This is a genomic window from Streptomyces exfoliatus, assembly GCF_000725545.1.
GTDB lineage: Bacteria > Actinomycetota > Actinomycetes > Streptomycetales > Streptomycetaceae > Streptomyces > Streptomyces exfoliatus.
The window spans coordinates 1-113917 of record NZ_JNZP01000019.1; the positions used below are offsets into that span (position 1 = coordinate 1).

The 113917-nt window shown below is 71.7% G+C and carries 105 protein-coding genes (1 of these 105 cut by a window edge); 25 read left to right on the forward strand and 80 right to left on the reverse strand.

The window, feature by feature from the left end; all coding sequences use genetic code 11:
* The 8 genes from IO20_RS0123100 to rimP all read right to left on the reverse strand — a co-directional run.
* On the reverse strand, window positions 1–1842 hold a 1842-nt coding region (locus IO20_RS0123100), incomplete at its 3' end, for a trypsin-like peptidase domain-containing protein (RefSeq protein ID WP_031127619.1).
* Between the two features lie 223 nt (window positions 1843–2065).
* Window positions 2066–2965, reverse strand: coding sequence for a tRNA pseudouridine(55) synthase TruB (truB, locus tag IO20_RS0123105; protein WP_030550913.1), 900 nt, complete (start codon window positions 2963–2965; stop codon window positions 2066–2068).
* Window positions 2962–3402, reverse strand: a complete 441-nt coding sequence (rbfA, locus tag IO20_RS0123110) for a 30S ribosome-binding factor RbfA (protein WP_030550915.1) — start codon at window positions 3400–3402, stop codon at window positions 2962–2964. Before rbfA ends, truB begins: the two co-directional genes overlap by 4 nt.
* Window positions 3403–3432: 30 nt before the next feature.
* Window positions 3433–3726 (reverse strand): DUF503 domain-containing protein, encoded by a 294-nt coding sequence (locus IO20_RS0123115; protein ID WP_030206595.1) that lies wholly within the window; start codon window positions 3724–3726, stop codon window positions 3433–3435.
* Window positions 3727–3874: 148 nt separating this feature from the next.
* Window positions 3875–6976 carry a translation initiation factor IF-2 gene (gene infB, locus IO20_RS38780; protein ID WP_078946025.1) on the reverse strand — a complete coding sequence of 1034 codons (3102 nt, stop codon included), beginning with the start codon at window positions 6974–6976 and terminating at the stop codon, window positions 3875–3877.
* A 150-nt stretch (window positions 6977–7126) separates the two neighbouring features.
* Window positions 7127–7405 carry a YlxR family protein gene (locus tag IO20_RS0123125; protein WP_078946026.1) on the reverse strand — a complete coding sequence of 93 codons (279 nt, stop codon included), beginning with the start codon at window positions 7403–7405 and terminating at the stop codon, window positions 7127–7129.
* A 74-nt stretch (window positions 7406–7479) separates the two neighbouring features.
* Window positions 7480–8475 carry a transcription termination factor NusA gene (gene nusA / locus IO20_RS0123130; RefSeq protein WP_030206586.1) on the reverse strand — a complete coding sequence of 332 codons (996 nt, stop codon included), beginning with the start codon at window positions 8473–8475 and terminating at the stop codon, window positions 7480–7482.
* Window positions 8476–8477: 2 nt separating this feature from the next.
* On the reverse strand, window positions 8478–8984 hold the full coding sequence (gene rimP, locus IO20_RS0123135; RefSeq protein WP_030550921.1) for a ribosome maturation factor RimP: 507 nt from the start codon (window positions 8982–8984) through the stop codon (window positions 8478–8480).
* Between the two features lie 166 nt (window positions 8985–9150).
* Between rimP and IO20_RS0123140 the strand changes: the two genes are divergently transcribed.
* The 4 genes from IO20_RS0123140 to IO20_RS0123155 all read left to right on the forward strand — a co-directional run bounded on the left by IO20_RS0123140 (window position 9151) and on the right by IO20_RS0123155 (window position 12061).
* Window positions 9151–9705, forward strand: coding sequence for a hypothetical protein (locus tag IO20_RS0123140; protein WP_030550923.1), 555 nt, complete (start codon window positions 9151–9153; stop codon window positions 9703–9705).
* On the forward strand, window positions 9702–10118 hold the full coding sequence (locus IO20_RS0123145) for a ferritin-like domain-containing protein (protein ID WP_030550925.1): 417 nt from the start codon (window positions 9702–9704) through the stop codon (window positions 10116–10118). Before IO20_RS0123140 ends, IO20_RS0123145 begins: the two co-directional genes overlap by 4 nt.
* Before the next feature lie 31 nt (window positions 10119–10149).
* Window positions 10150–11058 carry an aminoglycoside phosphotransferase family protein gene (locus tag IO20_RS0123150; RefSeq protein WP_030550927.1) on the forward strand — a complete coding sequence of 303 codons (909 nt, stop codon included), beginning with the start codon at window positions 10150–10152 and terminating at the stop codon, window positions 11056–11058.
* A gap of 67 nt (window positions 11059–11125) precedes the next feature.
* On the forward strand, window positions 11126–12061 hold the full coding sequence (locus tag IO20_RS0123155) for a slipin family protein (protein ID WP_037636124.1): 936 nt from the start codon (window positions 11126–11128) through the stop codon (window positions 12059–12061).
* Between the two features lie 63 nt (window positions 12062–12124).
* Here the strand turns inward: IO20_RS0123155 and IO20_RS0123160 are convergent, their stop codons facing one another.
* The 10 genes from IO20_RS0123160 to IO20_RS0123205 all read right to left on the reverse strand — a co-directional run bounded on the left by IO20_RS0123160 (window position 12125) and on the right by IO20_RS0123205 (window position 25345).
* Window positions 12125–13825, reverse strand: coding sequence for a proline--tRNA ligase (locus tag IO20_RS0123160; RefSeq protein ID WP_030550931.1), 1701 nt, complete (start codon window positions 13823–13825; stop codon window positions 12125–12127).
* 109 nt (window positions 13826–13934) lie between these two features.
* Window positions 13935–14480, reverse strand: a complete 546-nt coding sequence (locus IO20_RS0123165) for a GNAT family N-acetyltransferase (RefSeq protein WP_030550934.1) — start codon at window positions 14478–14480, stop codon at window positions 13935–13937.
* Window positions 14481–14508: 28 nt separating this feature from the next.
* On the reverse strand, window positions 14509–15354 hold the full coding sequence (locus tag IO20_RS0123170) for a GNAT family N-acetyltransferase (protein WP_030550935.1): 846 nt from the start codon (window positions 15352–15354) through the stop codon (window positions 14509–14511).
* Between the two features lie 130 nt (window positions 15355–15484).
* Entirely contained in the window at window positions 15485–16642 is a 1158-nt protein-coding gene (gene ispG / locus IO20_RS0123175; protein ID WP_030550936.1) for a flavodoxin-dependent (E)-4-hydroxy-3-methylbut-2-enyl-diphosphate synthase, read from the reverse strand.
* A 103-nt stretch (window positions 16643–16745) separates the two neighbouring features.
* Window positions 16746–18053, reverse strand: a complete 1308-nt coding sequence (locus IO20_RS0123180; protein WP_030550938.1) for a M50 family metallopeptidase — start codon at window positions 18051–18053, stop codon at window positions 16746–16748.
* Window positions 18050–19300, reverse strand: a complete 1251-nt coding sequence (gene dxr, locus IO20_RS0123185; protein ID WP_030550940.1) for a 1-deoxy-D-xylulose-5-phosphate reductoisomerase — start codon at window positions 19298–19300, stop codon at window positions 18050–18052. The genes IO20_RS0123180 and dxr overlap by 4 nt, the downstream gene beginning before the upstream one ends.
* Window positions 19301–19349: 49 nt before the next feature.
* Window positions 19350–20597: a 3-phosphoshikimate 1-carboxyvinyltransferase gene (gene aroA / locus IO20_RS0123190; RefSeq protein ID WP_030550942.1), complete on the reverse strand. Its 1248-nt coding sequence runs from the start codon at window positions 20595–20597 to the stop codon at window positions 19350–19352.
* A gap of 70 nt (window positions 20598–20667) precedes the next feature.
* Window positions 20668–22602 carry an acyl-CoA dehydrogenase family protein gene (locus IO20_RS0123195; protein ID WP_030550945.1) on the reverse strand — a complete coding sequence of 645 codons (1935 nt, stop codon included), beginning with the start codon at window positions 22600–22602 and terminating at the stop codon, window positions 20668–20670.
* Between the two features lie 149 nt (window positions 22603–22751).
* On the reverse strand, window positions 22752–24197 hold the full coding sequence (locus tag IO20_RS0123200) for an aldehyde dehydrogenase family protein (RefSeq protein ID WP_030550947.1): 1446 nt from the start codon (window positions 24195–24197) through the stop codon (window positions 22752–22754).
* A 137-nt stretch (window positions 24198–24334) separates the two neighbouring features.
* Window positions 24335–25345 carry an EamA family transporter gene (locus tag IO20_RS0123205; protein ID WP_078946027.1) on the reverse strand — a complete coding sequence of 337 codons (1011 nt, stop codon included), beginning with the start codon at window positions 25343–25345 and terminating at the stop codon, window positions 24335–24337.
* Window positions 25346–25508: 163 nt separating this feature from the next.
* On the opposite strand from IO20_RS0123205, the gene IO20_RS0123210 reads away from it, so the two are divergent.
* On the forward strand, window positions 25509–25709 hold the full coding sequence (locus IO20_RS0123210) for a hypothetical protein (protein WP_030550950.1): 201 nt from the start codon (window positions 25509–25511) through the stop codon (window positions 25707–25709).
* 71 nt (window positions 25710–25780) lie between these two features.
* On the opposite strand, the gene IO20_RS0123215 is transcribed toward IO20_RS0123210, so the two are convergent.
* Both IO20_RS0123215 and IO20_RS0123220 read right to left on the reverse strand, forming a co-directional pair.
* Window positions 25781–27334 (reverse strand): PucR family transcriptional regulator, encoded by a 1554-nt coding sequence (locus IO20_RS0123215; RefSeq protein WP_030550951.1) that lies wholly within the window; start codon window positions 27332–27334, stop codon window positions 25781–25783.
* A gap of 86 nt (window positions 27335–27420) precedes the next feature.
* On the reverse strand, window positions 27421–29934 hold the full coding sequence (locus IO20_RS0123220) for a hypothetical protein (protein ID WP_030550952.1): 2514 nt from the start codon (window positions 29932–29934) through the stop codon (window positions 27421–27423).
* A 267-nt stretch (window positions 29935–30201) separates the two neighbouring features.
* Here IO20_RS0123220 and gabT point away from each other — a divergent pair, with 267 nt between their 5' ends.
* On the forward strand, window positions 30202–31536 hold the full coding sequence (gene gabT, locus IO20_RS0123225) for a 4-aminobutyrate--2-oxoglutarate transaminase (protein WP_030550953.1): 1335 nt from the start codon (window positions 30202–30204) through the stop codon (window positions 31534–31536).
* 104 nt (window positions 31537–31640) lie between these two features.
* Window positions 31641–32375: a phosphatase PAP2 family protein gene (locus IO20_RS0123230; RefSeq protein ID WP_078946029.1), complete on the forward strand. Its 735-nt coding sequence runs from the start codon at window positions 31641–31643 to the stop codon at window positions 32373–32375.
* Here IO20_RS0123230 and IO20_RS0123235 read toward each other — a convergent pair.
* The 8 genes from IO20_RS0123235 to IO20_RS0123270 form a co-directional block, all read right to left on the reverse strand.
* Entirely contained in the window at window positions 32341–34140 is a 1800-nt protein-coding gene (locus IO20_RS0123235) for a chitinase (protein ID WP_030550955.1), read from the reverse strand. The two genes, IO20_RS0123230 and IO20_RS0123235, sit on opposite strands and share 35 nt — an antisense overlap.
* A 99-nt stretch (window positions 34141–34239) precedes the next feature.
* Window positions 34240–34710, reverse strand: a complete 471-nt coding sequence (locus IO20_RS0123240; RefSeq protein ID WP_030550956.1) for a hypothetical protein — start codon at window positions 34708–34710, stop codon at window positions 34240–34242.
* 290 nt (window positions 34711–35000) lie between these two features.
* Complete coding sequence (locus IO20_RS0123245; protein WP_030550957.1) at window positions 35001–36419, reverse strand: NAD(P)/FAD-dependent oxidoreductase; 1419 nt, start codon at window positions 36417–36419, stop codon at window positions 35001–35003.
* A gap of 37 nt (window positions 36420–36456) precedes the next feature.
* A complete protein-coding gene (locus tag IO20_RS0123250; RefSeq protein ID WP_030550958.1) occupies window positions 36457–37260 on the reverse strand; it encodes an ABC transporter permease in 804 nt (267 codons plus the stop codon).
* Window positions 37260–38192, reverse strand: coding sequence for an ABC transporter permease (locus tag IO20_RS0123255; protein WP_030550959.1), 933 nt, complete (start codon window positions 38190–38192; stop codon window positions 37260–37262). The genes IO20_RS0123250 and IO20_RS0123255 overlap by 1 nt, the downstream gene beginning before the upstream one ends.
* Window positions 38189–39355 (reverse strand): ABC transporter ATP-binding protein, encoded by a 1167-nt coding sequence (locus tag IO20_RS0123260; protein ID WP_030550961.1) that lies wholly within the window; start codon window positions 39353–39355, stop codon window positions 38189–38191. The genes IO20_RS0123255 and IO20_RS0123260 overlap by 4 nt, the downstream gene beginning before the upstream one ends.
* A gap of 44 nt (window positions 39356–39399) precedes the next feature.
* A complete protein-coding gene (locus IO20_RS0123265; RefSeq protein WP_030550962.1) occupies window positions 39400–40647 on the reverse strand; it encodes an ABC transporter substrate-binding protein in 1248 nt (415 codons plus the stop codon).
* 48 nt (window positions 40648–40695) lie between these two features.
* Entirely contained in the window at window positions 40696–42210 is a 1515-nt protein-coding gene (locus tag IO20_RS0123270; protein ID WP_030550964.1) for a gamma-aminobutyraldehyde dehydrogenase, read from the reverse strand.
* A gap of 175 nt (window positions 42211–42385) precedes the next feature.
* Here IO20_RS0123270 and IO20_RS0123275 point away from each other — a divergent pair, with 175 nt between their 5' ends.
* Entirely contained in the window at window positions 42386–42934 is a 549-nt protein-coding gene (locus tag IO20_RS0123275; RefSeq protein ID WP_030550966.1) for a riboflavin biosynthesis intermediates N-glycosidase, read from the forward strand.
* 79 nt (window positions 42935–43013) lie between these two features.
* On the opposite strand, the gene IO20_RS0123280 is transcribed toward IO20_RS0123275, so the two are convergent.
* The gene (locus IO20_RS0123280) at window positions 43014–43706 is read right to left on the reverse strand and encodes a DUF4190 domain-containing protein (RefSeq protein ID WP_030550968.1); all 693 of its coding nucleotides are present in this window, start codon (window positions 43704–43706) and stop codon (window positions 43014–43016) included.
* A gap of 75 nt (window positions 43707–43781) precedes the next feature.
* Here IO20_RS0123280 and IO20_RS0123285 point away from each other — a divergent pair, with 75 nt between their 5' ends.
* The 6 genes from IO20_RS0123285 to IO20_RS0123310 all read left to right on the forward strand — a co-directional run bounded on the left by IO20_RS0123285 (window position 43782) and on the right by IO20_RS0123310 (window position 49563).
* Window positions 43782–44813 (forward strand): adenosine deaminase, encoded by a 1032-nt coding sequence (locus tag IO20_RS0123285; protein WP_030550971.1) that lies wholly within the window; start codon window positions 43782–43784, stop codon window positions 44811–44813.
* Between the two features lie 55 nt (window positions 44814–44868).
* On the forward strand, window positions 44869–45612 hold the full coding sequence (locus IO20_RS0123290; RefSeq protein WP_051874515.1) for a glycerophosphodiester phosphodiesterase: 744 nt from the start codon (window positions 44869–44871) through the stop codon (window positions 45610–45612).
* Window positions 45609–46394 carry an SAM-dependent methyltransferase gene (locus tag IO20_RS0123295; RefSeq protein WP_030550975.1) on the forward strand — a complete coding sequence of 262 codons (786 nt, stop codon included), beginning with the start codon at window positions 45609–45611 and terminating at the stop codon, window positions 46392–46394. Before IO20_RS0123290 ends, IO20_RS0123295 begins: the two co-directional genes overlap by 4 nt.
* Window positions 46394–47587, forward strand: a complete 1194-nt coding sequence (locus tag IO20_RS0123300) for a sensor histidine kinase (protein ID WP_030550977.1) — start codon at window positions 46394–46396, stop codon at window positions 47585–47587. The genes IO20_RS0123295 and IO20_RS0123300 overlap by 1 nt, the downstream gene beginning before the upstream one ends.
* Complete coding sequence (locus tag IO20_RS0123305) at window positions 47584–48291, forward strand: response regulator (protein ID WP_030550979.1); 708 nt, start codon at window positions 47584–47586, stop codon at window positions 48289–48291. Before IO20_RS0123300 ends, IO20_RS0123305 begins: the two co-directional genes overlap by 4 nt.
* Before the next feature lie 96 nt (window positions 48292–48387).
* Window positions 48388–49563 (forward strand): serine hydrolase domain-containing protein, encoded by a 1176-nt coding sequence (locus IO20_RS0123310; RefSeq protein WP_030550980.1) that lies wholly within the window; start codon window positions 48388–48390, stop codon window positions 49561–49563.
* Here the strand turns inward: IO20_RS0123310 and IO20_RS0123315 are convergent.
* Complete coding sequence (locus tag IO20_RS0123315; RefSeq protein WP_245685016.1) at window positions 49545–50120, reverse strand: hypothetical protein; 576 nt, start codon at window positions 50118–50120, stop codon at window positions 49545–49547. The genes IO20_RS0123310 and IO20_RS0123315 overlap by 19 nt on opposite strands.
* A gap of 136 nt (window positions 50121–50256) precedes the next feature.
* Window positions 50257–51693: a gamma-aminobutyraldehyde dehydrogenase gene (locus tag IO20_RS0123320; protein WP_030550984.1), complete on the reverse strand. Its 1437-nt coding sequence runs from the start codon at window positions 51691–51693 to the stop codon at window positions 50257–50259.
* 190 nt (window positions 51694–51883) lie between these two features.
* Here IO20_RS0123320 and IO20_RS0123325 point away from each other — a divergent pair, with 190 nt between their 5' ends.
* The 4 genes from IO20_RS0123325 (at window position 51884) to IO20_RS0123340 (ending at window position 55829) form a co-directional block, all read left to right on the forward strand.
* Window positions 51884–52390 carry an Lrp/AsnC family transcriptional regulator gene (locus IO20_RS0123325; protein ID WP_037629050.1) on the forward strand — a complete coding sequence of 169 codons (507 nt, stop codon included), beginning with the start codon at window positions 51884–51886 and terminating at the stop codon, window positions 52388–52390.
* 2 nt (window positions 52391–52392) lie between these two features.
* On the forward strand, window positions 52393–53763 hold the full coding sequence (locus IO20_RS0123330) for an aspartate aminotransferase family protein (RefSeq protein ID WP_030206463.1): 1371 nt from the start codon (window positions 52393–52395) through the stop codon (window positions 53761–53763).
* Between the two features lie 204 nt (window positions 53764–53967).
* Window positions 53968–54696: an ABC transporter ATP-binding protein gene (locus IO20_RS0123335; protein ID WP_030550987.1), complete on the forward strand. Its 729-nt coding sequence runs from the start codon at window positions 53968–53970 to the stop codon at window positions 54694–54696.
* Window positions 54678–55829 (forward strand): hypothetical protein, encoded by a 1152-nt coding sequence (locus IO20_RS0123340; protein WP_030550990.1) that lies wholly within the window; start codon window positions 54678–54680, stop codon window positions 55827–55829. The genes IO20_RS0123335 and IO20_RS0123340 overlap by 19 nt, the downstream gene beginning before the upstream one ends.
* 450 nt (window positions 55830–56279) lie before the next feature.
* Here the strand turns inward: IO20_RS0123340 and IO20_RS0123350 are convergent, their stop codons facing one another.
* The 10 genes from IO20_RS0123350 to rpsB form a co-directional block, all read right to left on the reverse strand.
* Window positions 56280–56927: a dihydrofolate reductase family protein gene (locus IO20_RS0123350; protein ID WP_030550992.1), complete on the reverse strand. Its 648-nt coding sequence runs from the start codon at window positions 56925–56927 to the stop codon at window positions 56280–56282.
* Window positions 56928–57045: 118 nt separating this feature from the next.
* Entirely contained in the window at window positions 57046–58074 is a 1029-nt protein-coding gene (locus tag IO20_RS0123355) for an ABC transporter ATP-binding protein (RefSeq protein WP_030550994.1), read from the reverse strand.
* The gene (locus tag IO20_RS0123360) at window positions 58074–59687 is read right to left on the reverse strand and encodes an ABC transporter permease (RefSeq protein WP_030550995.1); all 1614 of its coding nucleotides are present in this window, start codon (window positions 59685–59687) and stop codon (window positions 58074–58076) included. Before IO20_RS0123360 ends, IO20_RS0123355 begins: the two co-directional genes overlap by 1 nt.
* 38 nt (window positions 59688–59725) lie before the next feature.
* Window positions 59726–60820: a thiamine ABC transporter substrate-binding protein gene (locus IO20_RS0123365; protein WP_030550996.1), complete on the reverse strand. Its 1095-nt coding sequence runs from the start codon at window positions 60818–60820 to the stop codon at window positions 59726–59728.
* A gap of 223 nt (window positions 60821–61043) precedes the next feature.
* Window positions 61044–62156, reverse strand: coding sequence for a dual-specificity RNA methyltransferase RlmN (rlmN, locus tag IO20_RS0123370; protein ID WP_030550997.1), 1113 nt, complete (start codon window positions 62154–62156; stop codon window positions 61044–61046).
* 171 nt (window positions 62157–62327) lie between these two features.
* Entirely contained in the window at window positions 62328–63431 is a 1104-nt protein-coding gene (locus tag IO20_RS0123375) for a phosphatidate cytidylyltransferase (protein WP_030550998.1), read from the reverse strand.
* Window positions 63431–63988, reverse strand: a complete 558-nt coding sequence (gene frr / locus IO20_RS0123380) for a ribosome recycling factor (RefSeq protein ID WP_030206433.1) — start codon at window positions 63986–63988, stop codon at window positions 63431–63433. The genes IO20_RS0123375 and frr overlap by 1 nt, the downstream gene beginning before the upstream one ends.
* Window positions 63989–64082: 94 nt before the next feature.
* Window positions 64083–64847: a UMP kinase gene (gene pyrH, locus IO20_RS0123385; RefSeq protein WP_030551000.1), complete on the reverse strand. Its 765-nt coding sequence runs from the start codon at window positions 64845–64847 to the stop codon at window positions 64083–64085.
* Window positions 64848–65011: 164 nt separating this feature from the next.
* Window positions 65012–65848 carry a translation elongation factor Ts gene (gene tsf, locus IO20_RS0123390; protein WP_030551002.1) on the reverse strand — a complete coding sequence of 279 codons (837 nt, stop codon included), beginning with the start codon at window positions 65846–65848 and terminating at the stop codon, window positions 65012–65014.
* Between the two features lie 102 nt (window positions 65849–65950).
* Entirely contained in the window at window positions 65951–66871 is a 921-nt protein-coding gene (gene rpsB, locus IO20_RS0123395; RefSeq protein ID WP_030551004.1) for a 30S ribosomal protein S2, read from the reverse strand.
* Between the two features lie 254 nt (window positions 66872–67125).
* On the opposite strand from rpsB, the gene IO20_RS0123400 reads away from it, so the two are divergent.
* Complete coding sequence (locus IO20_RS0123400; protein WP_030551006.1) at window positions 67126–67575, forward strand: peptidoglycan DD-metalloendopeptidase family protein; 450 nt, start codon at window positions 67126–67128, stop codon at window positions 67573–67575.
* A gap of 46 nt (window positions 67576–67621) precedes the next feature.
* On the opposite strand, the gene IO20_RS0123405 is transcribed toward IO20_RS0123400, so the two are convergent.
* The 18 genes from IO20_RS0123405 to IO20_RS0123490 form a co-directional block, all read right to left on the reverse strand.
* A complete protein-coding gene (locus IO20_RS0123405) occupies window positions 67622–68380 on the reverse strand; it encodes a MerR family transcriptional regulator (protein WP_030551008.1) in 759 nt (252 codons plus the stop codon).
* Between the two features lie 126 nt (window positions 68381–68506).
* Complete coding sequence (locus tag IO20_RS0123410) at window positions 68507–69055, reverse strand: TetR/AcrR family transcriptional regulator (RefSeq protein ID WP_037636136.1); 549 nt, start codon at window positions 69053–69055, stop codon at window positions 68507–68509.
* A 72-nt stretch (window positions 69056–69127) separates the two neighbouring features.
* Window positions 69128–69964 carry an RNA polymerase sigma factor WhiG gene (whiG, locus tag IO20_RS0123415; protein WP_030551012.1) on the reverse strand — a complete coding sequence of 279 codons (837 nt, stop codon included), beginning with the start codon at window positions 69962–69964 and terminating at the stop codon, window positions 69128–69130.
* Window positions 69965–70203: 239 nt separating this feature from the next.
* Window positions 70204–71385: a DNA-processing protein DprA gene (gene dprA / locus IO20_RS0123420; RefSeq protein WP_030551014.1), complete on the reverse strand. Its 1182-nt coding sequence runs from the start codon at window positions 71383–71385 to the stop codon at window positions 70204–70206.
* Window positions 71382–72995, reverse strand: a complete 1614-nt coding sequence (locus IO20_RS0123425; protein WP_030551016.1) for a YifB family Mg chelatase-like AAA ATPase — start codon at window positions 72993–72995, stop codon at window positions 71382–71384. The genes dprA and IO20_RS0123425 overlap by 4 nt, the downstream gene beginning before the upstream one ends.
* Window position 72996: 1 nt before the next feature.
* Window positions 72997–73419, reverse strand: coding sequence for a YraN family protein (locus IO20_RS0123430; RefSeq protein ID WP_078946031.1), 423 nt, complete (start codon window positions 73417–73419; stop codon window positions 72997–72999).
* 113 nt (window positions 73420–73532) lie between these two features.
* Window positions 73533–73841: a DUF2469 domain-containing protein gene (locus tag IO20_RS0123435; RefSeq protein WP_005311352.1), complete on the reverse strand. Its 309-nt coding sequence runs from the start codon at window positions 73839–73841 to the stop codon at window positions 73533–73535.
* A gap of 55 nt (window positions 73842–73896) precedes the next feature.
* Entirely contained in the window at window positions 73897–74424 is a 528-nt protein-coding gene (locus IO20_RS0123440) for an NUDIX hydrolase (protein ID WP_051874512.1), read from the reverse strand.
* Window positions 74421–75188, reverse strand: a complete 768-nt coding sequence (lepB, locus tag IO20_RS0123445; RefSeq protein WP_030551023.1) for a signal peptidase I — start codon at window positions 75186–75188, stop codon at window positions 74421–74423. The genes IO20_RS0123440 and lepB (IO20_RS0123445) overlap by 4 nt, the downstream gene beginning before the upstream one ends.
* A 74-nt stretch (window positions 75189–75262) precedes the next feature.
* On the reverse strand, window positions 75263–76198 hold the full coding sequence (gene lepB / locus IO20_RS0123450) for a signal peptidase I (protein ID WP_030551025.1): 936 nt from the start codon (window positions 76196–76198) through the stop codon (window positions 75263–75265).
* A complete protein-coding gene (gene lepB, locus IO20_RS0123455) occupies window positions 76167–77150 on the reverse strand; it encodes a signal peptidase I (RefSeq protein WP_030551027.1) in 984 nt (327 codons plus the stop codon). The genes lepB (IO20_RS0123450) and lepB (IO20_RS0123455) overlap by 32 nt, the downstream gene beginning before the upstream one ends.
* Window positions 77143–77955 carry a signal peptidase I gene (lepB, locus tag IO20_RS0123460; protein WP_030551029.1) on the reverse strand — a complete coding sequence of 271 codons (813 nt, stop codon included), beginning with the start codon at window positions 77953–77955 and terminating at the stop codon, window positions 77143–77145. The genes lepB (IO20_RS0123455) and lepB (IO20_RS0123460) overlap by 8 nt, the downstream gene beginning before the upstream one ends.
* A gap of 69 nt (window positions 77956–78024) precedes the next feature.
* Complete coding sequence (rplS, locus tag IO20_RS0123465) at window positions 78025–78375, reverse strand: 50S ribosomal protein L19 (protein WP_015036473.1); 351 nt, start codon at window positions 78373–78375, stop codon at window positions 78025–78027.
* Window positions 78376–78501: 126 nt separating this feature from the next.
* Complete coding sequence (trmD, locus tag IO20_RS0123470; RefSeq protein WP_030551031.1) at window positions 78502–79323, reverse strand: tRNA (guanosine(37)-N1)-methyltransferase TrmD; 822 nt, start codon at window positions 79321–79323, stop codon at window positions 78502–78504.
* On the reverse strand, window positions 79320–79877 hold the full coding sequence (rimM, locus tag IO20_RS0123475) for a ribosome maturation factor RimM (protein ID WP_030206389.1): 558 nt from the start codon (window positions 79875–79877) through the stop codon (window positions 79320–79322). Before rimM ends, trmD begins: the two co-directional genes overlap by 4 nt.
* Window positions 79878–79995: 118 nt before the next feature.
* Window positions 79996–80235, reverse strand: coding sequence for an RNA-binding protein (locus IO20_RS0123480; protein WP_030206382.1), 240 nt, complete (start codon window positions 80233–80235; stop codon window positions 79996–79998).
* Between the two features lie 2 nt (window positions 80236–80237).
* Window positions 80238–80681 carry a 30S ribosomal protein S16 gene (gene rpsP / locus IO20_RS0123485; RefSeq protein ID WP_030206380.1) on the reverse strand — a complete coding sequence of 148 codons (444 nt, stop codon included), beginning with the start codon at window positions 80679–80681 and terminating at the stop codon, window positions 80238–80240.
* 185 nt (window positions 80682–80866) lie between these two features.
* The gene (locus IO20_RS0123490) at window positions 80867–81460 is read right to left on the reverse strand and encodes a hypothetical protein (protein WP_030551033.1); all 594 of its coding nucleotides are present in this window, start codon (window positions 81458–81460) and stop codon (window positions 80867–80869) included.
* 378 nt (window positions 81461–81838) lie between these two features.
* On the opposite strand from IO20_RS0123490, the gene IO20_RS0123495 reads away from it, so the two are divergent.
* Window positions 81839–82564, forward strand: coding sequence for a class I SAM-dependent methyltransferase (locus tag IO20_RS0123495; RefSeq protein ID WP_030551035.1), 726 nt, complete (start codon window positions 81839–81841; stop codon window positions 82562–82564).
* A gap of 98 nt (window positions 82565–82662) precedes the next feature.
* On the opposite strand, the gene ftsH is transcribed toward IO20_RS0123495, so the two are convergent.
* From ftsH to nsdA, 6 genes are all read right to left on the reverse strand, one after another.
* Complete coding sequence (gene ftsH, locus IO20_RS0123500) at window positions 82663–84585, reverse strand: ATP-dependent zinc metalloprotease FtsH (RefSeq protein WP_030551037.1); 1923 nt, start codon at window positions 84583–84585, stop codon at window positions 82663–82665.
* A 132-nt stretch (window positions 84586–84717) separates the two neighbouring features.
* Entirely contained in the window at window positions 84718–86271 is a 1554-nt protein-coding gene (ffh, locus tag IO20_RS0123505) for a signal recognition particle protein (RefSeq protein ID WP_030551039.1), read from the reverse strand.
* Between the two features lie 118 nt (window positions 86272–86389).
* Window positions 86390–88858 (reverse strand): [protein-PII] uridylyltransferase, encoded by a 2469-nt coding sequence (locus IO20_RS0123510; protein ID WP_030551041.1) that lies wholly within the window; start codon window positions 88856–88858, stop codon window positions 86390–86392.
* 20 nt (window positions 88859–88878) lie between these two features.
* Window positions 88879–89217 carry a P-II family nitrogen regulator gene (locus IO20_RS0123515; RefSeq protein ID WP_015036464.1) on the reverse strand — a complete coding sequence of 113 codons (339 nt, stop codon included), beginning with the start codon at window positions 89215–89217 and terminating at the stop codon, window positions 88879–88881.
* On the reverse strand, window positions 89214–90560 hold the full coding sequence (locus tag IO20_RS0123520; protein ID WP_030551043.1) for an ammonium transporter: 1347 nt from the start codon (window positions 90558–90560) through the stop codon (window positions 89214–89216). Before IO20_RS0123520 ends, IO20_RS0123515 begins: the two co-directional genes overlap by 4 nt.
* A gap of 345 nt (window positions 90561–90905) precedes the next feature.
* Window positions 90906–92381 (reverse strand): transcriptional repressor NsdA, encoded by a 1476-nt coding sequence (gene nsdA / locus IO20_RS0123525; protein ID WP_030551045.1) that lies wholly within the window; start codon window positions 92379–92381, stop codon window positions 90906–90908.
* 427 nt (window positions 92382–92808) lie between these two features.
* Here nsdA and IO20_RS0123530 point away from each other — a divergent pair, with 427 nt between their 5' ends.
* Window positions 92809–93462: a bifunctional DNA primase/polymerase gene (locus IO20_RS0123530; protein WP_030551047.1), complete on the forward strand. Its 654-nt coding sequence runs from the start codon at window positions 92809–92811 to the stop codon at window positions 93460–93462.
* Window positions 93463–93571: 109 nt separating this feature from the next.
* Here IO20_RS0123530 and ftsY read toward each other — a convergent pair whose 3' ends face one another.
* A complete protein-coding gene (ftsY, locus tag IO20_RS0123535; protein WP_030551049.1) occupies window positions 93572–94795 on the reverse strand; it encodes a signal recognition particle-docking protein FtsY in 1224 nt (407 codons plus the stop codon).
* Between the two features lie 85 nt (window positions 94796–94880).
* Here ftsY and IO20_RS0123540 point away from each other — a divergent pair, with 85 nt between their 5' ends.
* Window positions 94881–96338, forward strand: a complete 1458-nt coding sequence (locus IO20_RS0123540; protein WP_030551051.1) for a cytosine permease — start codon at window positions 94881–94883, stop codon at window positions 96336–96338.
* Window positions 96339–96395: 57 nt separating this feature from the next.
* A complete protein-coding gene (locus IO20_RS0123545; RefSeq protein ID WP_030551053.1) occupies window positions 96396–97367 on the forward strand; it encodes an LLM class flavin-dependent oxidoreductase in 972 nt (323 codons plus the stop codon).
* Window positions 97368–97453: 86 nt separating this feature from the next.
* Here IO20_RS0123545 and IO20_RS0123550 read toward each other — a convergent pair whose 3' ends face one another.
* The 4 genes from IO20_RS0123550 to IO20_RS0123565 all read right to left on the reverse strand — a co-directional run bounded on the left by IO20_RS0123550 (window position 97454) and on the right by IO20_RS0123565 (window position 103743).
* Window positions 97454–98887 carry a sugar porter family MFS transporter gene (locus IO20_RS0123550; RefSeq protein WP_030551055.1) on the reverse strand — a complete coding sequence of 478 codons (1434 nt, stop codon included), beginning with the start codon at window positions 98885–98887 and terminating at the stop codon, window positions 97454–97456.
* A gap of 194 nt (window positions 98888–99081) precedes the next feature.
* Window positions 99082–102666 (reverse strand): chromosome segregation protein SMC, encoded by a 3585-nt coding sequence (gene smc / locus IO20_RS0123555; RefSeq protein ID WP_030551057.1) that lies wholly within the window; start codon window positions 102664–102666, stop codon window positions 99082–99084.
* A 185-nt stretch (window positions 102667–102851) separates the two neighbouring features.
* Window positions 102852–103070 (reverse strand): hypothetical protein, encoded by a 219-nt coding sequence (locus IO20_RS0123560; RefSeq protein WP_030206333.1) that lies wholly within the window; start codon window positions 103068–103070, stop codon window positions 102852–102854.
* 391 nt (window positions 103071–103461) lie between these two features.
* Window positions 103462–103743: an acylphosphatase gene (locus tag IO20_RS0123565; RefSeq protein ID WP_030206330.1), complete on the reverse strand. Its 282-nt coding sequence runs from the start codon at window positions 103741–103743 to the stop codon at window positions 103462–103464.
* 203 nt (window positions 103744–103946) lie between these two features.
* Here IO20_RS0123565 and IO20_RS0123570 point away from each other — a divergent pair, with 203 nt between their 5' ends.
* Window positions 103947–104894, forward strand: coding sequence for a CAP domain-containing protein (locus tag IO20_RS0123570; RefSeq protein ID WP_030551059.1), 948 nt, complete (start codon window positions 103947–103949; stop codon window positions 104892–104894).
* 85 nt (window positions 104895–104979) lie between these two features.
* Here the strand turns inward: IO20_RS0123570 and IO20_RS0123575 are convergent, their stop codons facing one another.
* Window positions 104980–105564 carry a flavodoxin family protein gene (locus tag IO20_RS0123575; protein ID WP_030551061.1) on the reverse strand — a complete coding sequence of 195 codons (585 nt, stop codon included), beginning with the start codon at window positions 105562–105564 and terminating at the stop codon, window positions 104980–104982.
* A 122-nt stretch (window positions 105565–105686) separates the two neighbouring features.
* Between IO20_RS0123575 and IO20_RS0123580 the strand changes: the two genes are divergently transcribed.
* Window positions 105687–106073 (forward strand): winged helix-turn-helix transcriptional regulator, encoded by a 387-nt coding sequence (locus tag IO20_RS0123580; RefSeq protein ID WP_425423742.1) that lies wholly within the window; start codon window positions 105687–105689, stop codon window positions 106071–106073.
* Between the two features lie 27 nt (window positions 106074–106100).
* Here IO20_RS0123580 and mutM read toward each other — a convergent pair whose 3' ends face one another.
* The 9 genes from mutM to IO20_RS0123625 form a co-directional block, all read right to left on the reverse strand.
* Window positions 106101–106961: a bifunctional DNA-formamidopyrimidine glycosylase/DNA-(apurinic or apyrimidinic site) lyase gene (gene mutM / locus IO20_RS0123585; protein ID WP_030551065.1), complete on the reverse strand. Its 861-nt coding sequence runs from the start codon at window positions 106959–106961 to the stop codon at window positions 106101–106103.
* Between the two features lie 129 nt (window positions 106962–107090).
* Window positions 107091–107903, reverse strand: a complete 813-nt coding sequence (gene rnc, locus IO20_RS0123590) for a ribonuclease III (protein ID WP_030551067.1) — start codon at window positions 107901–107903, stop codon at window positions 107091–107093.
* A 20-nt stretch (window positions 107904–107923) separates the two neighbouring features.
* Window positions 107924–108097 carry a 50S ribosomal protein L32 gene (gene rpmF / locus IO20_RS0123595; RefSeq protein WP_015036448.1) on the reverse strand — a complete coding sequence of 58 codons (174 nt, stop codon included), beginning with the start codon at window positions 108095–108097 and terminating at the stop codon, window positions 107924–107926.
* 2 nt (window positions 108098–108099) lie between these two features.
* Window positions 108100–108783, reverse strand: a complete 684-nt coding sequence (locus IO20_RS0123600; protein WP_031127630.1) for a YceD family protein — start codon at window positions 108781–108783, stop codon at window positions 108100–108102.
* A 111-nt stretch (window positions 108784–108894) separates the two neighbouring features.
* Window positions 108895–109944, reverse strand: coding sequence for a F0F1 ATP synthase subunit B (locus IO20_RS0123605; RefSeq protein WP_030551071.1), 1050 nt, complete (start codon window positions 109942–109944; stop codon window positions 108895–108897).
* A 110-nt stretch (window positions 109945–110054) separates the two neighbouring features.
* On the reverse strand, window positions 110055–110534 hold the full coding sequence (gene coaD, locus IO20_RS0123610) for a pantetheine-phosphate adenylyltransferase (RefSeq protein WP_211270411.1): 480 nt from the start codon (window positions 110532–110534) through the stop codon (window positions 110055–110057).
* Between the two features lie 26 nt (window positions 110535–110560).
* Window positions 110561–111142 carry a 16S rRNA (guanine(966)-N(2))-methyltransferase RsmD gene (gene rsmD, locus IO20_RS0123615; protein ID WP_030551072.1) on the reverse strand — a complete coding sequence of 194 codons (582 nt, stop codon included), beginning with the start codon at window positions 111140–111142 and terminating at the stop codon, window positions 110561–110563.
* 67 nt (window positions 111143–111209) lie between these two features.
* Window positions 111210–113411 (reverse strand): ATP-dependent DNA helicase RecG, encoded by a 2202-nt coding sequence (gene recG, locus IO20_RS0123620; protein ID WP_030551074.1) that lies wholly within the window; start codon window positions 113409–113411, stop codon window positions 111210–111212.
* Between the two features lie 71 nt (window positions 113412–113482).
* A protein-coding gene (locus IO20_RS0123625; protein ID WP_030551076.1) for a DAK2 domain-containing protein crosses the window boundary here: on the reverse strand, window positions 113483–113917 show its end. The gene runs 1179 nt beyond the window's last position; 435 of the gene's 1614 nt are visible here — the last part of the coding sequence; its start codon lies beyond the right edge, outside the window; the stop codon is at window positions 113483–113485.

Consider the following 113917-nt stretch of genomic DNA (forward strand, 5'->3'; position numbering starts at 1 on the left):
GAGCGGGTGGGGGGACGGGCCGGGCGGGACCGGCCGGTCCTCGCCTCCCGGCGTCGGGGAAGCGGCGCCGGCGGAGAGGAGCGCGGGAAGGGCCGCGTCCAGGTCCAGGTGGGCGGCCTGTACCCAGTCCGCGAGTTCCTCGTGGGCGAAGCGGTAGCCGCTGCCGGCGGGGACGAGCAGGCCTTCGGTGAGGACCGCCGAGGCCCAGCCGTCCCGCCAGGGGAAGAGCTGCTCGAAGGAGGCCCGGTCGAGGACGCCGTGCCCGGGGCCGAGGCACCGGCGGGCCGCCTCGTGGACCTGGCCGGTCACGCGCGCGGCGAGCCGGCGTACGGCGGTCCCCCGGACGAGCGGCCGGGAGCCCGCGGCGATCCGGACGGCGATGCGCAGGCACATGAGGTCCAGGTAGGCGGTGAAGATCTCCTCGCGTCCCGGCCGCCCGGGTACGTGCCCCGGCAGCGCGGCCCGCACCTCGGCGAGCAGCCGCAGGGCGAGCGGGTGCCGGGCGTCGCACTCGGCGAGGTCCGTCTCCCGGAGGCCGTATCCCTCGCGTACGGCCCGTGCCTCCGTCGCGGAGTACGGCCCGAGGACGAGGGCGGCGGGCACCGCCTCCCCGAGTCGGGGTCCGGGTCCCTGTCCGGCCGCCGGCCGGTGGAGCGCGCCCGGGGTGTAGAGCGCACCGGCCAGTTCCCAGTGCTCGGGGCGGCAGGCGGTGACGAGGTGGGCGTGGTGGGCGCGGAGCCAGTCCTCGGTGGCGGCGGTCCAGTCGGCGAGCCGGTGGGCGAGGAGCGGCGGCATCTCCTCGGGGCCGTCGAGGACGACGAGGAGCCGGCGGCCCGCCTCGTGGGCGAGGGCGGCGGCCCGTTCGGGGGTGGCGGTCGTGGTGTCGCCGAGCGCCCCGGAGGCGGCGACGATACGGCCCGCCTGGTGCAGGGCGCGGCCGACGGCGTCGGCGAGCGAGCGGTCCTCGGCGCGCAGGTCGGCGCCGCGCAGCCGGACGGTGGGGGCCGGGGCGGCGCCCCCGGCGCGGCGGGCGCAGAGCGCGGCGAGCGCGGTGGTGCGGCCGGTGCCGGGGGCGCCGACGAGCGCGAGGACCGGGGCGTCGCCCGCCGTGAAGCGGGTGAACTCGCCGACGCACTGGAGCCGTTCGACGGGATCGGGCCAGGGGTCGGGCTCCCGTACGGGTCCGGCGGAGGTCGCGGCGAGCTCCAGGATTCCGGCGAGGTTGAGGTCGGGGCCGTAGGCGGGGACGGTGGCCGCGTTGCGCCGGAGCACGGCGGTGAGGGGGCCCTCGGGGCGGAGGGGCACGGCGTAACCTGCGGCCTTGCGACGGCCGTGCAGGGCGGTGCCGAGGACGGCGAGGACGGTGCCGGTGGCGGTGTCGAGGACGGGGCCGCCGGCGGCCTGTCCGCTGAGGCGGAGGGCCTCGGCCCCCTCGGTGCCGATGGCGAGTTCGAGGGCTTCGGCGAGGTCGTGGCAGCGGTCGGTGGCGACGTACGTGACGGCGGCGGGGCCGAGGACACGGGCCTCGCGCCAGCCCTGGGCGGCGATCCGCACGTACGTGCCGGGTTCGATCCGGTCGCGGGTCGCGAGCGGCAGCGGGCGGACGCCGAGCCCTTCGGTGCGCACCAGGGCGAGGCCCCGCTCCGGCAGGGAGGTGACGGCCTCGGCCTCGGCGAGCCAGCTCCGGTCGCCGGGGGCGCGCAGGAGGACACGGCTGAGCCCGTCGACGGCTTCGTGGCTGGTGACGACCGTTCCGTGGTGGTCGGCGAGGAATCCGGTACCGCGCGGCCGGCCCGCCAGATCGCAGATACGTACCAGCGTCGCCAGGTCCCCGCGTCCCATGGTGTCGACGGTAGGTCTCCGGTGATCACCCGGAGGCGCACGAGGGGAAACGCGCCCCCTGGCACTCCCCCATTCACTCCGAGCGCCTCCCCGATGGGGTGATTTCGCGGATTCCGCCGGACAGACTCTCCCGGGGGGGATGGGGGGACAACGGTGGGGCGGGCACGCGCGCGTGCCCGCCCCACCGTGAAGCCCTACGGCCCTGGTCCCGGCGGCCCGTGTCTCAGCCGAAGACGGCGAGGCTCTTGGCCTTGCCCCGCTGGTCCTCGACGAGCGCGAGGAGCTTCCCGTCCGGTCCGTAGACCGCGACCGGACCCGCCGGGTACGCCGGCATCTCCAGACGGACGCCGTTGAGCAGCAGCGCGGCCCGCTTCTCGTCGACCTCCCACCGGGGGAAGGCCGCCGCGGCCGCGTCGGCGACCGGCATGACCGTGAGCTCCTCCTGGAGCTGGTCGAGCGTCTTCGCCGAGTCCAGCTTGTACGGGCCGACCCGGGTGCGGCGCAGCGCGGTCAGATGACCGCCCACACCGAGCCCGGCGCCGAGGTCCCGGGCGAGCGCCCGGATGTACGTACCGGAGGAGCAGACGACGGAGACGACGAGGTCGACGACGGGGGTGCCGTCCTCGGCGGTCGCCTCGCGGACGTCGTACACCTGGAAGGAGGAGACGGTGACCGGGCGGGCCGGGATCTCGAACTCCTCGCCGCCGCGCACGCGGGCGTACGACCGCTTGCCGTCGATCTTGATCGCGGAGACCTTCGACGGCACCTGCATGATGGCGCCGGTCAGCTCGGCGACGCCCGCGTCGATGCCTTCTCGGGTGACCTTCGAAGCGTCGACCGACGCCGTGATCTCGCCCTCGGCGTCGTCGGTGATCGTGGTCTGGCCCAGGCGGATGGTGCCCAGGTACTCCTTCTCGGTCAGCGCGAGGTGACCGAGGAGCTTGGTCGCCCGCTCCACGCCGAGGACGAGGACGCCCGTGGCCATGGGGTCGAGCGTGCCGGCGTGGCCGACGCGGCGGGTCCTGGCGATCCCGCGCATCTTGGCCACGACGTCGTGCGAGGTGAAGCCCGACGGCTTGTCGACGATGACAAGGCCGTCGGGCGTCTTTGCTGCGTTGCTCATTCGGCGGCTTCGTCCTCGCCCGGCTTCTTGTAGGGGTCGGCCTCGCCCGCGAAGGCGGCGCCCGAGGACGCCTCCCGCACTTGGGCGTCGATGGCCCGCGCCTTGTCGAGGAGGTTCTCGATGGTCTTGGCGTTCTCCGGAAGGGCGTCCGCCACGAAGGTCAGCGTCGGGGTGAACTTGGTCTGGGCAGCGCGGCCCACGGCCGAACGGAGGATGCCCTTGGCACTCTCCAGGCCGGCGGCGGCGCTCGCCCGCTCCTCCTCGTCGCCGTAGACCGTGTAGAAGACCGTGGCCTCCCGCAGGTCGCCGGTGACGCGGGTGTCCGTGATGGTCACGTGCGTGCCCAGGCGGGGGTCCTTGATGCCGCGCTGCAGCTTCTCGGCGACCACCTCCCGGATGAGGTCTGCCAGCTTCTTCGCCCGCGCGTTGTCGGCCACTGGTCCTTCTCCTTCTTTGCCTTGCTCAAATCAGTCTTCATCAGTGTGGAGCCTGCGGCGCACCGACAGCAGCTCCACCTCGGGGCGGGCGGCGACGAGCCGCTCGCACCGGTCCAGTACGTCGCTGAGATGTGCCGTGTCCCCCGACACCATCGCGACGCCGATCTCGACCCGCCGGTGGAGGTTCTGGCCGCTGACCTCCGCCACGCTCACCGCGAACTTCCGATGGAGCTCGGCGACGATCGGCTTGACGAGGGAGCGTTTCTCCTTCAACGAACGAACGTCGCCGAGGAGCAGATCGAAGGACAGTGTCCCCACATACATGTGTGTCCGGATGTCCCGCCGGTTCGGGTTCGGTGTTCCCGCCGACCACTCGGCGGGGACACCGGAAACCGTACACGCAACGGCCGGGGCCGATCGACGGAATACTTTCCGCCGACCGGCCCCGGCTCACTGCTGCGATGGGACGCGATCAGCCGCGCGGCTTCTCGCGCATCTCGTACGTCGCGATGACGTCGTCGATCTTGATGTCGTTGAAGTTTCCGAGGTTGATACCGCCCTCGAAGCCTTCGCGGATCTCGGTGACGTCGTCCTTGAAGCGGCGCAGACCGTGGATCGTGAGGTCCTCGGCGATGACCTTGCCGTCGCGGACCAGACGCGCCTTGGTGTTGCGCTTGACCTCGCCCGAGCGGATGAGGACACCGGCGATGTTGCCCAGCTTGGACGAGCGGAAGACCTCGCGGATCTCCGCCGTACCGAGCTCGACCTCTTCGTACTCCGGCTTGAGGAGGCCCTTGAGCGCCGCCTCGATCTCCTCGATCGCCTGGTAGATGACCGAGTAGTACCGGACGTCGACGCCCTCGCGCTCCGCCATCTGCGCGGCACGGCCGGCCGCACGGACGTTGTAGCCGATGACGATGGCGTCGGAGCCCATGGCCAGGTCGATGTCCGACTCGGTGACCGCACCCACACCGCGGTGCAGGACACGGATGTCGACCTCTTCGCCGACGTCGAGCTGGAGCAGCGAAGCCTCCAGGGCCTCGACCGCACCGGACGCGTCGCCCTTGATGATGAGGTTGAGTTCCTGGACGAGACCGGCCTTGAGCACCTTGTCGAGGTCCTCGAGGGACACCCGGCGGACGCGCTTGGCGAAGGCGGCGTTGCGCTCACGCGCAGCGCGCTTCTCGGCGATCTGACGCGCCGTACGGTCCTCGTCGACCACCAGGAGGTTGTCGCCGGCACCCGGCACGTTGGTGAGACCGAGCACCAGGACGGGAGTCGACGGGGTCGCCTCCTCGACGTTGTTGCCCTTGTCGTCGAGCATCGCCCGGACGCGGCCGTACGCGTCGCCGACCACCACGGTGTCGCCGATGCGCAGCGTTCCGCGCTGGACCAGGACGGTCGAGACGGCACCGCGACCACGGTCGAGGTGGGACTCGATCGCAATACCCTGCGCGTCCTGGTTCGGGTTGGCCCGCAGGTCGAGCGAGGCGTCGGCGGTGAGGACGACGGCCTCGAGCAGGGAGTCGATGTGCAGACCCTGCTTGGCGGAGATGTCGACGAACATCGTGTCGCCGCCGTACTCCTCGGCCACCAGACCGAACTCGGTCAGCTGACCGCGGACCTTGGTCGGGTCCGCACCCTCGACGTCGATCTTGTTGACCGCGACGACGATCGGGACGCCGGCGGCCTTGGCGTGGTTGAGCGCCTCGATCGTCTGCGGCATGACGCCGTCGTTGGCCGCGACCACGAGGATCGCGATGTCGGTCGACTTCGCACCACGGGCACGCATGGCGGTGAACGCCTCGTGACCCGGGGTGTCGATGAAGGTGATGCGACGCTCTTCGCCGTTGACCTCGGTACCCACCTGGTAGGCACCGATGTGCTGGGTGATGCCACCGGCCTCGCCCGCGACGACGTTCGTCTTGCGGATCGCGTCGAGCAGTCGGGTCTTACCGTGGTCGACGTGACCCATGACGGTGACGACCGGCGGACGGGAGACCAGAGCCTCTTCGCCACCCTCGTCCTCGCCGAACTCGATGTCGAAGGACTCGAGCAGCTCGCGGTCCTCCTCCTCGGGGCTGACGATCTGAACGGTGTAGTTCATCTCGTCACCGAGCATCTGCAGCGTGTCGTCGGAGACCGACTGCGTCGCCGTGACCATCTCGCCGAGGTTCATCATCACCGCGACGAGCGACGCCGGGTTGGCGCCGATCTTCTCGGCGAAGTCGGTGAGGGACGCACCGCGCGACAGGCGGATGACCTCGCCGCCACCGCGGGGAAGCATCACGCCGCCCACGGACGGGGCCTGCATGGCCTCGTACTCCTGGCGCCTCTGACGCTTCGACTTGCGACCACGACGCGCGGGACCGCCGGGACGACCGAAGGCGCCCTGCGTGCCACCACGTCCACCCGGACCGCCGGGACGGCCACCGAAGCCACCGGGACGACCGCCGAAGCCGCCGCCACCGCCGCCGGGACCACCCGGACGACCGCCGCCGCCACCACCGGGACCACCGGGACGGCCGGCGAAGCCGCCACCGCCACCGCCGGGACCGGCCGGACGACCGGTGAAGCCGGGACGACCGCCGCCGCCACCGCCGGGGCCAGCCGGACGGCCGCCGGGGCCACCGGGGCCACGACCGCCAGGACCGGGACGCGGGCCGGCAGCGGGACGCTGCGGCATCATGCCCGGGTTCGGACGGTTACCGCCGGGCGCGCCGCCCGGACGGGGAGCCTGCGGGCGAGGCATGCCACCGGGGGTCGGACGGGCGCCGCCCTGACCCTGGGGACGCGGGGCGCCACCGGGGCCGCCCTGCGGACGCGGAGCGCCCGGAGCGGCGCCGGGGCCACCCTGCGGACGCGGGGCGCCGCCACCGGGACGGGGCGACTGCGGCCGCGCCATGCCGGTGGAGCCACCCGAGGTGAAGGGGTTGTTGCCGGGACGCGGACCGGCCGGACGGGCACCGCCCGGACGGGGAGCGCCCTGGCCCTGCGGACGCGGCGCACCCTGACCCTGCGGGCGGGGAGCCTGCTGGGCGGGACGGGCCGGACGCTCGCCGGTGGGGCGGGGACCCGAGGCACCGGGGCGCTGACCGGCGGCGGGAGCCGACGGAGGCGCGGTGAACTCGGGGGCGGCCGGAGCCGGCGTGACCGGCTTGGGCGCGGGCTTCGGGCCCGGGCGGGGGCCCGAGGCGGCCGGAGCCGGAGAGGGGGTGCTGCTCGCGGGCGCGGCCGGAGTCACCGGAGTGACCGGGGCGGGCGCCGCAGGCGCGGCGGGGGCCGGCTTGGGAGCCGGGGCGCCGGGCTTCGGGGCAGCGGGACGTGCCGCGGCGGCCGGGGACGGCGCCGCGGGGGAGGGCGCCGCCTTGCGGGGCGCGCCAGGCTTGGCAGCGGTCTTGCCGGCGTTGCCGCCGGGACCCTGCAGTGCGTCAGTCAACTTGCGCACGACCGGCGCCTCGATCGTCGAGGACGCCGAACGGACGAATTCACCGAGTTCTTGGAGCTTGGCCATGACGACCTTGCTCTCCACACCGAACTCCTTGGCGAGTTCGTATACCCGGACCTTAGCCACTTTGCTCCTTTGTGAGGTCCGGTTACCGCCGGACCGTCGCTACTTCATGGGCGTACTCATCGCGTACTCATCGAGTGCTCATCGCAATCTCGACCTACTTCCAACTCGCGAGGTACCTGACCGCACGGTGTTCCGTGCCGTACTTCTTCACTACGGTGTCGGCCGCTCGACGTGGTGACGGAGTTCCGCGGTGTCGAGCGGGCCCTGGACCCTGAAGGCCCTCGGGAACGCTCGGCGGCGGACCGCCAGGTCGAGACAGACCACGGCGGGGTGCAGGTACGCACCCCGGCCGGGCAGCGTACCGCGATGATCAGGAACGCATTCGTCCTTGCTCACCACGATCCGCAGCAGATCGCTCTTGGCCGCTCGCTCCCGGCATCCCACACAGGTTCGCTCAGGGCACGCACGGTCCTGCGTCCGGCCAGACACGATTAAGTCTACCTCCCCGTACCGACCTCACCTGTTTGGGGCAAGAATCGAACAGTCGTTGGCCAAAAACGGTCTCAGTCCTCCGGACCGCTCGGCTCCGTGTCCGGCCGGATGTCGATCCGCCAGCCGGTGAGCCGCGCGGCGAGGCGGGCGTTCTGGCCCTCCTTGCCGATGGCCAGCGACAGCTGGTAGTCCGGCACCGTCACGCGGGCGGAACGGGCCGCCATGTCGACGATCTCGACCCTGGACACCCGCGCCGGGGAGAGCGCGTTCGCCACCATCTCGGCCGGGTCGTCCGACCAGTCGACGATGTCGATCTTCTCGCCGAGCAGCTCCGCCATCACGTTCCGCACGCGGCTGCCCATCGGGCCGATGCAGGCGCCCTTGGGGTTCAGACCCGAACGGGTGGAACGGACGGCGATCTTGGTGCGGTGGCCGGCCTCACGGGCGATCGCCGAGATCTCGACCGATCCGTCGGCGATCTCCGGCACCTCGAGGGCGAACAGCTTCTTCACCAGATTGGGATGCGTACGCGAAAGGGTGACGGACGGACCGCGCACACCCTTCGCCACCCGGACGACGTACGTGCGCAGCCGCAGACCGTGCGTGTAGTCCTCGCCCGGCACCTGCTCCTGCACCGGAAGGATGGCTTCCAGCTTGTCGTCGAGGCGGACCAGGACGTTCTTCGGGTCCTTGCCCTGCTGCACCACACCGGCGACGACATCGCCCTCGCGGCGCGCGTACTCGCCGAACGTCACGTCGTTCTCGGCGTCCCGCAGCCGCTGCTGGATGACCTGGCGGGCGGTGCTCGCCGCGATCCGGCCGAAGTCGGACGGGGTGTCGTCGAAGTCCTTGGGCTCCTGGCCCTCCTCCAGGTCGGAGGGGTCTTCCTTCGCCCACACCGTCACGTGCCCGGTGGCCCGGTCCAGCTCCACGCGCGCGTGGCGGCGGGCGTCGGGGGTGCGGTGGTAGGCGATGAGGAGGGCCGACTCGATCGCCTCGACCAGCAGGTCGAAGGAGATCTCCTTCTCATGCGCCAAGCCCTTGAGCAGCTTCACGTCGATGTCCACGGCTACGCCTCCTCTTCCTTCTTGTCCTTGCGGTTGAACTCGATCTCGACACGCGCCTTGACGATGTCGGCGAACTCGACCCGGCGGGCGGTGGGCTTGCGCCCCTTCACGCCCGGTACTTCGAGGTCGAGGCCGTCCGCGTCCACGGTGAGGATCCGCGCGACCAGCTCTTCGGAAGCATCGTCGGCGGACAGCTGGAGCTTCACCAGCCGGCCGACGGCCCGCACGTAGTGGCGGTGCTGGGTAAGAGGGCGGTCGGCGCCGGGCGAGCTGACTTCGAGGACGTACTCGCCCTCGCCCATCGCGTCGGTCTCGTCGAGCTTCTCGGAGATCGCGCGGCTCAGCTCGGCACAGGCGTCCAGCTCCACGCCCTCGTCCGAGTCGACGACGATCCTCAGCAGTCCGCGGCGGCCGGCCCGGGACACCTCGATCTCTTCCAGATCCAGGTCCCTCGCGTGGACGAGCGGCTCCACGAGTCCGCGCAGCCTGTCGCTCTGGGTGGTGCTCATCCGGGTGACTCCTCGGCCGCGTGTGCTGTTGTGTGTTCGTCGCGTGTCAGACCAAAGGGTATCCGGTCCGGGAGGGTGTTGCCGTCCATCGCCCCGGGGCCCGCGGGTACGCTCGCCTGCGGTGATCCGACGATCTTCGACGACATACCACGGCTGAGGAGAGAGCGTGACGACGACGGGCAGGCGCGCACTCCTGACGGCGGGGGTCTCGGCCGCCGCCACGGCGGTCCTCGCGGGCTGCACCTCGGAGGCCCCCGGTCCGCGGCGGCCCAGCGCCGCCGAACTGGAGGCCGAACGGGTGGCGCGGGCCGAGGCGGCGCTACGGCTCCGCTCGGTGACCGCCTCCCGGACGCTGCTCGAACGGTACGACGCGACCCTCGCCGCCCACCCCGCGCTCGCGCCCCGGCTGGCCCCGCTCCGACGCTCGGTCGCGGCGCACGCGAAGGCCCTCGGCGAGGGCGGTACGACGGTGCGGCCCGCGACGGCCACGCCGAGCGCCGCGCCCGCCTCCGCCACGACGTCCCCCGACCCCACCCCCGCCCCCGTCACCGGCGACCCCCTGGCCGCGCTCGAGGAGCTCGCGGCGGCCGAGCGCACGGCCGCCGACGCGCACACCGCCGCTCTGGTCACCGCGCCGCCCGAGTACGCCAGGCTGCTCGCCTCCGTGGCCGCCGCCGGCGCGGCCCACACCTATCTGCTGACCGAAGGAGCACGGGCATGAGCGCCCTCGAAGCGACCCAGGCCGCGCTGGCCGCCGAGCACGCGGCGGTGTACGGGTACGGGGTCGTGGGCGGCCGGATCGGAGCCGAGCGGCGGGCCGAGGCCGCCGCGGCCCACGAGGCCCACCGGGGGCGCCGTGACGCCCTGCGCAGGGCCGTGCGCGACCTCGGCGGCACGCCGGTGGCGGCGGCCGCCGCGTACGAGCTGCCGTTCCGGGTCGCGGACCCGGCCGGCGCGGTACGGCTCGCGGCGATGATCGAGGACCGGGTCGCCGGGGTGTACTCGGACCTGGTCCGGGCATCCGAGGGACCACGGCGGCGCGAGGCGGCCGCCGCGCTCAGGGAGGCGGCGGTACGGGCCGTCCGCTGGCGCGGCAGCGACGTAACCTTTCCTGGGCTCGCCGAGCGGGTGTGAGCCCCGCCCCGACCGAAGGAACAACGCACGTATGGCTTTCGAACCGCCGCAGCGACTGGTGAAGGCGCTCGGTGAGACGTACGGGGACGCCGCCGCGGCCGAGTGGCTCGGGAAGCTGCCCGGGCTGGCCGACCAGGTGCTCGACCACGCCTCCCTGGACGCCGAACGCGTGCTGGCGCCGGGCGGGCGGAGCAGTCTGGTCGTGCTCGTCCGGCGCTCGGACGGCTCCCCCGCCGCGCTCAAGATCGCACCCCCGTTCAGCCGGCCCGAGCGGGAGCGGGAGGCGCTCGCGCACTGGAACGGCTGGGGCGCCGCCCTGCTGCTCGACGAGGTCGAGGGGACCGGGGCGGGCGCCCTCGTCCTCGAACGGCTGCACCACGAGGTCTCGCTGCGCTCGCTGCCCGAGGCGAAGGCGCTCCTGGAGGCTGCGGGGACCGTGCGCAAGCTGTGGGTCGACCCCCCGGCGGAGCACGGCTTCGAGACGGTGACCGAGCGGACGGCCCGGCAGGCGGAGGCGATGCGCCCGCACCTGTCCGACGCGGCGACCGGCGAGCTGACGGCGGCGGCGCTCGCGGCGCGCGAGGAGCTGGTGGCGGGCGGGGCGGAGACGCTGCTGCTGCACGGGAACTTCCGGCAGGGCAAGGTCCTGGCCGGGGACCGGGCGCCCTGGCTGGCCGTCGGGCCCGAGCCGCTGGTCGGCGAGCGGGCGTACGACCTGGCCCGGCTCGTACGGGACCGGGTCGAGGACCTGGTGGCCGCGTCCTCGGGCGCCTCGGCGGCCCGGCGGCGGGTGAACAAGCTGGCGGACTCGCTGGACCTGGACCGGGAGCGGCTGCACGGCTGGACCCTGTTCCGCGCGGTGGAGTCGGGCACGCGGGCACTGGCGGCGGGGCGGCGGCAGGAGGCCGAGCTGCTTCTCGAGTTCGCGAGCTGGCTGTAGGGGAATACCCTTTTTGTACCGTTCGCCGGTTCGCGGCGTTCGGCGGCTCGATCTCCAGGGGGCCGTAATGCTCGAAGAGCTGCTGATGGCGGCGGCCGGCGTGGCCGCGGCGGCCGCGGTCTACGCGGGCGCGGCGGCCCGGATCGTGAAGCAGTACGAGCGGGGCGTCGTCTTCCGCTTCGGCCGGCTGCGCAACGACGTCCGCGCGCCCGGCTTCACCATGATCGTTCCGGGCGTGGACCGCCTGCACAAGGTGAACATGCAGATCGTCACGATGCCCGTGCCCGCGCAGGAGGGCATCACCCGGGACAACGTGACCGTCCGGGTGGACGCGGTGGTCTACTTCAAGGTCGTCGACGCGGCGGAGGCGCTCGTCAGGGTCGAGGACTACAAGTTCGCGGTCTCGCAGATGGCGCAGACCTCGCTGCGGTCCATCATCGGCAAGAGCGACCTCGACGACCTGCTGTCGAACCGGGAGAAGCTCAACCAGGGGCTCGAACTGATGCTGGACTCCCCCGCGATCGGCTGGGGCGTGCAGATCGACCGGGTCGAGATCAAGGACGTGTCGCTGCCGGAGACGATGAAGCGCTCCATGGCCCGGCAGGCGGAGGCGGACCGGGAACGCCGGGCGCGGGTGATCAACGCCGACGCCGAGCTCCAGGCCTCGAAGAAGCTGTCGGAGGCGGCGGCGGTGATGTCCCAGCAGCCGGCGGCGCTCCAGCTGCGGCTGCTGCAGACCGTGATGGCCGTGTCGGCCGAGAAGAACTCGACGCTGGTGCTGCCGATCCCGGTGGAACTGCTGAGGTTCCTGGAACGGGCGACGCCCGGGTCCGCCGGGGCCTCCACCGGGCATGCCGAGACGATGATGCACATGCCGCCGGTGCCGCCGCCGGTGCCGCCGCGCACGGACGCGTACCTGGCGGGACGGGCCGACGCGGCGGACGCGATCGAGGACCTGACGGGGACGTCGGTGGAACCGGCGCCACGGGAGGACGCCGGTTGAGGCACCGGCGCCCCCGCGGCAGAGAGGTGGCCGGGCCCCGTGGGGTCCGGCCACCTCCTTCGCTCACGCCGTGAGGCGGGCGATCGCCTCGTCGACGGTCAGCTCCTCGCGCTCGCCCGTGCGGCGGTCCTTCAGCTCCAGGACGCCCTCGGCCGCGCGGCGGCCCGCCACCAGGATCTTCGGGACGCCCATGAGCTCCGAGTCGGTGAACTTGACGCCCGGGGAGACGCCCGCGCGGTCGTCGACCAGGACCCGCAGACCGGCCGCGGCCAGCTTGTCGGAGACCTCGAGGGCCAGCTCGGTCTGGAGCGCCTTGCCCGCGGCGACGACGTGGACGTCGGCCGGGGCGACCTCGGCCGGCCAGCACAGGCCCTTCTCGTCGGCGGTCTGCTCGGCGAGCGCCGCCACCGCGCGGGAGACGCCGATGCCGTACGAGCCCATGGTCACGCGGACCGGCTTGCCGTTCTGGCCGAGGACGTCGAGCTTGAGGGCGTCGGCGTACTTGCGGCCCAGCTGGAAGATGTGGCCGATCTCGATGGCGCGGTCCAGCTTCAGGCCGGTGCCGCACTTCGGGCACGGGTCGCCCTCCTGTACGACGACGACGTCGACGTACTCGGAGACCTCGAAGTCACGGCCCGCGACGACGTTCTTCGCGTGCATGCCGTCCTTGTTGGCGCCGGTGATCCAGGAGGTGCCGGGGGCCACGCGCGGGTCGGCGAGGTACGTGACCTTGTCCAGGCCCTGCGGGCCGACGTAGCCCCGCACCAGGTCCGCGCGGTCCGCGAAGTCCGTCTCCGTCACCATCTCGACGGTGGCGGGCGCGAAGTGCGCCTCGACCTTGCCCAGGTCGACCTCGCGGTCGCCGGGGACGCCGACCGCGACGATCTCGCCGTCGACCTTCACCAGGAGGTTCTTGAGGGTGGCGGAGGCGGGGACGCCGAGGGAGGCGGCGAGGGTCTCGATGGTCGGGGTGTCGGGGGTGGGGATCTCCTCGGCGGCGGGCACGGCGGAGCCGTCCACGGCCTTCAGCTCGTAGGAGACCGCCTCGGTGTTCGCGGCGAAGTCGCAGTTCGGGCAGTCGGCGAAGGTGTCCTCGCCGGCCTCGGCCGGGGCGAGGAACTCCTCGGACTTCGAGCCGCCCATCGCGCCGGCGGTGGCGGCGCAGATGCGGTAGTCGAGGCCGAGGCGCTCGAAGATCCGCTGGTAGGCCGCGCGGTGCAGGGCGTACGACTGGGCCAGGCCCTCGTCCTCCGTGTCGAAGGAGTACGAGTCCTTCATGAGGAACTCGCGGCCGCGCAGGATGCCGGCGCGGGGGCGGGCCTCGTCACGGAACTTGTTCTGGATCTGGTACAGGATGACCGGCAGGTCCTTGTAGGACGAGCACTGGTCCTTGACCAGGAGCGTGAAGATCTCCTCGTGCGTCGGCCCGAGGAGGTAGTCGCCGCCCTTGCGGTCCTGGAGACGGAAGAGCTCGGCGCCGTACTCGTCCCAGCGGCCGGTTGCCTCGTACGGCTCGCGGGGCAGCAGCGCGGGGAGCGTGACCTCCTGCGCGCCGATCGCGTCCATCTCCTCGCGGACGATGCGCTCGATGTTGGAGAGGACCTTCTTGCCGAGGGGCAGCCAGCTCCAGATGCCGGCGGCGGTGCGGCGGACGTAACCGGCGCGGACGAGGAGCTTGTGGCTGAGGACCTCGGCGTCGGCCGGGTCGTCGCGCAGCGTCTTCGCCATCAACTGGGACATGCGCTGGACCGGTGCGTTGGCCATGGTTCTCGTACTCCTGCAGGGCTGGGGGTCCCCCCTGCTCGAGCGAAGCCGAGAGCTCGGGGGAGGGTGATGGCCCCGAGGTTAGCCGGGCGGCCCCTGGCAGGTGAAATCAGTTCCGGCGACCGAGCGGCAGGGGCGCGCCCATCACGGCGTACGGGCGGGCGGCGCTCGGGAAGTGCACCTGGCGGGCGAGGTCGGTGTAGCCGAGGGAGCGGTAGAGGCCGCGGGCCGGGCTCTCCGTGTCGATCGCGGAGAGGATCGAGCGCGGCTCGGCGGCCGTGTCGGTGATGGTGGTGATCAGTTCACGACCGACGCCCCTGCCCTGGTGGGCCGGGTGGACGTGCAGTTCGGTGATGACGAAGGAGTCGTCGAGCCAGTCGGCGGTGCCGGTGGCGCGCAGGTACGGCTCGACGACGGTCGACCACCAGTGGGTGCGGTCGTTGGGCATCCCGTACACGAATCCGACGAGCGCGCCGTCGGGCGTGGTGGCCCCGTAGGCGCGGGCGCCGGGGCACAGCAGGTGGCGCAGCACGATGTGGCGGCGTACGGCGATCTCGTCCTCGTCCAGGCCGAAGGCGAGCGCCTGCACGGCGAGCGCCTCGTCCACCCGGGCGGCGAGATTGACCGGTCCGATCATGACCTCTGCGTCATCCATGCGGCGCACCCTACAAGCGGCCGGGGCCTCAGAACAGCACGCTCATGAAGGCGCCGGTCTCCTGGAAGCCGACACGGCGGTACGCGGCCCTCGCCGGGGTGTTGTAGTCGTTCACGTACAGGCTGACGAGGGGTGCGACGTCGGCGAGCGCGTACTGGAGCACGGCGGCCATGCCGGTCTCCGAGAGGCCCTTGCCCCGGTGTTCGGGGGCGACCCAGACGCCCTGGATCTGGCAGGCCTGCCGGGTGGCGGCGCCGATCTCCGCCTTGAAGACGACCTTGCCGTCCTCGATGCGGGCGAAGGAGCGGCCGGCGCCGACGAGTTCGGCGACCCGGGCCTGGTAGAGCAGGCCGCCGTCGTTGGCGAGCGGGGAGACGCCGACCTCCTCGGTGAACATGGCCACGCACGCGGGCATGATCACGTCCATCTCGTCCTTGCGGACGCGGCGCACCAGCGGGTCGGCGGGGACCGTCGCGGAAGGCCCCTCCGCGACCATCAGCGGCTGGCGGGCGCGGACGTCCCGCGCGGGGCCCCAGCTGGGTTCGAGGAGCCGCCACAGTTCGCCGGTGGGCTCGGCGGGCCCGACGATCGAGGAGCAGCGGCGGCCGACCCTGCGGGCCCGGTCGGCGAAGGCGCGGACGGCCTCGGGGGTGGCGCAGAGGGGCACCAGGTTGGCGCCGGAGTAGCAGAGGGAACGCAGCCGGCCCTCGCTGTACCAGCCCCACATCTCGCCGCCGAGGCGCCAGGGGTCGAGCCCGGCGACCTGGACGCGGGCGGTCACGAAGGCGTTCTCGACGGGGGCGCTCTCCAGGACGGCGAGTGCGGCGCCGAGGTCGGCGGGTTCGAGGACCCGGGTGGTGGGCTGTGTCAACACGAGGGGGGCCTCACGGTACGTTCTGCTGATTCCCGCACTGTACCCGGAGGCTCCCGAACCACGCCTGCGGCAGCGCGAAGCCCCGCTGCCCGGGGCGGGCGGCGGGGCTTCGCGGGGAGGGTCGTACCTCTCAGCCGGCGATGGCGACGGTCGGCTCGCCGCTGGCGACGCCGTCCTTCTCCATCTGCTCGGCGATCTTCAGCGCCTCTTCGATGAGGGTCTCGACGATCTTCGACTCGGGGACGGTCTTGATGACCTCGCCCTTCACGAAGATCTGGCCCTTGCCGTTGCCGGAGGCGACGCCGAGGTCGGCCTCGCGGGCCTCGCCGGGGCCGTTGACGACGCAGCCCATGACGGCCACGCGCAGCGGGACGGTCATGCCGTCGAGACCGGCGGTGACCTCCTCCGCGAGCTTGTAGACGTCGACCTGGGCGCGGCCGCAGGACGGGCAGGAGACGATCTCCAGGCGGCGCTGGCGCAGGTTCAGCGACTCCAGGATCTGCATGCCGACCTTGATCTCCTCGGCCGGCGGCGCGGAGAGCGAGACGCGGATGGTGTCGCCGATGCCCTGGGAGAGCAGGGCGCCGAAGGCGACGGCCGACTTGATGGTGCCCTGGAAGGCGGGCCCGGCCTCGGTGACGCCGAGGTGCAGCGGGTAGTCGCACTGGGCGGCGAGCTGGCGGTAGGCCTCGACCATGATGACCGGGTCGTTGTGCTTGACCGAGATCTTGATGTCGCGGAAGCCGTGCTCCTCGAAGAGGGACGCCTCCCAGAGGGCGGACTCGACGAGCGCCTCGGGGGTGGCACGGCCGTACTTCTTCAGGAGCCGCGCGTCGAGCGAGCCGGCGTTGACGCCGATCCGGATCGGGGTCCGGGCGTCGGAGGCCGCCTTGGCGATCTCCTTGACCTTGTCGTCGAACTGCTTGATGTTGCCCGGGTTGACGCGGACGGCCGCGCAGCCGGCGTCGATCGCGGCGAACACGTACTTCGGCTGGAAGTGGATGTCGGCGATCACCGGGATGGACGACTTCCGGGCGATGACCGCGAGGGCGTCGGCGTCGTCCTGGGTCGGACACGCCACCCGCACGATCTGGCAGCCGGAGGCGGTCAGCTCGGCGATCTGCTGGAGCGTCGCGCCGATGTCGGACGTGCGGGTCGTGGTCATCGACTGCACGGAGACGGGGGCGTCACCGCCGACGGCCACGGTGCCGACCTGGATCTGGCGGCTCTTGCGCCGCTCGGCGAGCCGGGTCGGAACGGTCGGGATACCGAGAGAAATCGCGGTCATCTTCTGTGCAACCTCAAGGTTGTGCGTCGGCGGGCTCAGGTCTCCGAGGTTACCGCCCCGGGCGCGGGGGGCCGGACACCGTGGTGTCCGGCCCCCCTGGGAGCTACGAGATCCTCACCGGGTTGACGATGTCGGCGGCGAGGACGAGCAGGGTGAAGCAGACGAACACGCCGGCCACCACGTAGGCGGCGGGCATCAGCTTGGCCACGTCGAACGGGCCCGGGTCGGGGCGCTTGAAGATCCGGGCCGTGTGGCGGCGTACGGACTCCCACAGGGCGCCCGCGATGTGGCCGCCGTCGAGCGGCAGCAGCGGCAGCATGTTGAACAGGAACAGCGAGACGTTGAACATGACCAGGAGGTCCATGAACATCACGAGGATCGTCGTCGGCGGCGCCTCGATGTTCATGAGTTCGCCGGTGATCCGGGCGGCGCCGACCACGCCCACCGGCGAGTCGTCGGCGCGCTCGCCGTCACCGAAGGTGGCGTCCCAGAGGCCGGGGATCTTGCCCGGGAGAGCGATGACCGACTCGACGCTGCTCTCCAGGCGGTCCGTCATCCGTTCGGTGGTCTCGCCGAAGGTGAGGGGCGCGACCTCGGACTTGGAGGCGAAGCCGAGGTAGCCGGCGTCGATGTACGTCAGGGGCTGGACGACCTTGCCGTCCTCGTCCTTCTTCGGAACCTTGTTGGAGACGAGCGTGGGGTGCAGCTCGACGCGCTGTCCGGCCCGCTCGACGGTGATCGTCGCGGGGCCGATGGTCTCCCGGATGCGGTCGGAGAGGGCGTCCCAGTCGTTCACCGGCGTGCCGTTGAAGGCGACGATCTTGTCGCCGTCCTTCAGGCCGGCCTTGAACGCCGGGGAGACGGGGTCGCCCGTCGCGCACTTCTCCCGCTTCTCGCTCTGCTTGATGACGCACTTCTGCACCCCGGCGACCTCGGTCGTCTGGCCCGCGATGCCCAGCGTCATCATCGAGCCGAAGAACAGCGCGAGGGCCAGGACCAGGTTCATGAACGGTCCCGCGAACATCACGATCACGCGCTTCCACGGCTTGCGCGTGTAGAAGAGGCGGGTCTCGTCGCCGGGCTTGAGCTCCTCGTACGAGGCCTCCCGGGCGTCCTCGATCATGGAGCGCCAGGGCGAGGTGGAGCGGGCCTCGATCTTGCCGTCCTCGCCCGGCGGGAACATGCCGATCATGCGGATGTAGCCGCCGGCCGGAATGGCCTTGATGCCGTACTCGGTCTCGCCGCGCTTCTTCGACCAGATGGTGGGGCCGAAGCCGACCATGTACTGCGGCACGCGGATGCCGAAGAGCTTGGCCGTGGAGAGATGGCCGAGCTCGTGCCAGGCGATGGAGACGAGCAGGCCGAGCGCGAACAGCACGATACCCAGGGCGTACAGGAGCATTTCGGTCATGCGCGGGCCTCCGCTGTTGCCTTCGCTGCGAGCTCTCGGGCCCGGGCGCGCGCCCAGGTCTCCGCTTCGAGGACGTCCGGCACGGTGAGGGAGGTTCCCGTACCGGGAACGCCGTGCTCCGCGACGACCGCTGTGACCGTATCCATGATTCCGTTGAACGGCAGCCTTCCTGCGAGGAACGCCTCCACGCACTCCTCGTTCGCCGCGTTGAAGACGGCGGGGGCGGTGCCGCCCAGCTCGCCGACGTGCCGGGCGAGACCGACGGACGGGAACGCCTCGGTGTCGAGCGGGAAGAACTCCCAGGTGGAGGCCTTGGTCCAGTCGAAGGCGGGGGCCGCGTCCGGGACCCGCTCGGGCCAGCCGATGCCGATCGCGATGGGGCCGCCCATGTCGGGCGGGGTGGCCTGGGCGAGCGTGGAGCCGTCCGTGAACTCGACCATCGAATGGACGTACGACTGGGGGTGGACGACGACCTCGATGCGGTCGAAGGGGATGTCGTAGAGCAGGTGGGCCTCGATGACCTCCAGGCCCTTGTTCACCAGGGTCGCGCTGTTCACCGTGATCACCGGGCCCATGGCCCAGGTCGGATGGGCGAGCGCGTCCTCGCGGGTGACGCCGGCCAGCTGCTCGCGCGTACGGCCGCGGAAGGGGCCGCCGGAGGCGGTGACGACCAGCTTGCGGACGTCGGCGCGGGTGCCGGCGGCGAGCGCCTGGAAGAGGGCCGCGTGCTCGGAGTCGACCGGGATGATCTGGCCAGGCTTGGCGAGCGCCTTCACCAGCGGGCCGCCGACGATCAGCGACTCCTTGTTGGCGAGGGCCAGGGTGCGGCCCGCTTCGAGAGCGGCGAGCGTCGGCGCGAGGCCGATGGAGCCGGTGATGCCGTTGAGGACGGTGTGGCACGGCGAGGCGGCGACCCGCGTGGCGGCTTCGGGGCCCGCCAGGAGCTCGGGCAGCGGCTCGGAGCCGTACAGCGCCTTCAGCGCGTCGCGCAGCTCCGGCAGCACCTCCTCGCGGGCCACGGCGACCGCGGCGACCTTCAGCCGGTGCGCCTGCTCGGCGAGCAGCGCGACCCGGCCGCCCGAGGCGGCCAGGGCGGTGACCCGGAAGCGGTCGGGGTTGCGCAGCACCAGGTCGATGGCCTGGGTGCCGATGGACCCGGTCGAGCCGAGGACGACGATGTCCCGGCGTCCTTCGGACACGTCGAAGGCGATGTGGGGATCGGCGAGAGGAGAGGGGCGGTCGCTCATGCCCCCCATTCTTGCCGCAAACGCCGTGCGCTCTTCACGGGGTCGGGGTTCAGGCGCGTTCTTCGGGGGTGCGGGCGAACCTGTCGAAGACCCGGTGGAAGTCCGGGAAGGTCTTCTTCACACAGCCGGGGTCGTCGAAGGTGATGCCCGGCGTACGCAGGGCGGCGACCGCGAAGGACATGACGACGCGGTGGTCCCCATGGGTGGCGATCTCGACCGGTCCGGTGGGCGTGCCGGGGTGGATCTCGATCCAGTCGGGCCCGGTGTGGACGGTGATCCCGAGGCGGCGCAGGTTCTCGGCGCAGGCGTCGAGGCGGTCGCACTCCTTGACCCGGGTGTTGGCGACGTCCTCGATGCGGACCGGTCCTTCGGCGAACGGGGCGATGGCCGCGAGGGTCGGCATGGTGTCGGAGATGTCCCGCATGTTCACGGTCAGGCCGCGCAGGGTGCCCGTGGAGCGGACGGTCGTGCCGGCGTCGGTGATCTCGACGTCGGCGCCCATGCGGCGCAGCACGTCGACGAAGGCCAGGTCGCCCTGGAGGGCGCCGGTGCCGAGGCCGGGGACGGTGACGGAGCGGCCCGGTTCGAGGGCGGCGGCGGCGAAGAAGTAGCCGGCCGTGGAGGCGTCGGGCTCGATGCCGTACGTACGTGCCCGGTAGCCGGTGGGGGCGACCCGGTACGTACGGCCCTCCTGGCGCACGTCGGCGCCGAAGGCCCGCATCATCGCGAGGGTGATCTCGACGTACGGCTCCGAGACCAGGTCCGTGACGGTGATGTCGAGGCCCTCGGCGGTCAGCGGGCCGAGCATGAGCAGGGCGGTCAGGTACTGGGAGGACTGCCCGGCGTCGAGGGTGAGCGCGCCGCCCTTCACACCGCGGGCGTGGACGTCGAGGGGGTGGTGCCCCTCCTTGTCCCCGTGCCGCAGATCGACGCCGAGGGTCCGCAGGGCCTCCGTCAGGGGGGCAAGGGGCCGTCGCCGCATCTGGGCGGAGGCGTCGAAGCGGTACGTGCCGTGTCCGGCGGCGGCGAGGGTCGGCAGGAAGCGGGCGGTGGTGGCGCCGTCGCGGCAGTACACGTCGGCGCTGTCCGCGCCCGGGCCCGCCGGGCGGCCCTCGATGTGCCAGGCGCCGGGCTCGCGGCGGACGGCGTAGCCGAGGGCGGTGAGGCCCTCGGCGAAGCCCTCGGTGTCGTCGGAGACGAGCGGCCTGAGGAGGGTGGTGGTGCCCTCCGCGGCCGCGGCGAGGAACAGCGCGCGGGCGGTGACGGACTTGGAGCCGGGGATGTCGATGACGGTCACGGGGGTCATGGTGCCGTCTCGTGCCACCGGAAGGGCCCGCGTTCCGCATGGCGGAACGCGGGCGGGTGGCTCACGGGACCCGGCGGTGGACGTCCGCTTCCGTCGACGGGCCCGGAGTCGCGTCCGCGATCCACGGGCCCTCGCCGCTCGGGTCGACGATCCCGGCCTCCAGCCAGGTGTAGCGGCCGGCGAGGACGCCGTCGACGACCCGCCGGTCGAGGTCGTCCGTGTTCGACCAGAGGCGGCCGAACAGCTCCTCGATCCGCAGCCGGGCCTGGTGGCAGAACGCGTCCGCGAGCTGGTGGGCCTCCGGGCCGTGGTCGCCGGTGGTGCGCAGGAGTTCGGCCCGTACACAGGCGGCGCTCATCGCGAAGAGCTCCGCCCCGATGTCGACGATCCGGCCGAGGAAGGCCTGCTTGAGCTCCATGCGGCCCTGCCAGCGGGACATCGCGTAGAAGGTGGAGCGTGCCAGCTTGCGGGAGGTCCGCTCGACATACCTGAGGTGCCCCGCGAGGACGCCGAACTCCCCGTACGAGTTGGGGAGTTGCCCCGCTCCGGTGACGAGTCCCGGCAGCCAGCGGGCGTAGAAGCCACCGGCCCGCGCGCCGGCTTTCGCCTTGTCGGCGAGCGACTTCCCGGGGTCGATGAGGTCCCCGGCGACGGAGAGGTGGGCGTCGACGGCCTCGCGGGCGATCAGCAGGTGCATGATCTCGGTCGAGCCCTCGAAGATCCGGTTGATCCTCAGATCGCGCAGGATCTGCTCGGCGGGGACCGCGCGTTCGCCCCGGGCGGCGAGCGAGTCGGCGGTCTCGTAGCCCCGGCCGCCCCGGATCTGGACGAGTTCGTCGGCGATGAGCCAGGCCATCTCGGAGCCGTACAGCTTGGCGAGGGCGGCCTCGATGCGGATGTCGTTGCGGTCCTCGTCCGCCATCTGGGAGGCGAGGTCGACCACCGCTTCCAGGGCGAAGGTCGTCGCCGCGATGAAGGAGATCTTGGTGCCGACGGCCTCGTGCCGGGCGACGGGACCGCCCCACTGCTCGCGGACGCCCGCCCACTCGCGGGCGATCTTCAGGCACCACTTCCCGGCCCCCGCGCAGACGGCGGGCAGCGAGAGGCGGCCGGTGTTGAGGGTGGTGAGGGCGATCTTGAGGCCGGCGCCCTCGGGGCCGATGCGGTTCTCGGCGGGCACCCGCACGCGGTGGAAACGGGTGACGCCGTTCTCCAGTCCGCGCAGGCCCATGAAGGCGTTGCGGTGCTCGACGGTGATGCCGGGCGAGTCGGCCTCGACGACGAAGGCGGTGATGCCGCCGCGCCCGCCGTCGGAGGCGGGAACCCGGGCCATGACGACGAGCAGGTCGGCGACGACGCCGTTCGTCGTCCAGAGCTTGACCCCGTCGAGGACGTACGCGTCACCCTCCTCGTCCCGGACCGGTACGGCGGTGGTGGCGAGGCGCGCCGGGTCGGAGCCGACGTCGGGCTCGGTGAGGAGGAAGGCGGAGACGTCGGTCCTGGCGAGCCGCGGCAGGAAGGCGTCCTTCTGCTCCTGGGTGCCGAAGAGTTTCAGCGGCTGCGGTACGCCGATCGACTGATGCGCGGAGAGCAGGGCGCCGACGGCGGGGCTGGCGGAGCCGACGAGGGCGAGGGCGCGGTTGTAGTACAGCTGGGTGAGGCCGAGACCGCCGTACTTCCGGTCGATCTTCATGCCGAGCGCGCCGAGCTCCTTGAGACCGGTGATCGTCTCGTCGGGGATACGGGCCTCGCGCTCGATGCGGGCGCCGTCGATCCGGGTCTCGCAGAACGTGCGCAGGGACGCCAGGAAGGCCTCGCCGCGCCGGGCGTCCTCCTCGGCGGGGAGCGGATGGGGATGGACGAGGTCCAGGCGGAACCTGCCGAGGAAGAGTTCCTTGGCGAAGCTGGGCTTGTGCCAGTCCCGCTCACGTGCGGCCTCGGCGGTCTGCCGGGCTTCGTGTGCGGTGACCTTGGGCCGCTGGGTGGGCGCGGACATGGACACCTCCTGGGGGTCTTTGTCCGTCGTACCCGATTTCCGGCGGTCCGGAAAGACGAGAAGGCGGCCTGAGCCCCCGCACAGTGGGCTCAGGCCGCCTGGTCTCGTGTCCCGTACCGGCGGGGGTACGGGTGAGGCGGGGCTACGGGTTACAGGGCGAGGCCCGTCAGGACGAGGACGCGCTCGTAGGTGTAGTCGTCCATCGCGAACTTCACGCCCTCGCGGCCGACGCCGGAGCGCTTGGCGCCGCCGTACGGCATCTGGTCGGCGCGGTAGGACGGGACGTCGCCGACGATCACGCCGCCGACCTCGAGGGCGCGGTGGGCGCGGAACGCGGTCTGCAGGTCGTGGGTGAAGACACCGGCCTGGAGGCCGAAGTCCGAGTCGTTGACCGCGGCGAACGCCTCGGCCTCGCCGTCGACCTTGGCGATCGTCAGGACCGGGCCGAAGACCTCGGCGCGGGCCAGGGTGACGTCGGCCGGGAGGTCGGCGAGCACGGTCGGGGCGTAGGTCGCGCCCTCGCGCTTGCCGCCGGCGAGGAGCTTGGCGCCGGCCGCGACGGCCTCGTCCACCCAGGACTCGACGCGCTGGGCGGCGGCCTCGTCGACCAGCGGGCCGACGTCGGTGGCGGCGTCGGACGGGTCACCGGTGACCTGCGCCTCCACGGCGGCGACGATCTTCGGCACCAGGCGGTCGTAGACCGAGGCGTCGGCGATCACGCGCTGCACGGAGATGCAGGACTGGCCGCCCTGGTAGTTGGAGAAGGTGGCGATACGGGTCGCGGCCCAGTCCAGGTCGGCCTCGGAGGACCAGTCGGGCAGGACGACGGCCGCGGCGTTGCCGCCGAGCTCCAGGGTGCAGTGCTTGTGCGGCACCGACTGCTGGATGGCGTAGCCGACCTTGTCCGAGCCGGTGAAGGAGATGACCGGGAGGCGCTCGTCCTGGACGAGGGCGGGCATGCGGTCGTTCGGCACGGTGAGGATCGACCAGGAGCCGGCCGGCAGGTCGGTCTCGGCCAGGATCTCGCCCAGGATCAGGGAGGAGATCGGGGTCGACGGGGCCGGCTTGAGGATGATCGGGGCGCCGACGGCGATGGCCGGGGCGACCTTGTGGGCGCTGAGGTTCAGCGGGAAGTTGAACGGCGCGATGCCCAGGACGACGCCCTTGGGGATGCGGCGGGTGAGGGCGAGGCGGCCCGCGCCACCGGCCTCGGTGTCCAGGCGCTGGGCCTCGCCGGCGTTCCAGCGGCGGGCCTCCTCGGCGGCGAAACGGAAGACGGAGACGGCACGGCCGACCTCACCGCGGGCCCACTTGATGGGCTTGCCGTTCTCGGCGGAGATCAGGAGGGCGATCTCCTCGGTGCGCTCGGCGAGCCGCTTCGACACGTGGTCGAGGGCGGCGGCGCGGACGTGCGCCGGGGTCGCGGCGAACTCGTCGACGACGGCGTGCGCGGCGGCGACGGCCTCCTCGACCTGGGCCTCGGTGGGCACGCTGACCTTGCCGACCAGACGTCCGTCGTACGAGTTCGTGACGTCGAAGGAGGCGTCGCCGGTGGCCTCGCGGCCGGCGAGCCAGAAGGCGTGGGTGGTCGTCATTGCGTCCCGGCCCTTTCCGTTTCGGGGAGCGAGCGATTGCTCTGGTGCCACGTTAGGGCCGGGACGGCGGCCGTGGGCTTGTCCGGTATGGAGTAGTGGAGCCGCGGCTCTGTCCGCCCCGGACAGGGAAGGGGTGGTCAACCGCGCCGTTCGGTCGACACGATGAGCCAGACGCCGCCGACGACGATCGCACCACCGAGGAGGATGGGCCAGGTCAGGGCCTCGTTGAGGACGAGCGCGCCGAGCAGGACGGCGACGACCGGGTTGACGTAGGCGTAGGTGGCGGCGAGCGAGATCGGGGCGCTCTGGAGGAGCCAGGCGTACGCGGTGAAGGCGACGATCGAGCCGAAGACGATGAGGTACGCGAGGGCGCCCCAGGAGCGGCCGGAGACGGCGCCCAGGTCCAGGCCGTGGTGTTCGCCGCGCGCGAGGCCGAGGAGGAGCGCGCCGAGGCCGCCGGCCAGCATCTCGTACACGCTCGCGGTGAAGGGGTTCGCGGGCATGGGCAGCCGGGCCGAGGAGACGGTGCCGACGGACCACAGCAGGGCCGCGACGACGACGAGCAGCACTCCGCCGATCTTCACCTCGCCGCTCAGGCCGGGGACGGTGAGGACACCGAGGCCCGCGAAGCCGAGCAGGACACCGCCGAAGGCGCCGAGGCCGGGGCGCTCGCCGAGGGCGGCGCGGAGCAGGACGACCCAGACGGGGACGGCGGCGACGAGGAGCGCGGCGAGGCCGGAGGGGATGGAGGTCTCGGCGAGGACGACGAGGCCGTTGCCGCCGAGGATGAGGAGCAGGCCGACGAGGACGACCGAGCCGAGTTCCCTGCGGGTCACCTTGAGGGCGGCGGGACCCTGCCGCCAGGCGACTATCGCGGCGAGGAGCAGGCCCGCGGTGACGAAGCGGGCCCCGCCGGAGAGGAACGGCGGGAGGGTCTCGACGACGATCCGGATCCCGAGGTACGTGGACCCCCAGACGACGTACACGATGCCGAGCGCGGCCCAGACGGCCCCGCTGATCCGTCGGGCGGGCGCGACGGGCATGGCGGGGGCGGCGGAGTCGCCGGAGTCGCCGGTCGAGGCGGCGGTACGGGGTTCGGGGGCGTCCGGGTGCGTCTCGGGGGCCGGGTCGACGGCGGGGCTTGTCATGAGCAGGAGAGTAGGGACAGCGGGCCCCGAGAACCAAGAAAATTGCCCGGATCCGGGCAGGCGCAGCGGATTCTGGACAGGAAAAGGCCCTGGAACAGGCTCCCGGTCGGCACTCCGGAGGAATGAAAGGATGGCCCGGACCGCAAGAGCACAGGGGGAAAGCATGATCCTTTATGTACTGATCGGCGTCCTGGTCCTCGCCGTCGCGGGATGCGCCTGCGTCGTGTGGGCGGCGAGGGGCGGCCCCCGCTGGGTCCGCGCGGTGGCCACCGTGACCCTGCTGGGCGGCGAGGTGGCACGCGCCGGACAGCGCGGGGGCGGGCGACGCAACGGCGGGGGCGACGACGGGGGCGGCTCGGACTAGACGGGCCCGACGGGTCCGAAGGGCTTGGCCGGCCCCGGCGGGCCCGGCGGACCGGACAGTTCCGGCGGCCGCTACTCCGCGCCCTCGCCCGTCGCCTTCAGCGCCAGCCACAGCTCCATCCGTACGTCCGGATCGTCCAGGGAGCGGCCGAGGATCTCCTCCACGCGCCGCATCCGGTAGCGCAGGGTGTGCCGGTGGACGCCCAGGTCGGCCGCCGCCGCGTCCCACTGCCCGTGCCGGGAGAGCCAGGCCCGCAGGGAGGCCACCAGATCGCCTCGGCCCGTCGCGTCATGCTCGCGGAGCGCGCGGAGCATCCCGTCGGCGAAGGCGCGGACGGCGTCGTCGGCGAGGAGCGGCAGCACGGAGCCCGCCGCCAGGTCCTCGTGCTCGACCAGCGCCTTCCCCCGCCGCCTGGCCACCGAGAGCGCCTGCTCCGCCTGCTTGTACGCCGCCGCGGCCACGATCGGTCCGGCAGGGGCCGAGAGTCCGATGGTGACGCCGACGTCCTCCGCGTCCCGGTCCGCGTACCCGCCGCAGGCGGCGACGACCGCGCCGCCGTCCCCGGCGAGGACGACGAGACGCTGCTCGCTCTCGGGAACGGTGAGCACCGCCTCGCCGGCGCGTGCCGCCGCCGCCTCCAGGGTCTCGGCGAGCGCCGGGAGCGCCGGTTCGCCGGTCGGGTCGCCGCCGGCGGCTTCCGCGACGATCAGCCGGAAGGGGGCGTCGAGCAGCCCGCCGTACACGTCCCCCGCCACCGCGCGCGCGTGGTCCGGCTGACCCGCGAGCATCATCCGCAGGACCGCCGCGCCGAGCCGCTGTTCGGCGGCCTGGAGCGAACGGGAACGCTCGGTCGTGAGGGTGAGCAGGGCGATCGCCGAGTGCACCGCGTACCGCTCGGCCGTTCCGAGCGGCGCGCCCGTACCGACGGCGAGGGCGCCCCGCACCCGCCGCCCGCTGCCGAGCGACTGGAGCTCGACGCGGTCGTCCGTACCGCCGACCACGGCGCTGGCGGGCGCCGGACGGTCGCGCAGCCGCTCCACGTCGGAGGTGAGCCGGGCGGCCCGGCGTGCCGCCCAGTCGGGCGAGACGGCGACGACGGTTCCGGAGGTGTCGTAGAGCGCGGCCCAGCCGTCGACGTGCGCGGCGAGCCGGGCGACGACGGCCTCGGGGCCCTCGGCGAGCGCGGCCCTGGTCAGTTCGCGCTGGGCCTCGAAGCCGGCCGTGACGGCCCGGTACTGGTCGGCGGAGATGGCGGCGGACACCGCCTTGCTGATGGCGAGGAACGGGGTCCGGCGGGGCACCTCGAGAAGCGGCAGGTGCTCGTCACGGGCCGCTTCGAGCAGCGCGGAGGGGATCTCGTCGTAATTGACGCCGACGGCGAAGCCGAGCCCCACGACCCCCGCGCCGAGCAGCCGCCGCACGTAGCGGCGCATCGCCTCCAGGTCCTCCGCGTCGAGCGTGAGCGCGGTCGTGAGGAGGAGCTCGCCGCCCTCCATGTACGGGACGGGATCGGCGAGCTCGCTGACGTGCGCCCAGCGGACGGGGGTGTCGAGACGGTCCTCACCGGCACGCACGATGAGCTTCAGGGAGGAGTGCTGGACGAGCGAGGCGAGGGTGGGCGGCATGGGGAGACCGTCGGACCTTTGAGCGAGGGGTCGCCGCTCAGCCGAGCGGCGACCCCGATTGTGCCAGCCCGTCCGGAGGGCCGCGCTCAGCCTCGCAGGTCGACGAGGAGCGGCGGCATGTGCTCACCCCGCACATGGGTGAGGGAGAGGACGGCGTGCCCGGGGGGCACGGCGTGCGCGAGATCGGAGGCCGACCACCGCTGCCGCTCCACCTCCCGCACGGTGACGGCCTCCGTGGTCACGGCCTTGCCGGTGACCAGCTTGCGCAGGGCGTGGAACGCCCGGGTCATCGGCTGGTCCGCGAACACGGTGTGATGGGCGACCTCGGTCGTCTCCACCCGTTCGGTGCCCCACGCCTCGGCGAAGGCCCTGCCGTCCCAGGTGGGCAGTCCGGCGAACGCCATCCGGCAGCCGACCGACGCGAGGAGCGGCCCGTGCAGCGCTTCGGGCACCTCCGCGAGGGTACGGAGGGCGAGTACGACGGCCGCGTTCTGCGGGCGCAGCCGCTGGAGGGCTCGTACGGTCCCGTGCGTGAGCGCGCTCGCCGCGTCGTCGAGCACCAGGAAGGCGACGTGGCTTCGTCCGGCGCGGTGGCGGGTGACGGACTGGAACTGGGCGAGGAGCAGGCGGTTCAGGAGACGCGCGGCCTCCTCGTGACCCCCCTCGGGCAGGCTGATCCGTACGCGCACCGGGTGCTGGGCGACGGCCGCGAGGGAGAAGGCGCGCACCTCGTGGCCCCCGCCGAAGAACTCGGCGAAGAGGGGACGGTCGAGGGCGGCGAGCCGGTCGGCGAGCACGGGTCCCATATCGGTCGCGGTGCCGACCTGGCGGATCCGGGACTCCAGTTCGCGGCGCATGGCCTGCGCGCTGTCGGCCGGCAGCAGGTCGTGCAGGTCGCGGAGGTTCTCGGGGCGGGCTTCGAGGAGCTCGCGCAGGACGGGGACGGTCGGGAAGCGTCCGTGCGCGGTCCGGTAGGGCCCGATGAGCTGGGCGAGGACGGTCGCGGCACGCCGGGTCTCCACGCCCTCCAGGTCGCCGACGAGCCCCTCGGCGAGGACGGTGGCGGCCTCGTCGGCGTCGGTGGCACCGGCGTACAGGTCCAGGTCGTAGCGGGACGCGGGGTCGCCGAGCCTGACGACGACGTCGTACGCCTCGTCGGCCCCGAGGGGAGCCGAGGCCGCGCCGACCGCCACGACGGCGCAGCTTCCGGTGAGCGCCTGGAGGGTGAGCGTCTCGACGACGGGCGCGACGAGGGCGCGGGTCTTGCCGGCGCCGGAGGGGCCGACCGCGAGGAGTGAGGTGCCGAGGAGTCCGGGGTCGAGTGCGAGGCCGGCACCGTGGTAGGCGTGCGGGGTGCGCTCGGCAGGCACGCAGCGGCCGATCCGGACCTGGTCCACGAGCAGGTCGTGGGTGGCCGTGCGCTGGGGCAGGTCACGGTCGCCGGACGGGTGGGCGCCCGTCGCGGCGCCCCGCTCGATCAGCGTGTCGACGAGGGCGGCCCGGCGTACGGCGTCCCGGTCGGTGTCCTGCCAGGCGCGGCGGACGCGGGCGCAGTCGACGTCGTTCATCCGCCCGGTGGCGAGTTCGACGACGAGCCGCTCGGCGGCGCGCTGCTGACCTGCTTCCCGGAGCTCGGGCCACTGGGAGCGGGGAACGCCCGGGGCCGGTGCGGGGGCAGGCGCGGCGGTGGAGCCGCGCCAGGTACGGAGGAGGGCCGCCCACTCGCCGACGCGGGCGAAGGGCCACACGACGAGCGCGGTGATGGCCGCGTACAGCGGATAGACGAGCAGGGGAGCTTCGAGAACGTCGTATCCGCCGCCGACGAGGGACACGAGGGAGATCAGGGGCAGGGCGACGGGCAGCGGGTCCCAGCCGATACCGAAGGCCTCCGGCCAGACGAACGCCAGGGCGACCACGGCCCCGGCACCGGCGACGGCGGCGCGTACGGGCGGACGGAACCGGCCGAGGTAGTAGCGGACGATCCTGCCCCAGGAACCGAGGGCGGCGATCGCGCAGACGAGCCCGACGAAGACGACACCGCCGAAGACCTCGTGCGCCGCTTCCCCGTGCCAGTCCCGTGCCGAGGTGGTGCCGTGGTACCACCAGTCGCTCGGGGTGAGGGTCTGGAGCACCGCGTACATGTACGGGAGGGTCCCGCGCCGGTAGGCCGACCAGATGAGCAGGCCGATGGCCACCGGGATCAGCATCCCGGCGATGGTGGCGGGCGCCAGGCGCGCGGGCGCCCCGGGCGGCGGAGGCATGTGCCGGAACCGCCAGATGCCGAGACCGGCCTCCGGGCGGGGGGCGTCCAGCCATGCGGCGACGGGATGGCTCACGGCGGGGAGATGGCCCGGCCGCGGCGGGGCGGTCTGAGCCGGCGTGTGCGTGGGGACGGGCGGGAGACCGGCCGACGGCGCACCGGCCGGGGACGGATCGGCCGACGGCGGACCCGCGGGCGGGAGGCCGGCCGACGGTGGGCCCGCCGGGCGCGGCACCGGCGGGTGCGGCGGTGTCGCACGCGGCGGGAACTCCTTCGCGGGGGGTGGTGGTGCCGCACCGCCGAACGGGTCGCGCGACTCGTACGTGCCGTCCGTCTCCATGAACCCCTGCCCCCTGACCAGCCAGGTCGCCGTCTCTGTGCCACCGTCAATCTAGTGGCCCGAAGACGCCCCGGAGGGGTTTCGCCCAGCCGTGTGCCCGGGCGGGCAGGGGAGGCGCCCGGTGGGGCGGTCCGGGGTCGCCATGTCCATCCCGGACAACGACACACCCCCCACCACTCCCGATCGGCGCATGCCGCCGGGCCTTCCCCGCGCCTAGCCTGCGGAGGAAACCCGCAAGTGCGTCCAGAACACCCCCAGGAGCCCCGCATGAACGCTGTCCCGCAGGAGCGGCGCGTCGTCACCGCCATTCCCGGTCCGAAGTCGCTGGAGCTTCAGGCCCGCCGGCTCGACACGGTCGCCGGTGGCGTCGGCTCCACGCTCCCCGTCTTCACGAAGCGGGCCGGTGGCGGCATCATCGAGGACGTCGACGGCAACCGTCTGATCGACTTCGGTTCCGGCATCGCCGTGACCTCGGTCGGCGCCTCCGCCGAGGCCGTCGTGCGCCGCGCCACCGCGCAGCTGCAGGACTTCACCCACACCTGTTTCATGGTGACGCCGTACGAGGGTTACGTGGAGGTCTGCGAGGCGCTCGCCGAGCTGACCCCTGGCGACCACGCCAAGAAGTCCGCGCTGTTCAACTCGGGCGCCGAGGCCGTCGAGAACGCGGTGAAGATCGCCCGCTCGTACACCAAGCGCCAGGCCGTCGTCGTCTTCGACCACGGCTACCACGGCCGTACGAACCTGACGATGGCGCTGACCTCGAAGAACATGCCGTACAAGCAGGGCTTCGGTCCGTTCGCGCCCGAGGTCTACCGCGTGCCGGTGGCGTACGGCTACCGCTGGCCCACCGGTGCCGAGAACTGCGGTCCCGAGGCCGCCGCCCAGGCGATCGACCAGATCAGCAAGCAGATCGGCGCCGACAACGTCGCCGCGATCATCATCGAGCCGGTCCTCGGCGAGGGCGGCTTCATCGAGCCGGCCAAGGGCTTCCTGCCGGCGATCGTGAAGTTCGCCAACGACAACGGCATCGTCTTCGTCGCCGACGAGATCCAGTCCGGCTTCTGCCGTACGGGCCAGTGGTTCGCGTGCGAGGACGAGGGCATCGTCCCTGACCTCATCACCACCGCCAAGGGCATCGCGGGCGGTCTGCCGCTGGCCGCCGTCACCGGCCGCGCCGAGATCATGGACTCCGTCCACGGCGGCGGTCTGGGCGGCACCTACGGCGGCAACCCGGTGGCGTGCGCCGGTGCGCTCGGCTCCATCGAGACGATGAAGGAGCTCGACCTCAACGGCAAGGCCAAGCGCATCGAGGAGGTCATGAAGGCCCGCCTGTCGGCGATGGCCGAGAAGTTCGACGCCATCGGTGACATCCGTGGCCGCGGCGCCATGATCGCCATCGAGCTCGTCAAGGACCGCGCGACCAAGGAGCCGAACCCGGAGGCCGCCGGCGCGCTGGCGAAGGCCTGCCACGCCGAGGGTGTCCTGGTCCTGACCTGCGGCACCTACGGCAACGTGCTGCGCTTCCTGCCGCCGCTGGTCATCGACGAGAACCTTCTGAACGAGGGCCTCGACGTCATCGAGAACGCGTTCGCGCAGATCTGACCCCCACCCCGTGAGGGCCATGGTGTGAAGACTCTGTGGGGGGCCGATGGCGGGTTGCGTTTCGCGCTGTCGGTCCCCTCTTCTCTGCCGTACGGTTTCTGCAGATGAGAGAAACACCCCGGGCGGAGCCTCCCCAGCCCCGCCCGACCCGTGCCGTCGCGCACACCGCTGGAGCCTCGTGCTCCGGAACTCCTCACCGATCGGATGGCCGCCCGCCCCACACCCCCCGGGGCGTGCGGCAGCCCGATCCCCTCGGCCGCCCTGGAACCACCCCCCCTGTTCCAGGGCGGCCGGCTCTCTTCTCGGCGCTCGTCGCCCTCGCCGTCGTGACCTGGCAGGTGCTCGTCCACGGCCCCTTGGCCAGGCTCGACGAGCGGGTGTCCCGGGCCCTGGTGGACACGGTCCCCCGGCCCCTCTCCGAACTCGGCGCCGACCTCGGCAATCTGACCGTCGCCCTGCCCGTCCTCGGCTGCGCGATGGCGTACGCGGTGTGGCGCAGCCGCCGGATCGCCGCCCTGTACGCGGGGCTCGCGATGGCCCTCGTACCGCTCCTGGTGATTCCGTTGAAGGAGTGGACGGCCCGGCCCGGCCCGCTGGAGCCGTGGGCGCAGGGCTACTACCCCTCCGGCCACACCGCCACCGCGGTGGTCGCCTACTTCGGCGCGGCCTTCCTCGTCTCGAAGCGGCTGGTCCCCGTCGCCGCCGTGCTGACGGCGGTGACGGGGGCCGGGCTGGTCCTGCGCGGCTACCACTGGCCCCTGGACGTGCTGGCCAGCCTGTGCCTGGGGGTGCTGATCCTGGCGGTCAGCTCCACGTGTACGCGTCGAAGTTCCGGCTGAACTCCCCCTGGTTGTAGCGGTCCCAGTTGATCGACCAGGTCATCAGGCCGCGCAGGGCGGGCCAGGTGCCGTGGGTCCGGTACGTGCCGCAGTCGGTCTTCTTCGTCAGGCAGTTGAGGGCCTTGTTCACCTCGGCTGGGGTCGTGTGGCCGTTGCCCGCCTGGGTGGAGGCGGGGAGGCCGATCGCGACCTGGTCGGCGCGGAGGGCCGGGAAGAAGCGGTCCGTGTTGCCGGCGACGGGGAAGCCGGTGAGGAGCATGTCGGTCATCGCGATGTGGAAGTCGGCGCCGCCCATGGAGTGGTACTGGTTGTCGAGGCCCATGATGGAGCCCGAGTTGTAGTCCTGGACGTGGAGCAGGGTGAGGTCGTCGCGCAGGGCGTGGATGACCGGCAGGTAGGCGCCGGCGCGCGGGTCCTGGCCGCCCCAGGGGCCCGAGCCGTAGTACTGGTAGCCGAGCTGGACGAAGAAGGTCTCCGGGGCCATCGTCAGGACGAAGCCGGAGCCGTACTTGGCCTTGAGGGTCTTGACCGCCTGGATGAGGTTCACGATGACCGGGCTGGTCGGGCTGCGGAAGTCCGTGTCGCCGGTCTGGAGCGAGAGCGAGTGGCCCTCGAAGTCGATGTCGAGGCCGTCGAGGCCGTACTCGTCGATGATCTTCGAGACGGAGGAGACGAACGTGTCGCGGGCGGCGGTGGTGGAGAGCTGGACCTGGCCGTTCTGGCCGCCGATGGAGATGAGGACCTTCTTGCCGGCGGCCTGTTTGGCCTTGATCGCCGCCTTGAAGTCCGTGACGGACTCGACGTTCGGGCATTCCGTCGCCGGGCACAGGCTGAAGCGGATGTCGCCCGAGGTCACCGAGGTCGGTTCGCCGAAGGCGAGGTTGATGACGTCCCAGGAGTCGGGGACGTCGGCCATCCGGGTGTAGCCGGAGCCGTTGGCGAAGCTGGCGTGAAGGTAGCCGACGAGGGCGTGCGCGGGCAGGCCGGGGTTGCCACCGCCGCCGCTGGTCGTCGTCGCGGTCACGGCCGCCGACTTCGGGGATTCGCCCGCGCCGTTCACGGCCGAGATCTGGAAGGTGTGCGAGGTGGCGGGGGCGAGGCCGGTGGCGGTGTACGAGGTGCCGGTCACGGTCGCGACGGCGGCACCGCCCTTGTAAACCTTGTACGAGGTGGCTCCCGGGACCGCGGTCCAGGTCAGCGGCACGGAGGTGGAGGTCGGGGAGCCCGCCGCGAGGCCGGTGGGGGCGGCCGGGAGCTGGACGGGGTCCCCGCCGGGGCCGTACAGGGAGAGGTCGTCGGCCTGGTAGGCGGGGGTGCCGTACCAGCCGTGGGTGTAGATCGTGACCGAGGTGGTGGAGGCGCCCGTGGTGAAACCGGTGCTGAGCTTCTGCCAGTCGGGGGCGGATCCGGTCCAGGTGGAGACGTCGGTGGTGCCGGTGCCGGCGGCGCCGAGGTAGACGTAGCTGCCGCGTACCCAGCCGCTGAGTGTGTAGGTGGAGTTGGGCTTCACGGTCACGGTCTGGGAGCAGCGGGCGTTGTCGCTCCCCGCGGGGGTCGCCTGGAGCGCCTTCGTACCGCTGCGTACGGGCGAGGAGACGACGGCGCCGCTGCCCGCCGTGCAGGTCCATCCTTCGAGGCCTGCCTCGAAGCCGCCGTTGCGGGCGAGTTCGGTGTCGGCGGCCTGGGCGGCGGGGGTGAGCGCGGCGAGTCCGCCGGCGGCGAGGACGCCCGCGAGGAGCAGGGTGAGGGGTCTGGCGCGTTCCACAACTGCCTCCGGGGGTGGGGGAATCGAGGTGCGAGCGCGCCACAGCATGGTCCAGACCAATCGAGTGGTCAAGACCTCTGCCCGGACCTCGCCTCCGATTCAGTCCCCGTCGACCCCCCGCGCCAGCCGCCCCGCCGCCTCGTGCATCGCCAGTTCGAGGAGGGACGCGTCGGTGAGGGTGCCCGCGCCGTCCGGCGCCACCAGCCAGCGCACCGCACCGGTCACCCGGCCCGGATACGGGACGACGATCCAGGTCCCGGCGCCCGCGCCGCGCACGCCGCTGCCGAGCCAGCGGGTGACGGTGCCCGGCGGGACGAAGAAGCCCATCCGGGCGTCGCCGAAGTCGGCGAGGACCGGGCCCGGCCGGTCCACGAGCCGCCCCAGCACGTCGAGGGTGGGGTAGCCGAGCTCCGACGGCAGGATCAGGACGTCCCAGCGCCTGCCGGCGGGCAGCAGCGCGACGCCGTGGGGGTTGCGCTCCCACTCCCACCGGCAGACGTCGGGATCCGGCGCCACCGAAGCCAGCCACTCCACGGCACTCCTGGCGCCTGTGGCCCCCGTATCAGTCATCGCAACGGTCTCCTTCCGGGTGGACACGGTGTCCAGACGGAGAGAGCGGGGTCGACGTCTTCTCTTACGCGACTTCGGGGCACCGGGAAAGTGATCTGGGTCACACATCGGGGGTCCGGTCGGGTGGCCGGCGGCGGGCCTGGTCGGCGGCTTCCCTCGCCCGCCCCTCCCCCGTGTTCGTACGAGCCTCCGCCCGGCATCGCCGCCCGCCCGCCGTGGCCCCGCCGCGGCGGGCGGGAACGGCGCGGCGGGGCCACGGCACACGCCGTGACCCCGCCGCTTCACCGGTCCTAGCTGTCGAAGCCCAGACCCAGCTTGTCCATCGTCTTCAGCCACAGGTTGCGCCGGCCGCCGTTCTCGTCGGCGCGCGCCATCGACCACTTGGTGATGCCGATGCCGGCCCAGGCGACCGGCTCGGGCGGGAACGGCAGCGGCTTGGAGCGGACCATCTCCAGGTCGGTGCGCTCGGTGCGCTCCCCCGCGAGCAGGTCGAGCATCACCTCCCCGCCGAAGCGGGTCGCGCCGACGCCGAGGCCGGTGAACCCGGCCGCGTACGCCACCTTGCCCTGGTACGCCGTACCGAAGAAGGCGGAGAAGCGGGAGCAGGTGTCGATCGCGCCGCCCCAGGCGTGGCTGAAGCGCAGCCCTTCCAGCTGCGGGAAGCAGCGGAAGAAGTGCTCGGCGAGCTTGAGGTACGTCTCCGGGCGGTGGTCCATGTCGGCGTTGAGCTTGCCCCCGAAGGGGTAGATCGCGTCGTAGCCGCCCCAGAGGATCCGGTTGTCGGCGGTGATGCGGAAGTAGTGGAACCGGTTGGCGGAGTCGCCGAGGCCCTGCCGGTTCTTCCAGCCGACGGAGGCGAGCTGCCCGGGGCTGAGCGGCTCGGTCATCAGGGCGTAGTCGTAGACCGGGACGGTGTACGCCCGGACCCGCTTGACCAGGGACGGGAAGACGTTGGTGCCGAGCGCGACCCGGCGGGCGACGACCCGGCCGTACGGCGTGCGGACGCCCATGCCGGCGCCGACGGAGACCAGTTCCAGACCGGGGGTGTTCTCGAAGATCCGTACGCCCAGGTCGAGGCAGGCCCGCTTGAGGCCCCAGGCCAGCTTGGCGGGGTTCACCATGGCGACCCCTCGGCGGTCGAAGAGACCGCCGAGGAAGGTCGGCGAGTCGACCTCGGCGCGGACGGCGTCCTGGTCGAGCAGTTCGAGGCCGTCGGCGAGACCGAGCCGGTCGATCTCCGCGTACACCTCGGCCAGTTCCTCGACCTGGTACGGCTCGGTGGCGACGTCGATCTCGCCGGTGCGCTCGAAGTCGCAGTCCAGGGAGTAGCGGGCGACCGCCTCCTCGATGGCGTCGAGGTTGCGCTCGCCGAGCTCCTCCAGCTTCGGCAGCTCACCCGGCCAGCGGGCGAGCCCGTTGCCGAAGCCGTGGGTGAGGGAGGCGGCGCAGAAGCCTCCGTTGCGGCCCGAGGCGGCCCAGCCCACCTCGCGCCCTTCGATCAGTACGACGTCCCTGGCGGGGTCGCGCTCCTTGGCGAGGAGCGCGGTCCAGAGTCCGCTGTAGCCGCCGCCGACGACGAGGAGGTCGCACTTCTCGGTGCCGGTGAGGGCGGGCAGGGCTCCGGGCTTGCCGGGGTCTTCCAGCCAGAAGGGGACGGGCTGGGCGTCGGAGAGAGATTGTGCAGCGAGACGCATGGCGACTGGGGCCATGGTTTCCAACTCCTTCGGTGCCTGAGCTGCCTATTGCTCAGGCTGTTGCTGTTTTCTTGCGCCGGTTCGTAATGATTTGCCCGGCCATGACCACCAGTACCGCGAGGACGAACATCGCGGTGCCGATGACGTTGATCTGAACGGGGGTTCCGCGCTGCGCCGAGCCCCAGACGAACATGGGGAAGGTGACGGTGGAGCCCGCGTTGAAGTTGGTGATGATGAAGTCGTCGAACGACAGCGCGAAGGCGAGCAGCCCGCCGGCGGCGATGCCGGGCGCGGCGATCGGCAGGGTCACCCGCAGGAAGGTCTGCGTCGGCCCGGCGTAGAGGTCGCGCGCCGCCTCTTCGAGGCGCGGGTCCATGGACATGATCCGGGCCTTGACCGCCGTGACGACGAACGACAGACAGAACATGATGTGGGCGATCAGGACCGTCCAGAAGCCCAGCTCGATCCCCATGTTGAGGAAGAGGGTGAGCAGCGAGGCGGCCATCACGACCTCGGGCATCGCCATCGGCAGGAAGATCAGCGAGTTGATCGCGCCGCGCGCCCGGAAGCGGTAGCGGACCAGCGCGAAGGCGATCATCGTGCCGAGGACGACCGCGCCGACCGTCGCCCAGGCGGCGAGCTGGAGCGAGAGCGAGAGCGACTCGCACATGTCGGCGACGCCGCAGGGGTCCTTCCAGGCGTCGAGGGAGAACTCCTGCCAGGAGTAGTTGAAGCGCCCCTTCGGCCTGTTGAAGGAGAACGCCATCACCACCAGGTTCGGCAGGATCATGTACGCGAGCGTCAGCAGGCCCGCGATGACGACGAGGTTGCGTCGTATCCAGCGAATCATCCCCATTAGACCAAGTCCTCCGTTCCCGCTCGGCGGATGTAGACGGTGACCATGGCAAGGACGATCGCCATGAGGATGAAGGAGAGCGCGGCCGCCGTCGGGTAGTCGAGGACCCGCAGGAACTGTGACTGGATGACGTTTCCGACCATCTTGGTGTCGGTGGAGCCGAGCAGCTCGGCGTTGACGTAGTCGCCGCTCGCCGGGATGAAGGTGAGCAGGGTGCCGGAGACGACGCCGGGCATCGACAGCGGGAAGGTCACCTTGCGGAAGGTGGTCGCCGGGGAGGCGTACAGGTCCCGCGCGGCCTCGTGCAGCCGTCCGTCGATCCGCTCCAGGGAGGTGTAGAGGGGCAGGATCATGAAGGGCAGGAAGTTGTACGTGAGACCGCAGACGACCGCCATCGGGGTGGCGAGGACGCGGTCGCCCTCGGTCCAGCCGATCCAGCTGGTCACGTCGAGGACGTGGAGGGTGTTCAGCACGTCCACGACGACGCTGTCGTCCGCGAGGATCGTCTTCCAGGCCAGGGTCCGGATGAGGAAGCTGGTGAAGAAGGGCGCGATGACGAGGACGAGCAGGAGGTTGCGCCAGCGGCCGGCCTTGAAGGCGATCAGGTAGGCCAGCGGGTAGCCGAGCAGCAGGCAGAGCAGGGTCGCCGTCCCGGCGTACAGCAGGGAGCGGACGAACTGCGGCCAGTACTCGGTGAAGGCGTCCCAGTAGGTCTGGAAGTGCCAGGTGACCTCGAAGCCCTTCTCAAGGGAGCCGGTCTGCACGGAGGTCGAGGCCTGGTAGACCAGCGGCAGCGCGAAGAAGACGAGCAGCCAGATGATGCCGGGCAGCAGCAGCCAGTACGGGACGAGCCGCTTGCGGGCGGAGGGCTTGCGCAGAATCGGTTCGTCGACCGATTCGGGAGCCTCCTTCGCCAAGGTGGGAGCACTCATCCGGCGTCCTCCACCGTCTCCACGCCCGCGTCGATGTCCTGGGCCGCGTCGAGACCGAAGGTGTGCGCCGGGTTCCAGTGCAGGACCACCTCGGCACCCGGGACGAGCCGGGTGTCGCGCTCGATGTTCTGTTCGTACACCTGGAGCTCCGCGCCCGCCGGGCTGTTCACGACGTACTGCGTGGAGACGCCGATGAACGAGGAGTCGGCGATCCGGCCGGTGACCCGGTTGCGGCCGTCGGCGATCTTCCCCGCGTCGTCGGCGTGCGCGAGCGAGATCTTCTCGGGTCGCACGCCCACGAGCACCTTGCCGCCCTGGCGGACGGCCGAGGTACAGCGGTCGCCGGGCACGCGGAGCTTGCCGCCGCCCGCCGTCACCACCACGTCGGTGCCGGTCTCGACGACCTCGGCCTCGATGAGGTTGGAGGTGCCGAGGAAGTTGGCGACGAAGGTGGTCTGCGGGTTCTCGTACAGGTCGGCGGGGGCGCCGAGCTGCTCGACCCGGCCGCCGTTCATCACCGCGACCTGGTCGGCCATCGTCATGGCCTCCTCCTGGTCGTGGGTGACGTGCACGAAGGTGATGCCGACCTCGGTCTGGATCCGCTTGAGCTCCAGCTGCATCTGCCGGCGCAGCTTGAGGTCGAGGGCGCCGAGCGGCTCGTCGAGGAGCAGCACCTGCGGGTGGTTGATGAGCGCGCGGGCCACGGCGACGCGCTGCTGCTGGCCGCCGGAGAGCTGGTGCGGCTTGTGCCGGGCCTTGTCGCCGAGCTGGACGAGCTCCAGCATGTCGTCGACCTGCTTCTTCACCGACTTGATGCCGCGCCGGCGCAGGCCGAAGGCGATGTTCTCGGTGATGTCCATGTGCGGGAAGAGCGCGTAGGACTGGAAGACGGTGTTGACCGGCCGCTTGTACGGCGGGAGGTCGGTGACGTCCTTGTCGCCGAGGAAGACGGTGCCGGTGCTGGGGTCCTCCAGGCCGGCGATCATGCGCAGCGTGGTGGTCTTGCCGCAGCCGGAGGCGCCGAGGAGGGCGAAGAAGGAGCCCTGCGGGACGGTCAGGTCGAGCGGGTGGACGGCGGTGAAGGAGCCGTACGTCTTGCTGATCCCGGTGAGACGGACGTCGCCGCCAGTGTTCTTTCCGGTGTGAGCAGTCTTGTCAGTCATGGGTTCTGATCCCAGGGGAGTGAGAGAGGTGGACGACGTGGGCCTCAGGCGCCGATGAGCTTGGCGAACTTCTCCTCGTACGCCGTCTCCTCCGCGCTGGTCAGCGAACGGAAGGCGCGCGACTTCTTGGCCATGGCCTTGTCCGGGAGGATCAGCGTGTTGTTCGCGAGCTCCGGGTCGATCTTGGCGAGTTCGTCCTTCACCCCGTCGACGGGACAGACGTAGTTGATGTACGCGGCGAGCTGGGCGGCGACGGGAAGCTCGTAGTAGTAGTCGATGAGCTTCTCGGCGTTCGTCTTGTGCCGGGCCTGCGCGGGGACGAGCAGGTTGTCGCTGGAGGTGATGTAGCCGGCGGACGGGATCGCGAACTTGATGTCCGGGTTGTCCACCTGGAGCTGGATGATGTCGCCGGCCCAGGCGAGACAGGCGGCGATGTCGCCCTTGTCCAGGTCGGAGGTGTAGTCGTTGCCGGTGAAGCGGCGGATCTGCTTCTTGTCGACGCCCTTCTGGAGGCGCCCGATCGCCGCGTCGTAGTCGGCGTCGCTGAAGTTCCCCGGATCCTTGCCCATGTCGAGCAGCGTCATGCCGACGGAGTCGCGCATCTCGGTGAGGAAGCCGACCCGGCCCTTGAGGGCGGGGTCGTCGAGGAGCTGGGTGACCGAGTCGACCTTCTTCCCGCCGGTCGCCTTCACGTTGTACGCGATGACGGTGGAGATGCCGGTCCACGGGTACGAGTAGGACCGGCCCGGGTCCCAGTCGGGGCGGCGGAACTGGCTGGAGAGGTTCGCGTACGCGTTGGGGAGGTTGGCCGGGTCGAGCTTCTGTGCCCAGCCGAGCCGGATGATGCGGGCGGCGAGCCAGTCGGTGACGCAGATCAGGTCGCGGCCGGTGTCCTGGCCGGCCGCGAGCTGCGGCTTGATCTTGCCGAAGAACTCGACGTTGTCGTTGATGTCCTCGGTGTACTTGACCTTGATCCCGGTGCGTTTGGCGAACGCCTCCAGGGTGGGGCGGGACTTCTCGTCCTCGCTGACGTCCATGTACTCGGTCCAGTTGGAGAAGGCGAGGGTCTTCTCCTTGGCCGAGACGTCCGTGGAGGCGGGCCCCTGGCCCTCCCGCTTGGCCGGCGGGATGCCGCAGGCGCTCAGTCCGGCGAGGCCGCCGACCGTGAGCGCGCCGACGCCGCCCGCGCGCAGCATCGAACGGCGGCTGAGGGCGCCCCGGCCACTCGTCATGCTGCGCCGTATCGCCGCCAGCTGCGCGGCGGACAGGCTTTCGGGCTCGTACTGCTCCATGCGCTGTGCCCTTTCGGGATGGTTCGTCGCTGGTCCGGCGACGGATTGCTATCGGTCCCCGAAGATCGTGCGGTGCCAATCCTTCGCGGCGACCGCCGTGTTGTCGAACATCACGTGCTTGACCTGCGTGTACTCCTCGAAGGAGTACGCCGACATGTCCTTTCCGTAGCCCGAGGCCTTGGTGCCGCCGTGGGGCATCTCGCTGATGATCGGAATGTGGTCGTTGACCCACACGCAACCCGCCTTGATGTCCCGGGTGGCGCGGTTGGCCCGGTAGACGTCACGGCTCCAGGCCGAGGCGGCCAGGCCGTACGGCGTGTCGTTGGCGAGCCGGATGCCCTCGTCGTCGGTGTCGAAGGGCAGGGCCACCAGGACGGGTCCGAAGATCTCCGACTGCACCACCTCGCTGTCCTGGGCGGCGCCGGTGATCAGGGTCGGACGGTAGTACGCACCGTCCTTCAGGTCTCCTCCCGGGGCTTCGCCGCCGGTGACGACGGTGGCGTAGGCGCGGGCGCGCTCGACGAAGCCGGCGACGCTGTCGCGGTGCCGGTGGCTGATCAGCGGGCCGAGGTCGGTGGTGGGGTCGAAGGGGTCGCCGACGCGGACGGTCTCCATCAGTTCCGCGACGCGCGCGACGAAGGCGTCGAAGAGCGGGCGCTGGACGTACGCGCGCGTGGCGGCGGTGCAGTCCTGGCCGCTGTTGATGAGGGAGGCGGCGACGGCGCCCTGGGCGGCGGCCTCCAGGTCGGCGTCGTCGAAGACGACGAAGGGGGCCTTGCCGCCGAGTTCGAGGTGGAGTCGCTTCACGGTGGCGGTGGCGATCTCGGCGACCCGCTTGCCGACCGGGGTGGAGCCGGTGAAGGAGGTCATGACGACATCGGGGTGTCCGACGAGGTGTTCGCCGACGGTCCGCCCGGCGCCGCTGACGACGTTGATGACTCCGTCGGGGATGCCTGCCTCCTTCGCCGCCTGCGCGAACATCAGGGAGGTGAGCGGGGTGAGCTCGGCGGGCTTCAGGACGATCGTGTTGCCGGCCGCGACGGCCGGGAGGATCTTCCAGGCGGCCATCTGGAGCGGGTAGTTCCAGGGGGCGATGGAGCCGATGACCCCGATCGGTTCGCGCCGGATGTACGAGGTGTGGTCGCCGCTGTACTCGGCGGCCGACTGGCCCTGGAGGTGGCGGGCGGCCCCCGCGAAGAAGGCGGTGTTGTCGACGGTGCCCGGCACGTCGAACTCGGTGGTGAGCTTGAGGGGCTTGCCGCACTGGAGGGACTCCACGCGGGCGATGTCGTCGGCCCACTCGGCGAGGACGCCGGCGAAGCGGTGCAGCGCGTCGGAGCGCTCGCCGGGGGTGGCGCCCGCCCAGCCGGGGAAGGCGGCCTTGGCGGCGGCGACGGCCTCGTCGACGTCGGCGGTGGAGGCGAGCGCGTAGGTGTACACGCTCTCCCCTGTCGCCGGGTCGATCACGCTGTGTTCCTCGCCTGACGTTCCGGCACGGAGCCGCCCGCCGATGTACTGCGCGCCGGCCGCGAAGCGGTCCGACACCTGGAAGCGGTTGCCCATGACGCTCTCCGTTGTCCAAGCTCGAATTGAGTGCCGATCCTGACAGAGGGACGACCCCCCAACAAGGGATTCCGTTGTTGCCTTTTGGTTACGCGACGGAATCGGTCGACCATGTGTCGAGGTGCCCGGAAAATCTCCGTACGGAGTGTCCGTGGCGGCTGCCAGACTCGCATGCATGAGCAAGATCGAGGAGCTGACGCAGCAGGTCAACCGGGGTGACAGGGGCAAGTGGCTGCACTTCTGGGGCCACCGTCCACACCCGGAGGGACGCCTCTCGGCGAGCTGTCTGAGCCAGTGGTGGCCCGCACCCTTCGAGGTCGCCGACGTGCGCTACGCGACCGCCGAGCACTGGATGATGGCCGCCAAGGCCCGGCTCTTCGGGGACGCGGACGCCGAGCGGGCCGCGCTCGCCGCCCGTACCCCCGCCGAGGCCAAGAAGGCGGGACGGCTCGTGCGGGGCTTCGACGAGACGGTGTGGGAGCGGGAGCGGTTCGGGATCGTCGTCGAGGGCAGCGTCCACAAGTTCACCTCGGACGAAGCCCTGCGCGCGTACCTCCTGGGCACGGGCAGCCGGGTCCTGGTGGAGGCCAGCCCTGTGGACCGCGTCTGGGGGATCGGCCTGGCGGCCGACGATCCCCGCGCCCACGACCCGGCCCGCTGGCGCGGCCTGAACCTCCTGGGCTTCGCGCTCATGGAGGCGCGGGAGCGGCTGCGGAGCGGGTGAGACGCGGGCCCCGACCCCGGTGAGACGTGACGGGCCCCGCACCTCGGTGAGGTGCGGGGCCCGTCACGGGCTCAGGGACTCAGCGCGGAGCGCTGAGGGAGGTCCCGGTCGACGACCAGGGGTCCTCACCGCTCTTCTCCCACTCGTCCGCCTTCGTCGCGAGGAAGATGATGAGCGCGATGCCCGCGAGGCCGAGGACGATGCCGATGGAGCCGAGCGCGATGCCGGCGACGGCCTGCCCCTTGTTGCTCGCCTCGCCCCGCAGGTGCCGCTTGCGGCCCACGATCCCGAGGGGCAGCGCGATGCCGCCCAGGATCAGGCCGAGGATGCCGTACGAGCAGAAGGACAGCACGACGGCGCAGATGCCCAGCACCATCGAGGCGATGCCCATCCCGTTGTTCGGCTGCTGCCAGCCGGCCTGGGCGTATCCCGGGTAGCCGTACCCGGAGGCCGGCGGCGGGGTCGGGGCGGCCGGATAGCCGTACGCACCGGAGGTGTTGGCCGCCGGGTAGCCGTACCCGGCGGAGGGGTTCGCCGCCGGGTAGCCGTACGTACCGGGCGCGGCCGCCGGGCCGCCCGGGGCCACCGGCGGCGGTGGCACGTCGCCGCCGGGGCCGGTGGCGGCCGGCATCGACGTGACCGTCATCTGGTCGTGCACGGGTGGCGGCGTCGGCGTCGCCGGCTTGCTCAGTTCCACCCCGTCGCGGTTCGGCGGAGCCCAGGGGTCCGTCGGGTCGTAGCCACCCCGCGACTGGTCTCGGTTGTCAGACATGGGCCTCCCCCATCATGGTCCCGCCATGCTACGACCTCACCCCTCCGGGGGAACCGCCCGGCCTACGATGACCTGATGACCGACCTCCATCCCTTCATCGCGGGCCTGCCCAAGGCCGAGCTGCACGTCCACCACGTCGGCTCCGCCTCGCCCCGCATCGTGGCCGAACTGGCGGCCCGGCACCCCGACTCCAAGGTCCCCACGGACCCGGAGGCGCTGGCCGACTACTTCACGTTCACCGACTTCGCGCACTTCATCGACGTCTACCTGTCCGTCGTCGACCTGGTCCGCACGCCGGAGGACGTCCGGCTGCTCACCTTCGAGATCGCCCGTGACATGGCCCGGCAGAACATCCGGTACGCCGAGCTGACCATCACCCCCTACTCCTCCACCCGCAGGGGCATCGACGAGCGCGCGTTCATGGCGGCGATCGAGGACGCCCGCAAGGCCGCGGAGGCCGAGTTCGGCACCGTCCTGCGCTGGTGCTTCGACATCCCGGGCGAGGCCGGCCTCGTCTCCGCCGAGGAGACCGCCCGGCTCGCCACGACCGACGGGCTCCGCCCCGAGGGCCTCGTCTCCTTCGGCCTCGGCGGCCCGGAGATCGGCGTGCCGCGTCCGCAGTTCAAGCCGTACTTCGACCTGGCGCGGGCGGCCGGTCTGCACTCCGTCCCGCACGCCGGCGAGACGACGGGACCGCAGACGGTCTGGGACGCGATCAACGACCTGGGCGCCGAGCGCATCGGCCACGGCACCAGCTCGGTCCAGGACCCGGAACTCCTCGCCCACCTGGCGGAGCACCGCATCGCCCTGGAGGTCTGCCCGACCTCGAACATCGCCACGCGGGCCGTCGCCACCCTGGACGAGCACCCGATCCGGCGGATGGTGGAGGCCGGGGTCCTCGTCACGATCAACAGCGACGACCCGCCGATGTTCGGCACCGACCTCAACAACGAGTACGCGGTCGCCGCCCGCCTCCTGGGCCTCGACGAGCGCGGTGTCGCCGCCCTCGCCAAGAACGCCGTGGAGGCCTCCTTCCTCGACGCGGCCGGCAAGGCGAGGATCGCCGCCGAGATCGACACGTACACCGACAGCTGGCTCGCACGCTGACGGCGGCGAGAATGGGGCCATGGACTCCGACACCGCCGTGGACCCGACGGCCGCCATGGACCTGACCGCCGCGAGGGACCTGACCGCCGCGAGGGAAGCCGCGGGGAGACCGCACGTCACCGTGGTCGGTCATCGCGGCGACCCGTACCGCGTCCGCGAGAACACGCTCCGCTCGATCGGCTCGGCGATCGAGCGGGGCGCGGGCGCGGTCGAGGTCGACGTCCGGCTGACGAAGGACCGGGTGCCGGTCCTCCTCCACGACGACACCCTCAAGCGCCTGTGGCGCCACGACCGGCCCCTCGCCGCGCTCACGTACGAGCAGGTCCGCGAGCTGACGTACGGCGGGGTGCCTACCCTGCGCGAGGCACTGCAGACCGCCGGCGAGAACCGACTGATGCTGGACCTGCCGGGCGGCGACGAGAGCTCGGTCCGCACGATCGTGGGGACGGTCCGCGAGTGCGGCGCCGGGGAGCGGGTCTACTACTGCGCCGGGGCCGTCGCCATGCTCCAGGTGCGCGCCGCCGACCCGCACGCCGAGATCGCCCTGACCTGGACCTCGCTCGCCCCGCCCCGGCCGGTGCTGCTGGACGTGGTACGGCCCCGATGGCTCAACTACCGCTTCGGCCTGGTGAGTCGGGGGCTGACCGAGCGGGTGCACCGGGACGGGATGCTGGTCTCGGCCTGGACGGCGGACACCCCCCGCACCATGCGTAAGCTGATCATGAACGGGGTCGACGCGGTCACCACGAACCGGGTCGACGCACTCACCGCCGTCCTGCGAAAGGCCCAGGCAGCATGAACGACCGGATCAGGACCGACGTCGCCCACAACGCCCGGGTGTGGAACTACTGGCTGGGCGGCAAGGACAACTACCCGGTGGACCGCGCCGTCGGCGACCAGGTCACCGCCTTCTACCCGAGCATCGGCGAAGTGGCGCGCGCGGACCGGGCGTTCCTGGGCCGCGCGGTGACCCATCTGGCCGCCGAGGCGGGCGTACGCCAGTTCCTGGACATCGGGACGGGCCTGCCGACCGCCGACAACACCCACGAGGTGGCGCAGCGGGTCGCGCCCGACGCCCGGATCGTCTACGTCGACAACGACCCGATCGTCCTCACCCACGCCCGCGCGCTGCTGACCGGTACGCCGGAGGGCAGGACCGAGTACGTGGACGCCGACGCGCACGACCCGGAGCGGATCGTGGCGGCGGCCGCGGCCACGCTCGACCTCTCCCGGCCGGTCGCGGTGATGATGCTCGGCATCCTCAACTTCGTGCTGGACACCGAGGAGGCCCGGTCGATCGTGCGGACCCTGATGGCCGCCGTCCCCTCCGGCAGCTATCTGGTGCTGACCCATCCGACCCTGGAGCCGGAGCTGGGCGGCGAGGGCAACAAGGCCGCGATGGCCTTCTGGAACGAGAACGCGACCCCGCCGATCACCGCCCGCGACCGCGCCGAGTTCGTCTCCTTCCTCGACGGCCTCGACGTCCTGGAGCCGGGCGTCGTGTCCTGCGCCCGCTGGCGCCCCGCCTCCGCCGCGGGGCACACGGTGGCGCAGTTCGGCGCGGTGGGCCGCAAGCCGTAATGGGCATACGGGGCCCCGGGGACCTCCGGGCGGACGTGCGCGGCCGGCGGGAGCGGGCGCGTGTCTGGGGCGCGGCGAACCCCTGGGCGGTGGACGTCGGGATCGCGCTGCTCGTCCAGGCGGCGATGACGATGCCGTTCGTGGTGCCGCGCGCGCCCGGACTCGAACCGGCGACCTGGGCCGCGTACGGACTCACGACGCTCACGGTGCTGCCCCTCGTCTGGCGGCGGCGGGCTCCTGTCGCCGTGCTGCTCGCGATCATGGCGGCGAGCGCGCTGTACAAGGTGGCCGTGGAGGGGCCCGGGCAGCCGCTGCCGTACACCGGACTCGTCATCGTCTACACGATCGCGCTGCTCTCCTCCCCGTGGAAGCGGCTCACGACGGCGGGACTGATGCTGGTCGCGGTGCCGGTCTCCGTGTGGCTCAACACCCAGTCGGTGCGTGAACTGACCTTCTCGCTCTTCGTGTTCGCCGCCGCGTACGTCTTCGGCCGGCTCCAGGACGCCCGGCAGCGCGCCCATCTGATCGAGGCCGAGCGGGCCGCCGCGCGCGAACGGGCCAGGATCGCGCGGGAGATGCACGACATCCTGTCGCACGCGGTCAGCCTGATGATCGTGCAGGCGGAGGCGGGCCCGGTGGCGGTGCGGGCGGCTCCGGAGCGCGCCGAGGCCGCGTTCGAGGCGATCTCGGAGACCGGCCGGGAGGCGATGACCCAGCTGCGGCAGATGCTGGGACTCCTGCGCGAGGGCTCCGAGAGCGCGGCGGGCGCGGCGGGCGCGCCGCCGAGGGAGCCGCAGCCCGACCTCGCCGCGCTCCCCGAGCTGTTGGCGCGGGTCAGGAGCAGCGGCCTGGACGTCTCGTACACGACGGAGGGCGGGGTACGGGCCCTGCCCGCGGCGACCGGCGCGCATGCCTACCGGATCGTGCAGGAGGCGCTGACGAACGTCGTCAAGCACGCGGCCGCCCGCACGGTCGAGGTACGGCTCGCCCACGCGGACGGCGCCCTGCGGGTCACGGTGACGGACGACGGGCGCGGCCCGCAGGGCGGCTCCGGCGGGCACGGTCTCGTCGGCATCAGGGAGCGGGCCGCCGCGCACGGCGGGTCGGCGACGACGGGCCCGGGACCGGGCGGCAGAGGGTTCGAGGTGCGGGCGCTGCTTCCCGTACCGCGCACGGCGGAGGCGGGGACATGACGATCCGGGTGGTGGTCGCGGACGACCAGGAGCTGGTCCGCAGCGGCTTCGCGATGATCCTGGACGCGCAGCCGGACATCGAGGTGGTGGCGGAGGCGGGGGACGGGGCGGCGGCGGTCGAGGCGGTGCGCCGGCACGCGCCGGACGTGGCGCTGCTCGACATCCGGATGCCCGGGACCGACGGCATCGAGGCCTGCCGGGCGATCGGCGCCATGGGCTCCGCGTGCCGGACCGTGATCCTGACGACCTTCGACACCGACGCGTACGTGTACGAGGCGCTGCACGCGGGGGCGAGCGGCTTCCTCCTCAAGGACGTGCGGCGGGACGACCTGGTGCACGCGGTGCGGGTGGTGGCGGCGGGCGACTCGCTGCTCGCGCCGTCCGTGGCCCGGCGGCTCGTGGAGCAGTACACGGCGGGCGGCCCGCGCCCGACGGCCGCGGGCCCCGACCCCCGGCTCGACGTGCTGACGGGCCGGGAGCGGGAGACGCTGCTGCTGCTCGCGCGCGGCCTGTCCAACGCGGAGATCGCGGCGGAGCTGGTGGTCAGCGACCACACGGTGAAGACCCACGTGGGGAACGTGCTCGCCAAGCTCGGTCTGCGCGACCGGATCCAGGCGGTGATCTGCGCGTACGAGACGGGCCTCGTGGCCGTGGGTTCTCCCCCGGCGGAGGGAGGCGGCTCCCCCGCGCCGGGGAGGAACTGACCCGGTGAAGACCGCCGGTGCGGGCGATCCGCTCGTCATCCCTGGTCAGCAGGATGGAGTCATCGAGAACGAGGGCTCACATCACAGGAGTTGACCATGAGGAAGTCCACCCGCACGCTGCTCGCCGCGACGCTGGCCCTGGGCGTCGCCGCGGGACCGGCGCTGACCCCGGCCTTCGCGGCGCCGGGCCCGGCGGCGGCCGCGTCCCAGGCACCTCGCACGACGAGTCCGGACCTGAGCGCGGTCATCGCGGGCCTCCCCCGCGCCGACGCCACCGCCGCGCTCGTCCGGGTCGGCGGCACCGAGGGTTCCTGGCAGGGCAGTTCGGGCGTCCACGACCTGGAGACGAACGCCCCCGCGGACCCGGCCGCCCGCTTCCGGGCCGGTTCGGTGACGAAGGTGTTCACGGCGGCGACCGTCCTCCGGCTGGTCGCCGAGGGCCGGATCGACCTGGACCGCACGGCCCGCTCGTACCTCCCGGATCTGATCCCCGGCCGCTACGCCACGGTGACCGTCCGCCAGCTCCTGAACCACACGCACGGCATCCCTGCCGCCGACTTCGAGGGCGAGTCGGTGGAGGAGTGGTACGCGAACCGCTTCCGGGTCCACTCCCCGGAGGCGATGGTCCGTTCGGCGACGGCGAAGCCGCGCGAGTTCCGGCCGGGCACCCGGCAGCACTACCTGAACATCGGCTACACGGTCGCCGGCCTCATCGTGGAGCGGGTGACGGGCGCCTCGTACGAGAGCCAGGTGGAGCGCCTCGTCCTGCGCCCGCTCGGCCTGCGGGACACGTACCTGCCGGGCACGGCCGCCGAGATGACCGGGCCGTACAACCACGGCTACCAGACGATGCGGCTCGACGACGGGACGACCGGCCTGCGGGACGTGTCCGTCTGGGGGACGACGGACGGCTGGGCGGCGGGCGATCTGGTGTCGACCACCGCCGACCTGGAGCGGTTCACCCGGGAGCTGTTCGCGGGCCGGGTGGTGCGCGGGCCGCTCCTGGAGGAGATGTTCACGCTGCCGCGGGTGCCGGACGTGAAGACCGGCGCCCCGGCCGCGTACTCCGCCGGCCTGTCGATGAAGCGGCTCGGCGGGCGTGAGGTCTGGGGCAAGACGGGCGGCCGCTGGGGCTACAACGCGGCCGTCGCCTCGACCCGCGACGGCGCGCGCACCCTCGTCTACAGCGTCAACTCCACCGACGCCAAGGGCCAGGACATGAACCCGACGGCCCTCGGCCTGATGGTGGCGGCCTACGGCCTGCCGGACTGAACGGTCCCGGTCCCGCTCTCGGTCCTGGTGCCGGTCCAGGACTCGGTCCCGGTCCCGGTCTCCAGCCGCTTGATCATCCGGCGTACGTGGAGCAGCGGCAGGATCCCGATGACGCCGAAGGACATGTCGATGACCGACCACCAGAAGGGGATGTCCCTGAGGGGGCCGCAGATCAGGGCGAGCGGGATGATGCCGACGCAGGCGATCATGCCGAACTCGACGACCCAGATGTTGCGGACGGGGTCGCGGTAGGCGCCGTAGAAGGCGACGGCGATGACGAGATGGGCGAAGGCCAGCCAGTCGGTGCCGTAGAGCAGGTACGGGGACTGCTCGTCGGCGGTCTCGAGCCCGCCCCGCACCCGGTCGATCCACTCGGCGAGCCCGGGGAGGAGTTCGGCCGCGGGCGCCGCCCAGCCGTCGAGCGCGTCGTCGAGGAGGCGGAGTTCGGTGACGAGCGGGAAGGCGGTGATCCCGCTCAGGACCAGACAGACGACGAAGACGATCAGCCAGACGCGTATGCGTCGAAGAAGGGCTCTCGGCCCGTTCGTGTCGCTCATGATCACAGCGTACGCCTTTTATGAACGTGTTCAAAACCCGGGTGCACGGGTCCGCGGACGGCCCGTCGAGCGAACGACCGCGGCCCCGACACCCTGTCGATCAGGATGTCGGGGCCGCGGTGGCGGGGCCGGAGGATCAGCCCAGGGAGGTCATGACGTGCTTGATGCGCGTGTAGTCCTCGAAGCCGTAGGCGGAGAGGTCCTTGCCGTAGCCGGACTTCTTGTAGCCGCCGTGGGGCATCTCGGCGACCAGCGGGATGTGGGTGTTGATCCACACACAGCCGAAGTCGAGCGCCTTGGACATGCGCATCGCGCGCGCGTGGTCCTTGGTCCAGACGGAGGACGCGAGGGCGTACTCGACGCCGTTCGCGAACTCCAGGGCCTGCGCCTCGTCCGTGAAGGACTGGACGGTGATGACCGGGCCGAAGACCTCGTTCTGCACGATCTCGTCGTCCTGGGTGAGGCCGGAGACGACGGTCGGGGCGTAGAAGTAGCCCTTGTCGCCGACGCGGTGACCGCCGGCCTCGACCTTGGCGTGGGCCGGGAGGCGCTCGATGAAGCCGGCGACCTGCTTCAGCTGGTTGGCGTTGTTGAGCGGGCCGTAGAGCACGTCCTCGTCGTCCGGCCGGCCGGTCTTCGTCTCGGCGGCGGCCTTGGCGAGCGCGGCGACGAACTCGTCGTGGATGGACTCGTGCACGAGGACGCGGGTGGCGGCCGTGCAGTCCTGGCCGGCGTTGAAGTAGCCCGCGACCGCGATGTCCTCGACGGCCTTGTCGATGTCGGTGTCCTCGAAGACCACGACGGGGGCCTTGCCGCCCAGCTCCAGGTGGACGCGCTTGACGTCCTTGGACGCCGACTCGGCGACCTGCATGCCGGCCCGGACCGAGCCGGTGATGGAGGCCATCGCCGGGGTCGGGTGCTCGACCATGGCCTTGCCCGTCTCACGGTCGCCGCAGACGACGTTGAAGACGCCCTTGGGGACGATCTGGCCGATGATCTCCGCCATCAGGACGGTCGACGCGGGGGTCGTGTCCGAGGGCTTGAGGACGACGGTGTTGCCCGCGGCGAGCGCCGGGGCGAACTTCCACACGGCCATCATCATCGGGTAGTTCCACGGCGCGACCTGGGCACAGACGCCGACGGGCTCACGGCGGATGATCGAGGTCATCCCCTCCATGTACTCACCCGCGGACTTGCCCTCCAGCATCCGCGCCGCACCGGCGAAGAAGCGGATCTGGTCCACCATCGGCGGGATCTCCTCGCTCGCGGTGAGGGCGACCGGCTTGCCGGTGTTCTCGACCTCGGCGGCGATCAGGTCCGCGGCGCGCTCCTCGAAGGCGTCCGCGATCTTGAGGAGCACCCTCTGGCGCTCGGCCGGGGTGCTGTCTCGCCAGGCGGGGAAGGCGGCCGCGGCGGCCTCCATGGCGGCGTCGACGTCGGCCTGCCCGGAGAGCGGGGAGGTGGCGTACACCTCGCCGGTGGCCGGGTTGACCACCTCGATGGTGCGGCCGTCGGCCGCGTCGCGGAACTCCCCGTTGATGTAGTTACGCAGCCGGCGCAGCTCGGTGGTCACTTGCCACCCCTCCTGTCACGTTCTGTCGTCGCACGTCCTTGTGCGGTGTCCCGATGGGCGAGACACCTCAGCCTAGTCGCTCGACTGACGCTTTCAACAGCCCCGACCCCCCTCAACTTCGGATTCAGTGAGATCGGGACCCGCTGACAACGAATTACATCACTCCGGGCTTGCGCGACAGACAATCTCGGTGCACAGTGAAGTCGTGGCCAGTCGAAGCACAGACTCCAGAACCGGAAGCGGTTCCTCCCCGACGATCGACGCCGTCTCCCTGGCGATCATCGAACAGCTCCAGGAAGACGGGCGCCGTCCCTACGCGGCGATCGGAAAGGCCGTCGGCCTCTCCGAAGCCGCCGTGAGGCAGCGCGTCCAGAAGCTGCTCGATCAGGGCGTCATGCAGATCGTCGCCGTCACCGACCCGCTCACCGTGGGTTTCCGACGGCAGGCGATGGTCGGCATCAACGTCGAGGGTGACCTGGATCCGGTCGCGGAAGCGCTCACGGCCATGGCCGAATGCGAGTACGTGGTGATGACCGCGGGCTCCTTCGACCTCATGGTGGAGGTCGTCTGCGAGGACGACGACCACCTGCTGGATGTGATCAACAAGCGCATCCGCACCCTCCCCGGCGTGCGCTCCACCGAGAGCTTCGTCTACCTCAAGCTCAAGAAGCAGACCTATATGTGGGGAACTCGATAATCGTGACCCAGTCCCGAAGCGACCTCTCAAAGACCGCGTACGACCACCTGTGGATGCACTTCACGCGCATGTCGTCGTACGAGAACTCGCCCGTTCCCACCATCGTGCGTGGTGAGGGCACCTACATCTTCGACGACAAGGGCAAGCGCTACCTCGACGGTCTCGCGGGTCTCTTCGTGGTCAACGCCGGACACGGCCGCGAGGAGCTGGCCGAGGTCGCGTACAAGCAGGCCAAGGAGCTCGCGTTCTTCCCCGTGTGGTCGTACGCGCACCCCAAGGCCGTCGAGCTCGCCGAGCGTCTGGCCGACTACGCCCCCGGTGACCTGAACAAGGTGTTCTTCACCACCGGTGGCGGCGAGGCCGTCGAGACCGCGTGGAAGCTCGCCAAGCAGTACTTCAAGCTGCAGGGCAAGCACACCAAGTACAAGGTCATCTCGCGTGCGGTCGCCTACCACGGCACCCCGCAGGGCGCCCTGTCCATCACCGGTCTGCCGGCCCTGAAGGCCCCCTTCGAGCCGCTGGTCCCCGGCGCGCACAAGGTGCCGAACACCAACATCTACCGCGCCCCGATCCACGGCGACGACCCCGAGGCCTTCGGCCGCTGGGCCGCCGACCAGATCGAGCAGGAGATCCTCTTCGAGGGCGCCGACACCGTCGCCGCCGTCTTCCTGGAGCCGGTGCAGAACGCCGGCGGCTGCTTCCCGCCGCCGCCCGGGTACTTCCAGCGGGTCCGCGAGATCTGCGACCAGTACGACGTGCTGCTCGTCTCCGACGAGACCATCTGCGCCTTCGGCCGCCTCGGCACGATGTTCGCCTGTGACAAGTTCGGCTACGTGCCCGACATGATCACCTGCGCCAAGGGCATGACCTCGGGCTACTCCCCGATCGGTGCCTGCATCGTCTCCGACCGCATCGCGGAGCCGTTCTACAAGGGCGACAACACCTTCCTCCACGGCTACACCTTCGGTGGCCACCCGGTGTCCTCGGCGGTCGCGATCGCCAACCTGGACATCTTCGACAAGGAAGGCCTGAACCAGCACGTCCTCGACCAGGAGGGCAACTTCTTCGACACCCTGAAGAAGCTGCACGACCTCCCGATCGTCGGCGACGTCCGCGGCAACGGCTTCTTCTACGGCATCGAGCTCGTCAAGGACAAGGTCACCAAGGAGTCCTTCACGGACGAGGAGACCGAGCGCGTCCTGTACGGCTTCCTCTCCAAGGCGCTCTTCGAGAACGGCCTGTACTGCCGTGCCGACGACCGTGGCGACCCGGTCATCCAGCTGGCCCCGCCGCTGATCGCCGACCAGGGCACCTTCGACGAGATCGAAGGCATCCTGCGCTCGGTGCTCACCGAGGCGTGGACCAAGCTCTAAAGGGTCCCCCCAGCATCACGCCGCCCTCACGGCGTGACCCCGGCCCGGGCATGCCTCCATCCGAGTGGATGGAGGCGGCCCGGGCCGTGTGCTGTCCGTATGAGCGGATCTGAATCCTTACGGTGCCCAGTGACCGACAGGCCCGTCCTTCGTTCCCCCGGACGGGGGAAAGCGAGTATCGGATCCGACATCGAGGTGTACGCGATGGCCCCACCGGACAACGACGTGCTCTGGGCGCGTTCCCTGCACTGCGCCCTGGGCGGCTCTGACGCGCTCAGCGGCGTCTCGCTCGGCGTCCGCGAAGGCGAGATCCTCGCCCTCGTCGGACCGCGCGGCAGCGGCAAGACCACCCTCATGCGCTGCCTGTCCGGCCAGCTCCTCGCCCAGCAGGGCGAGGTCTGGTTCAACAGCAGCCCCGTCCACACGCTCGGCCCCGCCGACCGCGAGCGGCTCCGGCGCGACCGCTTCGGCTGGATCGACCCCGAGCCGGGCCTCGTCCCCGAACTCACCGGCTGGGAGAACACCGCCCTGCCCCTGCTGCTCCGCGGGGTCTCCCACCGGGCCGCGAAGACCGCCGCCATGGAGTGGCTGGAGCGCCTCGACATCGGCGCCTGCGCCCGCAAACGGCCGCACGCCCTCACCCACTCGCAGCGCCAGCGCATCGCCATCGCGCGCTCCCTGGTCACCACCCCCACGGTGCTCTTCGCGGACGAACCCACCGCCACCCTGCACCGCGCCGACGGCGCACAGGTCCTGCGCACCCTGACGGCCGCCGCCCGCTCGCACGGCATCACCGTGCTCCTCGCCACCCACGACGGCGAGGTCGCGGCGCTCGCCGACCGCACGGTCGCGCTCCTCGACGGACGACGGGTCGGCGCCGTACCCCCGGCGTCAGGGGCGGAGGGCGTCGCCGCGTGCTCTCTCTCCGTCTAGCCCGCGGGGCCCACCCCCTCGTCCTGACCCGCCGGCTCCTCGTCGCCGCCGCGGCCGCGGGGGTGGGTTTCCTGCTGCTCTGCACCCTCGGATACGCCGTCGGGCACCCCGAACGGTCCTCGGCGTCCGTGCTGCGGCTCCTCTGGTGCGTCCTGCCGCTCGCCGCCACCGTCCAGTTCGCCGTCGCGGTGGCCCGCACCGACCCCGCCACCCGCCCCAGGCCCGGACTCTCGGCGGTCGGCCTCGGCCCCGCCCGCCTCACGGCCATCGCCGCCGCCTCCACCGCCGTCGCCTGCACCCTCGGCTCCATGGTCGCGCTGCTGTTCTACCTGCACCTGCGCGGCGACATCACCGGCCTGCCCTTCGACGGGGCCGCCGCCGAACTCCTCGCCGCCGACCAGCCGATCCCGCTCGCGGCCGCCCTCACCCTGCTCGCGGTCCTCCCGATCGCCGCCGCCACGGCCGCCGGCCTCGCGCTGCGCCCGCGCACCGCGCCCGCCCCGGCCGAGGGAGCGGCGAAGCCGGTGCCCTCCGGCCTGCCGTGGGGCGTCGCCCTGGTCGCGGTCGGCCTGGCCGTCGAGACGTACGCGGGCCGCGGCGGCTCCGGGAGCGCGCTCCCGCTGCCGGGACGCTTCGACGGCAACCCTGCGGGCGTCCTGGCCGGCTGGGTCCTCACCGCGATCGGCCTCGCGATGGCCGGCCCCGGCATCACCCACGGCTGCGGACGCCTCCTCCAGGCGGTCCGGCCCGGCGCCACCCGACTGCTCGCAGGCCGCGTCCTGATGGACGAGTCCCGCCGTATCGGCCGACCGCTCGGCGTGGTCAGCGCGGTGCTCTCCGGCACGCTCGCGGCGGCGGCGCTGTACGACTCGGACGCGAGCTCCGACGCGTTCGGCCCGCTCACCAGCCTCGGCGCGGCCCTGATCCTCGGCTGCACCACGGCCACCCTCCTGACCGCCGCCCTGGAATCCAAGCAGGGCCGTGCCCACACCACCGAGGCCCTCCTGCGCATCGGCGCCCCTCCGACGGTCCTGCGCACCGCGGCCCTGATGCGGGCGGGCGTCCTGCTCGCGGTCTTCGTCCCTCTGACCTGGGCGGTGGCGGAGCTGGCCGCCCTGCCGCTGACGGGCTGAAACCCCGCACCAGGGGTCGTCCCACCGCCCGCGGCCCGCTCGAACGGGTGGACTCGATCGGCGAGATCCCGGACGGGCGGGAACGCCGCACGAAGGCGTCGCCGGTCTCCGCCGCACGGCGGAGCGGGACCGGCTCCCGGGCCGACGCCCCCCCGGGGCCCGGCGCCGGGACGCTCGGAGCATGACTCCGAAGAGACTCCTGGCCGACTGGCCGACCTGGGCCGGTCCCGCCGCCCTCCTCTGGTCACTGCTGTACGCGACGGGCGCGGCCCTCGCCGCCCTCGGGGCGATCAGCACCGGTCTCGCCGACCACGCTCCCTGGGTGGCCGCCGTCGCCTACGGCGGCTTCTCCTGTTACGGCCTCGCCCTGGCCCGCGCGACCCTCGCCTACCAGCGCGCGGCCCGCGCAGCGTGCGGACGGTGCACCCCCTGGGCACGCGGGCCTCCGGCTCACTTCCGCCAGTACAGGTGGTGGATCACCCCGCCGCTCGGACTGGGCACGACATCGCGGTGGAACCGGTCGAGCAGCTCGTCGGGCGACTCCCAGAGCCGTGCCCCGGAGCCGAGCTTCACCGGCGCGACCGCGACGTGCAGGGTGTCGACGAGGTCGGCGTCGAGGAACTCCCGGACGGTGGTCGCCCCGCCGCCGAGCCGGACGTCCTTGCCTCCCGCCGCCTCCCGCGCCCGGTCGAGCACCGTGGCCGGGTCGGCGTCGACGAAGTGGAACGTGGTGTCGGAAAGGGTGAACGAGGGGCGCGGGTGGTGGGTCAGGACGAACACCGGCGTGTGGAACGGCGGCTCGTCGCCCCACCAGCCGAGCCATTCGTGGTCCTGCCAGGGCCCGCGCTGGGGCCCGAACTTGTTGCGACCCATGATCTCGGCACCGATGTTGCGGGAGAAGTCCCGCGTGAAGTAGTCGTCGAGGCCACGGCTGCCCCCGGAGTCGGTACGCATGGGCCAGCTCGCCGTGGCACCGGCCCAGGAGAACATCTCCCCGGGATCGGCATGGCCGAACGGCCGCTCGAGGCTCTGGCCCTCACCGGCACCGAACCCGTCGGACGAGACCATGAAGTTCTGGACTCTGAGCAGTTGGCTCACGGCTTTCCTCCTGAGTGGCCGACACGCGTGGTCGACGAAGAGACGACCGCACACCCATGAGACTCCCCGGGCGGAGAAAACTCATCGCACCCGCCACCGGTGTCACCCGCTCGTGCCGCTACGGGCCGTCGTCCCCCAGCACCACCACGTCCTCCGCACGGAACGCCACCCCCACCCCGGCGCCCTCCTCCGGCACCTCCCGCAGCGGAAGCTCGGCGTCCAGCGGCGGGCCGTCCGCCGGGCGCAGCCGCACGGCCACCCGGCTGCCCCGGAACGTCCGGGACTCCACCGTCCACACCGGCGCCCCCTCGGCCGGTGCGAGCCTGACCCCGCCCGGCCGGACGAGGAGCCGCCGCTCGCCCTGCGGCGAGCCCTCCGGCACCGGGACCTTCCCCCACACCGTGTCCGCGACCGTGCCGCTCACCCGCGCCGCCACCACGTTGTCGAAGCCCAGGAAGCGGGCCACGAACTCCGTCGCCGGCCGGGACCACACCTCGACGGGCGCACCCGACTGGGCGATGCGCCCGTCCCGCATGACCACCACCCGGTCCGCGAGCGCGAACGCCTCGCCCTGGTCGTGGGTGACCGCCAGGACCGTCGTGCCCAGCCGTCCGAACAGCTGCCGCAGCTCCACGACGAGCCGCTCGCGCAGCCCCCGGTCGAGCTGTCCTAGGGGTTCGTCCAGCATGAGCAGCCGGGGCCGGGGCGCGAGCGCCCTGGCCAGCGCGACCCGCTGCTGTTCGCCGCCGGACAGCGCGGCGACGGAGCGCCGTTCGGCCCCCGGCAGGCCGACGAGGTCGAGCAGCTCCCGGACCCGCTCGGCCCGCTCGGCCTTCCCGTCCCCGCGCATCCTGAGGCCGAAGGCGACGTTGCCGCCGACGTCCCGCTGTGGGAACAGCTGATGGTCCTGGAACATCAGGCCGAGGCCGCGCCGGTGCGTCGGCACCCCGCTCTGGTCGGCGCCGCCGAGCAGCACCCGGCCGCGGTCGAGCGGCTGGAGCCCCGCGACGGCCCGCAGCAGCGTGGACTTGCCGCTGCCGCTGGGACCGAGGACGCACACGATCTCGTGGTCGGCGACCTCCAGGTCCACGGCGTCGAGCGCGGCCCGGTCCCCGAACCGTACGGTCGCCCCGTCGAGTCTCAGCATCAGAACTCCCCCGTGGTGCGGTCGGTCCGGAGCCGTTCGAGCAGCAGCAGGGACACCGCGCACACCACCATGAGGATCGTCGAGAGGGCCATGGCCTGGCCGTAGTTGAGTTCGCCCGGCCGGCCGAGGAGCCTGGCCACCGCGACCGGAAGCGTCGGGCTGTCGGGCCGGGCGATGAAGACCGTCGCGCCGAACTCGCCGAGCGAGACGGCGAAGGCGAACCCGGCGGCGATGAGCAGCGCCCGCCGCACCATCGGCAGGTCCACCTCCCGCCAGGCCCGCCACGGGGACGCGCCGAGCACGGCCGCCGCCTCCCGCAGCCGCTCGTCGACCGCGCGAAGGACCGGCAGCATCGTCCGTACGACGAAGGGGACGCCGACCAGGGCCTGTGCGAGGGGGACGAGGATCCAGCTGGCCCGGAGGTCGAACGGCGGTTCGTCGAGGGTGATGAGGAAGCCGAAGCCGACGGTGACCGCCGAGACCCCGAGCGGCAGCATGAGCAGCGCGTCGAAGCCCCGTACGAGGCGCCCCGCCCTCCTGGTGAGGGCCGCCGCCGCGAGCCCGCCGATCAGCACCGCGATGCCGGTGGCGGCCACCGCGTACCGCAGCGAGTTCCCGATCGCCTCGAGCGGCGGTACGAGGAAGGTGCCGGACTCGTCGAGGGAGCCGAGCGCCCGGTAGTAACCGAGCCCGTACCCGTGCGGCCCGGCGAAGGAACGTTCCACGAGCACGCCGAGCGGCAGCAGGATCAGCAGCGCCACGGAGAGCAGGACGCCGCCGAGCAGCGCCCACTGTCCGGCGCCGCGCGGCCGCCGCGCGGTCCGCTCCGGCGGTACGAGACGCAGCGCGGTCTCCCGTCGCCGTACGGTCCGGGCGTGCACGGCCAGGATCGCGCCGACCGCCGCGAACTGCACCAGGGTCAGGACGGCGGCCGTCGGCAGGTCGAGCAGCCGCGCGGTCTGCCGGTAGATCTCGGCCTCCAGGGTGGAGTACGTGGTCCCGCCGAGGATCTGCACGACGCCGAAGGACGTGAAGGTGAAGAGGAACACCATCAGGGCCGCCGCCGACACCGCGGGCACGAGCGCGGGCAGCGTCACCGTGCGCCAGGCCGTCCAGCGGGACGCGCCGAGGACCCGGGCGGCCTCCTCCTGGCGCGGGTCGAGCTGGGACCAGAGGCCGCCGACGGTCCGCACGACGACGGCGTAGTTGAAGAAGACGTGCGCGAGGAGGATCGCCCAGACACTGGTGTCGAGCCGCAGCCCCCACAGCTCGTCCGTGAGACCGCCGCGGCCGACGAGCGCCAGGAACGCCGTGCCGACGAGGACCGTCGGCAGCACGAACGGCACCGTGACCACGGCCCGCAGCACGCTCTTGCCCGGGAAGTCGAAGCGGGCGAAGACGTAGGCGCCGGGCAGGGCGACGAGCAGCGTCAGACCGGTGGAGGCGAGCGCCTGCCACAGGGTGAAGCCGAGCACGTCGAGGATGTCCGGCCGGCTCAGCGTCTCGCCGATCCGCCCGAACCGCCAGGTCCCGTCGGGGCGCAGCCCCCGCTCGACGATCGACGCGACGGGCCAGGCGAAGAAGACCCCGAAGAACGCGACGGGCAGGGCCATGAGCCCCAGCCGCGCCGCGCTCCCCCGGAGGTCCCGCACTACTTCAGGACGAGCGACGACCACTGCTGGATCCACGCGTCACGCTTCTCGGCGATCTTCTCCGGCGCCATGGTCTCCGGCTTCTCGACGACCACACCGTGCTGCGTGAACAGCTCCGGCAGCACCGCGTCCTTCGCCACCGGGTTCACGAACATCTGGAGCGGCATGTCCTCCTGGAACTTCTTCGAGATCAGGAAGTCGATCAGCGCCTTGCCGCCCTCGGGGTTCTTCGCCCCGTTCAGCAGGCCCGCGAACTCGGTCTGCCGGAAGCAGGTGCCGGTGGAGACGCCGGTGGGCGCCACCTTCGGCTGCGGCTCGCCGTACAGCACCTCGACCGGCGGGCTGGAGGCGTACGAGACGACGAGCGGCCGGTCGCCCTTGGCCTGCTTGCCGCCGGCCGAGCCGGAGAACTCCTGGTTGTAGGCGAGCTCCCAGCTGTCGACGGTCTTCACGCCGTTGGCCTTGAGCTTCGTCCAGTAGTCCTGCCAACCGTCGTCGCCGTACTTCGCGGCCGTGCCGAGGAGGAAGCCGAGGCCCGGCGAGGACCGCTCGGGGTTCTCGACGACGAGGAGGTTCTTGTACGCGGGCTTCGCCAGGTCGTCGAAGGTCTGCGGCGGCGCCAGCTTCCTGTCGGCGAAGTACTTCTTGTCGTAGTTGACGCAGATGTCGCCGGAGTCGACCGGCGTGACCCGGTTCTCCTTGTCGAGCCGGTACTCCGCCGGGACCCGGTCCACGCCCTTGGCCTCGTACGGGACGAAGATCCCGTTGTCGAGGGCGCGGGAGAGCAGCGTGTTGTCGACGCCGAAGAAGACGTCGCCCTGCGGGGAGCCCTTGGTCAGGATCTCCTTGTTGACGGCCTCGCCCGCGTCGCCGGCCTTGAGGACCTTGACGGTGAGACCGGTCTGCTTGGTGAACTCCGCCAGCACCTCCTTGGAGGCGTTGAAGGAGTCGTGACTGACGAGGGTCACGGTCTTCGGCGTGGGCGCGCCGGACTTGCCGGCGGCGTCGCGGGCGTCCTCCGTGCCGCAGGCGGCCAGGGTGGTGACGCCGAGCGCCGCGACGATCGCGGCGGCAGCGGTCTTCTTGATGGTCACTGAGATTCCTCCTGGGTATGACCAGGAAGAGACGCGGCCCTGCCCACGACCGGCGGAACCGGACGCGGGCAGGGCGCAACAGCTTGAGTTAACGACCGAACTTCCTACCCAGAATGACCTGGGCAAGGTTCAGAGGGTCTGCGGTCCTACGGTGACCGCACTCTCAGCGCTGTGGCGCTCCCCTGTCGGAATATGGAGATGTGTTCGAGCTCAGAGTACAAGGTCAGCGTTCGGACGCCGCGAGCTGTCCACAGGCACCGTCGATCTCCTGACCGCGGGTGTCCCGCACGGTCACCGGCACGCCGTGGCGCGCGATGGCCTCGACGAAGGCCTTCTCGTCCTCGGGACGGGACGCGGTCCACTTCGAGCCGGGCGTCGGGTTCAGCGGGATCAGGTTGACGTGCACCCGCTTGCCCTTGAGCAGCCTGCCGAGCAGGTCGCCGCGCCAGGCCTGGTCGTTGATGTCCCGGATGAGCGCGTACTCGATGGAGATCCGGCGCCCGGACTTCTCCGCGTACTCCCAGGCCGCGTCGAGGACCTCGCGCACCTTCCACTTGGTGTTCACCGGCACCAGGGTGTCGCGCAGCTCGTCGTCGGGGGCGTGCAGCGAGACCGCGAGGCGGCACTTGAAGCCCTCGTCGGCGAAGCGCAGCATCGCCGGCACGAGTCCGACGGTGGAGACGGTGATCCCGCGCTGCGAGAGGCCGAGGCCGTCCGGCTCGGGGTCGGTCAGCCGCCGGATGGCGCCGACGACCCGCTTGTAGTTGGCGAGCGGCTCACCCATGCCCATGAAGACGATGTTGCTGAGCCGCGCCGGGCCTCCGGGGACCTCGCCGTCGCGCAGCGCGCGCATGCCGTCGACGATCTGGTGCACGATCTCGGCGGTCGACAGGTTCCGGTCGAGCCCGGCCTGCCCCGTCGCGCAGAACGGGCAGTTCATCCCGCAGCCGGCCTGCGAGGAGATGCACATGGTCACCCGGTCCGGGTAGCGCATGAGCACCGACTCGACGAGCGTGCCGTCGTGCAGCCGCCACAGGGTCTTACGGGTGGTGTCGTCGTCGCAGGAGATGTGCCGCACCACGGACATCAGGTCGGGCAGCAGCTCCCCGGCCAGCTTCTCCCGCGAGGCGGCCGGGATGTCCGTCCACTGGGCGGGGTCGTGCGCGTACCTCGCGAAGTAGTGCTGCGACAGCTGCTTGGCGCGGAAGGGCTTCTCGCCGATCGCGGCGACGGCCTCCTTCCGCTCCTCGGGAGTGAGGTCGGCCAGGTGCCGCGGCGGCTTCTTGGCTCCGCGGGGGGCGACGAAAGTGAGTTCTCCGGGCACGGGACGGGCCACGATCGGGTGTCTCCTCAGACGGCACGAGGTCTGGCATCCCCGGAAGACGGGGACCGCGGCATCGCGATGCCGGAGCCAGGAGACCTCACTGGAACATCCCCGCAGGGGCGAGGACGACGGAAGGGCCCGCGGCGCACGCGCCACGAGCCCTTCCAGAGTACCCGGTGTCCGTCAAGCCGTTCCGACGAACAGTGCGAGCAGCAGCCAGACCACCGGCGCCGTCGGCAGCAGCGAGTCGAGCCGGTCCATGATGCCGCCATGCCCCGGCAGCAGCGTTCCCATGTCCTTGATGCCCAGGTCGCGCTTGATCATCGACTCGCCGAGGTCGCCGAGCGTCGCGCTCGCCGCCACCGCGACACCGAGGACCAGGCCCTGCCACCAGACACCGTCGTCGATCATGAACTCCATGCACAGCGCGCCCGCCGCCATCGCGAACGTCACCGCGCCGACCAGACCCTCGCGGGTCTTGCCGGGACTGATCCGCGGAGCCAGCTTGTGCTTGCCGAAGCGCCAGCCGATCGCGTACGCCCCGGTGTCGCTGACCACCGTCAGGATCAGGAAGGTCAGCACCCGCTGCGCGCCGTCGTCGGCGGTCAGGAGCAGTGCCACGAAGGTCGCGAGGAACGGCACGTAGAACGCGGCGAACACCCCCGCCGTGACGTCCTTCAGATAGCCCTCGGGCGGTTCCGTCATGCGCCAGACGAGCACCGCGAGCGCTGTCAGCGCCATCGCCACCCAGGCGCCCTCGGCACCCCTGACGTAGCCGGCGACGACCATCGCCGCACCGCCGACCGCGAGCGGGACCAGCGGAGCCTTGATCGCCTTGCGTTCCTGGAGGCGGGAGGTGAGCTCCCAGAGCCCGACCACCACGGCGACCGCTATCACCCCGATGAACGCCGGCTTCCAGATGAACAGCGAGGCGATGATGACGGCGCCGAGACCGACCCCGACCCCTATGGCCGCACCCAGATCGCGCCCCGCGCTCTTCTTCTGCCGTGGCGCCGTCGGCGCGGGCGGCGGAGGCGGGGTGTGGCTGGGCATGGGCTCCTGCGGGTGCTCGTGCGGCGTCTCGTCACGGAACAGGGGACCGCTCGGGTGAGCGGCCCCCCGGCCGTGACCGTCCTGGAATCCGCCGGCGGGAACGTCGGGCACGATGGGCATGGGCCGAGTCTGCGCCGCCTGATGCCGATCGTATGCGGGACCCGCCGGGGCAGGCCCCTGGTCGGGTCCCCGACGGCCGGTGCCGCCCGGGGCCCCCCAGGAAGAGTCGTTCATCAGACCTCGAGCAGCTCGGCTTCCTTGTGCTTGAGCAGCTCGTCCACCTGCGCGACGTACTTCGCGGTGGTGTCGTCGAGCTCCTTCTCGGCGCGGCGGCCCTCGTCCTCGCCGACCTCGCCGTCCTTGACGAACTTGTCGATGGTCTCCTTGGCCTTGCGGCGGACGGCGCGGATCGAGATCTTCGAGTCCTCGGCCTTGCCCTTGGCGACCTTGATGTACTCCCGACGGCGCTCCTCGGTCAGCTCGGGGAACACCACCCGGATGATGTTGCCGTCGTTGCTCGGGTTGACGCCGAGGTCCGAGTCCCGGATGGCCTGCTCGATGTTGCGCAGCGCGCTCTTGTCGAACGGGGTCACCACGGCCATGCGCGGCTCCGGAACGGAGAACGACGCGAGCTGGTTGATGGGGGTGATGGCACCGTAGTAGTCCGCCACGATCTTGTTGAACATCGCCGGGTGCGCACGGCCGGTGCGGATCGCGGCGAAGTCCTCCTTGGCGACCACGACGGCCTTCTCCATCTTCTCCTCGGCCTCGAGGAGGGTCTCTTCGATCACCACATGCTCCTGCGTGTCGTCGCGTTGTGTCCTGCACGGTGTACGACCGGCAGGGCTCTGTCCATCCCCTTGCGGGGCGGTTCCCCGGTTCGGGTCAGGCCCGGGTGCCCTGGTCGCTCACGAGCGTGCCGATCTTCTCACCCTTCACCGCGCGAGCGATATTGCCCTCGGTGAGCAGTTCGAAGACGAGGATCGGGAGGTTGTTGTCCCGGCACAGGGTGATGGCGGTGGCGTCGGCGACCTTGAGGTCGCGGGAGAGCACCTCGCCGTACTCCAGCGCGTCGAACTTGACCGCGTCGGGGTTGGCCTTGGGGTCGGAGTCGTAGACGCCGTCCACGCCGTTCTTGCCCATCAGCAGGGCCTCGGCGTCGATCTCCAGGGCCCGCTGGGCGGCCGTGGTGTCGGTGGAGAAGTACGGCATGCCCATGCCCGCGCCGAAGATGACCACGCGGCCCTTCTCCAGGTGGCGCACGGCGCGCAGCGGGATGTACGGCTCCGCGACCTGGCCCATGGTGATGGCGGTCTGCACGCGGGAGTCGATGCCCTCCTTCTCCAGGAAGTCCTGGAGGGCGAGGCAGTTCATCACGGTGCCGAGCATGCCCATGTAGTCGGAGCGGGCCCGGTCCATGCCGCGGACCTGCAGCTCGGCGCCGCGGAAGAAGTTGCCGCCGCCGATCACGACCGCGATCTCCGCTCCGTCGCGGACGACCGCGGCGATCTCGCGCGCGATTTTGTGCACGACGTCGGGGTCGACGCCGAGCGCGCCGCCGCCGGCGAACGCCTCGCCGGACAGCTTCAGCATGAAGCGGCCGGACTTTTTGCCGTGGATGTCGTCGCCCTGGACGGCGGACTGGTTCATGGAGATCTCCTCGTGCACATACGACGAAGGCCATTGCCGGTGGGTCCTCGCGGTATCCCGTACGGCAATGGCCTCCTCGTCAGATCTGCGGTCGTCCTGCGCGGGCGCGGACGACTGCCTCAGACCCTACCGGGGTCCGGTGTCCGTCGCGTTCGCGAACGGACTCAGATGCCGACCTTGATGCGGGTGAAGCGCTTCAGGGTGACACCGGCCTCGTCCAGGATCTGCTGGACGGACTTCTTGTTGTCAAGGGCGTACGGCTGACCGAGCAGCGTCGCGTCCTTGAAGAAGCCGTTCACGCGACCCTCGACGATCTTCGGGAGCGCGGCCTCGGGCTTGCCCTCGGCGCGGGTGGTCTCCTCGGCGACGCGACGCTCGGTCTCGACGACCTCGGCCGGAACGTCCTCACGGGTGAGGTACTTCGGCGCGAAGGCGGCGATGTGCTGGGCGATGCCCTTGGCGACGGCGGCGTCGGCCTTGTCGAACTCGACGAGGACACCGATCTGCGGCGGGAGGTCCGGCATCGTGCGGTGCATGTACGAGAAGACGAAGCCGTCGGCGTACTGCGCGAAGCGGTCCAGGACGATCTTCTCGCCGAGGTTGGCGTTGGCCTCGTCGACGAACGCCTGCACGGTCTTGCCGGCCTCGATCTCGGAGGCGAGCAGCGCGTCCAGGTCGGCCGGGGAGGTGGCGGCGACGTGGGCGGCGAGCTTGTCGGCGACGGCCTGGAACTTGTCACCCTTGGCGACGAAGTCCGTCTCGCACTTCAGCTCGACGAGGACGCCGGAGGTGTTGTCGTCGGCGATGAGGGAGACCACGGCGCCGTTCTCGGCGGAGCGGCCCTCGCGCTTGGCGACGCCCTTCTGGCCCTTGATGCGCAGGGCCTCGACGGCCTTGTCGACGTTGCCGTCGGCCTCGTCGAGGGCCTTCTTGCAGTCCATCATGCCGGCGCCGGTGAGCTCGCGGAGCTTCTTGACGTCAGCGGCGGTGTAGTTCGCCATGAGTCTGTTTCTCTCTCGAAGTCTGAAAGATCGGGCGGGTCCACGGGTGGACGGCGGGGGCTTCGTGGGCCCCCGCCGTCGTCACCCGAAGGTCCTGAAGGGTCAGGCCTGCTCGGCGTCCGCGGCCGGAGCCTCGGTGGCCTCGGCAGCGGCCTCGGCCGGAGCCTCGGTGGCCTCGGCGGCCGGCGCCTCGGCGGCGGGGGCCTCGGCAGCAGCCTCGGCGACCTCCTCGGAGGCCTCCTTCTTCTCACCCTCGAGCAGGTCGCGCTCCCACTCGGCGAGCGGCTCGCCGGCGGCCTTCTCGCCCGGCTTCGAGTCGCCGGTCGCGGCGCCGGAGCGGGCGATGAGGCCCTCGGCGACGGCGTCGGCGATCACGCGGGTGAGCAGGGTGACGGAGCGGATCGCGTCGTCGTTGCCCGGGATCTTGTAGTCGACCTCGTCGGGGTCACAGTTGGTGTCGAGGATCGCGACGACCGGGATCTTGAGCTTGCGCGCCTCGCCGACGGCGATGTGCTCCTTCTTGGTGTCCACGATCCAGACGGCGCTGGGCACCTTGGACATCTCGCGGATACCACCGAGGGTCTTCTCCAGCTTGGCCTTCTCGCGCGAGAGCACGAGAAGCTCCTTCTTGGTGAGACCGGAAGCGGCGACGTCCTCGAAGTCGATCTGCTCGAGCTCCTTGAGGCGCTGCAGACGCTTGTAGACGGTGGAGAAGTTGGTGAGCATGCCACCGAGCCAACGCTGGTTGACGTACGGCATGCCGACGCGCGTCGCCTGCTCGGCGATGGCCTCCTGCGCCTGCTTCTTCGTACCGACGAACATGATGGAGCCGCCGTGCGCGACGGTCTCCTTGACGAACTCGTAGGCGCGGTCGATGTACGACAGCGACTGGAGCAGGTCGATGATGTAGATGCCGTTGCGCTCCGTGAAGATGAAGCGCTTCATCTTCGGGTTCCAACGACGGGTCTGGTGACCGAAGTGGACGCCGCTCTCCAGCAGCTCCCGCATCGTGACGACGGCCATGGCCGTATCTCCTTGGGTTTCTCGGTTGTGTTCCTGACGCCCCGGCGCGCCATGCCCACGAGGGACCGAAAGGCGCTGCCACCACCGATGAGGCGGTGGCGGGGCGTGCGAAGTCGACCCGGTGACCCGAGTCGCCATAGGAAGTGTACGGGACCCCGGGAGCGTCGGGTGACGGCCCTGTCCACAACCTGCGAGCAGTCCACAGATACGGTCCGGGGCCCGTCCGGACCGGTCGCGCCGGGGAGCCTCTTCCCATGCTCCTCACGACGCTGATCCTCACGCTCGGGCTGCTCTGGCCGGTGGGCCCGCCGCCGCCCGAGATCCTCCGCGGCTGGCAGCCCCCGGCCGGCCCGTACGCCCCCGGTCACCGCGGGGTCGACCTGGCCGCCGCGGCGGACGCCCCGGTCCTGGCCCCGGTGGCCGGGACGGTCACCTTCGCGGGGCAGGTCGGCGGACGCGGGGTCCTCACCCTCACCCTCCCGGGCACGGGCGCTCCCCCGCTCCGCACGACCTTCTCCCCGGTGGCGCCCCTGGTGAAGGCGGGCACCCAGGTCCGCGCGGGCACCCCCGTCGCCCGGGTGGCCCCGGGCACCCACTGCCCTCGGGCGTGCCTGCACTGGGGCCTCCTCAGAGGCGACCTGTACCTGAACCCCCTGCTCCTCGTCCCCCGCCCGCCGTCGCGCCTGCTGCCGCTCGGGGGATGACGAGGGGTCGCCGCCCTCCGCTCCGGGAGGGCGGCTGTGCGTCGGCTCAGCTCAGCCGGGCGGTGACGTGGGCCTCGATGGCGTCGCGCTGGTACGCGGCCAGCCCCGGGGCGATCGCCTCGTACGCGGTGCGCCAGGCGTCGTTGTCCACGCAGGAACGCCCGATGGCCCGGTACTCCTCGGCGGAGACGGTACGCAGCCGGGTCAGCGCCCGGTACTGGGCGTCGACCTCGGCCTGCACCGGTTCGGCGCCGGCCGGGTGGCCCGAGGCCATGAGTTCCGCCAGCCGGATCATCTGCGCGGTGCGCTCACGGTGCCCGGCTTCGGCGTCGGCCTGGCTCATCGCGGCGGCACGCCGTCCGACTTCCTCCGCGAGCTCGGGGAAGTCACGCATGTTCTCCGCGTAGTGGGAGGGCTGGACGCCCTCGAAGAGGTTCTCCGGTCGGTTGATGGTCATGGGGTTGCCGTCCTTCCTGGACTGCTCCAGTTCGGCGATCGTGCGCGAGACGGTGGCGGCCAGGGCGTCGAGCCGGTCGCGCTCCGCGAGCAGCCTCCGGTGGTGGCCCCGCAGGGCGTCCGCCTCGTCGACCTGCGCGGACAGGATCCGGCCGATCTCCGGCAGCCCGACGCCCAGCGCCCGCAGCACGAGGATCTGCTGCAGCAGCAGGAGCTGGTGCTCCTCGTAGTAGCGGTGACCGTTGGCGCCGATCCGGGCCGGTGGCAGCAGGCCGGTCTCGTCGTAGTGGCGCAGGGTCCGGGCGGTCACGCCCGACATCCGGGCGACCTCGGAGATCGGCCAGTCCATCACCACTCCCGCACGTGTCTGTCTCGCCTGGCCGGTCTCTCCGGCCCTGGTCACGACGGTAGGAGCTGCCGCAGCGGCAACTTCAACCCCGAGTTCCAGGGGAAGACACTCCCCCGTGCCGAGCGCTCAGGCCGTGGTGCCGTTGACGCCGTGGAGGGCCATGGTGACCGCCGCCTCGGCGATCTCCGTCGGGTCCTCCGCCGCGCCGAGTTCGATACGGCGGACGGCCGCGTCGACGACGCCCTGGAGGAGCATGGCGCCGAGCCGGGGCCGGGGCTGGCCGAGGGCGGCGAGCGCTTCGACGATCATGGCGACGAGGCCGCCGTGGGCCGCGCGGATCTTCTCGCGGGCGCCGTCGTCGAGCTCGCTCGCCGAGATGGCGACGACCGCGCGGTGGCGCCGGTCGCCGACCAGTTCCAGCTGCTTGCGAACGTACGCCTCGACCTTGCCCTGAGGGGTCTGCGCCCCGTCCATGGCGGTCTCGACCTCGGCGGCCCAGACCGGGAAGTCGACGGCGCAGAGTTCCTCGACGACGGCCGCCCGCGACCGGAAGTACTCGTACACCGAGGAGCGGGCGAGGCCCGTGCGCTCGGCGAGGGCGGGGAAGGTCAGCGCCTCCGTACCGCCCTCGGACAGCAGGGAACGCGCGGCGTCCAGGAGGGCGCCGCGCTGCATCGTCCGGTGCTCGGCCACCGAGGCCGCTCTGATCCTGGGCACGGCTCCACTCTACGACCGGCTCGCGGCGGGTCAGCGTCCGACGTCGGCCAGCTTGGCGCGGAGCTGGAGGACGGACTTGGTGTGGATCTGGCTGACGCGGCTCTCGGTGACGCCCAGGACGTGCCCGATCTCGGCGAGGGTGAGGCCCTCGTAGTAGTAGAGCGTGACGACGGTCTTCTCCCGTTCCGGGAGCGTGTTGATGGCGCGGGCGAGCAGCCGGCGCAGCTCACGGTCCTCGGCGACCTCGACGGGGTTGTCGGCGGCCGTGTCCTCGAGGGTGTCCATCAGGGAGAGGCGGTCGCCGCCCTCCCCGCCGACGTGCAGCAGCTCTTCGAGGGCGACGACGTTCGCCAGGGACAACTGGCTGAAAACCGCGTGCAGGTCCTCCAGCGTGATGTCCATCTCCGCGGCGACCTCGCTCTCGGAGGGGGTGCGCCGGAGCTGGGCCTCGAGGGTGGCGTAGGCGCGTTCGACGTTGCGCGCCTTCTGCCGCACGGAGCGGGGAATCCAGTCGAGGGCGCGGAGCTCGTCGATCATGGCGCCGCGGATGCGGGTGATGGCGTACGTCTCGAACTTGATCGCCCGCTCGACGTCGAACTTCTCGATGGCGTCGATGAGGCCGAAGACGCCGGAGGAGACGAAGTCGGCCTGTTCCACATTGGACGGCAGCCCGACGCTGACCCGTCCGGCGACGTATTTGACGAGCGGCGAGTAGTGCAGGATCAGCTGTTCCCGCAGCCGCTCGTCTCCCGTGTCCTTGTAGGACCGCCACAGTTCGTCGAGGGAGGTCGGTGCGGGCGGTCGCACGGTGCCCCGGGACGCTGGGGGCACCGCAGCGCGGTCAGACCCGGAGGTGTGCTGGGGCATGCGTTGCCTTGAGCCGTTCTGCTGTCGGGTGTGTCGGTGGGAGTGTCCTGGACGGAATCCTGGTGAGCGTAGCGTGAGTGCGTGGTCGCGGTGCGCGAACAGAGGTGGATCGCGCCGCTCCGGGGGAACGCCTTCGGTCGCGTTGTCGAACCCGGGCCGTGGCGCGTGTCGGCCCCTCGGATGCGGCCGAGAGAACTCGATTGTTCATCGTCATCACCCTTTCACCCGAATGCTCCAGGTCAAGTACCGCCTCGCCGGGCGTTCGACGCGTCCGTGGCCGTGTTCGTCAACTGCCAGCCGTCGCCGCGCCGTTCGACGAACCCGAGCGAGTGGAGCTCGTACAGCCTGGCGAGGGTGTCGTCGGGGCCCGTTCCGGCTCGGCGTGCGATGACGGTCGTGGGGGTGGGTCCGCGGGCGGGGACCGCTTCCAGGATGTGCGCGGCGGCGGGGGCGAGGAGGTCGCGGGGCAGTACGGGCCCCCGGCGCGCCGGGGCGAGTTGACCCATGTCGCCGACGAGTTCGATGACCTCCTCCGCGTCGGTGACGAGGGTGGCGTCGCCGCGCAGGAGTTCGTGGACGCCCGCGGAGAGCGCGCTGGTGACGGGTCCGGGGACGCCCATGGTGTGGCGCCCGAGGCGGGCGGCGGCCCGGGCGGTGACGAGGGACCCGCTGCGGTGCTGGGCCTCGATGACGACGGTGCCGCGGGTGAGGGCGGCGATGAGGCGGTTACGGAGGATGAAGCGGCTCGCGGTGGGATGACTGTCGGGCGGCAACTCCCCTACGACGAGGCCTTGTTCGGCGATGCGCCGGATGAGCTGGTCGTGGCCGCGGGGGTACGGGGTGTCGACGCCGCAGGCGAGGACGGCGACGGTGGCCCCGGCTGCCGCGAGTGCGCCGCGGTGGGCGGCGCCGTCGATGCCGTAGGCGGCTCCGGAGACGACGACCCACCCCTGGCGGGCGAGACCGGTGGCGAGGTCGGCGGCGGTGTGGGCACCGTACGGGGTGCAGGCGCGGGCGCCGACGAGGGCGACGGAGCGGAGGGCCCAGGTGCGGAGGTCGGCGGGGCCCCGGACCCAGAGGCCGAGGGGGCGGGTGTCTCCGAGGTCGTCGAGTTGACGAGGCCATTCGGTGTCGCCGGGGACGAGGAAGCGGCCGCCGAGTTCCCGGATGGTGTCGAGGTCGCGGTCGGGGTCGGCCGCGGTGGCGCGCAGCCGCCAGGAGGCGACGCGCCTGCGGCCGGTGCCGGGAAAGGGCTCGTCCCCCGAGATGTCGACGGAGTCGGCGGTGTGGAGCAGTCGGTCGAGGAAGCCGGTTGCTCCGTACCGGCGGAGCCAGCGGCCGGCGTGTTCGTCGCCGGGTTCGACGGCGCGGCTGAGTGCGGCGCGGGCCCGCCGTTCGTCCATGGCGGTGGGGCCGGTCATGCGCGCTCCCCCGCCCCTACGGGTACTCCGCGGTTGATGCCGGTGCGCAGTTCGAGGGCGAGGGCGATGTCCTGGCTGTCCGGCCGGTCGTGTCCGGCGAGGTCGGCGACGGTCCAGGCGACGCGGAGGACCCGGTCGACACCGCGGGCGGTGAGGAGTCCGCGTTCGATGTCGCGTTCGGCGGTGGCGAGGGCTCCGGGTGCGGCGAGGTAGCGGGTGCGCAGTTCGTGGCCGGGGATCTCGCTGTTGACGTTCCAGGGGGTGTCGGCGAGGCGTGCGGCGGCGCGGTCGCGGGCCTCGTGGACGCGCGCGGCGACGGCGGCGGTGGTCTCGCCCCGGTCGCCCTGGCCGAGGAGGTCGGCACGGGTGACGGGTTCGACTTCCACGCGCAGGTCGACGCGGTCGAGGAGGGGTCCGGAGAGGCGTGCCTGGTAGCGGCGGACGAGTGCGGCCGGGCATTCGCAGCCGGCGCCGTGCAGGGTGTGCCGTCCGCAGGGGCAGGGGTTGGCCGCGAGGGCGAGGAGGAAGCGGGCGGGGAGGCGTACGACCCCGGCGGCACGGGCGATGACGACGTGTCCGGATTCGAGGGGCTGACGGAGGGCGTCGAGGGCCTTGCCGGAGAACTCGGGGGCCTCGTCGAGAAAAAGGATCCCGCGGTGCGCCAGGGAGACGGCGCCTGGCCTGGGCAGGCCGTTTCCGCCACCGACGAGGGACTGCATGGTGGCCGAGTGGTGCGGCGCGCAGTAGGGGGCTCGGCGGACGAGGGGTTCGCCGGGCGGAAGGATGCCGGCGACGGAGTGGACGGCGGTGACTTCGAGTGACTCCTGTCGGGTGAGCGGCGGGAGGATGCCGGGGAGGCGCTCGGCCAGCATGGTCTTCCCGGCGCCGGGTGGGCCGGAGAGCAGCAGGTGGTGGCTGCCCGCGGCGGCGACTTCCAGGGCGCGGCGGGCACGGTGCTGGCCCGCGACGTCGGCGAGGTCGGGGCCGTCGGTGGCGTCGGGGGCGAGTCCGGTGCCGATGCCCGCTCCGGGGACGAGGAGGCCCGCGAGCATGGCGTCGGGCCTGCCCGCTTCGGTGGGTTCCTCTTCGGGGACGGGTTCGTCGGTGAGGACGGCGATGAGTTGACGGAGGCTGCGGACGCCGAGGACGGACACTCCGGGGACGAGCGCGGCTTCGCCGGCGGTCTGTTCGGGGACGACGACCTGGCGGTATCCGGCGTCGGCCGCGGCGAGGACGGCGGGCAGGATGCCCCGGACGGGCCGGACGCGTCCGTCGAGGCCGAGTTCGCCGATGAGGACGAGGTCGGCGATGGCGCGGGGGTCGATGCGTTCGGCTGCGCCGAGTACCGCCGCCGCCACGGCCAGGTCGAATCCGGAGCCGCCCTTCGGGACGGAGGCCGGGCTGAGTCCGACGGTGAGCTTCTTCTGCGGCCATTCGGCGCCGGAGTTGACGACGGCGGCGCGGACCCGGTCGCGGCTCTCGCTGAGGCTCTTGTCGGGGAGGCCGACGAGGGTGAAGGCGGCGACGCCGGGTTCGAGGTCGGCCTGGACCTCGACGACGACGCCTTCGACGCCGACGAGGGCGACGGAGCAGGTGCGGGCGAATCCCATCTCAGGCCACCCCCTGGGCGTGGGTGAGGACGGGGGCGCCGCGGCGGGGCAGGACGATGCCGACGAGGTCGATGCGGACGCCGCCGGAGGGCGCCGGGCTGTCATGGCGGTCGAGCCAGCAGGCGGCGAGACGGCGGAGCCGGTCGGCCTTACGGGCTGTGACGGCGGCCATCGGGTGTTCGTAGGTGCCCAGGCGCCGGGTCTTGACCTCGCAGACGACGAGGGTGTCGCCGTCACGGGCGACGATGTCGATCTCGCCGGTCCGGCCACAGCGCCAGTTGCGGGCGAGGATGTGCATGCCGAGGGCGGTGAGCCGGCGGGCGGCCAGTTCTTCGCCGTACAGCCCGAGGGCCCGGGTCGTCCGGGACCGTCCGGCGGTCGGATCCGTGCTGGTGTTCTGGTCGGTCGCGTCGATCGCGTTCATGCGGTACCACCTCCGTCACCGACTGTGACGGCTGGGTGGGTTCCGCGTGTGGCGCCTGTGGACGGCCGTGGGCCTGTGGAGAACCGCCTCACCCTTGCGGGTGAGGGGCGCTCTCAGCTGCCGGGGAGTTCGAGGTCGCTCTTGTTGAGCTCCTCGATGTTCACGTCCTTGAAGGTGAGGACGCGGACCTGCTTGACGAACCTCGCCGGTCGGTACATGTCCCAGACCCAGGCGTCGGCCATGCTGACCTCGAAGAACACCTCGCCCTGCACCGAGTGCACCTGCATCTCGTAGTCGTTGGTGAGGTAGAAGCGGCGCTCGGTCTCGATGACGTATTTGAACAGCCCGACGACATCGCGGTACTCCCGGTAGAGCTTCAGCTCCATCTCGGTCTCGTACTTCTCGAGGTCCTCGGCGCTCATGGCATGTTCCCCTTCAGCCGTGCGTCCCCCTATTGTGCGCCAGTCGAACGTGCCCCTAAACGATTTCCGGGGCGAGATCGACCGGGGCACTCGGAGGTCCCTCGTCGAGCAGCGTGCGCAGCAGCTCGGCGAGTCTGGTCGGGTACACCGTCTCACGGGCCGCCGACAGTTCGGCGGAGGTCCACCATCTCAGGCCCGCGATGCTGCGGTTCTCCAGCTCGGTGAGGGCCTGCGGCCGGGGCGCGGCCCCGGTTCCACGGGTGCGGGCGAGGAAGTACCACTCGTCCTGGTCCCAACGGCGACCGTCGAAGGGGAATGAGCAGTACCGCTTCCAGAGCACCGGTCCGAGGTCGACGTCGGTGATGCCGGTCTCCTCCGCGAGCTCGCGCAGCGCCGCCTGCTCGTGGGTCTCGGCGCCCTCCAGGCCGCCGCCGGGGGTGAACCACCAGGTGTCGGCCGGGTCGTCCGGCTCGTATCCGTGCAGCAGCAGGACACGGTCGTCGGGGTCGAGGAGCACGACCCGGGCGACCCGCCGCCGCGCGGGCCCCGACTCCGGAGCCCGCGCCGAGTCGAAGTCCGTCATGTACCCACCTTCTCCCGCTCCCGGGCTCCCGGCCCCGCCGGGCGCCGGCGCGTGAACAGACGGGCCACCGGTCCGTACGCCGCGCCGCCGAGGACCAGGATCGCTCCGACCGCGATCGCGGCGAGGAGCGGCCGCACCGGCCCGGGTTCGGAGATGCCGCCGGGAAGGCCCGCGAAGCCCGTGGGACGGTCCAGGAGCCCCTTGGCGGGCCAGACCACGGCGTCCACCCGGGAGACGACGGCGGAGCGCGGGACGGAGCCCTGTCCGGCCTCCTCCATGTGCGTACGGGAGTCGAGCGAGGTGCGCCGGTCGTCGCCGAGGAGGAAGAGGTTGCCCCGCGGGACGGTGACGGAGAACTCCGTGCCGGAGGCGACGGTCCTGCCGTCGGGCCCGGGCCGCAGGTAGGGCTCCTCGACGGGGGTGCCGTCGACGGTGAGGCGGCCGTCGCGGTCGCAGCAGACGACGGTGTCACCGCCGACGGCGGCGACCCGCTTGACCATGGGCGCGCCGCCCCAGAGGGGGTCGGTGAAGACGACCACGTCCCCGCGCCGCACCTCGTCGCCGTCGATGCGCTGGGCGAGGATCTTGGACCCGACGCCGATGGTCGGGGTCATGGAGTCACTGGGGACGGTGTACGGCTGGTAGAGCAGCGCTCCCCAGACGAAGCCGCCGAGGAAGAGCACACAGCCGACGGCCACGGCCAGCCCCGACAGCACGCTGCCGAGGCGGCCGTGGCCGTCCTGGGTCCGTATCTTTCCGCTCATGCGCGCACCCCGTAGGTCTGTCGGCGGACCGTGGGTCTGTCGACGGTCCGGGACGGCACCCTACCCGCGGGTCACTACGCGGCGGTATGCCGTGCGGCGAGCTTCTTGCGGCGCCACAGCACCAGCGGGAGCGCTCCGGCGAGACCGGCGGCGCCGACGGGGGCGGCGGTCAGGGCATGGTTGAGACCGGGCTGGTCGAAGACGTCCGGCACGGGGAGGGTCGCCCAGCGGGTGACAGGCCAGGCGATCACGACGGCGCGGCCCACGACCTCGTCCTCGGAGACGGTGCCGCCGCCGGGAAGCTGCTGGTGGAAGCGGGAGTCCAGCGAGTTCTGCCGGTTGTCGCCCATGACCCAGATCCGGTTCTCGGGGACCTTGATGGGCCCGAAGGAGTCCTGGCAGGGCACGGAGCCGGGGTAGAGGTAGGCGGTCTCGTCCAGCGCCTTGCCGTTGAGGACGACCTTGCCGCCCTCCTTGCAGGAGACGGTGTCCCCGCCGACGGCGATGACGCGCTTGATGAGGTCCTTCTCCTCGGCGGACGGCATGAGGCCGATGAAGCTGAGGAACTTCTGCACCACGTTCGGCGTGGGCGTCTGCTGGCCTTCGAGCCAGCCGCCCGGGTCGTGGAAGACGACGACCTCGCCGCGCTCGGGCTCGGAGCCGAACCAGGGGGTCAGCTTGTCGACGAGGACCCGGTCCCCCTTCTGGAGGGTGTTCATCATCGATTCCGAGGGGATCGAGAACGCCTGCACCAGGAAGGTCTTGATCAGCAGGGCGAGCACCAGCGCGATGCCCACGAGGAGGGGCAGTTCCTTCCAGAAGGAGCGCTGCTTCTTCGGGCCCCTGCCGGACCCGCCCGCCGTGTCGTCGTCGCCCTCGCCCGGCGTGCCACCGCCCGGTGGCTGCGCCTGCTCGTCACCCGTCACGTGGTCACCCGTCGTGTCATCGCCGAAGGCCCCGCCGGCCCTCTTGTCGGGCTCATCGTGTCCGGATCGTGCGCCGACGGCCAAATCCCCCACATCCACTCCTCAGTCCGTGCGAACGCCTGCCCCGGGTCAGGGACAGGCCCACCACTCCCATAACGAGCAGAAGTTCCGCAGGGGTCGGGAGCCCGGGCAATCCGTTCAGATTCCGCTGGGACACACTATGCGACAGACCGAGCGCGGACCCGGAACCCGTACGGGCGTCCGGTACGGCGGCGAAGGTGCCCCGCTCCTCCAGGCTCCGCCAGTGCCCGACGGGCCAGGCGATCACCACGGCACGCCCCACGACCTGCTCCTCCGAGACGGTGCCGTGGTCCTTCTCGTCGAGGTGGAAGCGGGAGTCGGCCGAGTCCGAGCGGTGGTCGCCGAGGACGAAGATCCGGCCCTGGGGGACCTTCACCTCGAAGGGGATCGTGGACGGCTGGTTCCCGGGGTGCAGGTACGGCTCGTCGAGCGGTACGCCGTTGACGGTGATCCGCCCGTCCTCGCCGCAGCAGCGGACGGTGTCGCCCCCGACGCCGACGACCCGCTTGATGAGGTCCCGGTCGTCGGCGGAGGGCAGCAGCCCGATGAAGGTGAGGGCCTGTTTGGCCTGCTTGACGCCGACCGGGTCGTCGGCGGGCGGCGCGGCCTCCTGCTGGAGCCAGTTGCCGGGGTCCTTGAAGACGACGACGTCGCCTCGCTGCGGGCGGGAGCCGAACCAGGGGGTGAGCTTGTCGACGAGGACCCGGTCGGAGATGCGGATCGTCTGTTCCATGGAGCCGGACGGGATGACGAACGCCTGGACCAGGAAGGTCTTGAGCACGAGCGCGATGAGCACGGCCACCGTGATGAGGACGGGGATCTCGCGGACCGCGGAGCGCTGCCTGCGCCGCTTGACCTTGCGGGCGAGCCTGCGCCGCTCGGCCCGTCCCGGTCGGGCAGTGCCGTCGCCGGCGACGGGACCGGCTCCGCCCGGCCGTCGGCCCCGGCTACCCATGGGCCCCCGCCCCGTGTCCGCCGGCGGGCGCGGCCGGTACGCCGTCGAAGGCGCCGGACCCCGGCACGGTGGACCAGCGGGCGAAGGGCCAGGCGATCCAGTCGGCCCGTCCGACGACCTTGTCGACGGGGACCATGCCGCCGCCGGGGCTGCCCAGGTGGTCGCGGGAGTCGCTGGACTGACTGCGGTGGTCGCCCATGACCCAGAGCCTGTCCCGCGGTACGACGATGTCGAAGGGCACGCTGGACGGCTGGTCGCCGGGCATCACGTACCGCTCGTGGACGGGGACGCCGTTGACGGTGAGCCGGCCGTCCTCGTCGCAGCAGACCACCCGGTCGCCGCCGATGCCGACGACCCGCTTCACGAAGTCGGTCTCGTCGGGTTCCGCGAGCCCGAGGGCGGCGGCGCCGTCGTGCAGGAGGCCGGTCACCGGATTGTCCCGGGGCCGTTCCCGTACGAAGGAGCCGGTGCCGTCGAAGACGACGACGTCACCCCGGCCGGGCTCGCTGCCGAAACGGTACGCCAGCTTGTTGACCAGGATCCGGTCGCCGATGTGCAGCGTCGGTTCCATGGAGCCGCTCGGGATCAGGAAGGGCTGAGTCACGAAGTGGCTCAGGAGCAGCAGGAAGGCCACGCAGACGCCGCCCACGAGGGCGGTGCGCCGCCAGGAGAACAGGGTCCCTCCGGCCGGGGCCTCGTCCGGCTCCGTCGTCGTCCCCGAGTCCTCGGGAACGCGCGCGGAGCGCGACCCTTCCTCCGGTTCGGAAGAGGGGTCGCGCTCCGTGTGCTGTGCTTCGGTGTCCATCGGGGGCAGAGCCTATCCGGCGTGCCTGTCCGAGGGCTCGGAAGCGTCGAGCGTGCCGGGAGCCGAAGCTCAGCGGTCGCGCTTCTCCTTGATCTTGGCAGCCTTGCCGCGCAGCTCGCGCAGGTAGTAGAGCTTGGCGCGACGGACGTCACCGCGGGTCACGAGCTCGATCTTCTCGAAGATCGGGCTGTTCACCGGGAAGGTGCGCTCGACGCCGACGGAGAACGAGACCTTGCGGACCGTGAAGGTCTCGCTGACGCCCGAACCCTGGCGGCGGATGACGACGCCCTTGAACTGCTGGATACGCGAGCGGTTGCCTTCGATGACGCGCACGTGGACGTTCACGGTGTCGCCGGGGCGGAAGGCGGGGAGGTCGGAGCGGAGCGAACCCGCGTTGACCTGGTCGAGCAGGGAGGCCATGGAGGTCTCTTTCCTCGCTGATGCCACAGGTCATCAGCGGTACGTTCGGATGATGAGGATGCCGTGCGTCTCTGGCGGGCGTCGTCCCCCTGTGGCAGGGGCGCGCGCCGGACGTACGACAGCGGCCTATTCTTCCACGTCGTGGACCCTGCGCCAAAATCGGCCGCCGGGCTCGGGCGCCCACCCCATCATGGAGAGGATCTCGCGGTCCTTCTTGTCGAAGGCCGCCGGATCACAGCGCTCGATGAGGTCGGGCCGGTTGGCGGCGGTGCGCCGAAAGGCCTCGTCGCGCCGCCAGCGGGCGATCTTGCCGTGGTGCCCGCTGAGGAGGACGTCGGGGATGCCCCGGCCGCGCCACTCGGGGGGCTTGGTGTAGACGGGACCCTCGAGCAGGTTGGCCATCGCGCCGGGGGCGAAGGAGTCGTCGCGGTGGGACTCGGCGTTGCCGAGGACGCCGGGCAGGAGGCGGGCGACGGCCTCGGTGACGACGAGGACGGCGGCCTCTCCGCCGGCGAGGACGTAGTCACCGATGGAGACCTCGTAGACCGGCATCCGGGTCGCGTACTCGTCCATGACGCGGCGGTCGATGCCCTCGTAACGGGCCGGCGTGAAGATCAGCCAGGGCCGCTCGGAGAGTTCGACGGCCAGCTCCTGGGTGAAGGGGCGGCCGCTGGGGGTGGGGACGACGATGACGGGGCCGTGGGCGCCGCTCTCGTAGCCGTCGGCGAGCGTCTGGTCGAGCGCGTCACCCCAGGGGTCGGTCTTCATGACCATGCCGGGGCCGCCGCCGTACGGGGTGTCGTCGACGGTGTTGTGCCGGTCGTACGTCCACCGGCGCAGGTCGTGCACGTGGACGTCGAGCTGCCCGCGCGCGCGTGCCTTGCCGACGAGCGAGACGTTCAGCGGTTCGAGGTACTCGGGGAAGATCGTGACGACGTCGAGCCTCATGCGTCGTCACCCGGTTCGTCGTCCCGGGAGGAGACGATCACGGCCTGGTCGTCGATGAGGCCGGGCGGCGGGTCGATGACGGCCCGCTGCTCCTCCAGGTCGATCTCGGTGACGATCGACGAGACGAAGGGGATCATCAGCTCGGTGCCGTCGGGCCGCTCGACGATGAAGAGGTCCTGGGACGGCAGGTGGGAGATCTCGGTGATCCGGCCGACCTCCGTGCCGTCGGCGAGGACGACATCGAGATCCATGAGCTGGTGGTCGTAGTACTCGTCCTCCTCCTCGGGCAGCTCCGCGGGGTCGATCTCGGCAATGAGAAGGGTGTTGCGCAGGGCCTCGGCGGCATTGCGGTCGCGGACGCCCTCGAAGCGCAGCAGCAGCTTGCCGCTGTGCACCTTGCCGGACTCGATGGTCAGCGGCCCGGCGGAGGCCGGGTCGGTGAGCAGTACGGCTCCGGGGCCGAGCCTGAGCTCGGGCTCGTCCGTCCGCACCTCGACGGTGACCTCGCCCTTGATGCCGTGGGCGCGGCCGATCCGCGCGACTACCAGCTGCACTGCTCCACACTCTCCTGTCACGCAGTTCGTACGACGGAAAACGACAACGGGCCGGGGTGGGCTCGTAAGCCCTCCCCGGCCCGTGCCGGCACATCAATCAACCGATGTGGCCGACTTTTCAGCGGACCTGGTCCACGTCGACGAGGTCGACCCGGATCCCACGGCCGCCGATGGCGCCCACGACGGTACGCAGCGCACGCGCGGTGCGGCCGTTACGGCCGATCACCTTGCCGAGGTCTTCGGGGTGTACCCGGACCTCCAGCACGCGGCCACGGCGCAGGTTGCGCGAGGCGACCTGCACATCGTCGGGGTTGTCGACGATGCCCTTCACGAGGTGCTCGAGAGCCTCCTCGAGCATGCTCAGGCCTCGGTCGACTCGGTCGACGCGGCCTCGGCCTCGTCAGCCTTCTTGTCGGCCTTCTTGGCCTTCGGGGTGATGGCCTCACCCTTGTCGTCGCCGGACTCGAGGGTCTTCGCGAACTCGTCGAACGAGGCGCGCTTCGCCTCCTTCGTCGCGGGGACGAGCAGGGCCTTCTCGGGGGCCGGGAGGCCCTTGGCCTTCTGCCAGTCGCCCGTGAGCTTCAGGATGGCGAGGACGGGCTCGGTCGGCTGGGCGCCGACGGACAGCCAGTACTGCGCACGCTCGGAGTCGACCTCGATACGCGACGGGTTGTACGTCGGGTGGTAGAGGCCGATCTCCTCGATCGCGCGACCGTCCCGGCGGGTGCGGGAGTCGGCGACGACGATGCGGTAGTGGGGCTGACGAATCTTGCCGAGGCGCTTGAGCTTGATCTTGACTGCCACTGGAGTGGTGTCTCCTGGTCTTGACGTGGTTGGGCACTTTGAGATGCCACGTGGGGTTGCGGTACTCGGATGCCCGATGGACGCGTCAGCCGGAGGAGAGAGGGGTCCTGTGCGACTGTCGAGTACAGCTAGCCATTGTGCCACACGCCGCGGGGGTGCCTGATCGGCGAGGCACCCCCTGGGGGTCAGCCGGCGGCGCCCACCGTCTCCGGGATGCGGAAGGGCTTGCCGCAGCCGCCGCAGACGATCGGAGCCTGGGCGAGCACCGAGGGCACCACGCGCACGTTCCGCCCGCAGTCGCAGACGGCCTTGACGCGCACGCCGCCACCGGAGGAGCCGTGCCGGGCTGCCGGTCCGCGGAAGGAGCGCTTGGTATCGGCCGCCGTGGCGACCGTGTGGGCCTTGAGGGCGCGCTGCAGCCGCTCGATGGTCGGCCGGTAGCGCCGCCGCGCCTCGGGGTTGAGCGTGACCAGGGAGAAGCCGCTGCTGGCGTGTGGCTCCTCGGGGTGGTCCAGGCCCATCTCCTCGGCGATCGCGAGGAATCTGCGGTTGTGGTAGCGGCCGGCGCGGGAGGTGTCGCGGACACCCCGGGCGGCGGCGATGCCGTGGACTGCCTCGTGGAGCAGTCGTTCGAAGGAGAGTTCGGCGCCGCAGGCGGACGAGGACTCTCCGATCAGGGACTCGGGCGCGGCAAGATCGGGCAGCTCGGGGTGGTGCCGCTGAATGTCGGCCCACGCCTGTGCCAGCTCTGCGGCGAGAACAGGTGGTGTCGTGCTCACGTCGTGTACAACGAGCCGATGTGCCGCCGGGTTCCATTCCGGGGCATCCCAAATATTTTGCACGTACCCGTCAGTTGCCATTGATGCGTCCGGACGAGGGCCAGTGCGCGGATCTGCGGAGAAGTCACGCAGGGCGCGTCAAGGTGGTGCGTAGTGACGCATACGCTCCGGCGCGCGTTCATGGGGTGCGCGCCCCCCCTTGAGGGGGCCCGAGCGGTCCGGAGGACTGTGCGAGGACATTACCGGGTCCGTACGCAAGGCGGCGCACCGGCCCCACCCCGGGCGAATCGGTACGGCGCGAGCACTGGACGCCGCCCGGGATGCGCAGTTCCCTGGCTACGGGGGCTTTCGTCCGAGCACGGATCGGAGCACTTTTCCATGACACCTACGCTCGTCCCGCACCACCCCGCGCGTGACTGGGCCGAGATCCAGGAACGCATGCTTGTCCCGCTCTACGAGGCGGTGTACGACCGTCTCGGCGTGGGCGCGGGCTCACGGGTGCTCGGCCTCGGCTGCGGCTCCGGCCTGGCGCTTCTCATGGCGGCCGCGCGGGGCGCCCGGGTGGCCGGCGCGGACCGGGACCACGCGCGCGTGGAGCTGGCCAGGGAGCGGCTGCCGGAGGGCGTCGCGGTCACGGAGGCGCCACCGGAGGCCGGTCCCTACGACGTGATCACGGCCTTCCACGCGACGGACGCGCTGCTGCCGGAGCTCGTGGCACTCACCCGTACGGCGCAACGGGGTGCCGCGGTCGTACTCGCCGGGTGGGGGCCTCCGGAGCGGTGCGCCACGGAGCCGGTGCTCCGGGTCGCGACCCGGCTCGCGGACCGCCGGCCGGCGTCCGGGACGGACCTGGAAGGGCTGGTGGCGGCAGCGGGGCTGCGGCCGGCCGGGTCGGGGCGTGTCGCCTGTCCCTTCGGGTACGCGAGCGAGGGCAGCGCGGTGCGCGGTCTGCTGTCGACGGGAGCGTTCGACCAGGCCGTCCTGGCGACGGACCTCTCGCAGGTGGCGAAGGAGGTCGAGGAGGCCCTCGCCCCGCATGTGCGAGCGGACGGGACGGTGTGGATGCCGAACGTCTTCCGGTACGTCGTGGCCCGCGTGCCGTAGAGCCCCGGCCAGGACGTGCCCCGGCCCCGACCGGCACCCCGCTCAGCCGGCACCCGGCCCCGCCGGGCCGCCGGCCTCGGCCCCACCCCGCACCGGCGTCAGTCCTGTCGCTCCGCGCGCGTGATGCCCGCCGCCCGGTAGGCCTCCGCCTCCTCCAGGGTCTCGTTCTCCAGGAGGGCGGCGGCCAGCGCGTCCAGCTGGTCGCGGTGCTCGCCGAGCAGGCGTACGGCGTTCTCGTAGCACTCGTCGACGATGCGGCGCATCTCCGCGTCGACGGTGTCGAGGGTGGCGGGGGCCGCCGAGAGGCCGTACGCCTGCTGGGCGTCGGCCGGGATGGCGGTGAGGCGGCCGACGCGCGCGCTCATGCCCCAGCGTCCGGCCATGCCCCGGGCGATGTTGGTGACCTGCTCCAGGTCGCTCTCGGCGCCGGTGGTGACGACGCCGAACACGACCTGTTCGGCGGCCATGCCGCCGAGCGCGCCGATGATCCGGCCGCGCAGGTAGTCCTCGGCGTAGGCGTACTTGTCGGAGTCGGGGGTGGAGAGGGTGACGCCGAGGGCCCGGCCGCGGGGCACGATGGTGATCTTGCGGACCGGGTCGGCGCCGGGCTGCAGCATGCCGAGCAGGGCGTGTCCGCTCTCGTGGTAGGCGGTCCTGCGCCGTTCGTCGGCGGGCATCACGAGCGGCCGTTCCGCGCCGAGCTGGACCTTCTCCAGGGCGTCGGACAGGTCGGACCGGGTGACGGCCTTCTGCTCGCGCTTGACCGCGAGGAGGGCCGCCTCGTTGGCGAGGTTGGCGAGTTCGGCGCCCGTCATGCCGGGGGTGGTCCGGGCGACGTGCTCCAGGTCGACGTCCTTGGCGAGCGGGATCTCCCGGGTGTGGATCCTGAGGATGGCCTCGCGGCCGCCCCGGTCGGGCGGGTTGACGTGCACGATCCGGTCGAAGCGGCCGGGCCGGGTGAGGGCGGGGTCGAGGACGTCGGCGCGATTGGTGGCGGCGAGCACGATGACGCCTTCGGAGCCGCTGAAGCCGTCCATCTCGGTGAGGATCTGGTTCAGGGTCTGTTCGCGTTCGTCGTGCCCGCCCATCCCGGCGCCGCCGCCACGGGCCCGGCCGATGGTGTCGATCTCGTCGATGAAGATGATCGCGGGGGCGACTTTCCGGGCCTCGGCGAACAGCTCGCGCACCCGGGAGGCGCCGACGCCCACGATCATCTCGATGAACCCGGACGCCGAGGCGGAGAAGAACGGCACCCCGGCCTCCCCCGCGACGGCGCGGGCGAGCAGGGTCTTGCCGGTGCCGGGCGGGCCGGCGAGAAGTACGCCGCGGGGCATCTTCGCGCCCATCTCGCGGTAGGCCCGCGGGTTCTTCAGGAAGTCGACGACGTCGTTGAGTTCGCCCTCGACCTCGTCGATCCCGGCGACGTCGGCGAAGGTGGTGCGTTTGCCACCCTCCAGTTCCACGGGCTTGGGCGGCGTCTTGCGGCCAAGCATGCCGCCCGCGCCGCCCATCCCCGAACTCATCCTGCGGGCGATGAACACCCACAGCACGACGAGCAGCAGCATCGGTGCGAGGGAGATGAGGAGGTTGGCGAGGAAGCTGCGTTCCCGGACGACGGGCTCGGCGGTGACGGTGACGTTCTGTCCGGTCAGCTGCGCCCACAGGTCGTCGTCGGCGAAGGCGGGGCGCTGGGTGGTGAACTTGGTGTAGTCGCCCTTGTCGCCGTTGGGCAGAGCCTGTTTGTTCTTGAGCTCGCCCTGGATGGCGTCGCCCTTGGAGTAGATCTTGGTGACGTTGCCCGCGGCCACCTGCTTGCTGAACTCGGTGTACGAGATCGTCGGCTCGTCGCCCCGGTTGAAGAACGACAGCACGAGGTTGGCGACGAGGTAGACGATCAGCGCGGTGAGGATCAGCCCTCGCCAGCCGCCGGGCATCTTCCTCTTCGGCGGCTGGGGAGGCGGGGCCCCCTCCGAGCGCCACGGCTGGTCGGTCCGGTCGCGCGGGGGCACGGGGTTGACCACGCTGAACTCCTCAAGCCGACGTCGGATCCAGTATCCGAAGGTCGGCCGGAACCGGCATGCCGGGCGGCCCGGAGGAGTGAGAAGGGGCCCGGGACGGTTTCACACCGTCCCGGGCCCCTCACACGTATCGGATCAGCTCATGAACTTCTTGAACTCGTCGGGGAGTTCGAAGTCCTGCGGGCTCTGAGGCGCCGCGGGGAGACCGAAGGCGCCGCCCTGCTGGGCCTGCTCGCGGCGCTCGGCCGCGGCCTGCTCCTCGGCCTTCCGCTTCATCGGGTTGCCGCTCTTGCGCTTGCCCTTGGCCTGCTTGATCTGCTTCTTCTGCCGACCGGGGCCGCCACCCATGCCCGGCATGCCGGGCATCCCGGGCATGCCGCCGCCCTGGGCCATGCGGGACATCATCTTGCGGGCCTCGAAGAACCGCTCGACCAGGCCCTTGACCGCGCTGACCTCGACGCCGGAGCCCTTGGCGATACGGGCGCGGCGGGAGCCGTTGATGACGGTCGGGTCCTGGCGCTCGGCCGGGGTCATCGACTTGATGATGGCGGCCGTGCGGTCGACGTCCCGCTCGTCGATGTTGGCGATCTGCTCCTTCATCTGGCCCATGCCGGGAAGCATCCCGAGCAGCTTCGAGATGGAGCCCATCTTGCGGACCTGCTCCATCTGGGCCAGGAAGTCGTCCAGGGTGAAGTCCTGGCCCTTCTTCGACGCGAGCTTGGAGGCCATCTTGGCGGCCTCTTCCTCGTCGAAGGTCTGCTGCGCCTTCTCGATGAGGGAGAGCATGTCGCCCATGCCGAGGATGCGGGACGCCATGCGGTCCGGGTGGAACGCGTCGAACTCGTCCAGCTTCTCGCCGTTGGAGGCGAACATGATCTGCTTGCCGGTGACGTGCGCGATGGAGAGCGCGGCACCACCGCGGGCGTCGCCGTCGAGCTTGGACAGCACCACGCCGTCGAAGCCGACGCCGTCGCGGAAGGCCTCGGCGGTGTTGACCGCGTCCTGACCGATCATGGCGTCGACGACGAAGAGGACCTCGTCGGGCGAGACCGCGTCGCGGATGTCCGCGGCCTGCTGCATCAGCTCCTGGTCGATGCCGAGGCGGCCGGCGGTGTCGACGATGACGACGTCGTACATCTTGGTCCGCGCGAACTCGATCGAGTCCTTCGCGACCTGGACCGGGTCACCGACGCCGTTGCCCGGCTGCGGGCCGTAGAAGGCCACGCCCGCGCGGTCGGCGACGACGGAGAGCTGGGTGACGGCGTTGGGGCGCTGGAGGTCGCAGGCGACGAGCAGCGGGGAGTGACCCTGGCCCTTCAGCCAGAGGCCGAGCTTTCCGGCGAGGGTGGTCTTACCGGCACCCTGGAGACCGGCGAGCATGATCACGGTCGGCGCGGTCTTGGCGAACCGCAGGCGCCGGGTCTCGCCACCGAGGATGGCGACGAGCTCCTCGTTGACGATCTTGATGACCTGCTGGGCGGGGTTCAGGGCCTGGGAGACCTCGGCGCCGGTGGCGCGCTCCTTGACCTGCTTGATGAAGGACCGGACGACCGGCAGGGCGACGTCCGCTTCGAGCAGCGCGATGCGGATCTCGCGGGCGGTGGCGTCGATGTCCGCCTCGGACAGACGGCCCTTGCCGCGGAGGTTCTTGAAGGTCGCTGCAAGGCGGTCGGAGAGGGTATCGAACACGGCGGTCGCGGATCCTCAGGTGTCGGGGGCGGTGGGACTGCCCTCCAGGGTATCGGGCCGGTCGAAGTGTGTGCCCCCGCCCGCCGGATCCGGCGGGCGGGGCGGGTCGGTACGGGGCTCAGCGGAGCGCCGATTCGAGGGTCCTGGCCAGGTCGATCGCCTCCTCGTCCGACAGCGGGCCGCCGTCCGGCCGTGTCACGTACAGGGTGTCCACGGCGTTGGCGCCGAGGGTCGAGACATGGGCGCTGCGGACCCGTACGGCCGCTCCTTCCAGGGCGCGGCCGATCCGGTGGAGGAGGCCGGGGGCGTCCTGGGCGCGGACCTCGATGACGGTGGCGAGGCGGGAGCCGGCGGCGGCGACGGTGACGCGGGGCGGTGGGGCGGTGAGGCCGCGCCTGCGCGGGTAGGCGGCCTCGCGTTCGGCGAGGCGGGCGGGGATGTCGAGGGTGCCGTCGAGGGCGCGGACGAGGTCGGCGCGGAGCCGGGCGGCTTCGGGGAGGGAGCCGTATTCGGCGGCGACCCGCCAGTCGAGGACGAGGACGGGTCCCGGTCCCCCGCCGAGTCCGGCGGGGAGTTCGACGGCGCGCAGGTCGGCGGCGCGGACGGTGAGCCGGTGCAGGGCGAGGACCCCGGCGACGGCGGGGAGGACGCCGGGCCGGTCGGGCAGGGCGATGACGAGCTCGACGCCGACGGGTTCCGGTTCCTCGGGCTCCGCGGCGAGCGGTTCGGTGTGCAGGGCGAGGACGGGTTCGCCGGTGCGCAGGGCCTCGATGGCGAGGCGTTCCTGTTCGGCGCTGGGGGCGGCGGCCTCGGGGTCGGGCGGGGTCTCGCCCGCGAGGACGCCCGTGACCCGTTTGACCAGGTCGGCGACGAGGGAGGCGCGCCAGGACGACCAGGCTGCGGGCCCGGTGGCGAGCGCGTCGGCCTCGGTGAGGGCGTGCAGGAGTTCCAGGGTGCCGACGGTGCCGACGGCGGTGGCGACCGAGCGGACGGTGGCGGGGTCGTCGAGGTCGCGCCGGGTGGCGGTCTCGACGAGGAGCAGGTGGTGGCGGACGGCGGTGGCGATGGTGGCGACGTCGGTGCGGTCGAAGCCGATGCGGGTGGCGAGGTCGCGGGCGATGGTCTCCCCGGCGACGGAGTGGTCGCCCGGCCAGCCCTTGCCGATGTCGTGGAGGAGGGCGGCGACGAGGAGGAGGTCGGGGCGGCCGACGTTGCGGGTGAGCGAGGAGGCCCGTACGGCGGTCTCGACGAGGTGGCGGTCGACGGTCCAGGTGTGGACGGGGTTGCGCTGGGGGCGGCAGCGCACGCGCTCCCAGTCGGGGAGCAGCCCGGTGATCAGGCCTTCGGCTTCCAGGGCCTCCCAGACCGGGACGGTGGCCTCGCCGGCGCCGAGCAGGGTGACGAGTTCCTCGCGGGCCTCGGCGGGCCAGGGCACGGGCAGGGGTTTCGCGGTGGCCGCGAGGTGGCGTACGGCGTGCAGGGAGATCGGCAGGGCGGACTGGGCGGCCGCGGCGGCGGCCCGCAGGGGCAGTACGGGGTCGCGTTCGGGGCGGGCCGTGCGGGCGAGGACGACCTCGCCGTCCATCTCGACGACGCCTTCGGCGAGCGGGGTGCGTTCCACGGGCGGTTTCCCGGCGCCGGCCCGGCCGCTTCCGGCGCGGCCGGTGAGGAGGGCGCGCAGCCGGGGCCGGGCGGAGCGTGCCTTGAGGACGCGGTTGACCTCGCGCCAGGTGACGTCGGTGGCGTACGAGACGGTCCGGGCGGCCTCGTACACCTCGCGGAGCAGGGTGTCGGCGTCGAGGAGGCCGAGTTCGGCGGCGACGGCGTCCTGTTCCTGGAGGGCGAGCCGGTCGGTGGCGCGGCCGGTGGTGAGGTGGAGGGCGTCGCGGGCGTCGAGGAGGCGGCGGCGGGCCGCGTCGAGGCCTTCGCGGGGTGCGTCGGCGAGCCAGGAGGCGGCGACGGCGCGGAGGACCTGGGCGTCGCGGAGTCCGCCTCTGGCCTCCTTGAGGTCGGGTTCGAGGAGGAACTGCAGCTCGCCCATGCGTTCGGCGCGTTCCCGGCAGAGTTCGTCGAGTTCGGGAAGGCGTTTGGGGGCCTGGTTGCGCCAGTCGGCGAGGATCGTGGTGCGGAGGGCGGCGACGAGTCCGTGGTCTCCGGCGAGGGGCCGGGCGTCGAGGAGCCCGAGGTGGACCTTGAGGTCCTCGCCCGCGGTGGCGCGGGCTTCGGCGGGGGTGCGGACGGAGTGGTCGAGGGCGAGCCCGAGGTCCCAGACGGGGTACCAGATCCGGTCGGCGAGGGCGGCGATCGCGGCCTTGTCGGCGCTGCCGTCGTGGAGCAGGACGAGGTCGAGGTCGCTGCGGGGGGAGAGTTCGGCGCGGCCGTAGCCGCCGACGGCGACGAGGGCGACCCCGCGGGGCGGTGCGGCGGCCGTGAAGAGCCCGGCCAGCCAGTCGTCGGTGAGCCGGGCGAGGGCGGTACGGCGCGGCGGCCCGGACCGCTCCTTCTCGTGGAGGAGGAGCAGCCGGGCCGCCGCGTAACCGCCGGGTCCCGAATCTTCGGTCTCTTCGCTGACTTCGAGGCTCGTCACCCGGCGGCTCCTTCGTGTGCTTACAGTGCGTCCGGACCGCGCTCGCCGGTGCGGACCCGTACGGCGGTCTCGACCGGCACGCTCCACACCTTGCCGTCACCGATCTTGCCGGTTCGGGCGGCCTTGACGACGACGTCGATGAGCTGTTCGGCGTCCTCGTCCTCGACGAGGACCTCGATGCGGATCTTGGGGACCAGGTCCACGGTGTACTCGGCGCCCCGGTAGACCTCGGTGTGGCCGCGCTGGCGGCCGTAGCCGCTGGCCTCGGTGACGGTGAGGCCGTGGACGCCGAACGCCTGCAGGGCCTCCTTGATCTCGTCGAGCCGGTGCGGCTTCACGACCGCGGTGATGAGCTTCATGCGTCCACCTTCTTGTTCTCCGTGACGGCCGGGGCGGGGGCGGCGGTGCCGCGCGAGGACGCGCCGCCGCCGGCTCCGCTGAAGTCGTACGCGGTCTCGGCGTGCTCGACCTGGTCGATGCCGGAGACCTCGTCGTCCTCGCTGACCCGCATCCCCATCGTCTTGTCGATGATCAGGGCGAGGATCGCGGAGGCGATCAGAGAGTAGGCGAGGACGGCGAAGACGCCGACGGCCTGCTTGCCGAGCTGTTCGAGGCCGCCGCCGTAGAAGAGGCCCTTGACGTCGGACTGGACGCCGCCGGTGGCGAAGAGGCCGACCAGGAGGGAGCCGAGGACGCCGCCGACGAGGTGGACGCCGATGACGTCGAGGGAGTCGTCGTAGCCGAACTTGTACTTGAGGCCGACGGCCATGGCGCAGAGGAGACCGGCGATGGCGCCGATGGCGATGGCGCCGAGCGGGCTGACGGCGCCGCCGGACGGGGTGATGGCGACGAGGCCGGCGACCGCGCCGGAGGCGGCGCCGAGGGTGGTGAAGGCGCCGTGGCGGATCTTCTCGTACGCGAGCCAGGCGAGCATGGCGGCGGCGGTGGCGACCTGGGTGTTGACGAACATCACGGCGCCGACGCCGTCGTCGTTGCCGAGCCAGGAGCCGGCGTTGAATCCGAACCAGCCGAACCAGAGGAGACCGGCGCCGAGCATGACCAGCGGAAGGCTGTGCGGGCGCATCGGGTCCTTCTTGAAGCCGACGCGCTTGCCGATGACGAGGATCACGCCGAGGGCCGCGGCACCGGCGTTGATGTGGACCGCCGTACCGCCGGCGAAGTCGATGACGCCCATCTCGAAGAGCCAGCCGCCCGAACCCCAGACCCAGTGGGCGACGGGGAAGTAGACGACGGTGACCCAGAGGGTGATGAAGAGGGCCCAGGCGGTGAACTTGACGCGGTCCGCGAGGGCGCCGCTGATCAGGGCGGGCGTGATGATCGCGAACATCAGCTGGAAGACGGCGAAGACGTACACCGGGATGGTGTAGCCGTCCCACAGCTCGGTGACGCCGATGCCGCTGAGGCCGACGTAGTCGGAGGACCAGCCGACGATCGAACCGACGTCGGTGCCGAACGCGAGGCTGAAGCCGAAGAGCACCCACAGGATCGTGACGATCCCGAGGCTGATGAAGCTCATCATCAGCATGTTGAGGGTGGACTTGACGCGGACCATGCCTCCGTAGAAGAAGGCGAGTGCCGGGGTCATCAGCATGACCAGGGCGGAGCAGATGAGCATGAACCCGGTGTTGGCGGCGGACAGCTCGGGGGCGTCTGCTGCCAGGGTCATGATGGCTGGTGCCATCGGCGTCTCCTCGTCGTCGAATGCGGCCTGTGCGGGGGCGGGGCCGGAGAGCGGCTCGGCCGTGAGGGGTGGCCGGTTATGGGCCAGAGATTCGCGCAGCGCGGTTTCCGCCGATGCCGCTCGATGTTTCCGAGCGGTGACGAAGGGGTGGGGCGTGTTACGTGGCCGTGAACGCCCGGATCACGAGGAGGTGCCGTATGTACGCTGCACGCGACAAAAAGCCGGCCGCGCCGACGTCCGTGTGACCTTGCGGCGGGGGAGCCGAGTCGGGCAGTACGGGACGTCCGGCGCGGCCGGGGTCGGTGCGGGCCCGCGAAGCCGGGGCCCGGGGGGTGGAGCGCTTCGTCAGACCGCTTCGGCGGCCTCGGGCAGCAGCTGGGTGAGCCGGTCGGTGAGCTGGACGACCTCGGCGACGTCGCCGTAGCCCCGGGCCGCCTGGTCGACGGTCTTGCGGAGCCGGGTGTTGACCCGCTCGGAGCGGATGCTCTTGGCGACGCCGAGGGCCTTCTCCGCGAGGACGACGGACTGCTCGGGCTCGCGCTTGAGGAGGTGGACGGTGGCCATGCCGATGAGGTTGAGCGCGTACGACCGCTGGTGGTCGGGGTCCTTCTCGAAGAGCTCGACGGCCCGCTCCATGACGGGTTCGGCGAGCGAGGCGTAGGTCGGGGAGCGGCCCGCGACATAGGCGAGGTCGCGATAGGAGTGGGAGTTCTCGCCGTTGAGCTCGGCCTCGGAGAAGAAGCCGATCCAGTCGGGCTCGGGCTCGCCGTCGAGACCGACGTCGGCGAAGGTGTCCTCGGCCATCCGGACGGCCCGCTTGCACTTGGACGGCTGGCCCATGTTGGCGTAGGCGCGGGCCTCCATCGCATACAGCATGGCCTGGGTGCGCGCGGTGGCGCAGTCTCGACTGCCGTACTGGGCCAGATGGATGAGTTCGAGGGCGTCGTCGGGCCGGCCGAGGTGGATCATCTGGCGGCTCATCGAGGACAGGATGTACGAGCCGAGGGGCTTGTCGCCGGCTTCCTTGGCCGCGTGCAGGGCGAGGACGAAGTACTTCTGGGCGGTGGGCTGGAGGCCGACGTCGTAGCTCATCCAGCCGGCCAGCTCGGCGAGTTCGGCGGCGCAGGTGAAGAGGCGCTTGGCGATGGCGGCGGGCTGGGACTCCTGGAGGAGGTCGGTGACCTCGTGGAGCTGTCCGACGACGGCCTTGCGACGCAGTCCGCCGCCGCACTGGGCGTCCCACTTGCGGAACATGGCGGTGGTCGACTCGAGGAGGTCGAGTTCGAGCTCGGAGAGCCGGTTGGGGCGGCGGGCCTCCGCGACGGGGTCGGGCCGCTCGATGTCTCCGACGGGGGTGGGGACGAGCCAGCGCTGCATCGGTTCGATGAGGGCGGGGCCCGCGGCGAGCGACAGGGAGGAGCCGAGGAAGCCACGGCGGGCGAGCATGAGGTCGCTGCGGGAGAACTCGCTGAGCAGGGCGACGGTCTGCGGGCCGGCCCAGGGCAGGTCGACGCCGGAGACGGAGGGCGACTGGTGGGCGGTGCGCAGACCGAGGTCCTCGACGGCGACGACGGAGCCGAAACGCTCGGAGAACAGCTCGGAGAGGATGCGCGGGATGGGCTCGCGGGGCTGCTCGCCGTCGAGCCAGCGGCGTACGCGCGAGGTGTCGGTGGAGATGTGGTGCGCGCCCATCTGGCGTGCCCTGCGGTTCACCTGCCGCGCGAGTTCGCCCTTGGACCAGCCGCTGCGCACGAACCACGAACCCAGCTGCTCGTTCGGGCGCTTGCCGGCAGTCGTACCGTCTGCGCCGTTGCCGCCCACTGGAACGCCCCCATCCACCTGATTGCCTGTCATCCGAAGCCTTACCAGAATGCCGCGTCTCGCGGCACCCGTCCGGCGTTCGCACTCCTTCGAACTGGAAACCGGGTTGCCTCCGGCATACCCGCGGGCTCAACGGCCCCCGGTGGTTCGAGTACCGAAAGTAATCCTACGATCACCCCTCCACGAGGGGGATTCAAGAAACGCCACCATTCGCCACCCCTTCGAATGAACTCGCCGCCCATGGAACGCGATTCACTTGACATGCGACGAACCGGAGTCGGCGGACGGATGCGCGGAGAGGCGCACGCACCGGCCCGCACCACCCCTGGCGCGACCGCACGCCATTTGCGGCGGACGGACCGTGACGAAGGGTGACGACGATGCTCCGAGTCGTAACCACCGGCGCGCTCGACCCGTTGGAGGGGGCATGGGTTTCACGATCGGCGGCATTCGTGAGATGCGGACCGGCGCACGCCGCCGCGTACGCACCACGGAGTGCACTGCGGTGGCCGAGTACACAGGGCTGTGGGGCTGGGACGTGGTTCCCGGCGCACGGGCCCTCTCCGGCCAGTGCTCCTGCGGGGATCCGGCCTGTACGGCCCCCGGCGCGCACCCCCTCTCCTTCGCGGAGCCGGTCCCGGCCGGCGCAGGACTCGACGACGCGGCCAAGGCGTGGTCGGAGCATCCGGGCGCGGCGCTGCTGCTGCCGGTGGGCCGCGCCTTCGACGTGATCGAGGTCGCGGAGGCGGCGGGCAGGCTGGCGCTCGTGCGGCTCGAGCGCATGGGGCTGCCGCTGGGTCCCGTGTGCGTGACGCCGACCGGCCGGGCGCGGTTCTTCGTGGCGCCGGGCGCGGCGGCGGAGCTGCCGCAGCTGCTGTACCGGATGGGCTGGGACGACGCCGATCTGGACCTGCACGGCCTGGGTCCCGGCAGCTACGTCACCGCTCCCCCTTCGGACCTGGGCGGGCTCGGTCCGGTGCGCTGGCTGCGGCCGCCGACGCTCGACACGGCGGGCGCGCCGCCGCAGGCGCGGCTGCTGCTCGGCACCCTGGCGTACATCTGCCACCGGACGCACTTCTAGGGCCGCCGCGCTTCCAGGACGCCCGTCGTGGACGCGCTTCCACGACATACGTGAGGGCCCCCGCCACCGGATGGTGACGGGGGCCCTCGGGCGTGTGCGCGGACGGCGGTCAGTCGCCGATCAGGGCGTCGACGAACGCGCCCGGCTCGAAGGGAGCCAGGTCGTCCGGGCCCTCGCCCAGGCCGATCAGCTTGACCGGGACGCCCAGCTCGCGCTGGACCGCGATGACGATGCCGCCCTTGGCGGTGCCGTCGAGCTTGGTGAGCACGATGCCGGTGATGTCGACGACCTCGGCGAAGACGCGGGCCTGGGTCAGACCGTTCTGGCCGGTGGTGGCGTCGAGGACGAGCAGGATCTCGTCCAGCGGGCCGTGCTTCTCGACGACGCGCTTGACCTTGCCGAGCTCGTCCATGAGGCCGGTCTTGGTGTGGAGCCGTCCCGCGGTGTCGATGAGGACGACGTCGGCGCCCTCCGCGATGCCCTCCTTGACCGCGTCGAAGGCGATCGAGGCCGGGTCTCCGCCCTCCGGGCCGCGGACGGTCCGGGCGCCGACGCGCTCGCCCCAGGTCTGGAGCTGGTCGGCGGCGGCGGCCCGGAAGGTGTCGGCGGCGCCGAGGACGACGGACTTGCCGTCGGCGACGAGGACGCGGGCCAGCTTGCCGGTGGTGGTGGTCTTGCCGGTGCCGTTGACGCCGACGACCATGACGACGCCGGGGACGTCCGTGGGGCTCTCGGTGTGCACCGTGCGGTCGAGCTCGGGGTCGAGGAGCGTGACCAGCTCCTCGCGGAGCAGACCGCGCAGCTCCTCCGGGGTACGGGTGCCGAGGACCCTGACCCGCTCGCGCAGCCGCTCGACGAGCTCCTGGGTGGGGGCGACGCCGACGTCGGCGGTGAGGAGGGTCTCCTCGATCTCCTCCCAGGTGTCCTCGTCGAGGTGCTCGCGGGACAGGAGCGTCAGCAGCCCCTTGCCGAGCGAGTTCTGGGAGCGGGCGAGCCGGGCCCGGAGGCGGACGAGACGGCCGGCGGTGGGCTCCGGGATCTCGATCTCGGGGGCGGCGGGCTCGGCGACGACGGGGTCCTCGACGGCGACCGGCGTCCCGACGGCCTCATCGGCGGGGAGGGTGACCTCCTCGACCGTGCGGCGTGGTTCCTCCCGCGGTGTCTCCGCCTCCTCGCCGACGTGCGGTTCGGCGGGCGGAGCGGTGATGGTCGGCGTGGTGGACGGCGGCTCGGCCGGCGGCAGCTGCTTCTTCTTGCGGCCGCTGATCACGAGCCCGCTCGTCACGGCGACCGCGACGACCAGAGCGATGACTACAGCAAGGATGAGTTCCATAACCTCATCAGTATCGGCCAAGAAGGGGCCGGAGACGGAGCACGTACTCTGGGTGGGTCCCCCCACCTCTGTACGGAGTACCCCCATGCCCCACGACGCCTCCGAAGCCGCAGGCGCGACGCACGACGGCGCCATGGAGACCCGCGGTCTCGAACCCGTCCCCGACAGCGAGCGGACCGGTCGGGTCCGGGAGCTGTTCCCCACCTGGGTCGCCGCGAACATCAGTGTGCTGCTGCTCACGATGGGCGCGGGTCTCATCGTCTTCAACGGCCTGAACTTCTGGCAGGTCCTGGCCGTGGCGGTGGCCGCGCCGGTCCTGTCGTACGGGATCGTCGGTGTGATCTCGATCGCGGGCAAGCGGGGCGGGGCGCCGGGGATGGCGCTGTCGCGGGCCGTGTTCGGGCAGCGCGGAAACCTTTTTCCCGGTGCGCTGATCTGGGTGGCCAGGTGGGGCTGGGAGACGATCAACGCGGTGACCGGCGCCTACGCGGTGCTGACGGTCCTCGACCTGCTCTTCGGCGTGAAGTCGAACACGCTCCTCATCGTGGTGACGCTGCTGCTCTTCGTCACCTGCACGTTCCTGGTCTCCGGGCTCGGCATCAACGCGCTGCGGGTGTGCAGCAAGTGGTCCACGTACCTCTTCGGCGCCTTCTCGGTGCTCGTCCTGGTCTACCTCGTGGCGAACACCGACTGGTCGGCGGTCTTCGACAAGCCGGCCGGTTCGACGGCGATGATGATCGCCGGCATCGGCACGATCGCGGCCGGCGGCATCAGCTGGGTCCCGTCGGGTCCGGACTTCACCCGCTATCTGCCCCGTACGGCCTCCTCCAAGGCGATGGTCGGCTCGACGGTCGGCGGCGCCGGGATCGTCGTCCTGCCGATGGTCCTGATGGGCGCGGTGATGGCGGTGTCGACGCCCGACCTGGCCTCGGCGCAGGACCCGGTCTCGTTCATCGGTGAGCTGCTGCCGATGTGGATCTCCGTGCCGTACCTGGTGATCGCCCTGCTCGGGATGCTGCTGATCAACTCGATGTCGATGTACTCGGCCGGGTTCACGGCGCAGACCCTGGGCATCAAGGTGTCGCGGGCGGCCGCGGTCAGCGTGAACGCGGTGATCAGCCTGGTCTTCGGCTTCCTGCTGATGGTGGTGGCGACCAGCTTCATCGGCTCGTTCATCTCCTTCCTGACGCTGCTCGCGGTGGCGTTCTCGGCATGGATCGGTGTCTTCGGCGTGGACATGCTGCGGCGCCGGACGTACGACGCGGTGGCGCTGATGGACACCACCAGGACCAGCGCGTACTGGTACCGGGGCGGGTTCGCCTGGCAGGCGATGACGGCGTGGGCGGTGGCCCTCGTCGTGGGCCTGCTGTTCACGAAGGTCGACTGGTTCGCCGGTCCGCTGGCCTCCTCCTGGATCGGCGAGAACGGACTGGGCTGGGCGGCGACGATCGTGGTGGCGGGCGCGCTGTACGCCGTGCTGCCCCGTACGCCGGAGAGGGCTCCCGCGGACCGGGTCGAGGTCCGCGAGACCGTTTCCATCTGACGCAACGTCAGATAACGTCCCCCTTCGCAGTCATCCACCCGCGGAGGGGGACTTCCCATGCCCTTCACAGTCGTCCGGTTCAACCTCGTCGATCCCCGCGCGACCCCGGAGTCCCTCTCGGAGCGCTACCGGGCGGCCCTCGCCATGGCCGCGTACGCCGACGAGCACGGGGTCGACACCGTGCAGACCGAGGAGCACCACGGGGTCGAGAACAACTGGCTGCCCTCCCCCTTCGCCTTCGCGGGCGCGGTCTTCGGGGCGACGCGCAGGATCGCCGTCACGGTCTCGGCGATCATCGGACCACTGCACGATCCGCTGCGGCTCGCCGAGGACATCGCGGTCCTCGACCTGCTGAGCGGGGGCCGTCTGGTGACGGTCGCGGGGATCGGCTACCGGCCGGAGGAGTACGAGGAGCGCGGCGTCGACTGGGGCCGGCGCGGCAAGCTCCAGGACCTGCTCCTGGAGACCCTGCTGACGGCCTGGACCGGGGAACCGTTCACGTACCAGGGCCGTACGGTACGGGTCACCCCGCGCCCCTTCACCCGGCCGCATCCGCTGCTGCTCGTCGGCGGTTCCTCACGGGCCGCGGCGCGGCGGGCGGCCCGGCTGGGGCTGCCGTTCTTCCCCAGCGCGCATCTGCCGGACCTGGAGACGTACTACCGGGAGCGGTGCGCGGAGTACGGGACCGACGGCTGGACGATGATGCCGGCGGAGGAGACCCCGCTGCTGCACGTGTCGGAGGACCCGGACCGGACCTGGGCGGAGAACGGGGAGCACTTCCTGCACGAGGCGCGGACGTACGCCTCCTGGCAGTCGAAGGACATCCGCTCGGCGGTGCGGTCCACGGCGACGACGGTGGCGGAGCTGCGGGCGGAGGGCGTGTACCGGGTCGTCACTCCGGAGGAGTGCGCGGGCCTCGGCCTGGAGAGCATGGTGCTGCATCCGCTGTGCGGCGGAATGCCGCTGGAGGAGGGGTGGCGGAGCGTGCGGCTGTTCTGCGACGACGTACTGCCCCGGCTGAAGGCGTAGAGCCGGCCGGGGACGGCGTACTGCCCCGGTTCGAGGCGTGAGGCCTCGGGCCGGGGCAGTCGTCGTGAGGAGAGGGGCAGCGGGGATTAGCCCATCTCCTCCAACGCCTTGCCCTTGGTCTCCTTGACGTACCTGAGCACGAAGGGGATCGAGAGCACGGCGAAGACCGTGTAGATGACGTAGGTGCCGGAGAGGTTCCAGTCCGCGAGGGACGGGAAGCTGGCGGTGATGGCCCAGTTGGCGATCCACTGCGCGGAGGCGGCGACGCCCAGTGCGGCGGCGCGGATCCGGTTGGGGAACATCTCGCCGAGGAAGACCCAGACCACCACGCCCCACGAGAGGGCGAAGAAGAGCACGAAGACGTGGGCGGCGACGAGGGCCACCACGCCCTGGGTCTCGGGCAGCTTGCCGTCGACGAGGTCGGCGGAGAAGGCCCAGGCCTCGAAGGCGAGGGCGATCGCCATGCCGATGGAGCCGACGAGGGCGAGCGGCTTGCGGCCGACCCGGTCGACCAGGACCATCGCGATCACGGTGCCGATGATGTTGATGATCGACGTGGTGAACGAGTAGAAGAACGAGCTCGACGGGTCGATGCCGACGGACTGCCAGAGGGTCGCGGAGTAGTAGAACGCGACGTTGATGCCGACGAGCTGCTGGAAGACCGAGAGTCCGATGCCGACCCAGACGATGGGCAGCAGCTTGAAGCGGCCGCCGGCGACGAGCAGGTCCTTGAAGGTGGACTTGTGCTCGCTGCGCATGGCCCGGTCGATCTCGGCGACGCGGAGGTCGAGGTCGACGTCGTGGCCCTCGACCTCGGCCAGCACCTCCTTGGCCCGGTCGGTCTTCCCGACGGAGATGAGGAAGCGGGGCGACTCCGGGATGGCGAAGGAGAGCATGCCGTAGAGGAGCGCGGGGACGACCATCACGCCGAGCATCCACTGCCAGGCTTCGAGTCCGCCGATCTCGCCGCGCTGGTCGCCGTCGGCGAGCTGGAGGATGCCGTAGTTGACCAGCTGGGAGATGGCGATGCCGATGACGATCGCGGCCTGCTGGAAGGAGCCGAGCCGGCCGCGGTAGGCGGCGGGGGCGACCTCGGCGATGTAGGCGGGGCCGATCACGGACGCCATGCCGATGGCGAAGCCGCCGACGACCCGCCAGAGGGCCAGGTCCCAGAGGGCGAACGGCAGCGCCGAGCCCACGGCGCTGATGGCGAAGAGCACCGCGGAGATCTGCATGCAGCGGATGCGGCCGATGCGGTCGGCGATCCGGCCGGCGGTGGCGGCGCCGATGGCACAGCCGATCAGGGCCACGGCGATGACCTGGGCGAGGGTGCCGGAGCCGATGTCGTAGCGGTCGCGGATCGCCTCGACGGCGCCGTTGATCACGGAGCTGTCGTATCCGAAGAGGAAACCGCCCATCGCGGCGGACGCCGTGATGAAGATGACGTGGCCGAGGTGATCCGGGTGGGCGGCTCGGCCTTCGGATGGCGGCGGCGTGGGCGCCTGCGCGGTGTTGGTCACATGGACTCCTCGGTGGGGGGAAAGCCCTTCCAGTGGCGCACAACATCACGCCGCCCACCACGTGAAGGTAAAAGCAACGTTGCAGACCCTATGCCTTCAAGTTTCGAAGTCAATAGTCGATGTCGTGTGACTTTACGAGCACAAGATAAGGCTGTGAGTTCAAGACTTGAACAGATGGGCCTTCGACCGAACCCTCAGCGCAGCCGCTGGCTGATGACCTTCGAGACGCCGTCACCCTGCATGGACACCCCGTACAGCGCGTCCGCGACCTCCATCGTCCGCTTCTGGTGGGTGATCACGATCAGCTGCGAGGACTCCTGGAGCTCCTGCATGATCCGGATCAGCCGCTGGAGGTTGGTGTCGTCGAGCGCCGCCTCGACCTCGTCCATCACGTAGAAGGGGCTGGGCCGCGCCTTGAAGATGGAGACGAGCAGCGCCACGGCGGTGAGCGAGCGCTCGCCGCCCGAGAGCAGCGAGAGCCGCTTGACCTTCTTGCCCGGCGGGCGGGCCTCCACGTCGACGCCCGTGGTGAGCATGTTCTCCGGGTCCGTGAGGATCAGCCGGCCCTCGCCGCCCGGGAAGAGCCGTGAGAAGACGCCCTCGAACTCACGGGCCGTGTCCCGGTACGCCTCGGTGAAGACCTGCTCGACCCGCAGGTCCACCTCCTTCACGACCTGAAGCAGGTCGGTCCGGGTCTTCTTCAGGTCCTCCAGCTGCTCCGAGAGGAACCGGTGCCGCTCCTCCAGGGCCGCGAACTCCTCCAGGGCCAGCGGGTTGACCTTGCCGAGCTGGTGGTACGCCCGTTCGGCGGCCTTCAGCCGCTTCTCCTGCTCCGAACGGACGAACGGGCGCGGCTCCTCCGCCTCCGACGGCTCCGCACCCTCGGTGCTCCCGCCCTCGGTGCTCCCGCCCTCGACGGCAGGCGACGGCGGCACGGGCTGGTCCGGGCCGTACTCGGCGACCAGGTCGGTCGCCTCCACACCGAACTCCTCCAGGGCCTTCGCCTCCAGCTGCTCGATCCGCAGCCGCTTCTCCGCGCCGAGCACCTCGCCCCGGTGGACGGAGTCGGTCAGCTTGTCGAGGTCCGCCTTGAGGTCACGGCCCCGGGTCCTGGCGGCCGTCAGGCCCTCCTCCCGGTCGGCGCGTGCCGCCTGGGCCGCCGCCCGCTCCCGTTCGGCGCGGACGAGCGAGACCTCGACATGGGCGAGGAGGCCCCGGGCGCCGGCGGCGACCGCGCCCGCGACCCGCTCCTCGTGGCGCAGCCGGGCCCGGCGCTGCTCGGCACGCGCGCGCGCCTCCCGTTCGGCGCGGGCGGCCCGGTCGAGGGAGTCGGCCCGCCCCGCGAGCGCCTTGACCCGCTCCTCGTGGGTACGGACCTGGAGCCGCGCCTCCATCTCGGTCTGGCGCGCGTGGGAACCGTCGACGGCGAGCCGGTCACGGGTGGCGGTGTCGGGCTCCTCGTCGCCGCCGTCCGTGCCGTCCCCGAAGGCGGCGGCCTCCTGGGCCACCAGGAGCCGTTCGGCCAGCTCCTCCGCCTCGGCGTTCGCCCGCTCCAGGGCCTCCTGGGCGCGGGCGGCGGCGGCCGCGGTCCGCTCGGCCTCCCCCGCCGCCGCCCTGGCCTGGCCGGCGAGGCGCCCGAGCTCCTTGGCGACGGCGGACTTCTCGCGTTCGGCGGTACGGCGGCGGGTGTCGAGTTCCTCGACGAGCGCGGCGGCGGTACGGCGACGCTCGTCGGCCTCCCGCTGAGCCGTCGCCAACTCCTCGCAGCGGAACCTCAGTTCGTCCAGCTCGGCGGCGGCCTCGGCCACCGCGGCCTGGACTTCGAGGAGGCTCGGCGCCCCCGCGGAGCCTCCGCGCGCGAAGTGCGCGCCGAGCAGGTCGCCTTCGGCGGTGACGGCGGTCAACGCGGGCCGGCTCCTGACCAGTTCCTCGGCTTCGTCCAGATCGCCGACCACCACGACCCCGGCGAGCAGGCGGCGGACGGCGCCCATGAGCTCGGCGGGCCCCCGGACGAGGTCGGCGGCGTACGGATGGCCCGCGACCGCCGGCAGGGGATCCGGTTCCGTGGCCTCGGTCAGCAGCAGGGACGCGCGGCCCGCGTCCTGCTTGCGCAGCAGGCGAAGGGCTTCCGCGGCGGCGGAGGGCCCGGTGGCGGCCACCGCGTCGGCGGCGGCGCCGAGGGCCGCGGCGACGGGGACCTCGTACCCCGGGGTGACGGTGAGGAGCTCGGCCGCCGGGCCGAGGAGTCCGCCGAGTCCCGAGGTGAGCAGGGCGCCGGTGCCGTCCTTGCGGCGCAGCCCGAGGGCGAGGGTCTCGTGCCGGGCCCGGGTCGCGGCGCGGCGGCGTTCGGCCGCCCCCACTGCCTCGCGGGCGGCGCTCAGCCCGGCCTCGGCCTCGGCCAGTTCACGGCGGGCGGCCTCGTACCGCTCACCGTGCTCGGTGTCCGCGGCGTCGAGTCCCTCGACCTCCGCCTGGAGCCGCTCGTACTCCTCCTGGGCGGTGACCGCCCGCTCCCCCGCCTCGTCGCGGGCGGCGGCCAGCCGGTCGATCTCGGCCTGGGCCGAGGCGGCGCGCGAGCGGGCGGCGTTGACCTGGCCGTGGAGACGGGCCAGGCCCTCGCGCCGGTCGGCGAGCGCGCGGGCGACGTCCTTGAGGCGGCGCTCCTCGGCCGCCAGCGCCTGTTCGAGCTCGGCGCGGTGGGCGACGGTGTCCTCCAGGGCGCGCTCGGCCGCCTCGAGGGCGGCTTCCAGCTCCGCCTCCTGCTCGCGGACGCGGGCCGCCTCCCGCTCCAGGTCCTCCGGGTCGCGGCCCCGGCGGTCCTCGGCGGGCGCCGCGGTGGCGCTCTTCACGCGCGCGTCGGCGAGGGAGACGGTGCCGCGGACGCGTTCGGCGAGCTGGGAGAGGGCGTACCAGTTCTGCTGGGCGCGCTCCAGACGGGGCACGAGGGCGCGGGCCTCCGCTTCGAGCTCGGCCTCGCGGGCGAGCGCGGCGCGGAGCTCGTTCTCGGTGGCCTCCTTGCGGGCGAGCAGGGCCGCCTCGTCGGCGACCTCGGCGGTGAGGGCCCGTTGGAGGTGGACGAGGTCGTCGGCGAGGAGGCGGAGCCGTGCGTCGCGCAGGTCGGCCTGGATGACGACGGCCCTGCGGGCGACGGCGGCCTGCCGGCCGAGGGGCTTGAGCCGGCGGCGCAGCTCGTCGGTGAGGTCCTGCACGCGCGCGAGGTTGGCCCGCATCGCGTCCAGCTTCCGCAGCGCCTTCTCCTTGCGCTTGCGGTGCTTGAGGACGCCGGCGGCCTCCTCGATGAAGGCGCGGCGGCCCATCGGGTCGGCGTGCAGCACCGAGTCGAGCTGTCCCTGCCCGACGATGACGTGCATCTCGCGTCCGATGCCGGAGTCGGAGAGCAGGTCCTGGAAGTCGAGCAGCCGGCAGGTGTCGCCGTTGATCTGGTACTCGCTGCTGCCGCCGCGGAACATGATCCGGGTGAGGGTGACCTCGGCGTAGTCGATGGGCAGCGCGCCGTCGGAGTTGTCGATCGTGAGGGAGACCTCGGCACGGCCGAGCGGCGGGCGCCCGGTCGTGCCGGCGAAGATGACGTCCTCCATCTTGCCGCCGCGCAGCGACTTGGCGCCCTGCTCGCCCATCACCCAGGACAGGGCGTCCACGACATTGGACTTGCCCGAGCCGTTGGGGCCCACGACACAGGTGATTCCCGGCTCGAACCGCAGGGTGGTGGCCGAGGCGAACGACTTGAATCCGCGGAGTGTCAGGGCCTTGAGGTGCACCCAGGCGACTCTACCGGGGCTCGTGCGTTTCACCCGCGAACGTGCAGGGCAGATCCTCGGATGAGAAGGGGGGTACGCCGGGGAAACGGCGGGTGAAAGAAAGAAGGGACGCCGAAGCGCCCCTTGAATGTCACCGCCGGCTGTGCCGACGAGTGTTTCCCACCTGGCCCCGGGGGGCTGGGTTGTCAGGTGAGCGCAGGCTCCGCCTGGGGTACGTCGAGGTCGATGCTGTTCAGCAGCGACTCTCCCTGGTGATGAGCGGCGGCAGCGGCAAGCGAGTCGTTCTCGGACTGGATCCGTACCAGCTCGGATTCAAGGTCCTGGACGCGCTGCTGTAGCCGTCGCATCTCGGCGAGGAGTCGCGGGTCGGAGCCGCCGACGTAACCGAGAAGCGCCTTTGCCATGATGGATGGTCCTCCACAATGAGTGACCGACCGAAGCGGTTGGGTCGTGAGGGATTCGCACCCGCGGTGCTCGGCAGTACTGCTTGTGGTGCCGGTTCCAACTGCCAAACAGCTAAGGTGCGCGGGGCTTCCAGAGTCTCACCAAAAAGTTTGACGGTCAACACGATCACGCCCCGTTTGAAGGGGCGACCGAGGAGTCCACAGCCGCTCAGTGGGCGGCGGGGCCTCGCAGACTCGGTGCCTCAGGGCGTCGCGATCATCCTTACCCGGCAGCCTTCCACGACGCGCGCTTCTTGGCAACCACCAGGAGGTTTCCCCTTCGCCCGGCTGTTACCGCGCGTCCGTTCGAGGCCCCTCTCGGTCACCGGACCGGGGGTCCGGCGCGGTCCCCTCAGCGGATGGCGAAGCCGTCGTAGCCGCCGCGCGGGGTGGCCCAGATCTCAGTGACTCCGTCCACGCGCCCGGGTGTGTCGGCGGAGTGGAGCCAGGCGAGCAGGCGGTGGCAATTCTCACGCGCCCCTTCGGCCACCACCTGCACCCGGCCGTCGTCGAGGTTCAGGGCGAAGCCCACGAGGCCGCCGATCTCCAGTGCGTTTGCCCTGGTGAACCAGCGGAAGCCCACTCCCTGTACCCGGCCGCGCACCCAGGCGGTCATCCGTACGTCGTCGTTCATGACTGCACGCTAACGGGCGGATTGCCAGATGAGCACATCGCCCCGGCCGTCCATGGACTACAGTCCCGACCGAACACGCCTCACCCGTTCGGGCCCGCACTGTTCGACCGGCGGCCCGAAACGGTCTCGACAGCAAAGATCAGCAAACACCGGTCCGCAAAGACCGGCCGGCCACGCAGGACCAGCAGAGGAAGGCAGAGCAGATGGGACGCCACCGTCGCGCCGGAGCCGCACCCGCCGCGGAAGACTACGCGGCCGGTACGGACGGCCCGCACCGGGGTGCCCGCCGCAAGCGGCGCGGCACGCCCGTCCGCACCGGCCTGCTCGGCGCCTCCGCGGCGGTCGCGATGGGCGCCGTCGCCGTCGCCTCCGGCCTGCTGCCGGGCGGGGACACCTTCACCGTGGGCAGCGTCGGCACGAGCGAGCGTCCGAGCCAGTCCCGGCAGGCACCCGAGCTGATGACGCAGGGCGGGGCCTCCCAGACCCCGACCGCCGACTCGGGCCCCACCGGCACGCGTACGGGATCGAGCACGGGTACGGACGGCGGCAAGGCGGCCGCGCCGTCGGCCACCCCGTCCACGAAGCCGACTCCGAAGGTGACCCCGAAGGCCACCCCGACGAAGCCCCCGGTGACCAAGCCCGCGCCGACCGCGACCCCGAAGCCGAAGCCGAAGGTCACCGTCGCGCCCTCCACCCAGCCCCCCGCGCCGAAGCCGGCCCCGACGACCGAGGCCCCGGTGGAGAAGACCGCCGCCCCCTCCACCGCCGACCGCGGCGAGGCCGCAGAGGCGGAGGTCCTCCGCCTGGTCAACGTCGAGCGCGCCCAGGTGGGCTGCTCGCCGGTGACGGCGGACCCCGAGCTCGCGGCCCTGGCCGGGGCGTTCAGCTCGGACATGGCGGCCCGCGGCTTCTTCGACCACACGGACCCGGACGGGGCCACCCCGTGGGAGCGCGCCGAACAGGCCGGCGTCTCGGGCCTGGGCGGCGAGAACATCGCCCGCGGCCAGGCGGACGCGGCGGCCGTGATGAAGTCGTGGATGAACAGCGACGGCCACCGCGCCAACATCCTGAACTGCGACTTCACGACCCTGGGCGTCGGCGTCCACTTCGCCGACGGCGGCCCTTGGTGGACCCAGGACTTCGGCTACTGACCCGTCCGGCACGCACGCGTAAGGGCCCCGTCACCCTCCGGTGACGGGGCCCTTACGTCGTACGGGCGCGCCTGTTACGGGTGCGTCAGGCGGCCGCGCGGCCCGCCGCGAAGGTGCGGGCGGTCGTGGCGACGCGGCGGCCGAGGTGCTCGGCCGTGGCGATGTCCGCCTTGTGGACGCCCTCGGGACCCAGATCGCTGGGGGTCTGGGCGCCGGCGCCGGAGAAGAAGCCGAGGCGGTTGAGGTCGTTCTCGGAGGAGTCGCTGGTGTTCCAGCCGGGCTTGAGGCCGAGGTTGATCCAGGTCATGCCGTGCTGTCCCGCGAGGGTCTGGAAGAACTGCAGGGTGTGCAGCTTGTCGCCGCTCTTGGAGCCGGAGTTGGTGAAGCCGGCGGCGAGCTTGTCGAGCCAGGCGTCCGCGAACCAGCGCTTCGAGGAGGCCTCGGCGAACTGGTGGAAGGCGCCGGAGGCGGTGCCCATGTACGTCGGCGAGCCGAAGACGATCGCGTCGGAGGCGTCGAGCAGCTCCCACTCGGCCTCGGTGATGCCGTCGACCTTGATGAGGTGGACGGTGGCACCCGCGTCCGCGGCGCCGTCGCGGACGGCCTCGGCCAGGACGGCGGTGTGGCCGTAGCCGGAGTGGTAGGCGATGGAGACGACGGGGGTGGTCACAAAGGGCTCCTCGAACAGGTCTGCGGGCGATCACCAGAAGTAGAGCACTAACTTTTAGATAGCGCAAGCTCCTGGGTAGCGTCTCCTCGCGGTGAGCGCTGTACGCGAGTACGCTGATGGGTATGACTGACGACCTCGCCTACGACGTGTTCGCCCGGGCCTGCCCCTCGCGCGGAACGCTGGAGCACGTGACGGGGCGCTGGGGAAGCCTGACCCTGGGCGCGCTGTACGACGGGACGTTCCGCTTCAACGAGCTGCGGCGACGGATCGACGGCGTGAGCGAGAAGATGCTGTCGCAGACCCTGCACGCCCTGGAGCGTGACGGCCTCGTCCACCGCGAGGCGCAGCCGACCAACCCGCCGCGGGTCGACTACCGGCTCACTCCGCTCGGCCGCGAGATCGCGGAGCGGCTGATCGGGCTGATCGAGCTGGTGGAGGGGCGGATGCCCGAGGTCGAGGCGGCCCGGGAGAGTTACGACGCGCACCGGGCGGCCCCGGTCACCGCCTGACGACCGTCAGGGTCCGAAGGACATGACTCAGGCCGTCGCGCGCGGTGGACGCTGGCAGCGCGGGCAGAAGTAGCTGGAGCGGTTCATCCAGGCCCGTCGCCGCATCGGCGTGCCGCAGCGGCGGCACGGTTCGTCCTCGCGCCCGTACGCGTCGAGCGAGCGGTCGAAGTAGCCGGACTCGCCGTTGACGTTCACGTACAGGCTGTCGAAGCTGGTGCCGCCGACGGCGAGCGCCGCGTTCATCACGTCCCGGACGTGGCCGAGGAGCTCCGCCGAGCGCGGCCGCGTCAGGGTGCCGGTCGGCCGGTCGTAGTGCAGCCGGGACCGCCAGAGCGCCTCGTCGGCGTAGATGTTGCCGACGCCGCTGATCAGCGACTGGTCGAGGAGTGCCCGCTTCACGGTCGTACGGCGCAGGCGCAGCGCGCTCTGGAAGGCGTCGTCGTCGAAGGCGGGGTCCAGGGGGTCGCGGGCGATGTGCCCGATGACGTCCGGCAGCCCGTCCGGGGTCTCGGCGTGGAGCGAGAGCCCGCCGAAGGTGCGCTGGTCGACGAAGCGGAGCTCGGTGCCGGCGGAGTCCTCGAAGCGCATCCGGATCCTGAGGTGCTTCTCGTCCGGGGCGTCCTCGGGCTGGACGAGCAGCTGACCGCTCATGCCGAGGTGGCCGAGCACGGAGGTGCCGGTGTCGGCGAGCGGAAGCCAGAGGTACTTGCCGCGTCGCCGCGCCACCTCGAACCGCTGCCCCTTCAGCCGGGCGGCGAAGTCCGCGCCGCCCGCCGGATGGCGCCGTACGGCCCTGGGGTGCAGCACCTCGACCTCGGTCACGGTCCGTCCGGCGATCCAGCGCTCCAGACCGCGCCGTACGACCTCGACCTCGGGCAGCTCGGGCACGGGGACTCCTCCGGACGTCGTCGACAGCGGCTCAACCCTACCGCCGCGGAATCGCCCGAAAAGAATCATCGGAAAGGACGAGAACCCCGTCCGGGGACGGGGTTCTCGGGAAGCGGTGGGTGCCGGCTGTCAGGCCGACGCCGGGTGGACGTTCGGAGAGGGGTCGGCGACCTCTCCCGTTCCCGCCTCGGCCGCGGCCTCGGCCGCCGCCACGCGTTCGTCCGCGGCCGCGCGAATCGCGCGCCACGCGGACTCCGCCGCCTGCTGTTCCGCTTCCTTCTTGCTGCGGCCGGTGCCGGTGCCGTACGAGACACCACCGACGCGGGCGGCAGCAGTAAAGGTCTTCTCGTGGTCCGGACCCTCTTCGGAGACGAGGTATTCCGGCACACCCAGACCCTCGGCCGCGGTGAGTTCCTGGAGACTGGTCTTCCAGTCCAGGCCCGCACCCAGGTTCGAGGACTTCTCGATGAGCGGGTCGAAGAGCCGGTGCACCAGCTCGGACGCCGCTTCGAGGCCCTGGTCGAGATAGACCGCGCCGATCACCGCTTCAAGGGTGTCGGCGAGGATGGACGCCTTGTCCCGGCCGCCCGTGCCCTCTTCGCCCCGGCCGAGCCGGATGAAGGAGCCGAGTTCGAGTTCGCGCCCCACGTCCGCCAGCGCACGAGAGTTGACCACCGCGGCCCGCAGTTTGGCCAGCTGGCCTTCCGGCAGGTCGGGATGGGTGCGGTACAGCGTGTCCGTGACCACCAGGCCGAGCACGGAGTCCCCGAGGAACTCGAGACGCTCGTTGGTGGGCAGACCGCCGTTCTCGTACGCGTACGAACGGTGGGTCAGCGCACGCACCAGAAGGGCGGACTCGAGCTTGTAGCCGAGCCGCCCTTCCAGAAGCGTGTGGGACGAGGCATGGTCCGTCTTGTCGTCCGTCTTGCGGGACTCAGACATTGCGCCTCTCACCAGCCCAATCAGACCGAGAGGACCTGGCGCTTGTTGTAGGTGCCGCAGCTCGGGCACGCGATGTGCTGCAGCTTCGGCTCCTGGCAACGCTCACACGAAACCAGGGTGGGGACCGCAGCCTTCCACTGCGACCGGCGGTGGCGCGTGTTGCTGCGCGACATCTTCCGCTTCGGAACAGCCACGGCTACTTCTCCTGCTTCTCGGCGGCGCTTCGGACGTCCCCGTCAGAGGCCTTGCCGCTCATGTTGTCCTTCTCATCGGTTCCCAGCGAACCGGCGAGTCCCTGCAGTGCCGCCCAACGAGCGTCGACGGCGTCATGGTGGTGGTCCGGGGTCTCGTTCAGGTTGGCTCCACACTCGGAGCACAGACCCGCACAGTCCTCCCGGCACACCGGCTGCATCGGCAGTGCGAGCACCACCGCATCACGCAGCACGGGTTCGAGGTCGAACATGCCGTCCTCGAGGGGGATCATGTCCTCGCCTTCCTCGGCCTCGTCGTCCGCGGCCGCCTTCGAGCGGCCCCGGTCGTCGGATTCGGGGTACGAGAACATCTCCTGGAAGTCCACGTCGAGACCGAGCTCGACGGGCTCCAGACACCTTACGCACTCCCCCTCGGCCGATGCACGGGCGGTGCCTGTGACAAGCACCCCTTCCATGACCGACTCAAGACGGAGATCAATGTCCACCGGAGCGCCCTCGGGCACTCCGATCACTCCTTCGACGCCCAGGTAACCGGGGGCCTCGACCGAACGCGAGATCCGCTGGAGGGCACCAGGACGCCGCCCCAGCTCGTGCGTGTCGAACACGAGGGGGTTGCGGTGGTCGAGGCGCGTGCTCAGGGGTCTTCCTGCTTTCGATTCGTTTCGCATCGTGAGTGGCTGCCGGACGTGGGTGGGCAGCAAGGATCGCGGGCATACGCGCGACCGAAGAGCCAGGATACTGGACGCTTCGCCCAGGGCCCAATCCGGGCCCTGACGTCCCTACTGTCCCTGTTCGTACCGGCGCAGCTGTTCCAGGTCGATCATGCTGGTGTCGAAGAAGCTGGTCTCGTCGAGCGCGGCGCCCTGCTGCTGCGGAGCCTGCTGGACGGGCTGCTGGTACGCGTACGGGTCCTGCTGCTGGTAGCCGTACGGATCGGCCTGCTGCGGCTGCTGGTACCCGGCATAGGGGTCGGGCTGCTGCTGGACCTGCTGGTAGCCGGCGTACGGGTCGGGCTGCTGCTGCACCTGCTGGTACGCCGCGTACGGATCGCCCTGGGGTTGCTGGGACTGCTGCTGGGCCGGGATCTGGACGGGCTCGGGGTCGGAGAGCTCGGCGAGCCCGGCCAGGTAGTCGGCGTCGCTGGTGTGCGCGGAGCCGTCGAAACCGTCCTGGGCGGCCATGTGCTCGCCGAGGGCGTCGCTGGCGATCCGGCCGTGCAGCTTCTGCCGGCCCCGCCCGACGGCCTCCAGGGTCTTGCTCAGCACGGCCTCGAAGGCACCGAGCTTGGCGTCGACGTACTCGTCGGCCCGGTGGATCAGGGTCTGCGGGTCGGAGCTGTACTCGGGGGCGTCCGGGTCGGCGTAGCCGTCCTGGTCGACCCCCGGGCCGCGCCCGAGGAGCTTCTCGCGGCCCCGGTCGACGGAACCGATCGTCTTGTTGAGGACGACCTCGAAGTTGGCGAGCTTGGAGTCGACGTAGTCGTCGGCCTCCGCGCGGACCTCCTCGGCCTCGCGGCGGGCCTCGGAGAGGATCCGGTCGGCCTCCTCCTGCGACTCCCGGGCGACCTGGGTGTCGGAGACGATCGAGCCCCGCTCGGCGTGGGCGGCCTCGATGATCCGCTCGGCCTCCTGGCGGGCCCGCTCGACCAGCTGCTCCCGGCCGCCGATCAGCTCCTGGGCCTGGGCGAGGGAGCCCGGCAGGGCTTCCCGCACCTCTTCGAGCAGGGCGAGCAGCTCGGCCCGGTTGACCACGCACGATGCCGACATGGGCATGGAGCGGGCGCCCTGCACGGTCGCGACGATCTCGTCGAGCTTCTTCTGTACGTCCACCGGGTGCTCGCCACTCTCTACAGCTGGATGGAGACGGACGGGACGACTGTAAGGGCAGTCGACGCCCGCCCGACACCAGGTGACGGAGCGTCAGCGGAGATGGCCGCGCGTCACTTTCGCTCCAGGCGCTCGGTGAGGCGGGGAAGGACGGTCGGGGGCACCAGGTGGGAGACGTCGCCGCCCCAGGCCGCGACCTCCTTGACCAGCGAGGAGGAGAGGAAGCTGTACGTCGGGTTGGTGGGGACGAACAGGGTCTCCACGCCCGTGAGGCCGTTGTTCATCTGCGCCATCTGGAGCTCGTAGTCGAAGTCGCTGACCGCGCGCAGTCCCTTGACGATGGCGGGGATGTCCCGCTGCTTGCAGAAGTCGACGAGCAGTCCGTGGAAGGACTCCACCTCGACGTTGCCGAAGTCGGCGGTCACCTCGCGGATCAGCTCGATCCGCTCGTCGACCGTGAACAGGCCCTTCTTCGACTGATTGATCATCACCGCGACGTGTACGACGTCGTACAGCTTGGAGGCGCGGGCGATGATGTCGAGGTGTCCGTTGGTGATGGGGTCGAATGACCCCGGACAGACGGCGCGGCGCAACTTGGGTCCCTCGCTCTCCGGTCCGGTCATCGTGCGTCTTCGCACGTAGAGGCGGCGCGACCGTACCAAAACGTTCCCTCGCCGTAACGACGGGACCGTAGGGCCTCGAATCCGGCCGGCCAGCCGAACTCGCCGCCTCGGGTGCTGCGCTCCACGGTGACGAGGGCATCGTCGCTCAGCCAGCCCCCCGAGCGCAGTGTGAGGAGAATCTCGCGGAGATCCGCGTCCGTGACCGCGTACGGCGGGTCGAGGAAGACCAGGTCGTACGGGTCGGCCGGCGCCGGTCCCGTCACGATCTGCTCCGCTTTGCCGGTACGGAGTTCGGCACCTGGCAGGCCGATCGACCGGACGTTGTCCCGGATCGTCTTCGCGGCGCGCGGGTCCGCCTCGACGAGCAGGGCGTGGGCGGCGCCCCGGGAGAGGGCTTCGAGGCCCACGGCGCCGGAGCCCGCGTACAGGTCGGCGACGCGCGACCCGGCCAGGCCGTGGAAGGCCTCCCAGGTGGAGAAGAGGCCCTCCCGCGCGCGGTCGGAGGTGGGGCGGGTGCCGTTGCCGGGCGGCACGGCCAGGCGGCGCCCGCCGGCGGTGCCGGCGATCACGCGGGTCATCGGTGTCCTCGTCCTGCGTCGTCCAGTGCGTACGTCTCAGGATATGGCCGCGGTCGGGCCGTGGGGGTCAGCCCTTCTCCAGGTATTCCTCCCGCTCCTCGCTGAGGAGGGCGTCCAGGGCCGTGCGCAGGCCCGGGTGGGCGGTCAGGTCCGGGTCGGCGAGGACGAGGGCGGTGGCCTCCTCGCGGGCGGCGGTGATGACCTCCTCGTCGTCGATGACGGTGAGCACCCGCAGGGAGGAGCGGACGCCGGACTGGGCCTGGCCGAGGACGTCGCCCTCGCGGCGCTGTTCGAGGTCGATGCGGGAGAGCTCGAAGCCGTCGAGGGTGCCGGCGACGGCGTTGAGCCGCTGGCGGGCGGGGCTCGCCTCGGGCATCTCGCTGACGAGGAGGCAGAGGCCGGGGGCGGAGCCCCGGCCGACGCGGCCGCGCAGCTGGTGGAGCTGGGAGACGCCGAAGCGGTCCGCGTCCATGATCACCATGGCGGTGGCGTTGGGGACGTTGACACCGACCTCGATGACGGTGGTGGCGACGAGGACGTCGAGCTCGCCCGCGGCGAAGCGGCGCATCACGTCGTCCTTGTCGTCGGGGTGCATCCGGCCGTGCAGGACGGCGATCCGGAGTCCGGCGAGGGGGCCGGTGCGGAGCTTCTCGGCGATGTCGAGCACGGCGAGCGGCGGGCGCTTCTCGGCCTCGTCCTCGGCGGACGCCTTGGCCTTCTTCTTCTGGTCCTCCTCGTCGCCGATGCGCGGGCAGACCACGTACGCCTGGTGCCCCTTCCCGACCTCCTCGCGGACCCGTTCCCACGCGCGGGCGAGGAAGTGGGGTTTGTCGGCGGCGGGGACGACGTGGCTGGCGATCGGGGAGCGTCCGGCGGGCAGCTGGTCGAGGACGGAGGTCTCCAGGTCGCCGAAGACGGTCATGGCGACGGTGCGCGGAATGGGGGTGGCGGTCATGACGAGGAGGTGGGGAGGCTGCTTTCCCTTGCCCCTGAGGGCGTCGCGCTGCTCGACGCCGAAGCGGTGCTGCTCGTCGACGACGACCAGGCCCAGGTCGTGGAACTGGACCTTGTCCTCGATGAGCGCGTGCGTGCCGATGACGAGGCCCGCCTCTCCGGTGACCAGGTCGAGGAGGGCCTGCCGGCGGGCGGGGACCCCCATGGAGCCGGTGAGCAGGACGACCTTGGTGGCCCGCTCGGCGCCGCCGAGCATGCCGCCCTCGGCGAGCTCGCCCATCATCTCGGTGACCGAGCGGTGGTGCTGCTGGGCGAGGACCTCGGTGGGGGCGAGCATGGCGGCCTGTCCCCCGGAGTCGACGACGGCGAGCATCGCGCGCAGGGCCACCATCGTCTTTCCCGAGCCGACCTCGCCCTGGAGGAGGCGGTGCATGGGGTGCTCGGTGGCGAGGTCGTCGAAGATCTCCTTGGAGACCTTCTTCTGGCCGTCGGTGAGGGTGAAGGGCAGCTTGGCGTCGAAGGCGTCGAGGATGCCGCCGGGGACGGGACGCCGCGCGACGGCGGGGAGTTGGGTGTCGGCGTGCCTGCGCCGGGCGAGGGCGACCTGGAGGACGAAGGCCTCGTCCCACTTGAGACGGTCGCGGGCGGTGGCGACGTCCGCCTTGGTACGGGGCCGGTGGATCAGCCGGAGGGCTTCGGGCAGCTCGACGAGGCCGCGGCCCTCGCGCAGCGCCCCGGGGAGCGGGTCGACGGCGTCGACGGCGCCGGGCAGGACGGCGTCGACGGCCTTCGAGATCTTCCAGGACTCCAGCTTGGTGGTGGCCGGGTAGATCGGGATGAGGGCCCCGGCCCAGCTTCCGACGCTGTCGGCGGCTTCGTCGCCGTCGCCGCGGAGGAGTTCGTACGCGGGATGGGCGAGCTGGAGGCGCCGGTTGAAGAGCGAGACCTTGCCGGAGAACATCGCCCGGGTGCCGGGCAGCAGGTCCTTGTGGGGCTTGTGCACGCCCTTGCCGAAGAAGACCAGCTGCAGACGCCCGCTGCCGTCGGTGATGGTCACTTCGAGGCGCTGGCCGCGTCCCTTGGAGCCGTTGAAGGTGAGCACGCGGGCGTCGGCGACCTGCGCGACCACCGTGACGTGCTCGTCGAGCGGCAGGTCGGAGAGGGTGGTCAGCTCCCCGCGCTCGGCGTACCGGCGGGGGTAGTGGTGGAGCAGGTCACCGACCGTGTGCAGGTCGAGCGCCTCGGCCATGACCTTGGCGGTGGCGGGGCCGAGGGACTTCTTGAGTGGTTCGTCGAGCGCGGGCACGCGTTCCATTCCACACCAAGGGACCGACAGTCGCGTCCAGGCTGTGGACAACCGGGTTCGGGTCGGCCCCCGGCAGGGGGTCATTCCACCCCGATGAGCAGCGGTGGGGCCCCCACGCCCGCGTGGTACGTGATGGTGTCGACGGCCAGGTAGCCGCGCCTGACGTGGCGTTCCAGGTCGGGGGCGAGCTCGGGCGGGGCGTCGTCGGCGACGACGAGGGTGACGAGTTCGCCGCCGGCCGAGAGCATCCGGTCGAGGACCGTGCGGGCCGTCTCGGTGAGGTCCTCGCCGATGACGGCGACGTCGCCCTCGATGAGGCCGAGGACGTCACCGGCCTGGCACACCCCGGCCGAGGTGAAGGACTGGCGTTCGGCGACGGCGAGTTCGGCGTAGCGGGTGGCTCCGGCGGCGGCCGTCATGGCGACGACGTCCTCGTCGAAGCGCCGGTCCGGTTCGTGGACGGCGAGGGCGGCGATGCCCTGGACGGCGGCCCGGGTGGGGATGAGGGCGACGCG

Excerpts from the sequence above, each read along its gene's own strand:
- truB (WP_030550913.1), bottom strand. The coding sequence starts at position 2,965 with ATGAGCAACGCAGCAAAGACGCCCGACGGCCTTGTCATCGTCGACAAG.
- IO20_RS0123115 (WP_030206595.1), bottom strand. The coding sequence starts at position 3,726 with ATGTATGTGGGGACACTGTCCTTCGATCTGCTCCTCGGCGACGTTCGT.
- rimP (WP_030550921.1), bottom strand. The coding sequence starts at position 8,984 with ATGAGCACCACCCAGAGCGACAGGCTGCGCGGACTCGTGGAGCCGCTC.
- IO20_RS0123145 (WP_030550925.1), top strand. The coding sequence starts at position 9,702 with ATGAGCGCCCTCGAAGCGACCCAGGCCGCGCTGGCCGCCGAGCACGCG.
- IO20_RS0123150 (WP_030550927.1), top strand. The coding sequence starts at position 10,150 with ATGGCTTTCGAACCGCCGCAGCGACTGGTGAAGGCGCTCGGTGAGACG.
- IO20_RS0123155 (WP_037636124.1), top strand. The coding sequence starts at position 11,126 with ATGCTCGAAGAGCTGCTGATGGCGGCGGCCGGCGTGGCCGCGGCGGCC.
- IO20_RS0123160 (WP_030550931.1), bottom strand. The coding sequence starts at position 13,825 with ATGGCCAACGCACCGGTCCAGCGCATGTCCCAGTTGATGGCGAAGACG.
- IO20_RS0123165 (WP_030550934.1), bottom strand. The coding sequence starts at position 14,480 with ATGGATGACGCAGAGGTCATGATCGGACCGGTCAATCTCGCCGCCCGG.
- ispG (WP_030550936.1), bottom strand. The coding sequence starts at position 16,642 with ATGACCGCGATTTCTCTCGGTATCCCGACCGTTCCGACCCGGCTCGCC.
- IO20_RS0123180 (WP_030550938.1), bottom strand. The coding sequence starts at position 18,053 with ATGACCGAAATGCTCCTGTACGCCCTGGGTATCGTGCTGTTCGCGCTC.
- dxr (WP_030550940.1), bottom strand. The coding sequence starts at position 19,300 with ATGAGCGACCGCCCCTCTCCTCTCGCCGATCCCCACATCGCCTTCGAC.
- IO20_RS0123195 (WP_030550945.1), bottom strand. The coding sequence starts at position 22,602 with ATGTCCGCGCCCACCCAGCGGCCCAAGGTCACCGCACACGAAGCCCGG.
- IO20_RS0123200 (WP_030550947.1), bottom strand. The coding sequence starts at position 24,197 with ATGACGACCACCCACGCCTTCTGGCTCGCCGGCCGCGAGGCCACCGGC.
- IO20_RS0123205 (WP_078946027.1), bottom strand. The coding sequence starts at position 25,345 with ATGACAAGCCCCGCCGTCGACCCGGCCCCCGAGACGCACCCGGACGCC.
- IO20_RS0123210 (WP_030550950.1), top strand. The coding sequence starts at position 25,509 with ATGATCCTTTATGTACTGATCGGCGTCCTGGTCCTCGCCGTCGCGGGA.
- IO20_RS0123215 (WP_030550951.1), bottom strand. The coding sequence starts at position 27,334 with ATGCCGCCCACCCTCGCCTCGCTCGTCCAGCACTCCTCCCTGAAGCTC.
- IO20_RS0123220 (WP_030550952.1), bottom strand. The coding sequence starts at position 29,934 with ATGGAGACGGACGGCACGTACGAGTCGCGCGACCCGTTCGGCGGTGCG.
- gabT (WP_030550953.1), top strand. The coding sequence starts at position 30,202 with ATGAACGCTGTCCCGCAGGAGCGGCGCGTCGTCACCGCCATTCCCGGT.
- IO20_RS0123230 (WP_078946029.1), top strand. The coding sequence starts at position 31,641 with ATGAGAGAAACACCCCGGGCGGAGCCTCCCCAGCCCCGCCCGACCCGT.
- IO20_RS0123240 (WP_030550956.1), bottom strand. The coding sequence starts at position 34,710 with ATGACTGATACGGGGGCCACAGGCGCCAGGAGTGCCGTGGAGTGGCTG.
- IO20_RS0123245 (WP_030550957.1), bottom strand. The coding sequence starts at position 36,419 with ATGGCCCCAGTCGCCATGCGTCTCGCTGCACAATCTCTCTCCGACGCC.
- IO20_RS0123250 (WP_030550958.1), bottom strand. The coding sequence starts at position 37,260 with ATGGGGATGATTCGCTGGATACGACGCAACCTCGTCGTCATCGCGGGC.
- IO20_RS0123255 (WP_030550959.1), bottom strand. The coding sequence starts at position 38,192 with ATGAGTGCTCCCACCTTGGCGAAGGAGGCTCCCGAATCGGTCGACGAA.
- IO20_RS0123260 (WP_030550961.1), bottom strand. The coding sequence starts at position 39,355 with ATGACTGACAAGACTGCTCACACCGGAAAGAACACTGGCGGCGACGTC.
- IO20_RS0123265 (WP_030550962.1), bottom strand. The coding sequence starts at position 40,647 with ATGGAGCAGTACGAGCCCGAAAGCCTGTCCGCCGCGCAGCTGGCGGCG.
- IO20_RS0123270 (WP_030550964.1), bottom strand. The coding sequence starts at position 42,210 with ATGGGCAACCGCTTCCAGGTGTCGGACCGCTTCGCGGCCGGCGCGCAG.
- IO20_RS0123275 (WP_030550966.1), top strand. The coding sequence starts at position 42,386 with ATGAGCAAGATCGAGGAGCTGACGCAGCAGGTCAACCGGGGTGACAGG.
- IO20_RS0123280 (WP_030550968.1), bottom strand. The coding sequence starts at position 43,706 with ATGTCTGACAACCGAGACCAGTCGCGGGGTGGCTACGACCCGACGGAC.
- IO20_RS0123285 (WP_030550971.1), top strand. The coding sequence starts at position 43,782 with ATGACCGACCTCCATCCCTTCATCGCGGGCCTGCCCAAGGCCGAGCTG.
- IO20_RS0123290 (WP_051874515.1), top strand. The coding sequence starts at position 44,869 with ATGGACCTGACCGCCGCGAGGGACCTGACCGCCGCGAGGGAAGCCGCG.
- IO20_RS0123295 (WP_030550975.1), top strand. The coding sequence starts at position 45,609 with ATGAACGACCGGATCAGGACCGACGTCGCCCACAACGCCCGGGTGTGG.
- IO20_RS0123300 (WP_030550977.1), top strand. The coding sequence starts at position 46,394 with ATGGGCATACGGGGCCCCGGGGACCTCCGGGCGGACGTGCGCGGCCGG.
- IO20_RS0123305 (WP_030550979.1), top strand. The coding sequence starts at position 47,584 with ATGACGATCCGGGTGGTGGTCGCGGACGACCAGGAGCTGGTCCGCAGC.
- IO20_RS0123310 (WP_030550980.1), top strand. The coding sequence starts at position 48,388 with ATGAGGAAGTCCACCCGCACGCTGCTCGCCGCGACGCTGGCCCTGGGC.
- IO20_RS0123315 (WP_245685016.1), bottom strand. The coding sequence starts at position 50,120 with ATGAGCGACACGAACGGGCCGAGAGCCCTTCTTCGACGCATACGCGTC.
- IO20_RS0123335 (WP_030550987.1), top strand. The coding sequence starts at position 53,968 with ATGGCCCCACCGGACAACGACGTGCTCTGGGCGCGTTCCCTGCACTGC.
- IO20_RS0123355 (WP_030550994.1), bottom strand. The coding sequence starts at position 58,074 with ATGCTGAGACTCGACGGGGCGACCGTACGGTTCGGGGACCGGGCCGCG.
- IO20_RS0123360 (WP_030550995.1), bottom strand. The coding sequence starts at position 59,687 with ATGGCCCTGCCCGTCGCGTTCTTCGGGGTCTTCTTCGCCTGGCCCGTC.
- IO20_RS0123375 (WP_030550998.1), bottom strand. The coding sequence starts at position 63,431 with ATGAACGACTCTTCCTGGGGGGCCCCGGGCGGCACCGGCCGTCGGGGA.
- pyrH (WP_030551000.1), bottom strand. The coding sequence starts at position 64,847 with ATGAACCAGTCCGCCGTCCAGGGCGACGACATCCACGGCAAAAAGTCC.
- tsf (WP_030551002.1), bottom strand. The coding sequence starts at position 65,848 with ATGGCGAACTACACCGCCGCTGACGTCAAGAAGCTCCGCGAGCTCACC.
- rpsB (WP_030551004.1), bottom strand. The coding sequence starts at position 66,871 with ATGGCCGTCGTCACGATGCGGGAGCTGCTGGAGAGCGGCGTCCACTTC.
- IO20_RS0123400 (WP_030551006.1), top strand. The coding sequence starts at position 67,126 with ATGCTCCTCACGACGCTGATCCTCACGCTCGGGCTGCTCTGGCCGGTG.
- IO20_RS0123405 (WP_030551008.1), bottom strand. The coding sequence starts at position 68,380 with ATGGACTGGCCGATCTCCGAGGTCGCCCGGATGTCGGGCGTGACCGCC.
- IO20_RS0123410 (WP_037636136.1), bottom strand. The coding sequence starts at position 69,055 with ATGCAGCGCGGCGCCCTCCTGGACGCCGCGCGTTCCCTGCTGTCCGAG.
- whiG (WP_030551012.1), bottom strand. The coding sequence starts at position 69,964 with ATGCCCCAGCACACCTCCGGGTCTGACCGCGCTGCGGTGCCCCCAGCG.
- dprA (WP_030551014.1), bottom strand. The coding sequence starts at position 71,385 with ATGACCGGCCCCACCGCCATGGACGAACGGCGGGCCCGCGCCGCACTC.
- IO20_RS0123425 (WP_030551016.1), bottom strand. The coding sequence starts at position 72,995 with ATGGGATTCGCCCGCACCTGCTCCGTCGCCCTCGTCGGCGTCGAAGGC.
- IO20_RS0123430 (WP_078946031.1), bottom strand. The coding sequence starts at position 73,419 with ATGAACGCGATCGACGCGACCGACCAGAACACCAGCACGGATCCGACC.
- IO20_RS0123435 (WP_005311352.1), bottom strand. The coding sequence starts at position 73,841 with ATGAGCGCCGAGGACCTCGAGAAGTACGAGACCGAGATGGAGCTGAAG.
- IO20_RS0123440 (WP_051874512.1), bottom strand. The coding sequence starts at position 74,424 with ATGACGGACTTCGACTCGGCGCGGGCTCCGGAGTCGGGGCCCGCGCGG.
- lepB (WP_030551023.1), bottom strand. The coding sequence starts at position 75,188 with ATGAGCGGAAAGATACGGACCCAGGACGGCCACGGCCGCCTCGGCAGC.
- lepB (WP_030551027.1), bottom strand. The coding sequence starts at position 77,150 with ATGGGTAGCCGGGGCCGACGGCCGGGCGGAGCCGGTCCCGTCGCCGGC.
- lepB (WP_030551029.1), bottom strand. The coding sequence starts at position 77,955 with ATGGACACCGAAGCACAGCACACGGAGCGCGACCCCTCTTCCGAACCG.
- rplS (WP_015036473.1), bottom strand. The coding sequence starts at position 78,375 with ATGGCCTCCCTGCTCGACCAGGTCAACGCGGGTTCGCTCCGCTCCGAC.
- trmD (WP_030551031.1), bottom strand. The coding sequence starts at position 79,323 with ATGAGGCTCGACGTCGTCACGATCTTCCCCGAGTACCTCGAACCGCTG.
- IO20_RS0123480 (WP_030206382.1), bottom strand. The coding sequence starts at position 80,235 with ATGCTCGAGGAGGCTCTCGAGCACCTCGTGAAGGGCATCGTCGACAAC.
- IO20_RS0123495 (WP_030551035.1), top strand. The coding sequence starts at position 81,839 with ATGACACCTACGCTCGTCCCGCACCACCCCGCGCGTGACTGGGCCGAG.
- IO20_RS0123515 (WP_015036464.1), bottom strand. The coding sequence starts at position 89,217 with ATGAAGCTCATCACCGCGGTCGTGAAGCCGCACCGGCTCGACGAGATC.
- IO20_RS0123520 (WP_030551043.1), bottom strand. The coding sequence starts at position 90,560 with ATGGCACCAGCCATCATGACCCTGGCAGCAGACGCCCCCGAGCTGTCC.
- IO20_RS0123530 (WP_030551047.1), top strand. The coding sequence starts at position 92,809 with ATGGGTTTCACGATCGGCGGCATTCGTGAGATGCGGACCGGCGCACGC.
- ftsY (WP_030551049.1), bottom strand. The coding sequence starts at position 94,795 with ATGGAACTCATCCTTGCTGTAGTCATCGCTCTGGTCGTCGCGGTCGCC.
- IO20_RS0123540 (WP_030551051.1), top strand. The coding sequence starts at position 94,881 with ATGCCCCACGACGCCTCCGAAGCCGCAGGCGCGACGCACGACGGCGCC.
- IO20_RS0123545 (WP_030551053.1), top strand. The coding sequence starts at position 96,396 with ATGCCCTTCACAGTCGTCCGGTTCAACCTCGTCGATCCCCGCGCGACC.
- IO20_RS0123560 (WP_030206333.1), bottom strand. The coding sequence starts at position 103,070 with ATGGCAAAGGCGCTTCTCGGTTACGTCGGCGGCTCCGACCCGCGACTC.
- IO20_RS0123565 (WP_030206330.1), bottom strand. The coding sequence starts at position 103,743 with ATGAACGACGACGTACGGATGACCGCCTGGGTGCGCGGCCGGGTACAG.
- IO20_RS0123570 (WP_030551059.1), top strand. The coding sequence starts at position 103,947 with ATGGGACGCCACCGTCGCGCCGGAGCCGCACCCGCCGCGGAAGACTAC.
- IO20_RS0123580 (WP_425423742.1), top strand. The coding sequence starts at position 105,687 with ATGACTGACGACCTCGCCTACGACGTGTTCGCCCGGGCCTGCCCCTCG.
- rnc (WP_030551067.1), bottom strand. The coding sequence starts at position 107,903 with ATGTCTGAGTCCCGCAAGACGGACGACAAGACGGACCATGCCTCGTCC.
- IO20_RS0123600 (WP_031127630.1), bottom strand. The coding sequence starts at position 108,783 with ATGCGAAACGAATCGAAAGCAGGAAGACCCCTGAGCACGCGCCTCGAC.
- rsmD (WP_030551072.1), bottom strand. The coding sequence starts at position 111,142 with ATGACCCGCGTGATCGCCGGCACCGCCGGCGGGCGCCGCCTGGCCGTG.
- recG (WP_030551074.1), bottom strand. The coding sequence starts at position 113,411 with ATGGAACGCGTGCCCGCGCTCGACGAACCACTCAAGAAGTCCCTCGGC.